The organism is Methylobacterium sp. 001424705 (genome assembly GCF_059816145.1).
Window position 1 is genome coordinate 1 of record NZ_JCBANU010000014.1, and the last position, 113,185, is coordinate 113,185.

Below are 113,185 nucleotides of genomic sequence, written 5' to 3' on the forward strand. Positions count from 1 at the left end.
ACCGGCAGCCTCGCCCCGGTCACCACCGCCCCCGCCGCGACCACCTGGCAGAACCCGCGCTAGCGGTTGTCCGGGATTCGGGGAAACCGGTTCTCCCGAAAAGACCAACGACCGGACAGGACTCGAGGGTCTGTCGGGTTCAGGATGAGCCTGACAGACTCCCGGGGGACGGCCTTCGAGGCCGGGGACGCGCCCCGGCCGACCGTCCGCTCTTGGGGCGCACCGCCATGACGCCGGACATTGGCCGTCCGATCGAGCGGTGCTCGCTCAGGGCGCGGGAGCGTGGGCGGGACGGGATGGGCCTCAGGCCGCCTCGCCCGAGGCCTGAACCCGCGCGCCGCCGAACACGACCGCCTGCCGCAACGGCGCTCGCGACAGGCCGTAGATCAGGCGTGGCTCCGCCGGCGCGCTGACCGCCTCCAACGCGGCGCGATGCTCCGCGGCGAGCACGACATCGAGCGCAGCGATGTTGTCGGCCACCTGCGCCGGTCGGCTCACGCCCATCAGCGTCGCGGTCACACCCGGTCGCCCCATCACCCAGGCGAGCGCCACGCGCGCCGGCGATTGCCCGATGGCCTCCGCCACCCGGCGCACCGCTTCGACGATGGTCCAGTTGCGCGGCGTGAACAGGCTGTCGCCGAACGGATTGGCCCCATCGAGCCGCTTGTCGCCGGCGGGACGCGCCTCGCCCGACGCCGCCGCATCCCTCGGCAGGCCGCCCGCGCGGGGTCCGGCCGCTTCCACCGTCGCGCGGTCGTACGTGCCGCTCAGCAGCCCGTAGGCGAGCGGCGACCACGGCACCACGCCCAGGCCGAATGCGGCGGCGAGCGGGATGTGCTCGTCCTCCACGTCCCGGTTCACGAGGGCGTAGAAGTACTGCAGGGCGATCGGCCCCGGCAGCCCGCGTCGTGCGGCCAGCGTCGCGAGCGTGGCAACGTACCAGGCGGGCGTGTTCGACACGCCCCAATAGCGAACCTTCCCGGCGCGCACGAGACCGGCCATCGTCTCCAGCAACTCCTCGGCCGGCGTGACCCCGTCCCACACATGCACCCAGTAGAGGTCGACGTAGTCGGTTCGCAGACGGCGCAGCGAGCCTTCCAGCGCCGCGTGGACGTGCTTGGCACCGTTGCCGCCCGCGTGCGGACCGTTGCCCGTCGCGAACCCCGACTTGGTCGAGAGGACGATCCCGTCCCGCATGCCGGACGCGCGGATGAAGCGCCCGAGCATCGCCTCGCCCTCGCCCCCGGCATACACGTCGGCCGTGTCCACGAAGTTGCCGCCCCGCTCCCGATAGGCATCGAACACAGCGCGGCTGCCGGCCTCGTCCAGCCCCCAGCGCGCCGTCCCGAAGGTCATGGTGCCGAGCGCGAGGGGACTGACCGCCAGGCCGGAGCGGCCGAGCGTGCGGTAATGCGTGAGGTCCATTGTTGCATATCCTTGCTGATATCACCCAGGATAAGGCCACCAACCCAGGGGGATTAGCCGAAATCGGCGACAAGGGTCTGTGAGTGGAATTCAGCAATGCGACGAGGCACACTCGATGATCTCGCGGCCTTCGCGGCGGTCGCGCGCACCTGCAGCTTCACGCGTGCGGCGGCGGAACTCGGCCTGTCGCCCTCGGCGCTCAGCCACGCCGTCCGCGGGCTGGAGGAACGGCTCGGGGTTCGGCTGCTGGCGCGCACCACGCGCAGCGTCGCGCCGACGCCGGCGGGCGAGCGGCTCGTGCGGTCGCTGGCCCCGGCGCTGGCGGAGATCGAAGGCGGCCTTGCAGCCCTCGCCGACTGGCGCGGTGCGCCGTCCGGTGCGCTCCGGCTGACGACCTTCTCCTCGGCCGCACGCCGCGTGCTCGAGCCGGCCCTGCCGCGCTTCCTCCTCGACCATCCGGCCGTCTCGGTCGAGGTCGTCATCGACGATCGCCTGGCCGACATCGTCGCGGACCGGTTCGACGCCGGCATCCGCTTCGGCGAGTCGGTGGAGCGGGACATGGTGGCGGTGCGGCTGGGGCCGGACCTGCGCACGGTGGTGGTCGGCACGCCCGCCTATTTCGCGCGCCATCCGCGGCCCGAGACGCCGGCCGACCTGGACGGGCACAACTGCGTCAACTACCGGCTGGTCGGCGGCGGGGGATTGCTGCCGTGGGAGTTTGCGCGCGACGGCCAGGAGGTGCGCGTGCGGGCCAAGGGGCAGCTCATCGTCAACGATGCGGACCTGTCGGGGGCCGCGGTGCGGGCCGGGGCCGGGCTCGGCTACATGCTGGAGGAGGACGTGGCCGCCGACATCGCGGCGGGCCGCCTCGTGCAGGTTCTGGCGGACTGGTGCACGCCCTTCCCCGGCTACCACCTCTACCATCCGAGCCGGCAGGCGACGCCGACGCTTCGCGCCCTGATCGACGCCCTGCGTCGGCCCGAAGCCTGACCGGCCGGGGTCCGGCGCGACGCGGGTGTCCTCGCGACCGCTTCGTCGCGATCTCGCCACAGGGCGCTCCGCCGGCCTTCCGGCCGCCGGAGCGCGGGTCGGGCCGACGAGGTCCGGCCCGACCCGGACCGGACCGGGCGTCAGGCGCCGCCCACCCGGGCGGCCGCCCCGCGGCCCCCGTCACCCCCTCAGGCGCCGCCCCACTGCATGGTCAGGCCGCCGTCGACCACCAGGGTGTGGCCGGTGACGTAGTCGGCATCGTCCGAGGCGAGGTAGAGGATCGCCTTGGCGATCTCGTCGGGCTGGCCGGCCCGGTGCCACGGGATGCGCTCCAGGGACTGGGCGAGCTTGTCCGGGTTCTCGAAGCGGTCGGCGGTCATCGGCGTCTCGATCAGGCCGGGCGCCACGTTGTTGACGTTGATCCGATCCTCGGCGAGCTCCCGCGCCAGGCTGCGGCACAGCGAGCCGACGCCCGCCTTCGACATGCCGTAGGGGGCACTCTCCGGGGTGGGCAGGTGCTGGGCCACCGAGGAGACGATCACGATCTTGCCGCGCCCGCCCTGGGCCCGGCGGACCTTGATGAAGGCCCGGGCGCAGAAGACCGGGGCCATCAGGTTGACGCGCAGGATCTGCTCGAGCTTGCCGTCGTCCATCTCGGCCACCGGCATGCCGCTCATCGCCTGGCCGGCATTGTTCACCAGGATGTCGAGCACGCCGAGATCCTGCGCGACCCGCGCGAAGGTCGCCGCCACCGAGGCCGGATCGCCGACATCGTTCTGGATCACGAGGCAGCGGCGGCCCGCCGCCTCGACCCGGCGCGCGGTCTCGCGGGCACCGTCCGCGTCGGTGTTGTAGGTGATCGCCACGTCGGCGCCCTGGCGGGCGAACAGCTCGGCCGTCGCCTGTCCGATTCCCGAATCCGCGCCCGTGATCAGCGCGCGTTTGCCTTCCAGCGTCATGTGAGCCCGTCTCCTCGCACCGTTCGAATCGATGCGGGGACAAGGGACCGGCGCCCGGCCCTGTTCCGGGCCGCGACGCCGGATCACGGGCGCCCGTGCGGGCGTGCGCCCCTCAGGTGACGACGCTCGGCGCGGCGCGGCCGGTGAGCGCGGCGATGTCGGCCAGCGCGTTGGCCACCGCCACCACCGGGGCCAGCACCTCCGCCACCGGCAATTCGAGCCGGTCTGGGGCGGCTTCGTAGCGCTCGATATAGACCCGCAGGGTCGCCCCCGCCGTGCCGGTGCCGGAGAGGCGGTAGACCACCCGGGCGTCCTCCGCGAAGGTGACGCGCACGCCCTGCTGCTCGGTGACGGAGCCGTCGACGGGATCGACGTAGCGGAAGTCGTCCGCCGCCGCGACGGTGAGGCCGCCGAGCTTGCTGCCCGGCAGCGTGGCGAGCTTGGCCCGCAGGCCCTCCATCAGGCCCTTGGCGGCCCCGGCGTCGATCTCCTCGTAATCGTGTCGGGTGTAGTAGTCGCGCCCGAACGCGGCCCAGTGCCCCCGCACGACGTCCTGGGCCGGCTTGCCCGTGACCGCCAGGATGTTCAGCCAGATCAGCACGGCCCAGAGCCCGTCCTTCTCGCGGACGTGGTTCGAGCCGGTGCCGGCGCTCTCCTCGCCGCAGAGGGTGATGAGGCCGGCATCGAGCAGGTTGCCGAAGAACTTCCAGCCGGTGGGGGTCTCGTAGGCCGCGATGCCGAGCGACGCCGCCACCCGATCCAGAGCCCGGCTCGTCGGCATCGAGCGGGCGACGCCCGCGAGCCCCTGAGCGTAGCCGGGGGCGAGGTGGGCGTGGGCGGCCAGGATCGCCAGGCTGTCGCTCGGGGTCACGAACAGGCCGGGGGCCACGATCATGTTGCGGTCGCCGTCGCCGTCCGAGGCCGCGCCGAGGTTCGGCGCGTCGGCGCTCAGCATCAGCTCGTAGAGGTCGTGGGCGTGGACCGGGTTCGGGTCCGGGTGGTGGCCGCCGAAATCCTCCCGCGGCGTGCCGTTGAGGACGGTGCCCGGCTCGGCGCCGAACACGCCCTCCAGGATGGCGTGGGCGTAGGGGCCGGTGACCGCGCTCATGGCGTCGAAGCGCATGCGGAAGCCGCCGGCGAACAGGCGCGTGATCGCGTCGAAGTCGATGAGTTCGCGCATCAGCGTGAGGTAGTCGGCGACGGGGTCGATCACCGCGACGGTCATGTCGCCGATCCGGGTCTCGCCGATCGTGTCGAGGTCGAGGTCGGGCCCGGCGACGATCCGGTATTCGGTCAGCGCCTTGGTGCGCGCGTGGATCGCCGCCGTGACGCTTTCGGGGGCCGGGCCGCCATTGGCGGTGTTGAACTTGATGCCGAAATCGCCCTCGGGGCCACCCGGGTTGTGGCTCGCCGACAGGATGATGCCGCCGATGGCGCCGTGCTTGCGGATGACGCAGGAGGCGGCCGGGGTCGAGAGCAGGCCGCCCTGGCCCACCAGCACGCGGGCGAAGCCGTTGGCGGCGGCGATCCTCAGGGTGGTCTGCACCACCTGGCGGTTCAGGAAGCGCCCGTCGCCGCCGAGCACCAGGGTGGCGCCCGCCCGATCGGGAATGCAGTCGACGATCGCCTGGACGAAGTTCTCGACGTAATGCGCCTGCTGGAAGACCGGCACCTTCTTGCGCAGGCCGGACGTGCCCGGCTTCTGGTCGTCGTAGGGCGTCGTCGGGACGGTCGTTGCGGACATCGTTCAAGCACTCCTGAATCGCCGCGCTCAAGAACGCGGTTTGCCGCTGCGGGTCAATCGGCGCCGGCCCGCAGGGGAGCCGGCCTTCGGGGCAAGCTTCGCGCCGATGGGGGGCGACCACGCACGCTTCAGACAGCGTCGCGGACGGGGATGGTCTTCAGAGAGCGATGACAACGCCAGCGTTCCCGAAGCACATCCGCCTTGCCGCGTCGCGGATTCCATGCTTCCTGGATCTCGGCCAGGTGGGTGAGTGTCGAGCCAGGATCCCCGCAAGGATTCGTACGTCCGGTTCAAATCCGGACCCCGGCCTCCATCCTGAACGACCAGCCCCCTCGCGGCACGTCATCGAGGTTCGCCCCTCCCCCCAAGGGCGGACGACCGGGCCTGAACGCCGGCCGCCGCAACGCCCCTTGCCAACGTCGCCTTCCGCAGCCGCGTCCCGACGCTGGGCAGCGGGATGAATCCCGGTCCTGAGACGTGTTGCCCCGGGAACGATCCCAAATGGTCAAGATTTGTCCTTCACGAATTCGCGTGTGAGGACCGTGCATGGAATGCCCCCAGGATGTCAGCCTGCGCGCTGACGGGTCGAGCGCGACCGAGGTCCGCCCGGAGGCCGACGACATCCTGCTGGCGCCCCTCGCCGACATCCCGCGCATCAACCTGCGTGAGGCGGGCGAGCCCTGGGACAAGCGTCGCCACGCCGGCAAGGCCCTGCGCGAGGCGGTGCCGCACGCCGCCCACGCGGCCTGGACGCCGCCCGCCCACCGGCCCGACCCCGTCGCGCTGATCGAGGCGGCGCATGAGGGGCGCCAGGCGCACCTCATCCCGCTCCGGGTCGCCCGCATGGCGAGCTCGCCCTTCGCCTTCCTGCGCGGGGCCGCCCACGTCATGGCCTGGGACCTCGCCCACACCCCGCGCAGCGGCATCGCGGTGGTGATGAACGGCGACGCGCACCTGGCCAATTTCGGCCTGTTCGGCACGCCCCAGCGCGACATCGTCCTCGACCTCAACGACTTCGACGAGGTCACGATCGGCCCCTGGGAATGGGACCTGAAGCGCCTCGCCGCCAGCATCGAGGTGGCGGCGCGCACCGACGGGGTCGTCAAGGCCGAGCGCCGCGAGGCCGCCCTCGCGGCGGTGGCGGGCTACCAGCACACCATGACCGAGCTGGCGCCGCAGGGGCCCCTCGACGTCTGGCACCAGGCGGCCCGGGCCGACCAGCTCGACTTCGCCGGGCTCACCATCGACGCCCATTCCGAGGCGGTCATCGCCAAGGCGGTGGAGAAGGCGCGCAAGAAGCACAACAAGAGCCTGCTCGCCCGGGTCGGCGAGCGCCGCACCGACGGCGGCTGGCGCTTCAAGGCGGCGCCCCCGATCCTCACGAGCGTCGATGCCGAGACCCGCGAGGCGGTGATCGGCGGGCTGGAGCACTATGCCGAGACCCTGCCGCGCGAGCGCCGGTTCATGCTCAGCCGCTACCACGTGGTGGACGTCGCCCACCGGGTCGTCGGGGTCGGCAGCGTCGGCACCCGCGCCTACGTGGCGCTCCTGTGCGGGAATTCCGACCAGGACGTCCTCTTCCTCCAGGTCAAGGAGGCGGTGACGCCGGCCCATGCCCCCTACCTCGCGGGCATGCCGGACGCCTACGGCGACCACGAGGGCGAGCGGGTGATCTACGGCCAGCGCCTGCTCCAGGCGGTGGGCGACCCGCTGCTGGGCTGGACCACCATCGAGGGCCGGCCGTTCTACGTGCGCCAGATGAAGAACATGAAGGGCGACATCCCCGTGGCCGGCCTCACCGGCCAGCCGCTGATCTACTTCTCCTGGGCCTACGGCGCCCTGCTGGCGCGGGCGCATGCCCGCACCGGGGATGCGGCGGCCATCGCGGGCTATTGCGGCCGCGACCGCCAGTGCGACCTGCGCGAGGCCCTGGCCGACTGGGCCCTGGCCTACGGCGACCAGAACGAGGCCGACTTCGCCGCCTTCCAGGCCGCCATCGCGCAGGGCCGCCTGGAGGCGGCGTCCGACCCGGAGATGTGATCCACAGGCCTGCGACAAACTGGGGACGGCGGGCGAAAGAACGGAGCCCGGACCCTCCGGCCGCGTTTCCCGAGTCCTCTCCTCGAGCCGGGCAGCGCACACCCCAGATGGCAAAACGCAGGACCGCGTCGTCTTCCGCTTCGACCGCGACGGCCGAGGGATCGGCCGAGCAAATGGCCGGGGGATCGGCCAAGGAACCGGGCAAGGAAACGGCCAAGAAACCGGTCGAGCGGCCGACCAAGACGTCGCCCCAGGGGCCGCGTGCCAAGGCGGCGCCGAAACCCGCCTCCCGCAAGGCCTCGGGGACACCGGCCGAGACGGTTTCCGAAGCCGCATCCGGCAAGGGGGCCGGCAAGGGGGCCGGCAAGGAATCTGGGAAGGGAACCGGTGCGGGCCGTCCGGCCGCGGCGCCGGCGCAGGCCGCCCCGGCCGGCCCCGAGATCGTGGCGCCCCTGGTGCCCACCGGTGCCCTGGCGGTCGCCCTCCTGGACCTGACGCGGACCGGCAAGCCCCTGATCCACATGGCCCGCGAGAGCCACCGGCTCGACGTCATCGCCAAGATCCTGCGCGCCCTGTCGCCCGAGCGCAGCGTCGCGATCTACCCCGAATGGGACTGCCTGCCCTACGACAGGGCGTCGCCCTCGCGCGGGGTGATGGGCGCGCGCACCGGCGTGCTGCGCTGGCTCACCGACACCGCGGCCCTGCCCGACATCGTCCTCACCACCGCCCCCGCCCTGATCCAGCGGGTGCCCCCGGCCGAGACCTGGGCGCAGGCGCGCCTGGAGGTCCGGGTCGGCGACGCCCTCGATCCCTCCGCCGTCTCCGCCTTCCTGCAGCGGCTGGGCTACATCCTCGACGACCGGGTCGACGAGCCCGGCGAGGTCGCGGTCTGGGGCCGGACCGTGGACGTCTTCCCGGCCGCCGCCGACCGCCCCTGCCGCATCGAGTACGAGGAGGGCCGGGTCACCGCGATCCGCTCCTACGATCCGGTCTCACAGCGCTCGCTGGCCGATGCCGACCTGCTCGTCATCGACCCCGCCACGGAGATCCTCCTGCCCGAGGGCTCGGAGAGCCGGCTCGCGCCCTTCACCGGCCAGGAGCACGGCCTCGCCCGGTTCTACCCGTCCCTCGTCACGGTCCTCGATCAGGTGCCCGACGCGCGCCTTGTGGTCGAGGACGGGGCGGAGGAGCGGGCGCAGGCCTTCTTCGAGCAGATCGACGAGGGCCGCGAGGCCGCGGCCCGGTCCCGGCGCGGCGGGGCCGAGGATGGCGGCCTCTACCTCAGCCCCGCGGATTGGGCGGCCCAGCTCGCGGCGCGCCGGGTCGCCGAGGCGGAGGCGGAGGGCGCCGAGGACCTCACCATGCCGGCCTTCGTGCGCAAGGCCCGGCCGAACACGGCCCTGGCCGAGACCCTGCGCGAGCGCCTGAAGGCGGGCGACCGCATCCTCCTCACGGGACCGGCCGAGCCCCTGGCGCGCCTCGTCCGCATCGCCGAACGGGCGCTGGGCCGCAAGGCCCGGACGGTCCGAGCCTGGGCCGAGGCCGTCGCGGCCAAGCCCGGCGCGCTCCTCAGCCTGGAGGCCCCGATCGAGGCGGGCTTCCGGGTGCCCGGCGAGGGGGTGGCGGTGGTCGCCGCCGCCGACCTCTTCGGCGCCCGTGCCGCCACCGTGGCGGCCGGGGGCCCGAGCGCCATCCTGCCCATCGGCGAGGTTGAGCTGCGCATCGGCGACGTCGCCGTGGACCGCGACAACGGGCTCTGCGTCTTCGAGGGCCTGGAGGCGGTGAGCACCGGCGAGGGCGGGAGCGAGGACGCCCTGCGCCTGCGCTTTGCCGGCGACGGCATCCTGATGGTGCCGGTCTCGCAGGCCGACCGGATCTGGCGCTACGGCTCCGAGGTGGAGGCCGTGACCCTCGACAAGCTGGAGGGCGGAAGCTGGGGACGCCGCCGCCTCGAGGCGGAGGCCTGCATGGCCCGGGCCGCCCGGGTGATGCTGGCGGACGCCGAGAAGCGCCGGACGATCCGGGCGCCGGTCCTGGTGCCGCGGGAGCGCGAGATGGAGCGCTTCGCCGCCGGCTTCGGCTTCGCCCTGACCGCCGACCAGGCGGCGGCGGTGAGCGGCGTGATGGCGGACCTGGCCTCCGGCCGGCCGATGGACCGCCTCGTCTGCGGCGATGTCGGCTTCGGCAAGACCGAGGTCGCCCTGCGGGCCGCCGCCGCGGCGGTGTTCGCCGGCAAGCAGGTGGCGATCGTCGCCCCGACCACGGTGCTGGCGCGCCAGCACGTGCAGACCTTCACCCGGCGCTTCGCCCGCTTCGGCCTCGAGGTCGCCCACCTCTCCCGCCTCGTCTCGGCCGCGGAGGCCAAGCGGGTGAAGGCGGGGCTGGCCGACGGCACGATCCGCCTCGTGGTCGGCACGCACTGCCTCGCGGCCAAGGGCGTGGGCTTCGCCGATCTCGGCCTGATGGTCATCGACGAGGAGCAGCGCTTCGGCGCCAAGATCAAGCAGGGGCTGCGGGAGGCGGCGGGGGACGGCCACGTGCTCACGCTCACCGCGACCCCGATCCCCCGCACCCTGCAGAGCGCGCTGGTGGGGCTCCAGAGCCTCAGCGTCATCGCCACGCCGCCCTCCGTGCGCCAGCCCATCCGCACCGTGATCGGGCCCTTCGAGGACGAGGCGATGCGGGACGCCCTCACGCGCGAGCACCGGCGCGGCGGCCAGAGCTTCGTGGTCTGCCCGCGCATCGAGGACATCGCCCCCATGGCGGCGCGCCTCGCCAAGCTGGTGCCGGATCTGCAGACCCGGGTGGCCCACGGCGGGCTCAACGTTGCCGAGATGGACGACGTGATGGTGCGCTTCGCCGACGGCGAGGGCGACGTGCTGCTCGCCACCAGCATCATCGAGAGCGGGCTCGACGTGCCGCGCGCCAACACCATGCTGGTCTGGGATGCCGAGCGCTTCGGCCTGTCGCAGCTGCACCAGCTGCGCGGCCGGGTCGGGCGCGGCCAGCGCCGCGGCGTGGTCTACCTGCTGAGCCGCCCCGACCGGCCGCTGACGCCCGCCACGGAAAAGCGCCTGCGGACGCTGGAGGCCCTCGACCGCCTGGGCGCGGGCTTCGCCATCAGCGCCCGGGACCTCGACCTGCGCGGGGCGGGCGACCTCGTCGGCGAGAACCAGGCCGGCCACGTCAAGCTCATCGGGCTCGGGCTCTACCAGCACCTGCTGCACCTGGCCCTGCGCGCCGCCAAGGGCGAGCCCGCCGAGGACTGGAACCCGGAGATCCGGCTGGGCCTGTCGGGCGCCGTGCCGGCCGACTACGTGCCCGAGCCGGAGGTGCGGCTCAGCCTCTACACCCGCACCCTGCGCCTCGCGAACCCGGAGGAGGTGGAGGCCCTGCGCAGCGAGGTGGTCGACCGCTTCGGCCCGCCGCCCGCCGCCTTCGAGGACCTGATCGCCCTGGCCCGGCTCCGGGTCGGCTGCCTCGGGCTCGGCATCCACCGCCTCAGCGGCGGACCGCAGGGGCTGGCCGCCGACCTGCGGCCGAACGCGCCGCCCCTGCCGGTGCCGGCCCACGCCCATATCGTGCGCAAGGACAACCGGGTGCTCCTGCGCCAGGGCAGCGACGACCCGGCGACGCGCGGGCGCCTCGCCGCCGCCTTCCTGGAGCGCCTGGCGGCGCAGGGCGAGCGCCCGGCGCCCGCCCTCGCGGCGGCGGCCTGACGGGCCGCCGCACGAGGCCGTGAGGCGCGGAACGGCCGGCGGCGGGGCCGATTGACGAGGGCGAGGGGGCGCCCAGCGGCGCCCCCGGACGCCAGACGCGACCCGATGCCCGAGACCCGCTGCCCATGACCGACCTGTCCCGCCGAAGCCTCCTGGCCGCCACCGCCGCCGGGGGCTCCCTCCTCACCGTGGCCGGCGCGCAGGCTCAGCCCGCGGCACCCGGGGCGCAGAGCCCGATCCGGGGCAAGGACGACGCCTCGATCCTGGGGCCCCGCAACCCGGCCCGGGAGGCGCAGGATCCCTTCACCCTGCGCCCGCCCCGGACCGACCACGGCACGATGCCGAACCTGAAATGGTCCTTCGCCGACAGCCACATGCGCCTCGAGGAGGGGGGCTGGGCCCGGCAGACGACGATCCGCGAACTGCCGGTGTCGAAAGCGATGGCGGGGGTGAACATGCGGCTCGGCGCCGGGGTGGTGCGCGAGATGCACTGGCACAAGGAGGCCGAGTGGGCCTACATGCTGAAGGGCCGGGCCCGGATCACCGCGGTGGACGCGCAGGGGCGGACCTTCGCGGACGATGTCGGCGCGGGCGACCTCTGGTACTTCCCCTCGGGCATCCCGCATTCGATCCAGGGCCTGTCCGCCGACGGCGTCGACGGCTGCGAGTTCCTGCTGGTCTTCGACGATGGCGGGTTCTCGGAGGATTCCACCTTCCTCCTGACCGACTGGATGGCGCATACGCCGAGGGACATCCTGGCCAAGAATTTCGGCCTGCCGGAGAGCGCCTTCGCGGGCGTGCCGGAGAAGGAACTCTACATCTTCCCGGGGCCGATGCCCGGCCCCCTCGACGCGGACCGGATGGGCGGTAGCGGCCCGGTGCCGGAGCCCTTCAGCCACCGGATGCTGGCCCAGGCCCCCCTCAGCCTGCCGGGCGGCACCGTGCGCATCACCGATTCCTCGGTGTTCAAGGCCTCGAAGACCATCGCGGCCGCCCTGGTGGAGCTGGAGCCCGGAGCCATCCGCGAGCTGCACTGGCACCCGAACGGCGACGAGTGGCAGTTCTACATCGCGGGCCAGGGCCGCATGACGGTGTTCGGCTCGGAATCGAAGGCCCGCACCTTCGACTACCAGGCCGGCGACGTCGGCTACGTCCCCTTCGCCATGGGCCACTACATCGAGAACACCGGCCCGACGCCCCTGACCTTCCTGGAGATGTTCCGCAGCCCGACCTACGCGGACATCTCCCTGCGCCAGTGGCTCGCCCTCACCCCGCACGCCCTGGTGGCGGCGCACACCCACCTCAATCCGGCGGATCTCGACCGCCTGCCGGCGGTCAAGGCGCCGGTGCTGCCGGGCTGAGCCGCCTCAACTCCCGGGCTTCCTCACCGCCGCGGCGACGTCCACGGGCTTCGGCAGCAGGCCGAGGCGGTGGAAGGTGTCGGCGACCCGCTGCTGGTCGGCGGTGGTCTCGGCGCCCAGCGGCGTGACCCCGTAGGTGAGGCGGCGCAGGGCCACCGTGAGAATCGGCGCCGGGATGCCGACGGAGGGGGCGAGTTCGGCCGCCACCGCGTCGGTGTTGTCCTTGGCCCAGGCGTCGATCGCGCCGATGGCGGCGAGCGTCGCGTCGAGGGCCGGGCCGTGCGCGGCGGCGAAGGCGCGGGTCGAGAGGTAGAACTGGCGGTTCGGCACGAGGCCGGCGCCGTCGGCGAGGATGCGACCGCCGGTGCTGCGCTCGCCCGAGGCGAGGTAGGGGTCCCAGATCGCCCAGGCGTCCACGGCGCCCCGCGCGAAGGCGGCGGCCCCGTCGGCCGGCGCCAGGAAGGTCGGCGTCACCGCCTCGTAGGGCACCCCCGCCTGCTCCAGGGCCCGGACCAGGAAGTAATGGACATTCGAGCCCTTGTTCAGGGCGATCTTCTTGCCGCGCAGGTCCGCGACCGTGCGGATCGGGCCGTCCTGGGCCACCAGGATCGCCTCGCCTTTGGGTGCTGCCGGCTCGTGGCCGACATAGAGCAGGTCCGGGTTGGCGGCCTGGGCGAAGATCGGGGGGGCCTCGCCGGCCGAGCCGAGATCGACGGCCCCGGCATTCAGCGCCTCCATCAGGGGCGGCCCCGAGGGGAACTCGGCCCAGGTGACGCGGTAGCCGAGCGGCTTCAGGCGCTGCTCCAGCAGGCCCTTACCCTTGAGCAGCACCAGGGTGCCGTATTTCTGGTAGCCGATGCGGATCACCTTCTCGTCCGCGCGGGCGTGCAGGACCCCGAAGGTCAGCACGGCCAGGGCGGCGAGCAGGATCCCGGCGCGGCGGGTGCCGTCGGAGCGGAGCGCGAGCGCGCGGGTGGCGGCGGGCATGGGACTGTCCTCTGGGCTGGGGGTGGGGTGGAGCGCCGGGAAGGCTCTCTCCCCGCCTGCGGCGACCGGATTTCCACAGGTCGGCACGACGTGGCCCTCCTCCCCCTCGTGGGGAGGAGTGGGAGGTGGGGGTGGCTCCGCCAGCCTCGGCCGGCTGAGGGTCACCCGCCCCCCACTCCTCACCTCTCCCACAAGGGGGAGAGGGACGCGCCGAGCTTGCAGAGGCGGATGCGTGAATACGGTCGCCGCCTGCGGGGCGAGGAGCGCGGACACCGCGTCGTGCCCGCGATGAGCGGCGGCGACGCCGAGGAGGCGCCTTCGACGTCAGCGCCTCAATGGGCCGCGATGCGCCGACTCGGGACGATGTCGTTGGCGATGACCTCGCCGAACGGGCCGTTGTTGCGGGCGTTCGTAGGCGCGACGCCGGTGGTGGCGCGCAAGGGCAGCTTGGGGAAGACCAGCTCGGCGAAGCGGTAGGCCTCCTCCAGGTGCGGGTAGCCCGACAAGATGAAGCGGTCGATCCCGAGGTCGATGTACTCCTTCATCCGGTCGGCGACCTGATCGGCCGAGCCGACCAGGGCGGTGCCGGCGCCGCCGCGTACCAGGCCGACGCCGGCCCAGAGGTTCGGCGAGACCTCGAGCTTGGTGCGGTCGCCCCCGTGCAGGGCCATCATCCGGCTCTGGCCGACGGAATCCTGGCGCTTCAGGGTGGCCTGCGCCTTGGCGATGGTCGCGTCGTCGAGGCGCGAGATCAGGCTCTCGGCCGCGGCCCAGGCCTCGCCCTCCGTCTCCCGCACGATGACGTGCAGGCGGATGCCGTAGGAGAAGGTTTTCCCCTTCCGGTCGGCCGCTTCGCGGGCCTTGGCGATCTTCTCGGCGACGCCCGCCGGGGGCTCGCCCCAGGTGAGGTAGACCTCGCAATGCTCGGCCGCGACCTCGATGCCGGCCGGCGACGAGCCGCCGAAGTAGAGCGGCGGATAGGGCGTCTGCACCGGCGGGAAGATCACCCGGCCCTCCTCCACCCGGAGGTGCTTGCCTGCGTAGCTGACCGTCTCGCCGGCCATCAGCCCGCGCCAGATGTGCAGGAACTCGTCCGTCACGACGTAGCGCTCGTCATGGTCGAGGAAGACGCCGTCGCCGCGCAGCTCCACCGGGTCGCCGCCCGTGACGACGTTGATGAGCAGGCGCCCGTCCGAGATCCGGTCGAGGGTCGCGGCCATGCGGGCGGCCATGGACGGCTCCTGCAGGCCGGGGCGCACGGCCACGAGGAAGCGCAGCCGCTTCGTCAGGGGCGCCAGCGCCGAGGCCACCACCCAGGAATCCTCGCAGGAGCGCCCGGTGGGCAGGAGCACGCCGTAATAGCCGAGCTCGTCCGCGGCCTGGGCGATCTGGCGCAGATAGGCGAGCGAGACGTCGCGGGCGCCCTCCTGGGCGCCGAGGTAGCGGCCGTCGCCGTGGGTCGGGAGGAACCAGAGAACGTCGGTCTGACCGGTCATGGGAAATCTTTCTTGGACGGGGAGGCAGCGCTCAGGACGGCGCGCGCTCGGACAACAGGTGGTCGAGGATGCGGCCTTCCAGGGCCGCGAGGTCGGCATCGCCCCGCCGGCGCGGGCGCGGCACGTCCACGGCGACGTCGAGGGCGATGCGGCCGGCCTCCACCACGAGGATGCGGTCGGCCATCGCCACGGCCTCGGCGACGTCGTGGGTGACGAGGATCGCGGTGAAGCCCTGCGCCCGCCAGATCCGCTCGATCATCGCCTGCATGTCGATGCGGGTCAGGGCGTCGAGGGCGCCCAAGGGCTCGTCGAGGGCGAGCAGCCCCGGGCGGCTGACGAGGGCGCGGGCGAGCGCCACCCGCTGGCGCTGGCCGCCCGACAGGGTCGCGGGCCAGTTGCCGGCCTTCTCGGAGAGGCCGACCTCGGCCAGCGCCGCCTGCGCCCTGGCGCGGCGCTCGGCCTTGCGGCCGCCCTCGCCGAGGCCCACCGCCACGTTGTCCACGACCCGGGCCCAGGGCAGCAGGCGCGGCTCCTGGAACATGATGCGCTTCGGGGGCGTGCGCACGGCGCCCGACTCGAGGGCGATGCGGCCGGCGCTCGGCTGCTCCAGGCCGAGGATCAGGCGCAGCAGGGTGCTCTTGCCGCAGCCCGAGCGCCCGACCACGGCCACGAACTGCCCGGCCGGGATGTGCAGGTCGAGGCCCTCGATCACCGTGTGGCCGTCGAAGTCCTTCCGCAGGTCGCGCAGGGTGACGCCGATGCCCGTGGCGGAGGGCGGCGCGGCGCGGGCCGGCGCCTTCGGGGCGGCGACCCCGCGGGGTTTCGGATCGCGGATCGGGGAATCCTCGGGGACGCGGAGGGCGGTGGCGAGCATGGGACGGACCGTCGAAGGGGAGATGAGGATTTCGGGAGGAGAGCCGCCGCCGCGTCACGCGTTCCGGTAGGCCGGGTTCCAGGCCAGGAACCGGCGCTCCAGCAGGCGGGTGACCGCGTCGGCGGCCTTGCCGAGGCCGGCATAGATCACGATCGCCAGCACCACGACGTCCACCAGCATGAACTCGCGGGCCTGCATCGCCATGTAGCCGAGGCCCGAGGAGGCCGAGATCGTCTCGGCCACGATGAGCGTCAGCCACATGATGCCCAGCGCGTAGCGCAGGCCCACGAAGATCGAGGGCAGCGCGCCGGGCAGGACCACGCGGGTGAAGAGCGTGGTGGGCGACATGCCGTAGACCCGGCCCATCTCCACGAGCTGCGGGTCCACCGAGCGGATGCCGTGCAGGGTGTTGGCGTAGACGGGGAAGAACACCCCGATCGCCACGAGGAAGAGCTTGGCCTCCTCGTCGATGCCGAACCACAGGATCACCAGGGGGATCAGCGACAGGTGCGGGATGTTGCGGATCATCTGCAGCGTCGTGTCGGTGAGGCGCTCGGACAGGCGCGACAGGCCGTTGGCGAGGCCGAGGGCGAAGCCGATGCCGCCGCCGATGAGGAAGCCGACGGCCGCCCGGGCGAAGCTGATCGAGAGGTTGGTCCAGAGCTCGCCGCTGCGCGCCGCCTCCCAGCCCGCCGCGACGACCCCCGAGGGGGCCGGCATGAACCGGGTGGAGACGAGGCCCGTCGAGGCGGCGACCTGCCAGCCGAGCAGGATCACGGCGGGAACGAGCCAGGGCGTCAGGCGCTCGAGGGTGCGGGTGGTGAGGGACGCGGTCATTCTGCGGTCAGCCCTTGCTCGCCGGGGGAGCCGGCGGCGTCCACACGGCATCGCGGACGCGGATGGGGTTGGCGATCAGGCCCAGGGCCTGGAAGCGGTCGGCCACGCGCTGCTGGCCGGCGATGACCGCCTCGGTGAGCGGCGCGATGACGTAGACGCTGCGGTCGACGGCGCGCTGCGTCGCGTCGAGGGGCACGCCGGTGCCCTTCGACAGCAGGGCGGCCACTTCCGGGCGATGCGCCTCGCACCAGGCGGCCACCTCGGCGAGAGCGCCGACCGCCGCCTGGACCACGGGGGCGTTGCCTTGCGTGAAGTCCCGGTTGCCGAGGAAGAAGTTGGTGGGCTTCTCGATCTCGGCGGCACTGGCCAGGATGCGGGTGCCGGGCTGTCGCTCGGCGATGGCGAAGTACGGGTCCCAGATCGCCCAGGCGTCCACGGCGCCCCGCGCGAAGGCCGCCGCCGCATCCGCCGGCGCCAGGGTCACGGGCTCGATGTCCGTGTAGGCCAGCCCCGCCTTCTCCAGGGCGCGGACGACGAGGTAGTGGGCGCTCGATCCCTTGGCGAAGGCGACGCGCTTGCCCTTGAGGTCGGCGAGCGTCCCGAGGGGCGACCCCTGCGGCACCAGGATCGCCTCGCCGGAGCCGCCGGCATCCTGGGCTGCGACGTACAGGAGGGAATTGCCGGCCGCCTGGGCGAAGACCGGGGGCGGCGCGCCGGTCTGGCCGAAATCGATGGCGCCGACGCCGAGGGCCTCGAGGACGGGGGGACCGAACGAGAACTCGGTCCAGCGCACGGACACGCCCAGCGGCTTCAGCGCCCGCTCGATGGCGCCCTGCTGCTTGGCGACGACGAGGATGCCGTTCTTCTGGTAGCCGATCCGGAAGGTGCCGGCCTCCCCGGCCCGGGACGGGGCGGGCAGGCCCGCCGCCAGGGCGCCGGCGAGGAGGGTGCGTCGGGAGAGCATCGGCGGGGCGCCTTCAGCCGGCGCTGGCGAAGGCGGCGACCGGGGCCTCCGGCGCGGCGATCCGGGCGGCCCGGGCCTGGAGCAGGTCCGCGAGCTGGCTCGCGGCGTCGGCGATGCGGGCCTTCACGCCGTCGTCGACGAGGACGCCGTCGCGAAAATCCGCGTCGGAGCCGTAGACCGCGCTCGGGATGGTGTGGGCGCTGAAGAACCCGAAGAGCGGGCGTAAGGAATGCTCGACCACGAGCGCGTGGCGCGGGCCGCCGCCGGTGGCCGAGAGGATCACGGGCTTGCCCACGAGGGCGGCCGGGTCGACGAAGTCGAACAGGTGCTTGAACAGGCCCGTATAGGCGCCCTTGTAGACCGGCGAGCCGACGATGAGCGCGTCGGCGCCCTCGATGGCCTCGACGATGCGGCGGGCCGGCAGCGGCAGCAGGTCCCGCGACCAGGCGGCCCCGAGGCCCGTGCCGGCATCCACCATGTCGAACAGGCGGATCTCGGCCCGCAGGTGCGTGCCCACCGCCTCGGCGAGGGACTCGGCCAGCGCCCGGGTCTTCGAGGGGCGCTGGAGATTGGCGGTGAAGCCGACGATGCGGGGCAGCGACATAGGGTGACTTTCGTGGACGCCAAAGATCTCCAGACGCGACGGTGCCATCGCCCAAGACGAGCGCTGGCCAACTCTGGACATTCGAGAGATCTGTGCTCTGTGAACCGGGCTCTGCCACGGGTTTTCCGTGACGTCGTTCTGACGAAAACGTGCCCGTTGCACGCACGAGAATCAATGAAACGTTCTTTTGAATGCGTGCCACGGCGGAGAGGATCTCTCCGGACTGCGCGCCCCCGGGAGATGATCCCGTTCGACAGGCATTATCATGCCGAGAATTTCGTCATAGCGAGACTTTCACCGCCGGACGGCGTCGGGCCTCGTCCGCGCGGGACGGCGCCCGGGATCGCGTCTCAGACGACGGCGTCGTCGAGCACGCCCTGCAGCACGACCCGGCGGAACGCCGCCAGGAGGTCGGCATCGAGCTTGGGCACCATGCCCTGCATCAGGGCATGGGCCTCCCCGTGGGGCAGCGGATCGCGATAGGGGCGCCGCTCGGTCAGGGCCGAGTGGATGTCGCAGATGGTGACGAGGCGCACGAGATCGGGGATCGCCGCCCCCGCGAGGCCGTCGGGATAGCCGCTGCCGTCGAGCATCTCGTGGTGCGAGCGCACCACGGCGAGGGTCGCGGCGTCGAATCCGCCCTGGGCGGCGAGGAGGTCGGCGCCGACGGCCGGATGGGTGCGCATCACCGCCATCTCCTCCGCGGTGAGGCGGCCGGGCTTGTTCAGGATCGCCAGGGGGATCTTCGCCTTGCCGACATCGTGCAGGAGGGCGGCCTGGGCCAGGCGCTTCTGGTCGGCGCGGGCGAGTCGCAGGCCGGCCCCGAACGCGGCGGCGTAGCCGGCGACGCTGAGGGAGTGCTGGTAGAGCTGCTGGTCGTGGCTCTGGATGACGTCGAGCCAGGTGCGGATGCCGGAATCGGAGACGGCCGCCAGGATCAGCTCCGTGCCGGCATCGACCCCCTCCGCGCTCACGGGACGGCCGGCCTCGGCCGCCTCGAAGGCGCCCGCCACCAGGCCGACGGCGGCCCGCGCCCGCTCGGCGATGTCCCGGACCTTCCGGATGGGGGCGGCGACGGCGCTCCGGCGGGCGGCCTGCCAGGCGTCCACGAGGGCGAAGAGGGTGGCGAGGACCGCCGTGCGGGGTGCATCCGCCGGCAGGGTGCGGGTGGCGACGGCGGCTCGGCCGCGCGCGGCGGGGGGCCGGTTGGTGAGCTCCAGGCTCGCGATCCGGGCGCCGTGGAGCCGGACGATCCAGGCGGCGGCGAGGCGCGCGTCGCCGGTGATGTCGACCACGGCGACGAGGGGCAGCACCGCCGGCAGGGCCTCGCGGGGCTCGATGCAGCGGCAGGCGAGCACGTTCTCGACGGCGCGGCAGAGCAGGGCCGCCAGTTGCGGCCTGTCCGAAACGATGAGAACGGAATTGTCCTGGGTCACGAGCGGGTCCGTCAACCTGGTGCGCGGTCCGGCTTCCGAGCCCGACCCTCAACATTTGACACGAAATCATTATCGAACAATTCACGACAAAGCATCAGGCAGTCGTGGTGCCCCGTCTACGTGGTCTCCGCGAATGAGCGACGGGTGTCAGTGCCTGAGACATCCCGTTTCGGCACAGGTCAGGCAGCGCAGGCGCGCCGAGAGCTTGTCAACCTCTCGATGCGAGCGCCGCCGGCGGGGGTCCGTGCGGGTGGATGCGCCGGCGACGACGGGCGGCACGGGAGCCGGCGCATCACGACGCCGCCGGGCGGCGCCCCCGCACGACGCCCCCCGCCGGGACGGCCGCACGGCGTGTGGGCCGGCAGCCATCGGCGGTCGTGGACTTTTGCGGCGCGGTCGCGCACCTCGTGCCCGCCCGACTCGGATGCGGGCGGCGGGCGGCGATGACGGAGAACGGGCGATGAACCGGCGTGAGGCGGTGGCGGCGGCCCTGGCGCAGGCGGCGCCGCGCCTGCCCGATTTCGAGACCGAGGCGGTGATCGACCGCGCCCTGGCGAGCCCGGGCCTGCGCAACGCGCGCCCGGACAACGCGGCCTGGCTCGCCCTCGTGGCCTATGCCCGCCACGTCTTCACCGAATACGACGACCTTCTCGCGGAGGGCTACGACCGCGACAGCGCCCGCCACTTCGTCCTCGACGACCTCAACGCCGCCCTCGCCGCCTGGGGCTCGCGCCGCCGGGTGTCGGAAGAGGAGGACGAAGCCCCGTGAGCCCGATCACGGTCGCGTGGGCTCCGGTGCTGGGTTGCATCCGGACGGGTTGCACCGCGCCGGCGCGAACGGCATCGTCCCGCCGCGCCGGCCCATCCGTCCGGGCCGGGCCAAGGGGAGGGAACCCATCGTCATGAAGATCAGCGCACGCAACGTCCTCAAGGGCAAGGTCGTCTCGGTCGAGAAGGGGGCCACCACGGCCCATGTGAAGATCGAGATCGCCGGCGGCCAGCTGGTCACCGCCTCAATCACCAACGAATCCGTCGACAGCCTGAAGCTGACCGTGGGCGGCGAGGCCTATGCCGTGGTGAAGTCGTCCGACGTCCTGGTGGCGGTGGATTGAGGACGATGCGCCGGCTCGCCGCGATCGCGCTCTCCGCCGCTCTCCTGGCGCCGTCCGCCGGCCGGGGGCAGGCGCAGCCCGCCGGCGAGACCGGCGCGTCGCCGCCCGCGGACCCGGCGGCCTGCACGCAGTTCGACTGGTCGCTCCTGCGCGAGCAGGCCTGGTTCTCGGCCGCGAGCCTGCCGCGGGTGGAATCCGGCGGCACCCTGCCGGCCGCGATGCCGGCCGCGATCCTCGCCCTGAAGCCGCAGGAGGCGGTTGCCCCGCCCGTCGCGCCCTCGCGGGCGCCGAAGCCCGGCTCCTATGGCGGCGTGCTGCACCTCGCGGCGCCCCTGGCCCCCGGCGCCTACCAGGTCACCCTGTCGGACCGGGCCTGGATCGACGTGAGCCAGGACGACCGGACCACGCGGCCCCCGACCGCCAGCACGATGCGCCCCGGCTGCCCGATGCTCGCCAAGAGCGTGCGGTTCCAGCTCGGCACCGCGCCGATCACCCTCCTGGTCAGCGGGGCGCCCGCCGACACGATCCGGATCGCCGTGGCGCCGGTGGAATAGGGCGGCACCGCGGACCCTCGACGGGGCGATCCCCGATGGACTAGCGTGGGCGTGAACCGCGAACCTTCGCCTCAGACGATCCTCGGCGCCCCGCCCGGCGGGGACGCGATCCCGGGAGCCCTCCGCTGACCCTTCGCCTCCGCCTCGCGACGTTCCTGCTCCTCGGCTCCTGTCTCGGCCTGCCCGCTGCGGCCCAGGACCGGGGCAGCGTCAACCCGAAGCCCCTGCCGCCGCTCGCCAACCCGGACGCGCCGGACACGCCGGCCAAAGCCCTGTTCGGCCGCGCCACCACCCCGGCCCCCGGCCCCGCCCAGGCCTACGGCTCCTATGCCAAGGGCTGCTTCTCGGGCGGCGAGGCGCTGGCCGTGGACGGGCCGACCTGGCAGGTGATGCGCCTGTCGCGCAACCGGATGTGGGGCACCCCGCCGCTGGTCGAGTTCCTGGAGCGCCTGGCCGCCAAGGCGCCCCGCATCGGCTGGAACGGCCTCCTCGTCGGCGACATGTCCCAGCCGCGCGGCGGGCCGATGCTGACCGGCCACGCCTCGCACCAGCTCGGCCTCGACGCCGACATCTGGCTGACCCCGATGCCGGACCACCGCATGAGCCGGGTCGAGCGCGAGGAGACCTCCGCCACCAACGTGGTCCGCCCCGACCGCCTCGACATCGACCCGCAGGTCTGGACCCCCGAGCACCTCAAGCTGATCCGGATGACGGCGCAGGAGCGCGAGGTGGCACGCATCTTCGTCAACCCGGCGATCAAGAAGGCCCTGTGCCGCGAGGCCGGCGGCGACCGCGCCTGGCTCTCGAAGGTGCGGCCGATGTACGGGCACAACTACCACTATCACATCCGCCTCGCCTGTCCGGCGGGCCAGGACCAGTGCGGCGACCAGGCCCCGCCGCCCTCCGGCGACGGCTGCGGCGAGGAGCTGGCCTACTGGTTCAGCGACGCGATCATGAACCCGAAGCCCGCGACGAAGCCGCCGCGCCCGAAGCCGCCGATGACGATGGCGGCCCTTCCCGCCGCCTGCCGGGCGGTGCTGAAGGCGCGCTGAGGACCTCTCCCGCCGCCCCCCCCAACCGCGGGGGCGGCCAGCCGGACGACAGGACGAGAGATGGGCGAACGGATCACGATCACGGCCGGCGACGGCACGCAGGCGGTCATCGACGCCGACGGGGCCGAGCCCGTCTCCTGGCAGGTGAGCGGCCGCGACTATCTCTGGAGCGGCGATCCCGCCCACTGGAACCGGCACGCGCCGTGGCTCTTCCCGGTGGTCGGCGCCTCCACCGACGGCACGGTCCATGTGGGCGACGCGGCCTACCCGATGCCGCAGCACGGCTTTGCCCGCGACCTGCCCTTCACGGTGATCGAGCGGGCCGACGACAGCGTGAGCCTGCGCCTCACCGACAGCGCCGAGACGCGGGTGCACTATCCCTATGCCTTCCGCCTGGACATCACCGCCCGGGTCGGCCCCGGCCTCCTCGACCTCGAGATCTGGATCGAGAACACCGACACGGTGCCCCTGCCCTACGGGCTCGGCTTCCACCCGGCCTTCCCCTGGCCCTTCGCCGGCGGCGCCCGCGCGGCCGGGGGCGGCTACGCCGTCCGGTTCGAGCACCCGGAGCGCCCCTTCGCCCCCGAGGTCGGGGCAGGCGGCCTCCTCCTGCGCGACGAGCGGCCGATCCCCCTGGAGGGCGACACCCTGCCCCTCGATCCGGCGCTGTTCACCGAGGCCCTGGTCTTCCGGGATGCGGCGAGCAGCTGGATGCGCTTCACCGGCCCCGACGGCGCGGCGATCCGCCTGGCGGTGTCGGACTTCCCCCACCTCGCGGTCTGGACCAAGCCGACGGCCCCCTTCCTCTCGCTGGAATGCTGGACCGGCCATGCCGACTGGGACGGTTTCGCGGGCGACCTCACGGGCCGGGATTCGCAGCGCCTGCTGGCCCCGGGCGGACGGGCGCGCCACGGGGTCACCCTGTCGTTCGAGCGGGAGAGCCGGGCATGACGGAGACCGTCTTGGCCGCCACGTCCTCGGGGGAGGCTTTCTCGGCGGAGGCTTTCTCGGCGGAGGCCTGGGCGCGCAACGCGGCGGCCTACGAGGCCATCCGCACCATGCCGTTCAACGCCGAGCTCGCCGCCGGCACCCTCGGGCAGGCGCGCTTCATCCATTACATCGTGCAGGACGCGCACTACCTCGTGGGCTTCGGCCGGGCCCTGGCGCTGGCCGCCGCCAAGGCGCCGAACCCCGACCGGATGGTGCAGTTCGCCCGGGCGGCCGAGACCGCCATCGTGGTGGAGCGCTCGCTCCACGGCGGCTTCTTCCGCGATTACGGCATCGACGCCGAGACCTTCGCGCAGACCCCGCTCTCGCCGCCCTGCGACCACTACGTCTCCTACCTTGTCGCCACCGCCTATGCGGAGCCCTACGAGGTGGTGCTCGGCGCGCTGCTGCCCTGCTTCTGGATCTATGCCGAAATCGGCCGGGACATCTTTTCCCGGGCGCGGGCCGACAATCCGTACCGCGCCTGGATCGACACCTATGCGGGCGAGGACTTCGCGCAGGCGGTGGCCGCCATGATCGCGGCCACCGACGAGGCAGCCCGGGGCGCCTCGCCGGAGGTCCGGGCCCGGATGCACCGCGCCTACACCCAGGCCACCCGCCTCGAATACCTGTTCTGGGACGGAGCCTATCGCGGAGCGGCCTGGCCGGTCTGAGGCGGGCGGCCTCGCCCCATCAAACGGCCTGGAGCCGGGGTCCCCGGGCCTGGGCAGCCGGACGGGTCCGGTCGCGGAACCGGTCCCGGGCGGCGCGGGCCGCCTGCTCGACGCTGCGGTAGACCGTGCCGTCGAGGGGGGCGAAGTCGCGGCTCGACGCGAAGAAGCGCACGCCCCCGGGCTCCGGAACGGCGATCCCGGCGGTGATCTCGCCGATCTCGATGACCCGCGGCGGGGCGGGCTCGGCATGGAGGCGGTTGCGGGCGCGCTCCGCCCGGTGATCCACGAGGCTGGGGGCCGCGTGCAGGCGATTCAGCGCCCGCTCGGCCTCGATCTGAAGATGCGGCATGACAAGGACTCCGGTGGCCGGCGCGGGGCCGGCGCGAGACGAACGGTGGGACGCGAGGGGATGGTCAGCGTCGACAACGGCCGTGTTGGGACCGGAGACGCGGGGCATCGCCCCGCGGGAAGCATGCGTTGCAGACAGTCACGGCAAGTCATCCTTTCCGAGAAGGACCACGAGGCGCGAGCGCATCGCGGTGCTTTAGCGTTTGATGACGCGGCGCAAGCTACACACTTCAAATCACCGCGGCGCGGCGGCACCTCCAGGCATCGCCGAACGTCTTGAAGATGCTCATCCCGTTGCGTTTCGTCAACGGATCGATCTTCCGAATGCAGCACAGTCGTTAGCAGAAACGGCCCCACTCGGCCTCCGGCGCGCGTGCTTCCTTCGCAGACCCGATTAAGCGGCGGCGATGACGCCGGCGAGGTCCCGGTAGTCGCGGAAGATCCGGGCCGCACCGGCCCGGGTCAGGTCCGCGGCCGCCGGGTCGTGGGTCCAGTGCCCGCCGCCGCTGAAGCCGACGACGCGCATGCCGGCGGCGCGGGCCGCCGTGACGCCGGGCACGCTGTCCTCGATGACGAGGCAGGCCGCGGGGGCGACCCCCATCGCGGCGGCGGCGTGGAGGAACAGGTCGGGCGCCGGCTTGCCCCGCGCCACCAGGGTCGAGGAGAAGATCCGCCCCTCGAACAGCGGGAGCAGCCCCGTCAGCCCCAGGGAGTGACGCAGGCGCACGGGGTCGCTGCTGGAGGCGACGCAGGAGGGCAGCCCGAGGGCGGCGACCGCTGCGGCGACGCCCGCGACCGCCCGGAGCTCCCTGTCGAAGGCGCGCAGCGTGTCCGCCTTCACGGCGTCGACGAAGCCCTCGGGCTCCGCGATTCCGTAATCCTGGGCGATGTGGCCCATGATCGAGACCATCGAGGTGCCGGCGAAGCGCGCCCGCACGGTCTCGACGTCGATGGGCACACCGATGCGGTTGAGGCCGGCGGTGAGGCGCGCCAGGCTGATCGGCTCGCTGTCCACGAGCACCCCGTCGCAATCGAAGATCACCAGCGCGAGGGGTGGGGCCGTCGCGCCGGGCGCGGGCACCGGATGGAGGAGCGTGGAGGCGTCGCGCATGGGGTTCGGTCGGGTCTCGGGTTGCGGATGGGCCCCGCGCCGCGCGGCCCCGTGCTCCGCATATGGCGCGATCGCGATCCCGCGCAAACCGCGACGCCCGGCCGAGCCACCGGTGGCTTGCGCCCGTCGGCGCGCCCTCCTACTCAGCCTGAAGGGCCGGCGCGGATGCCGGCGGGTGCGATCGGGTGCGATGGTCCGTTTCCTCAGCCGCTTCCTCGGCCTCGTCTTCCTGGCGGCGGGCTTCGTCTGCCTCGTCTACGACGGTGCCCGCTCCGTCGCGAACAACACCCCGCGCCTCACCAGCGTCAGCGACCTCGCCTTCACCCTGTTCAAGGACCGGGCGAACGCTCTCCAGGGCACGGTGGAAAGCGTCGCCCCCTGGCTCTGGAAGATCCTGGTCCTGCCCCTGACCCTGGCGCCCGCCGCCCTGATCGGGCTCGTGATCGGGGCCGTCCTGCTCTGGCTCGGACAGCCGGCGCGGGAGCGGATCGGCTTCCTCAGCGGTCCGTGAGGGCCGGTCGCGGCGGCGACCGCCGGACCGGGTGCCATTTCGCACGCGCTGCCGCCCGCCGCCTTCGCGCCATCCGGCCGAGGTGCCATAATCCCGTGCGGTCCCCATCGTAGATGAACGGGATCATCGGGGCGCGGCGCCGTTCACGTCCGATCGTCCCGACGCCTCGCCACCTGTCAGGGATCCGTCGCTCCTCATGCCCCGCATCGTCGCCGCCTCCACCCTGGCCCTCCTCCTCGGCGCCGCGCCGGTCCTGGCGCAGCCGTCCCCGGGCGCCCCCCAGCGCAACATCGCGCCCACCGGGGTGACCAAGCCGCCGGGCCGCGCGGAGGCGGGCAAGGCCCCCTATACCCGCGCCTCCACCGAGGCGGACATGGCCAAGGCCCAGCGCGCCTCGGCCGCCCGCGACAAGGCCTGGGACACCAAGATGCGCACCACCATGGGCTCGATCTGCAAGGGCTGCTGAGGCTTAGGCCGCCGGACCGCGCGCCGGTCAGGGCCCCGTGATCCGCCTGGAAGGCGTCAGCAAGCGGTTCCCCGGGGCCGAACGCCCCGCCGTCGACGCCCTCGACCTCGCCGTCGCCGAGGGCAGCGTCTGCGCCCTGATCGGCCCGTCCGGCTGCGGCAAGTCCACGACCCTTCGGATGGTCAACCGGCTGGTGGAGCCGGATGCCGGCCGCGTCCGCGTCGCCGGCACGGACGTGACGCGGACCGATCCCGTCGCCCTGCGCCGGCGCATCGGCTACGTGCTCCAGGGCGTCGGCCTGTTTCCCCACCGCAGCGTCGCCGACAACATCGGCACCGTGCCGGGCCTGCTCGGCTGGCCCCGTGCCCGGATCGCCGAGCGGGTCGACGCGATGCTCGACCTCGTCGGCCTCGACCCGGCGCAGTACCGGGCACGCCGCCCGCACGCGCTCTCCGGCGGCCAGCGCCAGCGCGTGGGCGTCGCCCGGGCGCTGGCCGCCGATCCCCCGGTGCTCCTCATGGACGAGCCCTTCGGCGCGGTGGACCCCGTCGCCCGCGACCGCCTGCAGGCCGAGATCGGCGCCATCCTGCGGCGCCTCGGCAAGACGGTGCTCCTCGTCACCCACGACATCGACGAGGCGATGCGGATGGGCGACCGCGTCGTGCTGATGCGGGACGGCCGCATCGTCCAGGCCGATGCGCCCGAACGCCTCCTGGCCGCGCCGGCCGACGCCTTCGTCGCGGGTTTCGTCGGGCAGGACCGGGCCTTGCGCCGCCTCGCCCTGATCGCCGCCGGGAGCCTGGCGAGCCCCGGCGCCCTGCCGGAGGCCCCCGCGATCGCGGCCGGGGCGTCCCTGCGGGAGGCCCTGTCCCTCCTGCTCGCCACCGGTGCCGACGGTCTCAACCTCACCGGCGACGGACCGCCGGTCCACCTCACCCTGGCGGCGATCCGGGCCGAGGCGGCCCGGGCGGTGGCGTAGGGCCTGACCGGTCCCCTACTTGCACTCCTCGCGGGCGCGCTTCATCGCGTCGGCGAACCCCGCCAGGGCGTACTCGTCGCTGGTGGGATTGCCGCGCAGCGAGGTGGTCTTGACCTGCAGCTTCGGGGTGCGCCCCATCTCGGTGACCACCCGGGTCTCCTCCGCCGGGTTCTGGAGCCAGGCGTTGTTGTCCTTGGTGACGAGGCCGTAGCGGGTGGCGCCGAGGATCAGGGTCGGGTCGGTGGGCGCCGGGCCGGCATTGGCCTTGGCCTGGCTGTTCGCGGGCTTGGCCGGGAAGCCCAGCATCACCGCGACCTCGTTGGCCACGTTCTCGGCCTTGCGCACGGTGACGAAGAGGTAGGCCGTGTCGCGCTTCAGGGTCTTGGGCGAGCGCGTCTGCGGCTGGGCGATGGCGTAGCAGACGCGGGTCTTGCCCTGGCCGCTCGCGAAGACGTTCCAGTCGCCGAAGATCGCCACCGGGGTGGCCTGCTGCATGCCGGGGGCCGTCACGGCGGCCTTCGCGGCGCGCTCGCGCCCCCGGCGGGACTTCCGGCGGCCCGGGGCCTCCGCCTCCTCGGGGGCGGCCTCCTGTGTCTGGGCCTGGGCCTGGCTCTGGGCCCGGGCCGGGCCGGCCGCGAAGGGATGGGGGGCGCCGACCAGGGCGGCGGGACCGGACAGGACCAGGATGGCGGCCCCGAGCCGGAGGCCGCGTCGCAGAACAGGAACCATGGAAGACCCTTCGGGACGTCGCCGGACCGGGAGCCCGGCCGACCGTCCGGATGTGCGACGCCGCGCGGCGCCGGTTTCAGGATTGCGTGTCCCGCCCCGATCAGGCGGCGTGGGGCTCGGCGGCGAACACGCCCGGCAGCGCCGCCATCACGCTCGCGAGGGCGGGTGCGGCCAGCGTCGACAGGGTGGGGGACTCCGCGGGGTCCGGGCCCGTCGCCTCGAAGGCCGCGAGCCTCTGCACCCGCGGCAGCGCGCGGGGCTCCGGATCGTTGTAGGGCGTGTTGTAGCACTTGCGCACCGAGGCCCAGAAGGCGGCCCGGTCGGCCTCGGGCAGGCGGCTCAGGGCGGCGTCGATCAGCGCCGTGGCTTCGGCCGCGAGGGCGGGGACGTCATCCGGCGCGATCCGGCTTTCAGCGGGCATGAGCAGATCTCCGAGGGGCTCGGGACAGGGTCCTACACAGCATCACATAGCTGAGCCGTGAACGCACCTGCCCCGAGTCCGGTTCTTTTCGGGTCAGTCCAAATCGGTTCGATCCCTCCGGGATGGCGGATGGGGGCTTCGGTCGAGCGCCGCGCAGGCTTGCCGAGACGGGCACCGCTCCGATGACGCGGCGTCCGCATCAGTCCTGCCCGAGGGCCGCGAGCCAGCGGTTCGCCTGCGACCGCACGTTGTCCGGCGCGGTGCCGCCGTAGCTGGTCCGGCTCGTGACCGAGTTCTCGACCCCGAGCACGGCGTAGACCGCCTGCGTGATCCGGGGCTCGGCGGCCTGCATCTCGGCCAGGGTGAGTGCCTCCAGCCCGACGTTGCGGGCGGAGGCCGCGCCGACGAGGCGACCGGTGACGTGGTGGGCCTCGCGGAACGGCAGGCCGAGCTCGCGCACCAGCCAGTCGGCGAGGTCGGTCGCGGTGGCGTAGCCGGAGCCGGCGGCGCGGGCCAGCACCGGGGCGTTGGGTTCGAGGTCGCGCACCATGCCGGTCATGGCGGCGAGGCACAGCGAGAGGGCCTGGAGGGCGTCGAAGGTGCCCTCCTTGTCCTCCTGCATGTCCTTCGAATAGGCGAGCGGCAGGCCCTTCATCACGATGAGCAGGCCCGTGAGCGCGCCGATGACCCGGCCGGCCTTGGCCCGCACCAGCTCCGCCGCGTCCGGGTTGCGCTTCTGCGGCATGATCGACGAGCCGGTGGTGTAGCCGTCGGAGAGCTTCACGAAGTTGAACTGGGCCGAGGTCCAGACCACCAGCTCCTCGGCGAAACGCGACAGGTGGACGGCGCAGATCGAGGCAGCGGCGAGGGATTCCAGGGCGAAGTCGCGATCGGCCACCGAGTCGAGGGAGTTCGCCGTCGGCCGGTCGAAGCCGAGCGCCGCGGCCGTGGCGTGCCGGTCGATGGGGAAGGAGGTGCCGGCGAGCGCCGCGGCGCCGAGGGGGCACTCGTTCAGGCGCGCACGGGCATCGCGGAAGCGGCCCCGGTCGCGGGCCAGCATCTCCACGTAGGCGAGGCAATGGTGCCCGAAGGTGACGGGCTGGGCCGATTGCAGGTGGGTGAAGCCCGGCATCACCGTGCCGGCATGGGCCAGCGCCTTCTCGGCCAGGGCCTTCTGCAGGCCGGCGGCCTGGGCGTCGAGGCTGTCGAGGGTGTCGCGCACCCACAGCTTCATGTCGGTGGCGACCTGGTCGTTGCGCGAGCGCGCGGTGTGCAGGCGCCCGGCCGCCGGGCCGACGATCTCGGTGAGCCGGCTCTCGACGGACATGTGGATGTCCTCGAGCTCGCGCTTGAAGACGAAGCCGCCCGCCTCGATTTCGTCGCGCACGGCCTTGAGGCCGTCCTCGATCGCAGCCACATCGGCGGAGGGGAGGATTCCCGCCTGTCCCAGCATCGCCACATGCGCCAGCGAGCCGCGGATGTCCTGGGGCGCGAGGCGCTTGTCGAACCCGATGGAGGCGTTGATCTCCTCCATGATCTCGGCGGGGCCGCTCGCGAAGCGCCCGCCCCACATCCGGTTGCTCATGTTTTCAAACGTCCTTCCAGCCGCCCTGCCCGTCCGCCCCCGGACGCAACGATGATGCCCGGCCGCAGATCTGCGCTGATCGCCGGGGCCGTCCTCGTCGCCGCACTCGGTGCGGGGCTTGCCGTATACGGGACGGGCTCGACCGGCGGCAACTCCGCCGGCCCCTGCGCGGGCTCGGTCGCGGCGGCCGCCCGCATCGCCCCCCTGGCCCGGGGCGCCGTCGCCGCCCTCCAGGTCGCGACCGCGCCGGTGCCCGCGCCGGCCCTGGCCTTCAAGGGGCCGGAGGGAACCGACGCCACCCTCGACGGCGTGCGGGGCCTGCGCCTCGTGAACCTGTGGGCGACCTGGTGCGCGCCCTGCAAGGCCGAGATGCCGGCCCTCGACCGGCTCCAGGGCCGGCTCGGCGGGCCGGATTTCAGCGTCGTGGCGATCAACGTCGACACCCGCAACCTCGCGGCGCCGCCCGCCTGGCTCAAGCAGAACGGCATCGCGCGGCTGGCTTACTATGCCGATCCCGGCGGCCGGGTCCTGCCGGCGATCCAGAAAGCCACCGGCTCCCTCGGCCTGCCCACCACCCTCCTGGTCGACGGCGCCGGCTGCACCCTCGGGGTGATGAAGGGACCGGCCGAGTGGGACAGCGCCGACGGCGTCACGCTGATCGAGGCCGCCCTCGGGCGATCCTGAGTCTGACGCGGTGGGGAGAGCGCGGAGGCCACGGCCGCATCACGCCCGGATTGCCGCCAGGACGGGACACCCGCCGGACGGTCGTGTTCGGTCACGGCCAGGCAGGTAAACCTTTTCGCCAGTCTTGAAACGCAAAGCCCCCAGTCGTCACGCAGTTCCGTCGCGACCATGATCGATCGCCATCGAGCGATGCGAATGTCTCTGCGCCTGTTCTCAGACGGAGGCCTGTCCATCATGTCACGACATGGGGCTTTCTGTTCGCGGCCGTTCTGGCCGCGCAGCGGCACCGACAGCTACTCCACGACCCACCTCACCTCCGCCTTCGTCACCATGAAGCTCGGCGAGCGGACCGTGACGACCCAAGCAGCTCCGGGAACGCCCGCAACGAGTCCGGCGGCCCGATGTTCAACGACATGGGCACGCGCTGCCTCGGGATGCGCGAGGTCGGCGGCGGCGAGGCGCTCAACCGCGGGTCCTGCATCGACAGCGACGCCGATGGCGACCAGATCTCCTCCACCGACGAAGCCGAGGGCGCCAAGGGCACGCACGTCTTCGTCGGGGGAACGGGCAAGTACGCCGGGATGTCGGGGACGGCGGATTACACGAGCCGGTCGGTGAAGAGCCCGGACGGTCGCGGAATGACGCTGGTCATTCATCAGTCGAACTGGACGCTATCGCCCTGACTATTCAATCACGGGCGATGACAGATGACGATCATTCGCGACGAACATCGTCCCTCGACATGAAGACCCGTGGGAATTTTTAACGCCTGTCGCGAATGATGCGGGGACTCCCCTCCAGTCGGGCTCCTCGCCGCATGTCCCTTCGCGCCCTGTCGATCCGCACCAAGCTGTTCCTCGGCTTCGGCCTCGTCTTCGGTCTCGTGGCGGTGATCGGCGGGTCGGCCCTGATGCAGCTGCGCGCCGTCAACGGAGTGGCGCGGGAGATGCGCGACGAGCGCCTCCCGACCGTGCAGCTCCTGGGCAAGCTCCAGGTCCTGGTCCTGCGCCAGCGGGTGAATGGCGGCCGCCTGATCACCGCCGACACGCCGGCGGCCCGCACCGACGTCTCGGCCACCCTGGCCAAGCGCGAGGCCGAGATGCGCGCCGCGCAGGCCGCCTACGCCGGCCTGCCGGCCCAGCCGGAGTCGCAGGCCCTCTACCGGACGTTCGAGACGGAATGGACCGCCTACCGGACCCTGCAGGAGGAGATCGTCGCCCAGGCGCAGGCCGGAGATCTCGCCGGCGCCCAGCGCACCTACAACACCGACATGTCGACGCGCATCAACGCCGTCCTCGGCGCCCTGCAGAAGCTCGTCGAGCTGGAAGAGGGCAGCGCCCGCGCCAGCGGCGCCCGCGCCCAGGACACCTACGACACCGCCCTGCTGACCACCGCGATCCTCGTGGGCCTCGGACTGCTGATCGCGGCCGGTGCCGCCCTCGCCCTCGCCCTCGGGGTCAGCCGCCCCCTGCAGCGGATGACCGAGGCGATGCGGCGGCTCGCGACCGGCGACACGGCGGTCGCCGTGCCGGGCGCCGAGCGGGGGGACGAGATCGGCGCGATGGCGGGCGCCGTCCAGGTCTTCAAGGACAACATCCTGCGCACCCGCGCCCTGGAGGCCGAGACCGCGGCAGCCCGGGCCGGGGCCGAGGCCCTGCGCCGGGAGACCCTGCGCAGCCTGGCCGATCAGTTCGAGGCCGCGGTGGGGGGCGTCGTGGCGCAGGTCGGCACGGCCGCCGCACAGTTGCAGGACACGGCCCGCAGCATGTCGGCCAATGCCAGCGAGACGGCGCAGCGCTCCGTTTCCGTGGCCGCCGCCGCCGACCAGGCCTCGGCGAACGTCACCACGGTGGCGGCCGCCGCCGAGGAGCTCGGCTCCTCCGTCGACGAGATCGGCCGGCAGGTCCAGGGCTCGGCCCAGCTCTCCCGCGAGGCGGTGACGGAGGCCGGGCAGACTGCCACCTTCGTGCGCGACCTGAGCGAGGCGGCCCAGCGCATCGGCGACGTGGTGGCGATGATCTCGACCATCGCGGGCCAGACCAACCTGCTGGCGCTGAACGCGACGATCGAGGCGGCCCGCGCCGGCGAGGCGGGCCGGGGCTTCGCGGTGGTGGCGGCGGAGGTCAAGGAGCTCGCCAACCAGACGGCGCGGGCCACGGACGAGATCACCGGCCAGATCGCCCGCATCCAGGGCTCGACGGGCCAGGCGGTGGAGGCGATCGGCGCCATCACGGGGCGCATCCGCGAGATCAGCGACGTCGCGGCCTCAATCGCGGCCGCGGTGGAGGAGCAGGGCGCGGCGACCCAGGAGATCGTGCGCAACGTGGCCCAGGCCTCCATCGGCACCGGCGAGGTCACGCAGAACGTCTCGGGCGTCGCGGGCGCCGCCGAGGAGACCGGCGCGGCCGCCGCCCAGGTGCTGGCCTCGGCCTCCGCGCTGTCGCGCCAGTCCGAGCATCTCGGCGGCCAGGTCTCGCAGTTCCTGGCCACCATCCGGGCGGCCTGACAGCCGCAATCCGGGCGGCCTGACAGCCGCAATCCGGGCGGCCTGACAGCCGCAATCCGGGCGGCCCCGCCCTCAGAGCAGGGCGTCGAGGCTCTCGATCACCCGCTCGGGGGGCTGATCGGCATATTCGTCCGGCAGCCCCCTGCGGTTGACCCAGACGGGGCGGAAGCCGAAGGCGGCCGCCCCGGCCACGTCCCAGCGGTTCGAGGAGCCGAACAGCACGGCCTCGGGCCCGACCCCGAAGCGGTCCGTGGCGATGCGATAGGCGGCCGGGGCGGTCTTGAAGGTTCGCGCGGACTCCACCGAGAGCACCGCGTCGAGGTGGTCCGCCAGCCCCGCCGAGGCCACCGCCCGCTCCAGCATCGCCGCGTCGCCGTTGGAGAGGATCGCGGTCCGCCATCCCGCCGCGCGCAGGGCGCGGAGCGTGCCCGGCACCTCCGGATAGGCGTCGAGGTCGCGATAGGCGTCGAGGAGCCGGGGCCGTAGCGCCCGGTCCACCTCCGGGTATCGGGCGAGGGCGTAGTCCAGGGCCTGCTCGGTCAGGCCCCAGAACGGGGCGTGGCACCCCATCAGGCCGCGCACCCAGGAATATTCGAGCTGCTTGGCGCGCCAGGTCTCGGACAGGGCGGCCGCGTCCGGCCCGATCGCGTCCGCGTGGCGCGCCACCGCCGCGTGGACGTCGAACAGGGTGCCGTAGGCGTCGAAGACGGCGATGCGGGGGGATTCGGTCATGCGGGCTCCTCTGTCGCATCCGGTCGAGCGCCGCGCCGGCGCGGCGGTTCCCTCGCCTGCGAGCGAGCGGAGGCGGGATCAGGCGCGCCGCAGGCGAAGCCCGAACAGGCGCAGCGTCCCCAACAACAGCACGGCGTAGACCAGCGTTCCGGCGATCCCGAGCAGGCCCAGCACCGCCATCTCGCGCAGGCGCGGCAGGGCCGGCACCAGGGCATCGGCCAGGGGCAGGCCGTAATGGGCGGTGGCCGCGAGGGCGATGCAGGCCACCACCACCCCGACGCCGGTGACCCCGAGGGTGCGGCCCGGGGCCATCCAGCCGCGGCGCCAGGCGAGGGCCACGAGGAGGCCGAGGTTGACCCACTGGCCGATGGCCGTGGCCATCGCGAGGCCGGTCACGCCGTAGGGACCGGTGAGCACCACCTTCAGGGCGACGTTGACGGCGATGGCGGTCAGCGAGGCGATGAGCGGGGTCATCGTGTCCTGCCGGGCGTAGAAGCTCGGGAGCGCGCTGCGCAGGAGCACCACGGCCGGCAGGGCGAGCCCGTAGGCGGCGAGCACCGAGGCCGCGCGGGCGGCATCCTCCGCCCCGAAGGCGCCGCGCTGGAACAGGGCCGTCATGATCAGGACCGGCAGGGTGAGGAACGCCACCGTGAAGGGCGCCGAGAGGGCGAGGGAAAAGCCCGCGGCGCGGTTCTGCGCCGCATGCGCGCCGGCGACGTCGCCGCCGGCGATGCGCCGGCTCATCTCCGGCAGGAGCACCGTGCCGGCCGCGATGGCGATGACCCCGAAGGGCAGCTGGTAGAGCCGGTCGGCGTAGTACAGGGCCGAGACCGCACCGGTCGGCAGGAAGCTCGCCAGGATCGTGTCGGCGAAGGAGGCGATCTGGAACCCGGCCGAGCCGATCACCGCCGGCCCCAGCACCTTGAAGAAGCGCCGCATGGCCGGGTCGCGCAGGGTCGGTGTCGTCAGGGTCGGGGCGATGCCCGCCCGCCGGCAATCCCACCACACCAGGGCGAATTGCAGCACGCCCGACACCGTCACGCCCCAGGCGGCAGCGTAGGCGGCGTTGGGGAAGAGCGACGCCGAGGCCAGGGCGGCCAGCATCGACAGGTTCAGGAGGACCGGCGCACCGGCCGCCACGGCGAAGCGCCGATGGGCGTTGAGGAGGCCGGAGAACAGGGTCACCAGCGTCATGAACAGGAGGTAGGGGAAGGTGATCCGGGTCAGCGAGACGGCGAGCGCGAACCGCTCCGGGTCCTCCGAGAAACCGGGCGCCAGGGCCCGCACGACCCAGGGCATCGCCGGCATGGCGAGGGCCAGGAAGCCGATCTGCACCAGCAGCATCAGGGTGAAGATGCGGTCGGCGAAGCGCCGGGCCGCGCCCGTCTCCGGGTCGGCCTTCTCGGTCTCCGACAGGCTGGCGTAGCTCGGCACGAAGGCGGTGTTGAAGGCGCCCTCGCCGAAGATCGCCCGGAAGTGGTTCGGCAGGCGGAACGCCACCACGAAGGCGTCGGCCACCGGCCCGGCTCCCAGGATCGCGGCCATCACCACGTCGCGGGCGAACCCGGTGACGCGCGAAACCAGCGTCCAGCCGCCGACGGAGAGGATGCTGCGGATCATGGGGGACTGCCGGGACGCGGGGCGGGGAGAGTCGGGCGAGCCCTAGACCATGCCGGCGCGCCCGGCGCAAACGCGGAACCGTTCAACGGTCACGCGCCTTGCGCCGCGCACGGACGGACGGCCCGCGGTCGGTGTTCGCCCGACCGGGCCGGTCCGCCCCGGCGCAGCAGGCCCTCTCGCCTTGGACCAGACACTCGCCCAGGACACCTCGCCGTCATTCCGGGTCGTCGGAGACGAGCCCGGACTCCAGAGCCGCCGCCCGTGCGAAATCTCGCACCACCTGCGTTTCCGGATCCCGGCTTCCGCGACGCGGCTCCGGGATGACGGCGGGCCGCCGGAGAATTCCGGTCAGCCGGTCTCCGTCAGCGACGGCCCTGTCCTTCGCGAGACGGCGCCTGTCCCCAGCCTCGCGGCGAGGCCGTAGGATCGTGGGGCCTTACGCGGTGGCCTCACCGTACATCTTTTCCACGTGCTCCCAGTTCACCAGGTTCTCGATGAACGCCTTGAGGTAGTCGGGGCGGCGATTGCGGTAGTCGATGTAGTAGGAGTGCTCCCAGACGTCGACGCCGAGGATCGGCTTGGCGCCGTGCACGAGCGGGTTCTCGCCGTTCGGGGTCTTCATGATGGCGAGCTTGCCGTCCTTGACCGCGAGCCAGGCCCAGCCGGAGCCGAACTGACCGACGCCGGCCTGGATGAAGTCGGCCTTGAACTTCTCGAAGCCGCCGAGATCCTCGTCGATCTTCTTGGCGAGCGCACCCGGGGCGGCGCCGCCGCCGTTGGGCTTCATCCACTGCCAGAAATGGATGTGGTTGTAGTGCTGGCCGGCATTGTTGAAGAGCGGCTGGTTGTTGCCGTAGGCCGAGGTCAGGACCTCCTCGACGCTCTTGCCTTCCAGGCCCGTGCCCTCGAGCAGCTTGTTGCCCGTGTCGACATAGGCCTTGTGGTGCTTGTCGTGGTGAAACTCGAGGGTTTCCTTCGACATGTAGGGGCCGAGCGCGTCGTAGGCGTAGGGCAGTTCGGGCAAGGTGAAGGTCATGGGCAACTCTCCGTCTCGTGAGACATCGGACACGATCAGGCGCGCGATCCGCGCGCGATCCTCGCACCAACGCGCCGTTACGTAAGTCGATGCCCGGATGAAGTCGATGCCCGGGTGGCGTCCGCGCCCGGGCGGAGACGATGCCCGGACGGCGGCGATCCGCGGGGGCCTGCCCGGGGCGTGGCTGCGCCCGGCGTGCGAGTGTGCGTTTTGCAAATGCCCCCCAGGCCTTTAGTGTGCGCGCCGCACCTGAAGGTGCAGGCGTTTGTCGAGACATCCATGAATATCGCGCTGTTCGCGCTGGCCGCCGTCATGATCGTCGGCGGAATCGTATCCGTCATCCAGGGTTTCCCCTTCGTCCGGCTGGAGAGCGGTCTCGCCATGACCATCGCGGGCGCCACCACGGCGTCGGCCGGGGCCGTGGTGCTGGGACTGGCGGTCGTGGCGGGCCGCCTGCGCGGCCTGGAGCGCGCCTTCCGCGAGGCGCGTCCGGCGACCCCGTCCTTCCCCCCGGCCGAGACCGGGCTCGCCCCCGGCGGCGCAGCAGACCCGAGCGCCGCCCAGCGGGCCCGGCCGAGCCTCGCCGCCACCGCCGCGAGCCTGGGTGCGGGTCTGGGCGCCGGCGCGGGCTTGGGAGGCGCCGCCTCCACTCGCCCCGGCCTGGAACCGACCTTCTTCGACCCCGCGCCGCCATCCCCGGAGCCCTCGGCCGCCGAACCTCTGCTGCCGAACCTGCTGCCGGCGGACGCCCCCCACGATCGTCCGGAGCCGCACATCCCGGAGCCGCGCATCGCCGACGCCGCACCGGATCCCGAGACCCGGGCGACGGAGAACGATCTGTTCGACGGCCCCGCTCCCGCGCCGGCACCCGAGCCGGCGCCCGAGAGCGCCCCTCGCTTCAAGGAGGCCGAGGCGGAGCCCCGTCGCGCGCCCGACCCCGTTCCCCCGCATCCGTCCGCCGTCGAGACGGCCGAGTTCGTGGGCGTTCCCGAGGACAAGCCCGAACCGTCCCCGGAGGCGCCGGCCGCCGAGTCCACGCCCCCCGTCGCGGAGGAACCGCAGGTCGTCGGCACCTATGCCTCGGGAGGGAACACCTACGTGATGTATTCCACCGGCGTGATCGAGGCGGACACGCCGCGGGGCCGCTTCACCTTCGGCTCCCTCGACGAACTCAAGGCCTTCGTCGAGGCGGGCGGGGAGACCGACAGCCGCGGCGCGGCCTGATCGCAGCCCTCCTTCGCGGGAGCGCCCTCAGGCCAGCGGATTCAGCGCCGCGTTGCGGACCGGCAGGGGCGCCCGCATCGTCAGGGTGAACCCCTCCGGCGGGTAGTTCATGGAGACCTCGGCCCGCACCTGGGCCGTCAGCACCCGCTGGAGCAGGCGCGAGCCGAAGCCCTGCCGCTTCGGCGGTGCGACCGGTGGGCCGCCGCTCTCGACCCAGGTGAAGTGAAGGGTCCCGGCCGGACCGCCGGGCTCGAGCGCCCAGGTGATCGCCACCCGGCCGTCCCGGGTGGACAGGGCCCCGTACTTGGCGGCGTTCGTGGTCAGTTCGTGGATCGCCATGCCGATCGGCACCGCGACCTCGGACGCCATGTCGACGGGGGGGCCGGAGAGCTGGATGCGGGCGTCCCGCTCCTCCGCACCGTTCAGGGATCCTTCCGCATAGGGCTTCAACTCGTTGGCGAGCAGGGTGCGCAGGGACGCCGTCTGCCAGGTGTCCTCGGTGAGGACCGAGTGGGTGTGGGCCAGCGACATGATCCGGCCGACGAAGGCCTCGTAGAAGCTCTCGATGCTGGAGGCGGTGCGGGCGGTCGATCCGACGATGGCCTGGACCGTGGCCAGGGTGTTCTTCACCCGGTGGTGCAGCTCGCGGATCAGGAGCGTCTGGCGCTCCTCGGCGAGCCGGCGCTCGGTCACGTCGGCCACGACCCCGATCAGGCGGCGCGGCAGGCGGTTGGGCGCGTCGCGCTCGAAGCGCCCGGCGAAGTCGAGGGTGCGCCACGCCCCGTCGCTGAGGCGGCGGATGCGAGCCGAGACCGCCAGGGTGGTGTCCTCGCGCAGGGCCTGCGTGATCGCGGCGCGGAAGGCCGGGCGGTCGTCGGGATGCAGCACGGTCTCGAGGAATTCGCGCTTGCCCAGGGCGCCGTCGGCGGCGCTGCGCCCGAAGATCGCGAACATGCGCTCGTTCTCCCAGATCGCCTGGTCGTCGAGCATGTGCCATTCGAAGATCCCGAGGGCCGCCAGGGAGGTGGCGATGCGCAGGCGCTGCTCGCCATCCCGCAGGGCGTTGCGGGCCTCCACGTGGGTGGTCACGTCCTCGACCACGCCGACGAGGGTCGCGGGTCGATCGGCGCCCTCCCCCGCCGGGATGGCCTGCCCCCGGACCCCGACATCGATCGCGGTGCCGTCCGGCGCCCGGCGCAGGCGGCATTCGAAGGTGAAGGGCGCGCCGTCCCGCAAGGATGCGCGGACCTGGGCCCGGATGCGGGCGACCTCGCCGCCGTCCATCGCGGCCTGGAGGCGGGTCCAGGTGACCGGATCGTCCGCGGCATAGCCGAGGAGATGCGCGGCCCGGCGCGACAGGACGACCCGGCCGTCGGCGAAGTCGTAGCGCCACTCGCCCAGGCCCGCCGCCGTCAGGGCGGCGCGGTTCTCCTCGGCCCGCGCGACCTCGTCGGGATCGACGGCCTCGACCACGAGGATCTGCAGGTCGTCGCGCTGCTTCGAGGGGCGGATGCGCATGTCCAGGCCGGTGCCGTCCGCCCGGAGCCAGCGCCGGATGCAGACGCGCTGGGCCACGGCGCCGAGGACCGAGAGGGCCCGCCCATTGAGGGCGCCCGGCTCATAGCCGAGGAGATCGCAGAGATGGGGGTTGGCGTCGCGGATGAGGCCGGCCCCGTCGACCACCAGGATGCCGATCGGCGCCTGCGCGAAGGCCGTCCCGTGCAGACCCGATCCTGGCCCGGCATCCGGGGCGGGCGCCGACGCCAAGTCCGTCCCGACGCCCGCGATGGAAGACTTGTCCATGGAAGACTTGTCCGAAGCGTCGTGCACGCCACATCCTCGCTCGGCGCGTCCGACCTCGTGTCACGGACGCGCGACCGCGCTCCACCGGACGGCTCGCGGTGATCGCGGCCCATCAGACAACCGAAGTCCGAGCGGAACAAGGCCGGGCTGAGATGGGGATGCGCGTTTCTCGAACAACCCCATCAAAAGGATGTCGGCAAACCGGGTTACGCCGCCACCGCGCTCAGGCCGGTCCGACCCGGCGGAATTCGAGGTAGCTCGGCGGCCGGCCGGCGGCGAGGGCCTTGGCCTCGTAGCGGGTGCCCGGCCAATCCGACCAGGGCTGCGTCCAGTCCCGGGCCGCCTCGGCGGTCCAGGCGAGGTCCCGACAGCGCGCGGCGCGAACGAGGGTCCAGCCGGCGTAATCGTCGATGTCGCTGGCGAAGCGGAACACGCCGCCGGGCCGGAGCACGCGGGCGATCTCCGCCAGGGCGCCGTCGGAGACGAAGCGGCGCTTGCGCTGCCGGCGCTTGGGCCAGGGATCGGGATAGAGCAGGTAGACCCGGGCCAGGCTGGCATCGGGCAGGGCCGCGAGCAGGGCCGTGGCGTCCTCGTCCCAGATCCGGACGTTGCGGAGGGCCGCCTCGTCCACCGCGCGCAGGAGCTTGACGACGCCGTTGACGAAGGGCTCCGCGCCGATGATGCCGGTGCGGGGGTGGGCGGCCGCCTGGGCGGCGAGATGCTCGCCGCCGCCGAAGCCGATCTCGAGCCAGACCTCGTCCACCGGGACGGGAAACAGGCTCGGAGGATCGAGGGGCTCGCCGGCGGGCGGCAGGGTCAGCCGGAGGGTCGGCAGCAGCTCGGACAGGCGCTGCTCCTGGCCGGCCCGCAGGCGCTTGCCCTTGCGGCGACCGTAGAAGGCGCGGTCGGCGCCCTCCGGTGATTCGTGCCCGCCCGGGTGGGGCGGGAGCTGGTCCCGCCCCAGGGTCATGGGGTCAGGCCAGGGCCGACTTGAGGCTGTCGGCCAGATCGACGCGCTCCCACGAGAAGCCGCCATCGGCCTCCGGGGCGCGGCCGAAATGGCCGTAGGCGGAGGTGCGGGCGTAGATCGGCTTGTTGAGGCCGAGCTTCGTCCGGATGCCGCGGGGCGACAGGTCGAAGGCGTTCATCAGCACGTCCTCGAGCCGGGCCTCGTCGACCTGGCCGGTCCCGTGGAGGTCGACGTAGATCGAGAGCGGCTTGGCGACGCCGATGGCGTAGGCGAGCTGGATCGTCGCGCGGGTGGCGAGGCCGGCGGCCACCACGTTCTTGGCGAGGTAGCGCGCCGCGTAGGCGGCCGAGCGGTCGACCTTCGTCGGATCCTTGCCCGAGAAGGCGCCGCCGCCGTGGGGCGCCGCGCCGCCGTAGGTGTCGACGATGATCTTGCGGCCGGTGAGGCCGGCATCGCCGTCGGGACCGCCGATCACGAACTTGCCGGTCGGGTTCACGTGCCAGACGGTCTCCTCGGAGACCCAGTTCTGCGGCAGGGCGGCCAGGATGTAGGGCTCGACGATGGCGCGCACGTCGGCCGAGTCGAGGGACTCGTCCAGGTGCTGGGTTGAGAGAACGATCTGCGTGACCCCGACCGGGCGGCCGTTCTCGTAGCGGACGGTGACCTGGCTCTTGGCGTCGGGGCCGAGCTTGGCGGCGTCGCCCTGGCGGGCCTTGCGGGCGTCGGCGAGGTCCTTGAGGATCTTGTGGGCGTAGTAGATCGGCGCCGGCATCAGCTCGGGCGTCTCGTCGGAGGCGTAGCCGAACATGATGCCCTGGTCGCCCGCGCCCTCGTCCTTATTACCGGACGAGTCCACGCCCTGCGCGATGTCCGCCGACTGGGCGTGCAGGTGGATGGCGATGTCGTTGTTCTTCCAGTGGAAGCCCGACTGCTCGTAGCCGATGTCCTTGACCGCCGCGCGGGTCAGCTCGGCGAGATGGTCGAAGGTCACGGAATCGGGACCGCGCACCTCGCCCGCGATGACGATGCGGTTGGTGGTGGCCAGGGTCTCGACGCCGAGGCGGGCTTCCGGCATCGCCGCGAGGTAGGCGTCCACGACGGTGTCGGAGATCCGGTCGCAGACCTTGTCGGGATGGCCTTCCGAGACGGATTCGCTCGTGAACAGGTAGTTTGAACGCGGCATTGGGGCCCCCATGCAGTGGGCGCCCAGGCTGTGGCGGCGCCGTTCCCGATTGATCAGGCGCGCGTGTCTGGCAGGACGGCCCCGCAGGGTCAAGCCGGAAGACCGGATAAATCCGCCAAAGCGAACGAATCGGACGATAGATCAGCCGTCGAGCTGGCGCCCGATCGCCTGGAGGATCGCGGCGAACCGGCGGCGCTCCGGCTCGGGGAAATGTGCGCTCACGTGCTGCACCACGACGTTCGTCAGGCCCAGCCAGGGATTGTCGGCGGCGTAGACCTCCTGAGGCCCCTCGGCGAACCCCGGTCCTGCGTCGCCGCCGGATGGTCCCGCGCCCTCTTGCTCCAGCCCGTCGAAGAAATAGGCGATCGGCACCCCCGTCAGTCGGCTGAAGGTGTCGAGATGGATGGCGCTGATGCGGTTCGTGCCCTTCTCGTACTTCTGCAACTGGGCGGCCGACATCCCGAAGCTCTGGGCGACGCGCTTCTGGGTCAGGGACGCCCTCTTGCGCTGCTCGGCGATTCGCTGCCCCACGTGAACGTCCCGTGCGTCCGTCTTCTGCCCAGCCATCTTGCCCGTCCCACGCTCTGCTGCGAGCCCTTGCAGCGCCAGGGCCTGACCACGTCCGGCCCCTTCGCCCTCAGCGAAGGCTTCGCCGCGGAGACGACCTGCCTTCCGTTCGCCCGGCGGGACGGTATGGCCCCCTCCCGCAGGCGTCAAACCGAACGGGGCCCTGGGGATCACGCGACCGGGCGATCATGTGGACAAGCCGTCCACCCCACATTTCCCGCATCGCGACCGGGCCCGGGCGGCCGGCGTGGTCGAGCCCTGGGGCAGACGGCATCCGGGTGCCGGACGGCGAGATCGCGCCCGCCCATCAACAACCGTCAGATCAAGAAGCGGTCATGCCCAATTTCACGCCTCGAACGGTCAGAGACCTTGACCAATCCTGAAAGAATATGGGGCAAGCCTATATTTCTCGCATCTGAAGGATTTATCGGGCTCCTCGTGATGCAAAACGTATCAGGCAGACCTATACTCTTGTCCCACGGCGCTGCGAAGGCAGCGCATGAAGGGACCTCACGCGTCATGACTATGGGACATCATCAACAGACGGCCACGATTCTGCCTTTTCGCAATCCGCGGGCCTCGGCGGCACAGGGATCACCCGCGATCGGCAAGACGGACGGCGAGGCGAAGGGGCAGCGCCCATCCCAAGCGGCCTACCACGACAGCGGATATCATCAGGCGGCCATCGAGGAAGCCTCGCGGACCCGCAAGCCCTAGGACGGGCCTTCCGGACCAAGCCTCCATTCGGACACCGGCCCGCCAGCGCGCGCCGATTCGATCCGCATCTGCCGGCACCGAGCCCAGGCACGCGGGCGTGTACGGGTCGCCCCCTGCCCTTGCGGGGGCATGCCGGGCGCAGCGGCCCAAGCCTCCAAGCCCGAGCCTACAAAATTCTGAAGCGAGATCGATGCAATCGCGCGCCGGACACGGCGCGTACGTGGTGGCGTCCCCGGCAGGTCTCGAACCTGCGACCCCAGGTTTCATCCCACTTCGGCTTCCGCCGCCGCGCGCCCGGAGGCGCCCGTTCGTGGTCTGGACTATCCCTTCACCGTAGGCTTCGTCGCCGAACCCCTTAGGTGCCGCCCGTCTAGTCTCTACACCGTCCCGAAGCCCGCGGATGCGGGTGCCGGGCTTGGCTCGGGATTGGCTGCGTGCGCCGGAAGCACACGGTGAGCGTTCCCCGAATTTGAGCGGATCCGCCGCGCGGTTTCCCCTCGCGACGCCCAATTAAGATCTAGGAAACCTGTGCTCTGTCCAGCTGAGCTACGGAGACTCACCGGGGGTGTTCCTAGCATCATCGTCCGGACCCGCCAACCGGGGACGCACGTCTCTGCCGGCCGGTCCGCGAGGTCCAGCCCCGCCGGCCTCCCCTCCCCTTGGGCGGTCGTCTCGCCTGTGGCCATCTTGCCGCAATGCGGCATGAACCGCCCGGCGCGCCGGCCCCCTTCCTTGTCTCCACCCCGTACGGGGCGACAATGGCGGGGGATTCGCACCATCGCCCGGGAGTCGGTTTTCGTGACGATCGCACAGCGACGATCGCCCCGCCTACGGGGAGGACGGCGTCTCGGTCTGGCCGTGGGCGCCGCTCTCGCGCTGCCGAACCCGGCCGGCGCTGGCGCGCCCGAGTGCCGTGAGGCGCCGGCGCGGGCGGAGCGTCTCGCCGGCCTCGGCGTGCGGGGCGAGCTGATCCTCGCGTCCGGCCAACGGGCCGTGCTGGACGGCGTGCGCTGGCCGGACAGGCCGGACCTGGCGTCGGAGGCCGGCGCCTGGCTGCTCGCCCGGAACGGACGCCCCCTGACGCTGGTCGCCCGGGGCGAGAGCGATCGATGGGGCCGGTCCCACGTCGACGCGACGGTGGCCGAGAGCGACGCCGAGGCGGCGACGCCCGATCTCGCGGCCGGGCTGGTAGCCCTCGGCCTCGTCGCGGTCGATGCGGGCGAGCGGGACACCCTGTGCCGGCCGGCTCTCCTGGCGGTCGAGGCCGGGGCGCGGCGGCGCGGCCGCGGCCTCTGGGGCCAAGCCGGCCCGGACGTCCGGGACGGCCCGGCCCTGCGCGCCAGACTGGGTCACTTCGTCGTGATGCAGGGCGCGGTGCGGTGGGTCGGCGAGCGCCCGCGCCGCACCTATCTCGACTTCGCAGGCCGGGGCGAGGATGGGCTGACCGTGACCGTGTCGAAACGCACTTGGCGCGTCTTGCAGGAACGTGGTTTGAGTGCGGCCTCCCTGCGCGGGCGAGAGGTCCGGGTCCGGGGGGTGGTCGAGGCGTGGCGCGGCCCGACCCTCGACATCGCGAGTGCCGACATGATCGAAGTTCTGGACGGGGAGCAGGCGCAGCGGCGCTGAACGGCATGGGTTCGATCCTTCGCCTCACGATGGCCGCTCCTTCGCCGGCGGGCCGGCTCCGGCCCGGCCGGCAGGCCGCCGCCTGGCCGCTCCTCGGGCTGCTGCTCTCGGGCTGCATCGGCGACCAGACCGGTGCCGTCGTGCAGAAGGCGGCGCTGGCCGTGCCCCGCGAGGCGCCGCGCACGACGGGGCGCGAGCGCACCGCCTCGGACGCCGACCACGCCAAGCTCGTGGCCTCCTTCGGCGGCGAGTACCGGTCCCCGGCGACGTTGCGTCTCGTCAGCGACGTGACCGACCGCCTCGTCAAGGCGACCGAGCGGCCGGAGGAGACCTACGCGGTCACCCTGCTCGACTCGCCCGTCATCAACGCCTTCGCGCTGCCGAGCGGCCGGCTCTACGTCACCCGGGGCCTGCTGGCACTGGCGAGCGACACCTCCGAGGTGGCCGCCGTCCTCGCCCACGAGATCGCCCACGTCACCTTGCGCCACGCCACGGCGCGCACCGAGCTGGCGCTGCGCTCGCAGCTGGTCAGCAAGGTCGTGGCCGACGTACTCAACGATCCCGTGACGGGCGCCCAGCTCCAGAGCCAGTCGAAATTCGCCCTCGCCCGGTTCTCGCGCGACCAGGAACTCGAGGCCGACAGCGTCGGGGTGCGCACCCTGGCGCGCGCCGGCTACGATCCGTTCGGCGCCGGCCGGTTCCTCACGGCCCTGAGCCGGACCACGGCCCTGAAGACCGGCACCGGCATGGCCGGCGAACCCGATATGCTGGCGACCCATCCGGGCACCACCGAGCGCATCACGCTGGTGACCCGCGCCGCCCGCCTCATCGGTGCCCCCGGCCTCGGGGTCGACGAGCGCGCCCGCTACCTCGCGGCCATCGACGGCATCGCCTACGGCGACAATCCGGGCGACGGCGTCGTGCGCGGGCGCAAGTTCCTCCATCCCGCCCTCGGCATCGCCTTCGAGGTGCCGGAAGGCTTCTCCATCGAGAACACCCGCAATGCGGTCCTGGGCACCACCGGAGAGGGCAGCCGGCGCCTGCTCTTCGATCAGGTCGAGAGCAATCCGGGCCAGGGCCTCGACGAGGTGCTGAAGGCGACCTGGAACGATGTCGTCGAGCCGGGCTCCCTGGAGAACCGGATGGTCGCCGGCTACCCGGCGGCCACGGCCCTGTCCCGCGGCAAGGATTGGACCTTCCGCCTCGCCGTGATCCGGGTCGGCGAGACCACCTTCCGGATGATCATGGCGGCCAAGGGCAGCACCGATCCGGACGGCGCCTTCCGGCGCTGGACCGAGAGCCTGTCCGCGATCGATCCGGCCGAGGCCCGGACCCTGCGGCCCCTGCGCCTCGTGGTGGTGACGGCCGGCGCCGGCGAGACCGTCGAGGCCCTGGCGCAGCGCATGGTGGTCCCGGATAAACCGGTGGAGCGCTTCCTCGTGCTGAACGGCCTGGAGCGCGGCGCCCCCCTCCGGGCGGGCCAGACCTACAAGGTCGTGGTGGAATAGACGCGCCCGGCGAGAAGCGCTCGGCAAGACGCGATCAACAAGTCGGGAGCGGCGAGTCGGGATCGGACTTCGGCGCCGGTCGGTGCCCGGCCGTGCGGGACAGGCTTCCCCGCTCCGGTTTCGCCCGCCGTCGAGGCCTCGGCGATCGCGGCGGATCGATCGGCTGCGAGTTCCCTTCCGTGCCACTCTCGGGAATCTCGCCCCGCCGCGGACCACCGGCTCCTCCGCCTCGACCCATGCACCGAGCGGCTGACACCGCACATGGCTCACCCTCCATGCGGGGAAGCGCACGTGCGCCGAGACCGCGGGCCAAAACCGCGCGGCGCCGCCGTCCCCGTGCAGAGCCATAATAAATCAGCGCACGCCCCAGTTGTGACCCTTAATAGCTCATAGTCAACACGTGCTTTTGTCTGGGACGTCAGGCGTTGTTCAGGCTATAATCGGACGCAGATCATGCCCGCTGCGCCTGCCCGGTCGGAAGCGGATGAACCCGGAGCCTCCGAGACCTGACATGCTCGCGATCCTGAGCGGCTTCCTCGACCGCACCAGCCTGGCACCACACGGGATCTGCCTGCTGTGGCGGCCGGAGCTGATCTGGACGCATGTCGTCTCGGACGCGATCATCGCCTTCGCCTACTTCACCATCCCGGTGGCCCTCGGGGTCTTCGTGACCCGGCGGCGCGACATCGCCTTCGGATGGATGTTCTGGGCCTTCGCCCTTTTCATCCTCGCCTGCGGCACCACCCATCTCTTCGGAATCTGGACCCTGTGGGTGCCGGACTACGCGGCCGAGGCCGTGATCAAGGCGATCACCGCCGCCGCCTCGATCGTGACGGCGATCCTGCTCTGGGTCCTGCTGCCGCGGGCCCTCGCCCTGCCCTCGCCCGACCAGCTGCGCAGGGCGAATGCCGAGCTGCTGACGCGGATCGGCGAGCGCGACGCGGCGCTGGCCGCCCTGCACGAGGCCCATGCCGAGCGCGACCGGGCCGAGGAGATGCTGCGCCAGAGCCAGAAGCTGGAGGCCATCGGCGCCCTCACGGGGGGCGTCGCCCACGACTTCAACAACCTGCTCGGCGTCGTCATCAGCAACCTCGACCGGATCGAGCGCTTCCTGCCTCCGGAGAGCGGGGCGCGCCGCTCCCTGAACGGCGCGCTCACGGGGGCCGAGCGCGCCGCGGCCCTGGTGCAGAAGATGCTCGCCTTCGCCCGGCGCCAGCCCCTCCAGCCGGTGCGGGTCGACCCGAACCGGCTGATCCGCGACCTGTCGGAACTCCTGCGCGGGGCCCTCGACACGGTGGAGCGCCCGGAGATGACCCTCGCGCCGCAGGTCTGGCCCGTCTGCGTCGACGCCAACCAACTGGAGAACGCCCTGCTGAACCTCGCGGTGAATGCCCGCGACGCGACCGAAAAGGGCGGACGCACGGTCATCCGCACGCGCAACGTTCCCGCCGCGGAAGCCGAGCAGATCCCCGCCCTGCGCCCCGTCGATCACGTGGCCATCGCGGTCGCGGATAGCGGCCAGGGCATGAGCCCGGAGGTTCTCGCCCGTGCCTTCGAGCCGTTCTTCACCACCAAGGCGGTGGGCGAGGGCACCGGCCTCGGCCTGAGCCAGGTCTTCGGCTTTGCCAAGCAATCCGATGGGCACGTCGTGATTGAAAGTGCACCGGGCCGTGGCACGACGGTATGGATCTACTTGCCTCGCGATCCAACCGAGCTATCGTCCCCTCATCCGAGTGGAGAGGCGTCCCGGCTCGGCCGCACACCACGCCTGGGCTACGCCTGACGGAACGCCACGACGATGAGCGGCTCGGCCAAACCACGCATCCTCATGGTGGAGGACGAGTCTCTGCTACTGGAAGTCATCACGGCCGATCTCGAGGATGCCGGCTTCGCCGTCTTCCAGGCGGCGACCGCCGAGATCGCCCTGAACATCCTGAAGGCGGAAGCGTCCGTCGACATCCTGTTCACCGATATCCGGCTGCCCGGCCTGATGGACGGATGGCAGCTCGCCGAGGCCGCGCGGACCCTGCGTCCCGACCTGCCGGTCATCTACGCCACGGGGTTCTCGCAGACGCCGCCCCGCCTCATCGCGGGCAGCGTGTTCTTCACCAAGCCCTACCGCGCGGCGACGCTGATCAAGGCCATCGAATCCTTCGCGGTCGGGCCGAACGCGTGATCCAGCCCCCCGGCCCCACCCGCCGCGCCGTCGCGGTCGCGGGGCTCGCGGGCGCCGCGGCGCTGACCGCCGTCGGATCCTCCGCGGCCGGGGCGCCCGAGGCGGGGCCCGCGCGGACACGCGCGCTGCGCATCGCGATGCTGCTCTATCCGGGCATGACCGCCCTCGATCTCGTCGGGCCGCAGGCCCTCCTCGCCGGCATCGCCGGAGGCGGGCTGCACCTCGTGGCGCGCGCGGCCGGCCCTGTCTCATCGGATACCGGCCTGAGCCTCCTGGCCGGGGACAGCTTCGAGACCTGCCCGCGCGACCTCGACGTGCTGTTCGTGCCGGGGGGCGACGGCACGCCCGCGCAGATGCGCGATGCCGACACCCTGGCCTTCCTACGCGACCGGGCGGCGCGCGCCGGCTGGATCACCAGCGTCTGCACCGGCTCGCTGATCCTCGGGGCGGCCGGCCTCCTGCAGGGCTATCGCGCCACCTCGCACTGGTGCGTCCGCGACCGGGTGCTGCCGCGCCTCGGCGCCATTCCGGTGGATGAGCGCGTGGTCTTCGACCGCAACCGCGTCACGGCGGCGGGCGTCTCGGCGGGTCTGGACTTCGCCCTGGCGCTCTGCGCGCGGCTCGCCGGGCCGGAGGCGGCCCGCACGAGCCAGCTCGTGGCCGAATACGCCCCGGCGCCCCCCTTCGCGGCCGGAACGCCGGAAACGGCCGGCCCCGCCATCACCGCGCGGGCGCGGGCGATCCTCGGCCCACTCATCGACGGTGCGGACGCGGCGGCCGCGGCGATCACGCGCCCGTGACGGGAGCGCGGCCCGAAACCTGCCGGGGCCGCCAATCGCCGTTTGCCACTGCGTTGGGCAAACGCCAAGATCGCCCCTCACGAAGACCACACCCTTGCCATCCTCTTCCGGGCCCGCCCGCAATGCCGGGCGGGTCATCCGCTCCCAACCAGGATAGGACCACCCTATGGCGGCAGGCCTCGCGGGCGACCTCACGCGCACGAAATCGCTGGAACGGCTGAACAGCGACGCGGAGGGCGGCGAGCACAAGCTCGCCCGCACCCTCGGCCCCTGGAGCCTGATCGCCCTCGGCATCGGTGCGGTGATCGGCGCCGGCCTGTTCTCCCTGACCGGCATCGCGGCGGCCGAGCATGCGGGCCCCGCGGTGGTGATCTCCTTCGCCATCGCCTCGATCGCCTGCGCCTTCGCGGGCATGTGCTACAGCGAACTCGCCGGCATGATCCCGGTGGCGGGCTCGGCCTATACCTACGCCTACGCCACCATGGGCGAGTTCGTGGCCTGGATCATCGGCTGGGACCTCGTGCTCGAATACGCGGTCGGCGCGGCCACGGTCTCGGTGAGCTGGTCGAGCTACGTCACGCGCTTCCTGCGCGACACCCTCGGGATCAACCTGCCCCCGAGCGTCGTCCATTCCCCCTTCGAGACCTACGCCCTCGCCGACGGCACCACGGCCCACGGCCTCGTCAACCTGCCGGCGATCTTCATCATCGTGGCGGCCTCCGCCCTGCTGATGATCGGCATCCGGGAATCGGCCCGGGTCAACGCCGTGGTGGTGTTGATCAAGCTCGCCGTGGTGGCGGTCGTGATCGGGGTCGGGCTGTTCTACATCAAGGCGCAGAACTACGTGCCGTTCATCCCCGAGAACACCGGCACCTTCGGCGAGTACGGCTGGAGCGGCATCATGCGGGGCGCCGGCGTGGTGTTCTTCGCCTATGTGGGCTTCGACGCGGTCTCGACGGCCGCGCAGGAGGCCAAGAATCCCCAGCGCAACATGATGATCGGCATCCTGGGGTCGCTCGCCATCTGCACGGTGATCTACATCGCCTTCGCGGGGGTGCTCACCGGCCTCGTGCACTACGACCAGATGAAGGGCGACGCCGCCCCGGTGAACACCGCCATCGGCCAGACGCCGTTCCTGTGGCTGCGCAGCCTCGTGACGCTCGGCGTGATCGCGGGCTTCTCCACCGTCATCCTGGTGCTGCTGCTCGGCCAGAGCCGGGTGTTCTACTCCATGAGCCAGGACCGGCTGCTGCCGGGCTTCTTCTCCAAGATCCACCCGGCCTGGAAGACACCCTACCGCTCGAACCTGTTCTTCATGGTGTTCACCAGCGCGCTGGGCGGCTTCCTGCCGATCTCCCAGCTCGGCCACATGACGAGCATCGGCACGCTGCTGGCCTTCATCCTGGTCTGCATCGGCGTCATCATCCTGCGCCGGACCCAGCCGGATGCGCGCCGCGACTACCGCACGCCCCTGGTCCCCCTGGTGCCGATCCTGGGCATCCTCAGCTGCTTTGCCATGATGGTCTCGCTCGACGGGGAGACCTGGCTGCGCCTGCTGGTCTGGCTCGCCATCGGCCTCGTCATCTACTTCGCCTGGAGCCGGCGCCACAGCCGCGTCGGGCGGGAGGAAGCGGCCTGATCGAGCCGGCAGGTCCCGCCCCGTTCGGGCGAGGGACCCTGCGCCTCAGGCGGTGCGCGCCAGGGCCAGGGTGGGCGCGCTGCACACCGGCTCGCCCACGGCCACGGTCTGGCGCTCGCGGGCGATGAAGGCGGTGGGCATCGCCGCCTGCATGTCGGCCTCGACGCTGCGCAGCATCGCGTCGGTGTGGCAGGGATGCAGGTGGATGATGGCGAGGGCCTTCACGCCAGCGGCCTGCGCCAGTTCCACGCCCTTCTGCCAGGTCGAGTGGCCCCAGCCCCGGCAGACCGGATACTCGCCCTCGGTGAACATGCCGTCATAGACCACGAGGTCGGCGTCCCGCACGAAGTCCTTCAGGGCCGCGTCCGGCCACGGATCGCTGTGCTCGATGTCGCTGATCACGCAGAGCCGCCGGCCCGCATGCTCGAAGCGGTAGCCCACCGAGCCCTGCGGATGGTTGAGCAGGATCGTGTCGACGGTGGCGCCGTCGGGGAAGGTCAGCCGCTCGCCGGCCTTGAAGCCGTGATGGGCGAGCCGGCAGGGAATGATGTCGAGGGTGACGGGAAACAGCGGCGGCGCGAACAGCCGGTCGAGGGCCGCGGCGGCGCTCTCCCCGTCGAGATTGCCGCAATAGGTGTTGAGGGTCCGCTCCGGGTCCAGCACCACGGGTTTGAAGAACGGCAGACCGGCGGTGTGGTCGAGGTGCAGGTGGCTGAAGAGGAGGTCGATCTCCTTGGGCATCGCATCGCGGTGATGGCGGCCGCAGGCATTCAGCCCCGAACCCGCATCGAGGAGGAACAGCCGCTCGCCGCACCGGATCTCGAGACAGGGCGTGCTGCCACCGAACTCGATGTAATCCGGGCCGCTGACGGGCGTCGAACCGCGTACACCCCAGAAGGTCAGGGTGAGGCCGTCATCCGCGAAGGGACGGGAGGAGAAGGTCATCGTTCGATTACCATATGCCCCGATCCCAATCTGGATCGGGTGCCCTTCGTCGCACCGGCGCGATCCAATCCTCGCGGGTCGGCGATAGGCGGGTGCCGGGATCGAAGTGGAACTGCTCTGAGGTAGTAAGCCGCCCCTCCCCCCGATGTGCGAGCCCGCACATGGCTGGGCGGCGAGGCATCTGGCCCGGAACTTCGCCGGCGAACTGTGTCGACCCGGCCACCGGCCCACTCACCGCTGCGCCAGGACGTCGAGGGTGCCCCGGGCCGGACCGGGCACCGGCAGGATGCCCGACAGGCCGAAGCGAACCAGGCGCGGCCAAGCGACAGGATAAGCCTCCGTCCCGAGGGCGGCCGTCGCCAGGGGCGCGAAGAGCGGCGCCATGCGCTCATAAGCCGGGACGAAGCCCGGCATCCGGGTTCGCGAGAGCGGCGAGTCCGGCGCGATCCAGCGCGACCACACCGCCTCGGCCACGGGGACCGGGCGTGGCCGGGCCGCGATGACCACCACCTCCTGGCCCGCATACGCGAGGGCTTCCGGCCGGCTCACGTCGCCGAGGGAGGCCCCCTTGGCGGCGAGCGCCGCCCAGAACGGATGCTGCGCCCCGTCGGAATAGGTGGTGCGCACGGCCGCGCTCCCCTCCTCCACCAAGGTGGCGATGCGCGCCTCCTCGGCCCCGCGATAGGCGACGACTTGGGCCTCCTTGGCCGGATCCTTCGCGGGGGCGAAGGCGTAGCGACCGCCGACCACGCTGACGGCCGGCTCCTCGCCAAGGGCGTCGAATCGATCGGCGCCCTCTTTGAGCTGGCGCCAGAAATCGATGTTCGGATCGGCCCGGTGCCGGGCCATGTTCGCGGCCGTCATCCGGAACGGGAAGGACTGGAACTGGAAGGCGGATTGACCGCCGGCGAAGGCCTCCCGGGCGATGGCGTAGATCTCGCCCACCACCTGGTCCGTCATGGCAAAGCAGCCCATCGACGAGCAGACCCCGTGCACCATCACGGCCGAACCGGTGGAGCCGTGGGCCCGGTCATAGGCATTGGGGTAGCCGACGTCGAAGGAGAGGTAGTAGCGCGAATTCGGGTTCATCTGGCGCTGCGGCACCGTGTAGAACCCCTCGGGGGTCTGGCGGTCGCCGCTCTTGCGCTTGGGGCCAAGCTGGCCCGACCAGCGGCAGATCGGGAAGGTCTTCACGTGGACGAAGCGGCCGCTGCCGGCCCGCTTCCAGACCTCGATCTCGGATTCCTTCTTGTAGGCCCGGAACAGCACCGGGGCCGCCGCCGTGGTGCCCCGCGCCTGCATGAGGGCCAGGGTGGCGGCCGGAATCGGCGCGAAGGCCTTGGACGGCTCGGCCGCGGCCGGCGACGCCGCCATCACGGCGCCGAGGGCCAGGATCGGCGTCGCGAGAGCGAGAAGGGCCGACGCCGCACGGCGGAGCGGGCCCCGGGACAGGAAGACCATGCGTGGTCCTGAAGAGCGACCCGTCCGCTGGCGGGCGGACGCCCGTGCACGATGCACGCCCTCCTGCCTATCGCATCCCAATGGGGCGGCAATAGGGGAAGCCCCCGGAAAGCCGGAGAAGTCCCGGGTTCTCACCCGCGATCAGGCAGCCAGCACCGTGTTGCGCTCGATGCGCAGCACCGCGTCGAAGGGCTCGACCCCGGCCAGGGCCTCGGCATCCGGCAGGCAGACGATGAGTCCGCGGCCGGCCCGGGCCGCCCGCAGGGCCGCCAGGCGGGCGCGGATCTCGTCGCCCTTCCGGTCCTCCAGGGCGATGGCGATGACGACGATGTCCGGCCGGCGCACGAGGCAGCGGGCGAGGTCGATGGCGATGCGCTCGCGCGGGCCGATAGCGTTCTCGCCGAGGCTGGCGCCGCCCCCGGCGAGGCCGGGCTCGACCCGGCTCTCGAGGCCGAGACGGTAGACGGCCGGTTCCAGGCCCTCGTCGGCGAGCACCCGGCGCACCAGGGCCCGCACCCGGGCCTCGGCGCCGGCCTCCTCGCCGTTGATGCGGCCGAACAGGATGTTCTCCTCCAGACTCGCGGCGGCGGTGAGCCGGGCCGGATCGTAGAACTCGACCGTTCCCCGCAGGTTGGCGGGCATCAGGCGTGCGAAGGAGCGGCGGGCCTCCACCAGCCGCTCCTCGAAGGCGGCGTCGATGAGGCCGAAGCGGTGCCGCGTCTCGCTGTAGCGCAGGGCGAGGCCGATCAGGCGCTTGCGGTCGCGCTGGCCGGCCGGGCCGCGGCGCCAGCCCTTGGCCTCGGGCTGGCGGCCGACGAGATCCTCGAAGAAGCCCCGCTCGGCGGCCGGGAACAGCGAGAACGTCTCGAACAGCGGATGATCGTCGGGCAGGTCGGCGAAGATCTCCACGAGGCTGCGGGCGACCTGGAGACCGATCTCCGTGAGAGGGCGACTGAGGCCCTCCGCCTCCAGGACGGCGCGGAGATACGGGTGCGCCGCGATGTGGTCGGAGGCGAAGGCCGGCCCCACCGCCTCGCCGAAGAGGATGTTCTCGCCCACCGTGGCCTGATGGTTGTAGCGGGCCGGATCGAAGGGCTCCACCAGGCGGCCGGCCTTGTCGGCGGCGAGCGTGTCGCGGACCGCGTGGCGGGCGGCCACCACGGCACGGGCGATCTCCGGCTCGGCCGCCGGATCGACCGTGCCCTCCAGGCCGCGTGCATACGCGAAGGCGTCGAGGCCGGTGATCCGCAGGGTGGCGATGAGGTCGTCGGGATCGGGGGTCCCGGAGGCGCCGTAGAGGATGTTCTGGCGCAGGGACCCTTCGATGAGAATGGCCTCGGCCCCCGCCAGGGCGATGCGCCGGGCCCGCTCCTCCGGCTCGAAGGCGCGCAGGTCGATGCCGCCGTAGGTGACCGCGCCGGCGGAGGGTTCGAGCTGCCCGGCCAGGATCGCGGCGAGCACCCGGCTGCCGCTGCCGCGCTCGCCCAGGATGGCGACGTGGCCGGGCATCGGCAGGGCGGCGTCCACGCCGGCCAGCCGCTCGCCGGTGGCGGGATCGTAGGCCCCGACCCCCTGCGCCACCAGGGCGCCCGCCTCCGGCAGGGCCGTCACCGTGCCGGGGCGGGCCGGGGCACGGCCCTCGAGGGCCGGCACGGCGACGGCGACGTCGCGGAACGGGCCGGCGAGGATGCGATGCAGGCTCGCCATCCGCAGGGTCACGGTGAGGGCGACCACCGCGAGGGCGAAACCACCGGCGGCGGCCAGCAGCGCCCCGGGCTCCACCGGCTCGGTGGTGCCGTCGTGGCCGCGCCACAGCGCCACCGCCACGACGATCGCGGGCAGCAGGATCGCCAGCGCCATGGAGGGCGCGCGGGCATAGGCCAGGGCGGATTCCGAGGCCGCGAGGGCGTCGCGGGTGCTGGCGCCCTTGGCCGCGAGGCGCTCGCGCTCGAAGGCGGCGGCCCCGTGCGCCCGCACCGCCGGCATGCGGCGGATCAGGTCGGCGAGAGCCCGCCCGGCGGCCCCGCCGGCCCGGAGGCGCAGGGCGGCCCGGTCCTGCATCCGCCGCTGGATCAGCGCCCGGGCGAGGCCGGCGGCCAGGAGCCCGGCGGCGACCGTGGCCACGAGGCGCGGCGCGGCGAGGCCGGCGAGGACCAGGGCGAGGACGGTGCCGCCGACCGCCAGCGCCGGGACCAGGATCGCCAGGCCGAACAGCGTGTCGAGGCGGGCGAGGAGGTCTCCCATGGCCTGGGCCAGGGCGCGGGCCTCGTCGCGGGCGCCGGGCGGCGCGCGCAGGATCGCCTCGGTGACCCGCCCCTGCAGGGCCGCCACCGTCCGGGTCTGGGCATGGAAGCACAGGCGCGCCACGGCCCAGCCGAGGCCGGCCGAGGCGAGGGCCGCCGCCGCGAGCCCCAGGAAGGCCGCGCGCACGAGTTCGTCGTGGGGCAGGATCCAGCCCGCGAAGGCCACGAAGGGTCCCTCGGCGGCGGGACGCCAGGGCAGGGCCGCGGCGATCCGCAGGAACGGTCCCGTGGGATCGGTGTCGTGCACCTGCACGCCGACGAGATCCCGCAGGCACAGGAGTGCCAGCAGCGCGAGGGGTCCGCCGAGACCGAGCGCCAGCCCGACCGCGGCGGCATGCTCCCGCCGCGCGGTCCGCCAGGTGAAGGCGATCGGATCGCGGTCCATCGGCACCCTGTCCACGACGCCCCGGAAAGGGGCCCGGGGAGCGGCTTAGAGGATCGTCCCCGGCGGCGAAAGCGCGGGGGCGCACCTCGGCGGGCCGGACCGCCCTTCTCCGCTGCCCTTCTCCGCCGCCGTTCCCGATCATCGCCCGGCGCCACGCCGGCGGCGCGGACCCAGCGCGCACTCCGGACGTTTCAGGCGGATTACCGGCTCCCGCGGGCGGGAAAATCCTCTAGAGTGGGTCGCTCGGCGCCCCCAGGGGTCCGCCGCCCCGCAACGTCCTCCCTCCGTCCCTCGCGAAGTCGCCCGAACCTCCATGTGCGAACTGCTCGGCATGAGCGCGAACGTGCCCACGGATATCCGCTTCTCCTTCGCCGCCCTGGCGCGGCGCGGGGGCGAGACCGGCCCGCATGCCGACGGCTGGGGCATCAGCTTCTACGAGGGACGCGGCGCCCGCGCCTTCCACGAGCCGGAACCGAGCGCGCAGTCGGAGCTCGCCCGGCTCTTGCGCCGGACGCCGATCAAGAGCCGCATCGTCATCGCCCACGTGCGCAAGGCCAATCGCGGCCGGGTCAACCTCGAGAACACCCATCCCTTCAGCCGCGAATTGTGGGGCCGACGCTGGACCTTCGCGCATAATGGCCAGCTCAAGGGCGTGAAGAAGTGGCCCCTGACCTGGTTCAAGCCGGTCGGTTCCACGGACAGCGAGCACGCCTTCTGCTGGATGCTCGACCAGCTCCAGCAGCGCTGGCCCGACCTGCCGAGCCCGGTCCGCATCGACCGGGCCGTGGCGGACCTGTGCGCGGCCCTGCACGGCCTCGGCGTCTTCAACATGCTGCTGTCGGACAGCCGCACCCTCTACGCCCATTGCGGCAAGCGCCTGTGCTACCTGACCCGCCGTGCCCCCTTCGGCACCGCGACCCTGGTGGACGAGGACTGGCGGGTCGATTTCGCGCAGGAGACCGGCGCGAAGGATGTCGTCACGGTGATCGCCACGAAGGCCCTCACCCGCGACGAGTGCTGGACCGACGTGGAGCGCGGCCACGTGCTCTCCCTGCGCGACGGCGTGGTGCGCACCCTCAAGCCGGCCAATGCCCCGGGAGGCTCGTCCAAGGGGGCCTCCGCCAAGGCGATCCCGCGCCCGGACCGGGTCCCGTCCCCCTGCGGCTGTTGATGCGGCGCGGCGCAGAACCGCCACGGTTGTCCGGCGGGATGCGTGGCCGGCCCAGATGCGCTACAACGCCCGACATCAGTTGACCACGCGGGTGCTTCTCGGACGCCTCGGGCCGACACGAAACCTGACCGCCCCAGATTACGACGAGCCATGACACGCGACGTGACCGACACCGCCCCCGACGCCCTGTCGGCCTCTGCCGATGGCCGGCCGAACCTGTCCTCGAACATCCGGACCCATCTGGGCGAGCACCTGCGCACGGTCTACGACCGCCTGCCCGCGGACGAACAGCCGACCCGCTTCGCCGAACTCATCGCGCAGCTGGAGGCCGCCCTCAAGGCGCGCGGCGAGGCGATCGAGCCCGAGTTCCGCAACGGCCTGCTGGCGGCCGTGCCGTCCCTGCGCGCCTTCGCCCTGTCGCTGACGAGCAACCCGGCCCGCTCCGACGACCTCGTGCAGGACACCCTGCTGAAGGGCTGGCAGCACCGCGCCCGCTTCCAGCCGGGCACCAACCTGAACGCCTGGCTGTTCACGATCCTGCGCAACATCTTCTACTCGGACCACCGCAAGCGCGTGCGCGAGGTCGAGGACCAGGACGGCTCCTACGCCGCCCGCCTCGCCACCGCCCCGCACCAGGGCGACCGCCTCGACGTCGAGGACCTGCAGACGGCTCTGGGCAAGCTGCCGCCGGACCAGCGCGAGGCACTGGTGCTCGTCGGCGCCGAGGGCGTCTCCTACGAGGAGGCCGCGGCCATCATGGGCTGCAAGGTCGGCACCGTGAAGAGCCGCGTCAGCCGGGCCCGCGGGCGCCTCGCCGAGCTCCTGGGCTACGACGAGGAGGACCTGAGCTCGGATCGGCTGATCCAGTCGGCCATGCCCAAGGAAGCCTGATCCCGCCCGGGGAAGCCCGATCCCGGCAGCCCGCGACCGCCGGCCCGTAAGGGGTCCGGCCGCGGCCGCCGGCGCGGCGGACAAGGCCCTCCGCTCCGTTCGGTCTCGGAACTTTCGACGCATCCCTTCCGGGAGTTGGACGTTACTGCCCTGAACCCGGCAGCGCTTCACAGCGTCGCGGGATCCTCGTTCAGGAGCTTCACGATGAACTTCAAGACCCTTCTCGCCGCTTCCGCGATCGCCCTCAGCCTGCCCATGGCCGCCCAGGCGCAGGGCCTGGTACGCGGCGCCGAGCGCGGCGCCCAAGAGGGTGCGGATGCGGCCGGCCCGGTCGGAGCGATCGTCGGCGGCGCGGTCGGTGCGGCGACCGGCACGGTCGGCGGCATCCTCGGCGTCGATGACCGTCCCCGCTTCCGTCAGTACGTCACCCGCGAGCGTCGCTCGTCCTACGACTACAACGGCGACGTCCGCGTCGGCGCCGTGCTGCCAAACTCGGGCGTGACCTATTACGATGTCCCCGCCGAGTACAACGCCCGCGGCGCCCGCTACACCATCGTCAACGAGCGTCCGGTGCTGGTCGACCGCAGCCACCGCATCGTCGAAGTGATCGACTAAGGATTTCCGCCGCGCCCTCGGCGCGGGGATTGATCGAGGCCTCCGGCGACGCCCTCGCCGGAGGCCTTTTTCTGTTCGGACCAGTTCATCTCCGCCCTCGCCCGGTGGCCTTCGGACGATGACCGGTGCAACACTTGACGATCTCGGCCGTTACTCTTCCCGGTACGCGTCGCGTGGGTACGAATTTGTCGATGGACGCGAGGGATACCCAGACAATGGCAGACGATTCCACGCTCGACCCGGCCCTTCCCGAGCCGGTCCGCGATCATCTCGGCCAACAGCTGCGGACGGTGTTCACCACCGGCGAGACCGTCCCGGACTATCTCGGCGATCCGGCCGCCCCGGAGGCTTTCGCCCCCCAGCTGAAGCGGCTTGAGGTACGGCTGAAGACCCACGAGGAGGGCACGGTCGCGGTCGAGCAGGCCCTCGAGGGCCTGCTCGGCGACCTCGGGGCGGCCCCGAAGCCCGACGAAGCCCCCTAGATCGTCAGACCCTCGACCTGGTCGCCAGGATGTCGCGGATCTCGGAGAGAAGCTTCACGTCGGCCGGCACTTCGGCCACGGCCTCGGGCTTGGCCTCCTCCTTGCTCACGAGGCGGTTCATCGCCCGGATCACGAGGAACAGCACGAAGGCCACGATGAGGAAGTTGAGCGCCACGGTGATGAACTGGCCGTAGCCGATCACCGCGCCCTGTTTCTTCGCGTCGACATAGGCCGCACCCTTCTGCACGCTCGATGACAGCGCGATGTAGTAGTTCGAGAAGTCGAGACCGCCGGTGATCGCGCCGATCATCGGCATGAACAGGTCCTGCACCGCCGAGGTCACGATGGCTCCGAAGGCGGCACCGATGATCACGCCGACGGCGAGGTCGACGACGTTGCCGCGCAACGCGAACTTCTTGAACTCCTCGAGCATCGACCCGCCCCCGCATGCTTCGTGCCCGGACGAAGCTTCCGGGCCGCGATCAACTTAGACGATGACAACCCGGGAGCGACAGCGCCCTGCGTCAGCTGTCCACGGCCCGATCGTGGGCCGGCCTCGCCCGTTCGGAGAGATCGTCGGCCGCAGCGAGCGCGGCGGAGCCCTGCCCCTCCGCCTTGGCGCGGCGGCGATACTGCGCCGCCCCGATCGGCAGGGTGATGAGGTAGCCGAGCGCCAGCGCCACCATCGCCTCGAACGGGAAGCTGATGAACAGGCCGAAGGCCGCCACCACCACGAGGAAGATCGGCAGCACCCAGTCCCGGGGCACGCGCTTGCCCATGGTCTTGCCCGAGAAGGTCGGCACGGTGGAGACCACCAGCAGGGCGATGCAGAGCATGTAGCCCAACACCACGGGGGCCGCCCAGTGCTCCATCGGCAGGCCGAGGAAGTTGAGGTAGAGCGGCAGCATCGCGGTGAGCGCCCCGGCGGGTGCCGGCATGCCGACGAAGAAGTCCTTCTTCCAGGCCGGGCGGTTGGGATCGTCCAGCATCGCGTTGAAGCGGGCGAGCCGCAGCGCCATGGCGATGGCGAAGATCAGCGCGACGATCCAGCCGACCGAGCGCAGCTCCTTCAGGGCGAACCCGTACAGGATCAGCGCCGGCGCACAGCCGAAATTGACGAAGTCCGCCAGGGAGTCGAGCTCCGCCCCGAAGCGCGAGGTGCCCTTGAGCATCCGGGCCACGCGTCCGTCGATGCCGTCGAGGAAGGCAGCGGCCACGATTGAGATCACCGCGGGCTCGAACTTGCCCTCGAAGGCCAAGCGGATCGCCGTCAGCCCGAGGCAGAGCGCCATCAGGGTGATCATGTTCGGTGCGATCATCCGGAACGGCACCGGCTTGAATCGGCGCGGCCGGGGCTCGTTGGCATCGGGGGCGAAGGGCGGGAACAGGTCGTCCATGGGAACCCCTCAGATGCGCCGGAACGTGCGCTCGGGCCCGCCGCCGAGATCAGCGAGCACGGTCTCGCCCGCCACGGCCTTCTGGCCGAGGCCGACGAGCACGCGAGTGCCGACCGGAAGGTAGACGTCGACGCGCGAGCCGAAGCGGATGAGGCCGAAGCGCTCGCCGACGTTCAGAGTGTCGTTGGCGTGGACCCAGCCGACGATGCGGCGCGCCACCAGCCCGGCGATCTGCACCACGCCGATGCGCAGGGGCGCGCCCTTGTGGGTCGTCTCCATGACGAGGCCGTTGCGCTCGTTGTCGTCGCTGGCCTTGTCGAGCTCGGCGTTGAGGAACAGGCCCGGCGTGTAGTGGATCTGCCCGATCCGACCCGTCACCGGCACGCGATTCACGTGGCAGTCGAACACGTTCATGAAGACCGAGATGCGCAGCATCGGCTCCTGCGGCAGGTCGAGCTCCGGCGGGGGCAGCACCGTCGAGATGAGGTTCACCCGCCCGTCCGCCGGCGAGACCACGAGGCCGTCGCCCACGGGAGTGATCCGCTCGGGGTCGCGGAAGAAGTAGCAGACCCATAGGGTCAGGATCAGGAAGATCCAGCCGAGGAACTGCGCGAAGTAAGCGCCGATCACCGTCAGCACGATGCCGATGACGATGAAGGGATAGCCCTCCTTGTGGATCGGCACGAGCGTCCGGCGAATCGTCTCGAGGAGATCGGTCATGGGTCTTTCGGACTGCTTTCGTCTGGTGGGCGCCCCCGGAAGGCTCCCTGGGCAGGGGCCCCCTCATAAGGCACGGAGCGGCGTCCGTCATACGGTTTCGGATCAGGGACGCGCGAGGCATCCCCTCGCGGTTTCGGATCAGGGACGCGCGAGGCATCCCATCGCGGTTTCGGATCAGGGACGCGCGAGGCCCCGCCGGCAAACCGGGGACGGGTGTCAGCCATCGGCCTGGACGAGGGGCGGCAGGCGCGCCAGCCGCAGGGCGATCGCCAGCGCGAGGCCGTAGAGGATCGCGAAGAACGCCACCACGCCGACCCAGCCCGCATGGGCGAAGAACCAGCCCCCGGCGGTGCCGAGCACCGAGGAGCCGAGATAATACAGGCACAGGTAGATCGACGAGGCCTGGGCCCGGTCGCGCAGGGCCCGGCGCCCAACCCAGCTGCTGGCCACGGAATGCGCGCCGAAGAAGCCCACAGTGACAAGGACGATGCCGAGGATGATCAGGCCGAGATGGGCGGAGAGCGTCAGGGTCACGCCCGCGAGGCCCAGGAGGATGGCGAGCCACAGCACCTTGCGCCGCCCGAGCCGGCTCGCGATCTCGCCGGTCAGCGCCGAGGAGACGGTCCCGAACAGGTAGACGACGAAGATCGCCCCGATGGCGCTCTGGCTGAGGGAGAAGGGCGGATCGAGCAGGCGAAAGCCGATGTAGTTGTAGATGCAGACGAAGCCGCCCATCAGCAGGAACGCTTCGGCGAACAACCAGGGCAGACCGGGATCGCGGAAGTGCTGACCGAAGGTGCCCGGCACCTCGCGCCAGCGCATCCGGTTCGCCCGGAAGCGCCGCGAATCCGGCAGCAGGTAGACGAAGGCGATGGCGGCGAGGAGCGCCAGCACGCCGATGGTGCCGAGGCCCCAGCGCCAGGAGGCATGGTCGGCGATGATGCCGGTGAGCAGGCGACCGACCATGCCGCCCGCCGCGTTCCCGCCGATGAGCAGCCCCATCGAGAGGCCGATGGCACGCCCGTGCATCTCCTCGCCGAGATAGGCCATCGCCACGGCCGGCAGGCCGGAGGCGGCGAGCCCCGTGAGCGCCCGCAGGGCGAGGAAGCCGTGCCAGCTCGGCACCAGGACCGCGACGATGGTGAGGAGCGCCGAGGCGAACAGCGAGGCCACCATGATGGGCTTGCGGCCCCAGACTTCCGAGAGGGGGCTGACCACCAGGAGCGCGATCGCCAGCATGGCGCAGGGCAGCGACAGGGCGAGGCTGCTCTCGGCCGGAGAGACCGCGAAGTCGTCGGCGAAGATGGGCAGCAGCGGCTGCACGCCGTAGAGCACCGCGAAGGTGGAGAACCCGGCGGCCCCCAGCGCGATAGCGGTGCGGCGGAAGGCCGGGGTTCCGGCCTCGATCAACCGCTCGCTCGCCTCGTCCATGAATGCTCCTGCGGAGTCGGTCCGGAAGCCGTGACACGCCGCAGCGGATGATCTCGCCCGGCCACCGGCCCCTCGCGAACGGGAGCCGAAGGCAGCGGAGCCCCGAGGGCCCGCGCTGCCGAGGCGGGTATATAGGCTGGGCCGACGATGGGGAAACCGCACCGGCGCCCGCCATGGCAGTCGGCGCCGGATGTCCCCGAGGCCGCCCGGTGCCCTCGGAGGCACTGGTCGGGCTGCTCAGGCTGCCCGGACGGTGGCGAGGAAGCGGGCGACCTCGGCGCCGAGATGCTCGGACTGGCGCGAGAGTTCGCTGGCGGAGGACAGCACCTGGGCGGCCGCGGCGCCGGTCTCCTCGGCGGCCCCCGCTACGCTCACGATGTTGGAGGTCACCAGTTCGGTGCCGACCGCCGCCTGCGAGACGTTGCGGACGATCTCCCGGGTGGCCGCCCCCTGCTCCTCCACCGCCACCGCGACGGTGGTCGACACGCCGCTGATCTCCCGGATGCGGTCGGTGATGCTGCCGATGGCCGAGACCGCCTGTCCGGTCGAGCCCTGGATCTGACCGATCTGGGTTCCGATCTCCTCGGTGGCCCGGGCGGTCTGGTTGGCGAGCTCCTTGACCTCCGCCGCCACCACCGCGAAGCCGCGGCCCGCCTCGCCCGCGCGGGCCGCCTCGATGGTGGCGTTGAGGGCCAGAAGGTTGGTCTGGCCCGCGATGGTCGAGATCATCGCCACCACGTCGCCGATCCTGGTCGCGGCCGTGCTGAGATCCTGCACCAGGGTGGCCGTCCGCTCCGCTTCGACCACGGCGCGTTGCGCGAGCTGGGCCGAGCCGTCGACCTGGCGTCCGATCTCCTGCACGGACGAGCCGAGCTCCTCCGTGGCCGCCGCCACGGTGTTGACGTTGGAGGCGGCCTCCTCCGCGGCGGCGGCCACGGTGGTGGATTGGCTGGCGGTCTCGGTCGCGGTGCCGGCCATGCTCTGGGCCGTGGCCTGAAGCTCCGTGGCGGCGCTGGTCACCCGGGTGATGATGCCGCTCACGGCCGTCTCGAAATGATCGGCCATCTGGTGCATCCCCAGCCGGCGCCGCTCCTCCGCCGCCAAGTCGCTCGTCTTCTGCTGCTGGCGGAGGGTCTCGGTCTCCAGGAGGTTGTCGCGGAAGACCGAAAGGGCCGAGGCCATCGCGCCGATCTCGTTGCGGCGGCCGGAATAGGGGATGTCCCGCGCCAGATCGCCCCCCGCGACCGCCTGCATCGCACCGGTGATCCGAGCGATCGGACGCGTCACGCCGAAGAGGACGAACACCGCGCCGCAAACGCCGATCAGGAGCGAGACGCCGCCCACCGCGACCGTGAGCCAGAAGGCGTTCGCGTAGTCGATCTTCGAGGCGGCCTCCGCCGCGGCGGCCCCATGGTCGTTGTAGGCGACATCGTCGTCGATGACCTTCATCAGTTCCATGTAAGCCGGCCGCGTCATCTCGAACGCGTCAACCATCGCGCTCTGGTCACCGGCCCTGAACGAGGCCAGAAACCCGCCGCGGACCTCGTCATACGCGGCGTAGCGCTTGGCGATGTCTTCGGCGATCACCCGTTCCTCAGGGGCGGCGATGTACGACTGATGAGCCTTCAGGGCGGTTTCGACCGCTTTCTCGCGCGCCGCGTTGAGCGTTTCGAGCGAAGCCGCCGAATCCTGCCCCATGACATAGCGCGCATCGACAAGGCGTAGATTCGTCAACGTGAACTTGATCTCGCCCAAGCTCCGCACGCTTGGCATCCATACCGTAGAGATTTGCGTGGAATTTGCCCGGATTTTCTCCAAGCTCTTCATCGCTATCCCGCCCTGAACCACCAGGGCGGCGATGACAGAACCGATGATCGAAATCAATATCCACTTCAGCTTGATCGACATTGCTTGATAAGAGCGCCTAAAATGCTGTCGTGTCTGCGGCGATCAGAACACAACAGGCCTGAAAGACGATCTAGACTGTAGATTGATCGATTAAAGATTTGATAATCCGGACCCCGGTCACGATCGAAATTCATGGCCGGTGCCCGCCTGGATTCCACGCGGCGGTTCGAGGCGATCCGTGTCGCCGTCCTGTCGGCTCGCGGAGCGCCGTTTCCGGGGGGAACGCGCCGGCAGGCGAGCGGCCGAACGGCGACAGGGCGGAACCGCTCCAGTCCCGTGCCCCCGCGGCCTGCCTGGGCAGGACCGTTCGACGTCCGGCCGGTGCAACGGGGCGGTGACGCGACCCGCGCGCCGGGCCCCAGGCTCATGACGGACCGGATCGTGACCGGTGGACCGTCGCAGCGACGCGGGAGCGCATCGGGAATGCGATCCTGCCGGCCACGCGCAGGAGAGGCAGGCCGGGACGAACCCATGCGTCCCGGGTGTCTGCGTTGACCGATCGACGACCAGGGTCGATCGGGCCCGTCAGGCGACCCACGCAGCCTTCTCGCCGTCACCGGTCCGTCGAAGGTCGGCAAGCGACGGGCGCGCAGCGGGCAACCGGCGGCTTGTCGCCCGCCGGTCGCCGAACTCATCGCCTCAGCGCGGCGGCGGCGGCGCCTCGCTTTGCTGCTGGATCAGCGGCGTGATGCGGCGGACGGTCACCCGCCGGTTCTCGCGCGAGGCGCTCTGCGTGTTCACCTTCAGGTTCTGCTCGCCATAGCCCTGCGTGGTCAGGTTCTCGGGCGGCACCTGGAAGTTCTGCGTCAGCACCGTGGCCACCGACTGCGCGCGGCGGTCGGAGAGCGAGAGGTTGTCGATGTCGGCCCCCACCGCGTCGGTGTAGCCTTCGATCAGGAACACCTCCTGCGGATTGGCCTTGATCGCCCGGTTCATCGCCGACGCGATGGTGGCGAGGCGGGCGGCCTGGTCCGGCGTCACCGTGAACGAGCCGGTGTCGAAGTTGATCGTATCGATGTCGACGCTGCGCATGCGGGCGCGCAACTGCGGGCTGTAGCGGACCTGATCGAGGGTGTAGCGCCGGTCCACCGCCACCACCGGCGGGGCCGACAGGGCCTCGTAGACGGCGCCCTCGTCCGCCCCCTCGTAATCGACCACGTAGCGATTGCGCGGGATGCGGATGTCCGGCGGCGGCAACTCGACGACGTCCTCGTAGATCGGCCGCGCGACGCCACCGCCGAAGCTGTTGTCGATGATGACGACCTCGCGTCCGTCGCGGAAGCGGCGGGACCGGCGCACGAGACGGCCGTCATCGTCCACGATGGTGACGATCTGCTCGCCGCCCGGCCGGTCGAGATACGTGATGGTATCGCCGCCGCGACGCTCGCTGCGATAGGCCCGCCGGTCGAGATCGCGGAAGCGCTCGTTCTCGTCGTGGCGGATGAAGTAGGTGTCGCGGTCACGCACGATGATGCGGCCGGGCTCGCGGATATAGGTCCGGCCCCCTTCCGAGAACTCGCGGCGGTCGCGGCGCACCTGATCGTAGTCGCGGACATCGTCATCGTCCCGGAAGCCGCCCGGGACGTAACCCGGCCGCCCCGGCGCATTGAAGCCGCTGCGCGCGTCGCGGCGCTCGAAGGCGTCACGCCGCTCGCGGTCCTCGCGACGGTCATCGATGCCGCGATCGTCGCGGCGGGCATCGCCGGGCCGGAGATCGGGTCGGCCCGCGTCGTCGCGGCCGGGGCCGTTCCGATCGGGGCCGTCGCGGCGCAGGTCGCGGGTCCCGGACTCCCTGGCAGCCGGATCTCTCACATCCCGACCGCCCGGGATCGGTCCGTCCCGATCCGGCCGGGCGTCGGTCGGGTTGGCACCCGCACCCGGACGGCCGTCGGGACGCGGCGCGTCCGGATTCGGGGCACCGGGCGGGACGAACGGACGTCCCGGGACGCCGGGCCGCGCATTGGGCGCCGCGGCGCCGGGCTGGCCGGGCTGCGGAGTCGGGGGAGCCGGCTGGCCCGGGGCACGCGGCTCGCCGGGGGCATTCGGACGGCCCGGCTGGGCTGCGCCCGGCACGTTCGGATTGACGGGGTTGGCCGGGTTGCGGATCTCGGGTGCGTTCGGCGCCGGGGCCTGCGCCGGAGCGGGGGCTTGTGCAGCAGGCGGGGCTTGTGCAGCAGGCGGGGCTTGTGCAGCAGGCGGGGCTTGGCGCGGCTGCGCGGGCGCCGGACGGTTCGGCTCGGGCGCGGCGGGACGCTCGGGCGTGTTCGGCCGGTCGGGGGTGCGCTCCCGGGCGGCCGGCGGGGGCGACGGACGCTCCGTGGGCCCATCGGCACCGGGGGCACGACGCTGCGGCGCCTGATCCCGGTCCGGACCGGGGCCACGCTCCTCGCGGGCGGGACGCTCCTGGCGCGGCTCCGGGCGATCCGGACGGGCGGCGGGACGCTCGGCCGGCGGCGCGGCCGGCGCACGCTCCTGGCGCTCCGGACGGGTCTCGGGTCGTTCTTGACGGGGCTCAGGGCGCTCCTGGCGCGGCTCGGGGCGGGCGGCCGGCCGTTCCGGACGCGGCTCGGGCCGCTCCTGCCTTGGCTCCGGCCGCTCTTGGCGAGGTTCCGGCCGCTCCTGGCGGGGCTCGGGGCGGGGAGCCGGCCGTTCCTGGCGCGGCTCGGGGCGCTCCTGCCGCGGCTCCGGTCGTTCACGTCCGCCGCCGGGCGGCCCGACCCGCGGACCTTCGGCACCCCCACCCCGGGGGCCCTCGCCCCGCGGCCCCTCGCCCGGCCCGGCTTGGGCCAGCAGGGCTTGGGCCAGCAGGATGGTGCCACCCGATGCGGAGTCCGGCCGGGCCAGGCTGGGGCCGGACAGGAGCAGGGCAGGCAGAACCGTGCCGGTCAGGAGAAGGTGGCGGATGCTCCGCATCGAAGGTCACTCACGTCGTTGATGAGGCCTTCGGAACAGAATGCGAGCGGGATGGTTCCCGTTTTTTGGCCGCGCGGCGCCGACTGTCCCCCTCAGGGATTCCCCGGCCGGGGGGCGGTCGAGAACAGGTTCGGGGCGATGATGCGCACCGGCTGGCGCTCCTCGCCCGTCCCCGGCACGGCCGCGGCCGGCTCCGTTAGCGCAGGCGCATCGGAGGCGACGCCGGCACTGCGCGTGGCGGCGTCGGCGGCGAGGCCCGCGGCGGTCTTGTCGGCCCGTCCCACCAGGGTCAGGCGGACCTTCGGCGGGCGCGACAGGGCTTCGGCCTGCATCGGCGTGACGAAGATGTCGCCCTTGTGCCGGACCAGCATGCTCTCGGCCTTGACCAGGGACTGGGCCCAGCTCTGCCCCTCGCGCTTGCACGAGCAGTTCGGCGTGAAGGAGGTGCGGAACTTGAAGGCGTTGGGCAGGGCCGTGTAGGCGCGGCTCCCCTTCACGGTGGCGGCCTGTTTCAGGGCCTCGTCGCCGTGCGGCATCGAATAGGCGGCGGCTTCCGCGCCGGGGCAGAGGGCCTGGCAGAGCTCGTCGGCGCCCTCGCGCCCGTCGGGCAGGTTGGTCATCGGGAAGTAGGCGCCGTCGCAGGTGCGCACGCAGATCACCTGCGCGCCACCCCGCGCGCGCGCCTCGCCCGGAGGTCCGTCCGCCTTGATCAGGCTGCGGCTCGCCGCATCCGTGCAGGCGGCGGCGATCGCCTCCGTGAGCTGCTGCCGGCGGGCGGCCGTCACCTCGCCGTTCTCGGCGCCGTAGCCGGCGTTGAGCGCGCGGATGCGCTGCTCAACCGCGCCGCATTGCGGGGGGCGCGAATCGAAGAAGAGGAACCGCCCCCCCTCGCAGTTCAGGGTGCGATAATAGGCATTCAGGCGGCCGATCTCGTTCTGCAGGGCCCGCGCGGTGCTGGCGCCGTCGCTGAGGCCGGCGAGTTCGGAGCGGTAGCGCAGACAGGCGGAGGTCTGCGCCTCGGCGATACCCGTCAGGGTGGTGACGGCGAGGACGCCGGCGAGCACTCGGACGAGCGTGCGGATCTGGGAGGGGATCAGCGGCATGGCCTGATTGCAATGGATGGCGGGACGCCGCCGCGCGACGTCCCCTGAAGGAAACTTCGACGAAGCGGAGGCGAACGGGCTCAACACAAGTTTATTAGCGACCCTCGCACGACCGCGACACCCTTCCCACATCCGCTCGGAACAAACTGAGGGGAATGATACGATGATGTGGCTTCGGGGTCTCACAGGCTGCGCGCTGGCGCTGGGGCTCGGCCTCGCCGCACAACCGGCGCGCGCGGACGATGCGGACCGCATCTTCGACAAGTCGACCGTGTGGCGACCTCTGACACCCAACGACAAGCTCGTGGTCTACGGGATCGACGATCCGTCGGTGGCAGGGGTGGCCTGCTGGTACACCCAACCGGAGAAGGGCGGCATCAAGGGCACCCTCGGCCTCGCGGAGGATGTCTCCGACATCTCCCTCGCCTGCCGTCAGGTCGGCCCGGTGCAGTTCAAGGAGAAGTTCAAGCAGGGCGCGGTCGTGTTCAGCGAGCGCCGGTCGCTAATCTTCAAGTCGATGCAGATCGTGCGCGGTTGCGACACCAAACGCAACACGCTGATCTACATGGTCTACTCGGACAAGGTGATTCAGGGCTCGCCCAAGAATTCCACCTCCGCCGTGCCGCTGATGCCCTGGGGCACCGAGCCGCCGCCACGCTGCGACGCGTTCATGGAGAAGTAGGCCGGGGAGACCGGATCGCCTCACGTCGGAGCGACCCGGCTGCCTGCCACGCTCGGGCGGGATCCATCCCGCCCGAGGATTCAATCCTGGCAGGTGATCCGGATCGGGCGCTCGGCGGGCTTGGCCACCGGGGCCGGCGGGATCGCGCCGGTATATTCGTCCTGGGCGGCGACGCCGAAGGAGCCGGCAGAGGCGAAGCCCTGCGCCTCGCACCAGGCATTGGCCACCACCTGGCCGCAGGCGCTCTCGCCATTGGTGAGGCAGTCACCGACGCCGTATCCCTCGCTCGACGGGATCAGGAACGTCTTCTCGACGGTGCCGGGTGCCTTGGCCGGGCTCTCCCCGTCGGAGGCGAGGGCGCCGTGGGCGGAGAGGACGAGAGCGAGAAGAGCGCCGATACTGGCGGTCGCGCGGCGCATGGGCAGAACCTTGCTGGTGTCGGAAGCGTATGGGGCGAAAATTTCGCGGCACCAGGTTAACAAACCCTTTCGCCGTGCCGTCGTTTTCGCGGCAGGCGTTTCGAAGGCGTGCCGGTCCGGCGTCGTTCTCGAATTGCTCATGGTTTTGGGGTAGCGCAGGACGGGCGGCCCGGCCGTCGCCTTCGCGCAACAGGGCCCCGGGCGGAACGCGGCGACGGTGTGGCGGGCGCTTGGGTGCACTGCGGCAAAAGCCGCGCGAAACCAACGCGCTGCGGTGTTTTCAGGGACGGACGGGTCCGGATGGAGGCCCGGGACGTAAGGAAAGTTTCATGGCCTCGATGTTGCGGCTCTACAACACGCTGACCCGCGAGAAGGCCGCCTTCACGCCGATCGATCCCACGAACGTACGGATGTATGCCTGCGGCCCCACCGTCTACGACGCCGCCCATATCGGCAACGCCCGGCCGATCATCGTCTTCGACCTGCTGTTTCGCCTGCTGCGCCACCTCTACGGCGCGCCCCACGTCACCTATGCCCGCAACGTCACGGACGTGGACGACAAGATCAACGCGCGGGCCGCCGAGCGCGGCATCAGCATCCGGGAACTCACCGACGGCACCCTGAAGGCCTTCCACGCCGACATCCGCGAACTCGGCGTGCTGATGCCGGAGGACGTCAACGTGCCGGGCGGGCGCCCGCGCTTCGTCGAGCCGCGGGCCACCGACCACATCGCCGAGATGCACACCATCATCGCCGGCCTGGTGACGCGCGGCCATGCCTACGTGGCGGACGGCCACGTGCTCTTCGACGTGCCCTCGATGCCCGATTACGGCGCCCTCTCGAAGCGTCCCCTGGACGAGATGGAAGCCGGAGCCCGCGTCGAGGTCGCGACCTACAAGCGCTCGCCCCTCGACTTCGTGTTGTGGAAGCCCTCGAAGCCCGGCGAGCCGTCCTGGCCCTCCCCCTGCGGGATCGCCGAGCCGGGCCGGCCGGGCTGGCACATCGAGTGCTCGGCGATGTCCTGGAAGCATCTCGGCGAGCGTTTCGACATCCATGCCGGCGGCATCGACCTCATCTTCCCGCACCACGAGAACGAGGTCGCCCAGTCGCGCTGCTGCTTCGGCACCGACGTGATGGCCGACGTCTGGCTCCACAACGGCTTCCTCCAGGTGGAGGGGGAGAAGATGTCGAAGTCGCTGGGCAACTTCATCACGATCCGGGACGTGCTGAAGGATTGGCCCGGCGAGGTCGCGCGCCTCGCTATGCTCAAGACGCATTATCGCCAGCCGATCGACTGGACCCTGCGCGGCCTCGAGGAGGCGGCCCGGATGCTCGACCGCTGGTACGGGGTCGTCGGCGACGTGGCTGCGGCCGCGGCGATCCCGGAGGGCGTGCGCGAGCCGCTCCTCGACGACCTCAACACCGCCGCGGCACTCGCCGAGCTGCACCGCCTCGACGAGCCGGCGGCCCTGAAGGCCGGGGCGAACCTCCTCGGCCTGCTCACCCAGACGAAGTCGGCGCGCGACCAGGGCACCATCCGGGCAGCCGGCGTCGACGTCGCCCGGGTCGAGGCGCTGATCGCCGACCGGCGCGCGGCCCGGGCCGCCAAGGACTGGGCCGCTTCGGACCGGATCCGCGACGAACTCCTGGGCATGGGCGTCGCCGTGAAGGACGGCAAGGACGGGACGACCTGGAGCGTGGCGACCTGAGCCGGGCCGCCGCGCCGGGGCCGTCGCCTCAGAACCGCTCCGCCACCAGGGCTTCGGCGGCGGGGGCCGGCGCGACCGATCCGGCCGCGTCGCGCAGCAGGCCGACCACGTCGGCCGCCTCGGTGGCCACGAGGTAGCTCAGGTCGAGCCCTTCCCGGATGAAGCCCTGCCCCCGCATGTGGTCGAGGAGCGTCAGGAGGGGCGTCCAGAAATCCGCCACCGAGAGCAGCAGGATCGGCTTGTTGTGCTGGCCGAGCTGCGCCCAGGTGAGCTGCTCCACCAGCTCCTCCAGGGTGCCGATGCCGCCGGGCAGGGCCACGAAGGCGTCCGAGCGCTCGAACATCAGCCGCTTGCGGGTGTGCATGTCCTCCACGACGATGGTCTCCTGGATCTCGTCGAGCATGCGCTCGCGCGATTTCAGGAAATCGGGGATGATGCCGGTGACGTGGCCACCGTTCTCGAGGACCGCCCGGGCGACGGTGCCCATCAGGCCGACATTGCCGCCGCCGTAGACGAGGCCGATCCCGGCCTCCGCCAGGGCCTTGCCGAGGGTCACGGCCGCAGCCGTGAAGGCCGGATCGCCGCCGAAGCCCGAGCCGCAATAGACGCAGACCGTCCTTACCGGAGCCATGCCGGACCTCCCTGATGCGCAGCGGCCGGGGCCCGTCCGCCGCGGTCCACGAGCCAAACTGCTGATTTTACGGAAGATCCGGCCGTGATCCGGCCGGTATGATTTGGTGATCCGATCATGTTCGCTAATATGTCGCCATCAATCGCCGGTTTGTCGACGGGCCCGATCCCGCGGCGATGGAATTTCGGCCGCCGTGCCGGTGGACGAAGGAGTGGCGTGTCATGAGGGCGGAGTTGCGACGGAGCATCTTCCTCGCCTGCGTGGGGCTTCTGGCGGGCTTTGCCCTCGTGGTCACCCTCTACGGCGCAGGCACCCTGTTCAAGCGCGGCCTCGGATCCCCGGCGGGCTCCGGCGCCCCCGAGGAGAGCGCCCCCCCCACCGGCAAGCCCCCCGCCCGGACCGACGGCGCGGCCGAGCCGAATCCGCCGGTCCGGCGGGATGCGAGCCCCGGGGAGGGGGCGGCGCCGGCGGGAAAGCCCCTGGCGGCCCTGGGCCCGGGCCAGCCGTCGGCGCAGGCCTCGGGCACCTCGCCAGGCAGCGAGGCGCCGACCTTCGACATCATCCGGATCGAGCCCAATGGAGAGGCGGTGATCGCCGGGCGGGCCGCGCCCAACACCACCGTCGAGCTTCTGCGCGACAACGAGCCGATTGCCCGTGCGCTCGTCGACCCCTCCGGCCAGTTCGCCATCGTACCCCCCGCCCTGCCCACCGGCAGCAGTGAGATCACCCTGCGGGTGCTCGGTGCCGACGGTCAGGCCCGGATCTCGCGCGACAGCGTGGCGGTGGTGGTCTCGCCCCATCGCAATGCCAAGCCCCTCATCGCCCTGACCTCCCCCGACAAGCCCACCATCGTGCTCTCGCAGCCGGACCCGGCTCCGGCGACGCCGGGGACCACCCTTGCCGATGCGGCCAGGACCGAGACGGGGAAAGCCGCCTCGGGCAAAACCGAACCGGACAGGATGGACTCGAGCAAGGGCGCCTCGGGCAAAAGTCTCCCGGATAAGACCGAAGCCGGCCGGAGCGGCAAGGCCGATGGCACCCTCGCAACGACCATGCCCGACGGCCGCGCGCCTCGGAATCCGGCCCCGACGGCGCAGACCCGCCCCGGCAAGGCCGACGCGGACCGCACCGGGCCGGTGAAGATCGTCAGCGTCGAGGCGGAAGAGGGCGGACGGCTCTACGTCACGAGCCAGGCCCCGCCTGGAGCCACCGTGCGGCTCTATCTGAACGACGCCCTGGTGGCGCCCGGCAGTGCCGGCGCCGACGGCCGGGTGGCCTTCACCATCGGGCGCGGCGTCCGGCCGGGCGACTACAAGGTCCGGGTGGACCAGGTCGATCCCGTCTCCGGCAAGGTGAAGACCCGCTCCGAGGTCGCCTTCAACGTGCCCGCGGCGGTGACCAAGCCGGCGGCACCGGGGGCGGGCCGGCCGCCCGAGGGCGGGCCGGCCGTCGCGCAGCCGGGCAATCCGCCGGCACCGGGCCCGGTCGCACGCCTGGGGACGCCGGAGAACCCGGCGACACTGCCCCCGGCGGCCGTGCCCCGGGCAGCGGCCCCCCAGGCGCCCGCCGCGCTCCCGCCCGCGAATTCCGGGACCGGAACGCCCCAGGCCCCGACGCCGGCACCGTCCGCAGCCCCCGCGCGCACCCCGGCGCAGCAAGCACGGACGTCGCAAGATTCGCCCTCGCGAGAGGCTTCCCCGCAGCCGCCGTCGCCGCAGGTTCCGCCGCGCCCCGCTTCGGTCACGCCGCCCGCCACCGCACAGGCCGAGGCGCCCGCGCTGCGAAGCCCTGTCCCGGCCCCGCCCCAGACACCCGCCCAGAGACAGGCCCTGACCCCTGCTCTGGCGGAACGGAGCCCGACGGTCTTCGTCCCGGAGATCGGGACCGCGACCATCATCCGGGGCGACAGCCTGTGGCAGATCAGCCGGCGCATCTATGGCAAGGGCACGCGCTACACGGTGATCTTCGACGCCAACCAGCCGCAGATCCGCAATCCCGACCTGATCTATCCGGGCCAGATCTTCGTCCTGCCCACCGACGGCACCGCGGCGGTTCCGCAACCCGACAAGCGGGGCTGACGGCGCGGCCCCTACGCGGCGGGCGCCGGCTCCGGCACGAGGGCCGGTCGCTCCTTGGGCACCGGCAGCGCCGCCTCGCTGCGCTGGAGGATCTCCAGGGCGGCGTCGGCCTCGCGCTGACGGCTCCACATGGAGGCATAGACGCCGTCCTGCTCCAGCAGGGTGGCATGGTCGCCGCGCTCGACGATCACCCCCTTGTCGAGGACGATGATCTCGTCCGCATTGACCACCGTGGAGAGACGGTGAGCAATGACCAGGGTGGTGCGGCCCTGGCTCACGGTGTCGAGGGCATCCTGGATCTCGCGCTCGGTGAAGGAGTCGAGGGCCGATGTCGCCTCGTCGAGGACGAGGATCGGCGGTCCCTTCAGGATGGTCCGGGCGATGGCGACGCGCTGCTTCTCGCCGCCCGAGAGCTTCAGGCCACGCTCGCCCACGGGCGTGTCGTAGCCCTCCGGCAGGGCGGAGATGAAGCGGTCGATCTGCGCCAGGGCGGCGGCGGCGCGCACCTCCGCCGGGGTGGCGTCCCAGCGGCCGTAGCGGATGTTGTAGCCGATGGTGTCGTTGAACAGCACCGTGTCCTGCGGAACCATGCCGATGGCCGCCCGCAGGCTGGCCTGCCGGACCCGCGAAATATCCTGGCCGTCGATGAGGATGCGGCCGCCCTGCGGCTCGTAGAACCGGAACAGCAGGCGCGACAGGGTCGACTTGCCGGCCCCCGAAGGGCCGACGATCGCCACCGTCTTGCCCGCGGGCACCGCGAAGCTGACACCCTTGAGGATGGGCCGGGCCGGGTCGTAGGCGAAGCGCACGTCCTCGAACCGCACCACGCCGTCCGAGACGGCGAGCGGCAGCGCGTCCGGCCGGTCGGCGATCTCCGGGTTGCGGTGCAGGATCTGGAACATGTCGTCGATGTCGATCAGCGCCTGTTTGATCTCGCGATAGATCATGCCCATGAAGTTGAGCGGCATGGAGAGCTGCACCAGCATGGTGTTGACCAGCACGAAGCCGCCGAGGGTGGTACGCCCCGCCATGATGTCGCGCGCTGCCAGCCACATCACGATGGTCATGCCCACGGTGAAGATCACTGCCTGGCCGGCGTTGAGCACCGCGAGCGAGACGTAGGTCTGCGTCGAGGCCTTCTCGTACTTGGCCATCGAGACGTCGTAGCGTTCCGCCTCTCGCCGCTCGGCGCCGAAGTACTTCACGGTCTCGAAGTTCAGCAGCGAATCCACTGCCTTGGTGTTGGCGTCGGTGTCGGAATTGTTCATCCGGCGCCGGATCTCGATGCGCCACTGCGTCGCCTTCCAGGTGAAAGCGAGGTAGGCCGCCACCATCACGAACACGACCACCGAGTAGATCCAGTCGAACTCGTAGGCGAGGACGCCGATCACGAGCAGGAACTCGACGATGGTCGGCACCAGCGTCAGCACCATCAGGCGCGAGAGTTCCTCGATGCCGCCGCGCCCGCGCTCCAGCACGCGGGTCAGGCCGCCGGTCTTGCGCTCCAGATGGAAGCGCAGGGAGAGCCGGTGCATGTGCTCGAAGGTCTGGAGCGCGAGGCGGCGCACCGCATGCATCGCCACCTTGGCGAACAGCCCGTCGCGCACCTGCGTCAGACCCGCCATGAGGATGCGCGACAGGCCGTAGAGGCCGATCAGCAGCATCGGGGCGGCAAACAGCCCGGTGGGGATGGCCGCACCCGGCTTGGGGTCGGTCAGCGCCACCAGGGCGTCGGTGGCCCATTTGAAGGTGAAGGGCGTCACCATCGTCACGAACTTGGCGATGATCAGCAGGCCGAAGGCGAGGAAGACGCGTCGCTGCAGGTCGGGCCGGCCGTGGGGCCAGAGATAGGGCCAGAGACGGCGATAGGTGGCGACGAGGCCGGGGCGCGCGGGCGGCGCGGCCGTGGCCGGTGCCGCCGAGGCGGGATCGGTGCTCATTCGGGTCAGGAACTCGGGATGAAGAGGGCGTCGGGCCCGGATATAGGCGCCCCGCCCGGCCAGCGACAGTCACGGGTGCCGGCGGGTCGGGCCTGCATGCACCGCAGGGACCCGCCGTCAGCCCTCTCCCGCCAGCCGGTGGAGCACCACGTCCCGCCCGATCAGCGGCAGCAGGCCGGCGAGATCCGGCCCGTGCTCCAGCCCGGTGATGGCGAGGCGCAGCGGCATGAACAGCGCCTTGCCCTTGGCCCCCGTGGTGGCCTTCACGGCCCCCGTCCAGGCCTTCCAGGTCTCCCCGTCCCAGGGCTCGGCCGGGAGGAGCGCGGCGGCGGCCCCGATGAAGGCCGGGTCGGCGATGACGGGGCTCACCGGGCCCGTGACCACGCGCCACCAGTCGCCCGCCTCCGAGACCTTGGCGAGGTTGGGCCGCACGGCCTCCCAGAACGCCGCGGCGCGCTCGGACGCGACCCCTTGCGCCGCGAGGCGGTCGGCGACCTCCGCATAGGGCATGACGTGGACGAGGCGGGCGTTGAGCCCGTCGAGCTCGTGCGGGTCGAACTTCGCCGGAGCCCGCGAAATCTGTGCAAGGTCGACGAGGCCGGCGAGCTCGTCCAGGCCCGCCACGGCGCGGACCGATTCGGCCGACCCGGTGAGCACGGCCAGCGAGCGCACGGCGCCCGGCTCGTAGCCGGCCTCGCGCAGGCCGCGCAGCGAGAGGTGGCCGAGGCGCTTCGAGAGCCCCTCCCCGTCCGCGGTGGTCAGGAGGTTGTGATGGCCGAAGACCGGGATCGCGCCGCCCAAGGCTTCGAAGATCTGCACCTGCACGCCGGTGTTGGTGACGTGGTCCTCGCCCCGGATGACGTGGGTGACGCCCATCTCGGCGTCGTCGACCACGGAGGGCAGGGTGTAGAGGTAGCTGCCGTCGGCCCGGATCAGCACCGGATCGGAGAGCGAGGCGCAGTCGACATGGGCGGGGCCGCGCACGAGGTCGTCCCAGGCCACCGAGCGGGCGTCGAGCTTGAAGCGCCAGTGCGGCGTGCGACCCTCCGACTCCAGGGCAGCCCGCTCGGCCTCCGTCAGGGTCAGGGCGGCCCGGTCGTAGATCGGCGGCTGGCCGCGCCCGAGCTGGCGCCGGCGCCGGCGCTCCAGCTCCTCCGGCGTCTCGTAGCAGGGATAGAGCCGGCCCATCGCCTTCAGGCGTTCGGCGGCCGCATCGTGGACCGCCACCCGGTCGGATTGCCGCGCGAACAGGTCGGGCACGATCCCGAGCCAGGCGAGGTCCTCGGAGACCGCGTCGGCGAAGGCCTGCGTCGAGCGCTCCCGGTCGGTGTCGTCGAGGCGCAGCAGGAAGCGCCCGCCCCGCGCCCGCGCGAAGAGCGCGTTGAGGAGCGCCGGCCGGGCATTGCCGATGTGCAGGTAGCCGGTGGGCGAGGGCGCGAAGCGCACGAGGGGCGCGCCGGCGCGGGGCGTGTCGGCCTGGGGCGAGGTGGCGTGAGTCATGAGGCGCCCTCTAGACCATTTCGCCGGCCCTGAGGACTCCGGTGACGGGCGAAAGCCTCAGCCCCGGGTGCCCCATCTCACGCCCATCCGGCTCGGGGCATTCGAATCCGGCCCGAGGGCTGGTCCGCTCCCGCTGCGCGGCACGAAGGGCTTCGGCGTCAGGGTCTCGGGGATGGCGCTCTCGAACTCCTGCATCTTGGCGAATTGGCCCGCCTTGCGGAAGCGCCAGAGGTAGCCCGGCACCACCGCCTCCATGGCGGTGGGCTGCAGGCCGATGCCCTCCAGGGTACGCCCCTCGGCCTTGGCCGTCTCGGAGACGACGTTGTCGTTCTGGAGCAGGACGACCTGGTCGCGGGTGAGCTTCAGGCTGTCCGGCAGGAGGCCGAGGGTGAGGGTGTCGACCACCTCGAGGGCGCGGGCCTGGAACATCGCGGCCGGCTGCGGCAGGCCGAGGACCACGCGCTTGCGCATCGTGACCTTGAGCATGTAGCGCACCAGCGATTCCAGGGTCTCGACCTCCGGGCCGCCGAGTTCGTAGACCTTGCCGGCGGGCACGTGGCCCTCCACGGCACGGGCCACCGCCTCGGCCACGTCGGCCACGTAGACGGGCTGGAAGCGCGACGCGGCGCCGGCCAGCGGCAACACCGGCAGGGCACGGGCCAGGGCGGCGAAGCGGTTGAAGAAGCTGTCGCCGGGGCCGAACACCAGCGAGGGCCGCAGGATCACGTGCGGACCGCCGGCTTCGGCGACCCGGGCCTCGCCGAGGGCCTTGGTGCGGGCGTATTGCGAGGGCGAGTGTGCATCGGCGCCGATGGCCGAGACGTGGACCAGGGGCGCGCCGACGGCGGCCGCCGCCCGGGCGATCTCGCCCGCGCCTTCCGCCTGCAGCTGCGAAAAGGTCTGCTTGCCGGTCTCCTGGAGGATGCCCACGAGGTTGACGACGATGTCGGCGCCGTGGACCGCCCGGGCGATCGAGTCGGGGTAGCGCAGGTTGGCCTGGACGGCGACGATCTGGCCGACCTTGCCGAGGGGCTGCAGGAACAGGGCGAGGTCGGGCCGGCGCACGGCCACCCGGATCCGGTAGCCGCGCTTGGCCAGCGCCCGCACCACGTGGCGCCCGAGGAAGCCCGATCCGCCGAACACGGTGACGAGCTGCGAGGCGGGGCGGGTCAGGGGGAGGGTCTCGAAGCCGGTCATCGCTCGTGCGTCTCGAAAAGCGGCCCCCGCGCCGGTCCGGCCCCTGCGGGGCTTGGATCGGCGCCGGTCCTTGAGCCTGGTGCAGCGTATCTAGACCACTTCCAGGCCAGACGGGAGGCCGAACGATGAAATTCGGCCCTCGGCAGCTCCGGGGGAGCCTCAGCGCAGGCGCGGCTGGGGCTGCGGTCCGGCGACCGGGGTGCGCCGGCTGAGGCCCTTGTGGACATGCACCATCAGGGCGATGCCGAAGAGCGGGGTGACGAGGTTGAGCACCGGCACCACCATCAGGCCGGCCAGCAGCACGCCGGCGAGGAGCGTGGTGCCGCCGTAGTGGCGGCGCATGGCGCCGGCCTCCGCCATCGGCCGGAAGCGTCCGGCGGCGAGCTCGAAATACTCCCGCGACAGCAGGTAGGCATTGGCCCCGAAGAACGCGACGAGATTCACCCCCGGCACGAAGAACAGGATCAGCGCCACGAGGTTCACCAACAGGGCGAGGCCGGCGAAGCGGACGGCGTAGAACATCGCGGTGCCGAGGGGCAGGGCGAAACCGGGCGGCTCGCCCGGAAAGTCCGTGCGCTCGACGATCTCGGCCGCGTCGTCGAGGAAGTAGCCCGCCACCAGGATCGACACCGCCGGCATAACGTAGGCGAGGCCCACGAACAGGCCGGCCCCGGCGAAGAACACCGCCAGGGTATCGAGGAAGGGATAATCCACCGAGAGATGGTGCTGGGACAGGAACCAGTTGATCGCCCGCGTCAGTCCGAACCAGACGAGCACGAGGATGCCCACCGTGAGCCCGAGGGACTTCCACAGGATCGCGCGCAAGGGGGCTGAGAACACCTGCCGGACGGCGGCGAAGGCGGCCTGGATGAGCATACCTGGGTATCCCGTGGTCGTGGATCGATCCGTTCGTGAGGTCCCGGCCTGCGTCGCCCCCGCGCGCGCCGTGTCCCGAGGTTCTGGCGATGGCCGTGCGCAGGCGCAAGTGCGGGCCATCGCTGCATCACCCGTCCCGCCGGGCGGCGGACGGGCGATTCGCGGCGTCGACCCTGGACGCCCGAGTTTTCTGGCGTGTGACCGGCGTGCGACCGGTCGCACGGTGTCGCCCGGCACCGCCCTCTGCTAGGCCCATCGCCATCCTTCGCCGACAGGAACGAGACCGTCATCCATGCGGACGTCCCGCCCCGAGCACGAACGCTGGCGCCCGAGCATCGCGCCGCGCCTGGCCCCCCTGCCCGACGATCCGGAGGTCATCGTCGTCGGGGCGGGCGCCGCCGGCGTCGCGGCGGCGCGCGGCCTCGCGGCCCTGGGCGTCCGGGTGGCGGTCCTGGAGGCGCGCGACCGGGTCGGCGGGCGCCTCGTCACGGTCTCCCTGCGGGGTCACGCCGTCGACCTCGGCGGGCACTGGCTGCATGCGGGGCCGATCAACCCGCTGGTGCGGCTCGGAACCCAGCGGGGGGAGCCCCTGCGGATGGCGGCCCAGGAGAGCCATCTCTGGGTCGGGCGCCGGCGCGGCCGGCCGGCGGAGGCGGCGGCCCTCGGCCGTGCCTTCGCGGTGGCCGACCGGGCGATGAGCACCCAGGCGGGCTGGGCGGGGCCGGACCGGCCGGCGGCCACCGCCCTGCCGCCGGGCCTCGGACCCTGGGGCCGGCGGGTCGAGCGCGTCCACGGCCTGGTCTCCGGGCAGTCCCTCGCCCGCGTCTCGCTCCAGGACTTTCCCAGCATGGAGTACGGCGACAACCGCTTCATCGCCGGGGGCTACGGCGGTTATCTCGCCCGCCTCGCCCAGGGGCTGCCCATCGCCCTTGGGACGCCGGTCACCGGCATCGACTGGTCGGGCGCGGGCGTACGGGTGCACACGGGATCCCGGAGCTTCGCGGCCCGGGCCGTCATCGTCACGATACCCACCATGGTGCTGCGGGCCGCGCCTCTCTTCACCCCCGTCCTTCCCCCGGAGGTCGCGGACGCGATCACGGGATTCGCCACCGGCATCTACGAGCATGCGGTGCTGCACTGGCCCTCCTGCCCGTTCCGGGGGGCGGACCGGCTCGCGAGCCTCGTCGGCGGGCGCGAGGCGAGCCCGGGCCTCCTCACCCGGATCGACGGCACGCCGTTCCACTTCTTCGAGCTCGATGCGCCGACGGCCGCCGCCCTCGACGCCCGTGGGGCCGGGCCGGACGGGGTCCGCCGCCTGGTGCGGGCGACGCTCGCCGCACATGTCGGCGCCCGCGCCCTGCACGACCTGAGCATCCCGGCGGTGAGCGCGTGGCGCCACGACCCCTGGGCGCGCGGATCCTGGGCCGTGGTGCCGCCGGGCCATGCCGATGCCCGGGTCCGCCTGCAGGCGCCCGTGGCGGACCGGATCTGGTTCGCCGGCGAGGCCTTGTCGCGCCTGCAATGGGGCACGGCGGGGGGCGCCTATGCGGAGGGCGCGCGGGCCGCCGCGGCGGTGGCCGAGCGCCTGCGCGCTTAGGACGGCCTCAGGCCGGCGCCCGGCGGAACATCAGGGGCAGGAGGGGGAAAATCTCGCCGAAGCGCACCGGCAGGGATGCGATGAGGTGGGGGATTTCGTCGGCCGGTCGGGCCGGGCTGAAGAGGAAGCCCTGGATGTCGTCGCAGCGGCTCGCCCTGAGCATCTGCGCCTGCTCCCTCGTCTCGACGCCCTCCGCGGTGACGGTGATCGAGAGCTTGCGCGCGAGGGTCAGGATCGCCTCGATGATCGCCAGGCATTCGGGTCGGCTGTCCATGTCCTTGATGAAGGAGCGGTCGATCTTGATCTTGTCCACCGGGAACCGGATCAGGTAGCTCAGCGACGAGTAGCCGGTTCCGAAATCGTCGAGCGCCACGCGGATGCCCAGGGCGCGCAACTCGTTGAGGTTGGCGATGGTCGTCGCGTTCATCTCGAAGAACACCGACTCGGTGACCTCGATCTCCAGGCGCTCCGGCCTCAGCCCGCTGGCCTCCAGCGCCTGGGTCACGTCGGCGACGAGGTCGGTGTTCCGGAACTGGATCGGCGAGAGGTTCACCGCCAGCCGGATGTCGTCGGGCCAGCGCGCGGCCTCCCGGCAGGCCTGCATCAGGACCCAGCGGCCGATCTCGGTGATCAGGCCCGAGGCCTCGGCGACGGGCACGAAATCGGCGGGGGAGACCGGGCCGCCGGCGCCGCGGGTCCAGCGCAGCAGGGCCTCGAAGGTACGGACCCGACCGTCCTCCAGACCCACCAGGGGCTGGTAGTGCAGGCTGAATTCGCCCTGCGCCACCGCCCGCTTGAGATCGACCTCGAGCTCGCGCCGCAGGCGCATCGTCGCCTCGAGGTCGGGCGAGAACACCCGGACCTTGCCGCGGCCGGTGGCCTTGGCCCGGTAGAGGGCGAGATCGGCCTTGCTGAGGAGGCCTTCGGGGCTGTGCGCATCGCGCGGCGCCAGGGCGAGGCCGACGCTGGCGCCGATCTCCACCTGAACCCCGTCGAGAGTGTAGGGTGTGCTCAGAGCCGCGATGAGGCGCAGGGCCAGTTCGGTCAGGGCATCCTCGTCGCCGCCGGGCAGGAGGATGGCGAACTCGTCGCCGCCGAGGCGCGAGACCAGCCCCTGGGGCGGGACCGTGCCGGTCAGGCGCTGGGCCACCCGGACCAGCAGGACATCGCCGAGGGCATGGCCGAAGGTGTCGTTGACGAACTTGAAGCCGTCGAGGTCGATATAGAGCAGCGCGCAGGCCTCGCCCCCGGTCTGCGCACGGGCGCAGAGCTGGGTCGCCACGCCCTGGAACTGGGTCCGGTTGGCCAGGCCCGTCAGCGGGTCGTAGCTCGCCAGATAGGCGATCCGCGCCTCGGACTGGCGGGTGTCGGTGATGTCCGAACCGACCCCGCGAAAGCCCAGGAAGGTCTCGCCGCCGTCGGTGATGGGCCTGCCGCTGAGGCGCCACCACCGCGTCAATCCGCCGATGGTGACCTCGACGACGCGCTCGCGAAAGGCCTTGCGCTCGGCGACGAGGGCCAGGATCTCGGCGATCTCCGGGGTCATCCGACGGGGCTTGCGAACGCCGAGAAAGAGTGCCGCGAACGGCGCCTCGTGCAGGATCGCCGGGTCCTCGCCCGCCACCTGGCCGATGCGCTCGGACACGTGCTGGAGGCGTCCCAGCGGGTCGGTCTCCCAGAGCCAGTCGCTGGTGCTCGCCTCGAAGTCATGGAGCAGCAGGCTGATTGTCTCGTTCTGCTCGCCGACCCGGACGCGATCGATGATCCGCTGTTCCGAGAGACGTCCCATCCGCCCGGCGGTGAAGGCGACGAAGGCCGAATAGACGCCCATCAGCATCGCCAGCCACCCGTTGGCGGCCCCTCCGACGAGGAACAGGGCGGCGAGGCTGCCCAGGGCGATCGGCGCGGAGTAGACCAGGCCGAGATGCGCGAGCGAGCCGAAGGTGTAGGTGGTGGCCATCAGGCCGGCCCCGATGGCCACCACGAAGGTCTGGTCCTGGGTGCCCGCGGTGGGGAGGATCATCAGCGGCATGCTGGCCCAGGCCAGCCCCAGGATCAGCGAGAACAGGGCGGCGAGCCGATGCCCGGTGACGACGTCGCGCTCCCCCAGGCGCCGCCGGCGGTAGCGCCGCGCCCCGATCGCCGCGAGGGTGATGGGACCGGCGACGCTGCCGAACAGGATCAGCAGGTAGGTCCGGTGCGCCTCGCTCCAGAAGAGCAGCAGCACGGCACCGACGACCACCGTATGGGTCAAGGCCAGGTAGGGTGCGAATTGCAGCACCTCGTCGAGATGGCCGGCGCGGGCCTCCAGATCGTAGCGATTGGTCCGAAGGCTCGCGGCGCGGGACGGCGCCCCCTCGGCCGCCGGCTCCGGGCTCCCCGGTGCCGAGGCGCGAACGCGATCACCCGCCCGGCGTCCCCACGTGACCTCGCGCACCCGCGCCCCGGCGGCGGGGGAGACGAGCGGCCCGGAGGCGAGGGAGGGGCAGGCGAGGACGGGGGCAGGTGGACGCGGCATCAGCTGAGCGATCTTCAGGTTATCGCCAGCAGTGGGGGCCTGCCGGATCGACCCGACCGGACAGGACTTGACGGAATCGGGGTCACATCGTCCGCGTACCGCATCGTCAAGTCTCCGACTGGAGGGCGAGGCCACAGGCTAGTCCCGATCATTTGATAGAAACTTAATTGTAGCCTTTCGCGCGGTCCCGCAGCGGTTGCGTCGCCGGTTATCCCGTCCCGGATCGCCCCCTCCTGATCGCCTCAGAAACCGGACCGGCCTCGGACGGGCCGGAGGCACTCCCGCCTCACGAGAAGAGATCGCGAGTCACAACAGGACGTGGGGGCCGAGATCCTTCGCCGGAAGGGGCTGGAGGAACGCCGCGCCGATGCCGTCCTCGAAGCAGCGCGCGACCGTGGCCGGCGTTCGGCCCAGGGTGATCTGCGTGCCGGGCTCCAAGCGGATGTCGATCCGCACGGCCGCGCCCGAGGCCGAGACGTTGAGGAGGCGGCCCGGGATCCGGGTGCCGCAGGACATCGTGACGAGGATGTCGGGCGAATCCGGCACGAAGCGCGGATGGACGCGCTGGGGCACCTCGCCGCCGTTCTGCTCGGCGGCGAGGTCGAGCAGGCGACGCACGATGACGGGCAGCGGAGCCTCGGCGCGGATCACCCGGGTGACGAACTGCTCCTTGCCGCCCTCGATGACCTGGGCTTCCATCGCGCCCGCGTGCCGGATGCTGCAGGACAGGATCTCGCCCAGGGACGGCACGACGGACGAACGGAAGCGAAGACCCGTGACGGAGAGATCGGCGGTGACGGCGTAGAAATCGGCACGATACCGATTCCAGCAGAGGGCAGGCAGGATCACTCTCGTCTGCGTTGCTGTGAGGGTCTCGCCCATGGCCATCCTGAGGTTGCGGAGGCCATAAGACGGGGCGCCCCCCGACATTCCTTTACCCGAACGCCGAAAATTTGATCCAACTGGGCCCGGGAAGGCCGGCCATGCACGATTTCCGTGCAGAAGGCCCTGCTCGGAATCCTCGCACGCCGCATCGGTGCGGACCCGCCCCTCACCCGGTCGGACGGGCTAGGGATGGCAGTCGCTGCTCGACGCCAGGGTGTCGAGGCGGGTGAGGTCGCCGACCACCGCGAATTCGCCGTAGTTGAGCCGCAGCGCGCCGCTGACGCCGTTCTCGTAGAGGTCGAAGCTGAGGACGTAGATCGGCGTGCGCTCGCCCTCGCCGGGAATGTAATAGCTCAGGGTGACGGGCCAGCGCGGCACGGTCGCCATCGGCCCCTCCCGCAGGGGCTTGTCGCGCTCGGCCGCCTTGTCGGAGGCCGCCGGCGCCGGGACCTGACGGCCGATGACCGCGAGGGTGTCGTAAACCTTGCGCCCATCGTCGGAGCCGTCGAAGACCTTGACGGAGACGGTGCTCTGCCCGTCGCGGGCCGCCTGGATCAGGCGCCGCATGTGCACCGTGGGGAAGAGGACCTCGCCCGCATCCTGGAACTGGTCGCGCTTGGGCTCCTTCAGCTTGACCTTCAGGAGGTCGGAACTCGATTCGGCGGTGCCGTCCACAGCCTGGCCGGGCGTGCCGTTGAGTACCGTGCTGGTCTTGAAGCGGTAGCTGCGCCCGTCCCCGCTCTCGAACGTGCTGTTGCGCAGGTCCGAGGTGCGGCTGCCGGTCTCGCCACTCTCCAGAACGGTCACCTGGCGGGTCTGCATCGTGTAGCCCTTGCAGGCATCCCCGGTGAAATCGATGACGATGCGCCCCCGCGCGCTCTCCACCGCCCGCGTGCCGCTGCTCTCGGCGAGGGAGAGATCGTAGACGGCCCGATGGTTGGCGAGGGTGATCGGCGCGGCGGCCCCTGCCCCGGTCGCGAACAGGACGAGACCGACGGCGATGCCGGGGACGGCCAGCCGCGCCCTCGGGACGGCTGCACTCACGCTGGGACGACGCATGGACTCTCCTGACAGGACGGGGCCGGAGGACAGGGGCCCCGCCGACGCCCCTCAGATAGGGCACCCCGCGGGCCCGCGCGAGGCTCGGTCCCCCCGTCCGCATTCGCCGCGCCGACGGGGCGCCCTAGATCGGATCGGAGAAGAAGAACCGGAAGACGGGAGAAGGAAACGCCCATGGACGCCGATACCCTGCGCTCGCTCCAGGCCCCGATCAAGGACCGCTACCGCAACGCCCCGGACTCGGCCGTGGTGACCCTGCGGGCCCGGGGCAGCCTCGACGACACGGCCATCGCTTGCAAGGTCGAGACCGGGCGCGCCCTCGCGGTGGCGGGCCTGCACCCGGCCACCGGCGGCTCCGGCGCCGAGCTCTGCTCGGGCGACATGCTGCTCGAAGCCCTGGTGGCCTGCGCCGGCGTGACCCTGAAGGCGGTGGCCACCGCGATCGGCGTCGCGCTCCGGTCCGGCACGGTGAGCGCCGAGGGCGACCTCGATTTCCGCGGCACCCTCGGGGTCGACAAGGCGGCGCCCGTGGGCTTCCGCGCGATCCGCCTCACCTTCGCCCTGGACACGGACGCCCCCCCGGACAAGCTCGACCAGCTCCTCAAGCTGACAGAGCGCTACTGCGTCGTGTTCCAGACCCTGAACCACAAGCCGGAGCTGGCCGTCACCCTCGCGCAGGGCTGACCGGCAGCGCCGGGTTTCGCGCCGGGGCGAATGATCCCGGGGCCGTGCTGGCGCGTTCCCCTCGACATGATGATTTTTCAATGGACGGTCGGCGTCCTTCTCGGCGCCGTGCTCCTGGCGGGGCTCGCCCGCCGGGTGGGTGCCCCTTATCCCGTCTTCCTGGCCCTGGGGGGCATCGGCCTCGCCTTCATCCCGGCCGTGCCCAACCTGGTGCTCGACCCGGAGCTGGCGCTGGCCCTCTTCCTGGCGCCCGTCCTGCTCGATGCGGGCTACGACACCTCGGTGCGGGACCTGCGCACCCACTGGCGCCCGATCGCCGGCCTCGCCTTCGGGGCGGTGGTCGCGACCACGGCCGCCGTGGCCGTGGTGGTGAAGTGGCTCGTGCCGGACATGCCCTGGGCGGCCTGCATCGTGCTCGGCGCGGTGGTGGCGCCCCCCGACGCCGTGGCCGCGCTGTCGGTGCTGCGCCACGTCTCGCTGCCCCACCGCCTCACGACGATCCTGCGCGGTGAGAGCCTCCTCAACGACGCGGGCTCGCTGATGATCTACCGCCTCGGGGTCACGGCGGCTGTCACCGGCACCTTCTCGGTGAGCCAGATCGGCCCGGCCTTCCTCGTGGGCATCCTCGGCAGCCTCGTCGCCGGGCCGGTCCTCGCCCTCCTCTACAGCGCCGCCACGCGCCCGGCCACCGACGCGCCGAGCGTCATCGTCCTGCAGTTCGTGGCCGCCTTCGGAATCTGGATCGGAGCGGAGCACATGCACCTGTCCGGGGTGCTCACCGTGGTCACCTTCGCCATCACGGTGGCGCGCATCGCGCCGGGCCACACCCCGCCGCGCACCCGCATCGTCTCCTACGCGGTCTGGGACACGGCGGTGTTCGTGCTGAACGTCCTCGCCTTCGTGCTGATCGGCCTGCAGATCGGCCCGATCCTGGAGCGCCTGACCCGGGAGCAGCAGATCTCCTACGCGCTGGTCGGCGCGGCGGTGTTCCTCACCGTGGTGGTGGTGCGCTTCCTCTGGGTCCTGCCCACGGCCCACCTCGCCCGCCTGGGAACCGACGGGACCGAGACCCGCGACCGCGGGCTCTCGGCCGGGATCGCGGTGTCCTGGGCGGGCATGCGGGGCATCGTCACCATCGCCACGGCCCTGGCCCTGCCCGACGGCGATCCGGGCTTTCCCTACCGCGACCTCATCGTGCTCACCGCGTTCTGCGTCATCATCGGCACGCTGACGATCCAGGGCCTGACCCTGCGTCTCCTGCTCGGCCGGCTCGGGTTGGAGGACAACGACCCGGTCGGGCGCGAGGTCGGGCACGGCCGCACCGAAGCCTACCGAGCCGCCCTGGAGAGCCTGGAGAATGCCGAGGATGCCCCCTCCGAAGCCTTGCGCGAGGAGTTCCGCATCGCCCTGGAGCAGGCCGAGGCCCGCGACACGGGCTTCGCCTCCGAGGCGCTGCCCGCCGATGCCGCCCGTCGGCGCGCCATCGAGGCGGCCCGCGACCGGGTGCTGGCCCTGCGCCGCTCCGGCACGATCGGCGACGACGCCTACTACGTGCTGGAGGAGGAGTTCGACTGGGCCGAGATGAATGCGACGCCCCGGGCCGAAACCTGACACGCGGGCGCCGAGTCGCATCTCGACCCCGACGCCTCAGGCCACGGGCGCTACCCGCAGGGAGAAGTGTGCGCCCTGCACGTCCGGGGCGACCGCGAGGGCGCCCCCGAGCTGGCGGGCGAGGCTGTTGATGATGCGCATGCCGAGGCTGGCGCTGCGCGCCGCCGTGGGATCGAATCCGTCCGGAAGCCCGGCGCCGTCATCCTCCACCGCGAGGATCAGGCCGGCCGCCCCGTCGGGCCGGGCCTCGACCCGGATCTCGCCCTCGCCGTCCGCGTAGGCGTACTTGATCGCGTTGGTGACGAGTTCGTTGACGAAGAGGCCGAGGGGGATCGCGAGGTCGGCGGGGATGTTCATCCGCGCCGCGCGGCAGACGAGGCGGTGGCGCGGCGCGCTCTCCTGCAGCTTGGCGCAGAGGGCCTCGAGGAAGCCCGCGACGTCGATCGCCTCGAGGCTCGGCTGGCGCCAGAGCTGGTCGTGGACCTGGGCCACCGCCTCGACCCGGGTGCGGGCATCGGCGAGGGCGCTCTTCACGTCGTCGTTGTCGGAGCCCCGGGCCTGGAGCCCGAGAAAGCCCGCCACCACCGCGAGGCTGTTCTTCACCCGGTGGCTCATTTCCCGGGATAGGAGCTCCTGGCGCTCCAGGGCCGCCTTCAGCCGTGCCTCGGCCCGCTGGCGCTCGATGGCACCGCCGACGAGGTTGGCGAACCCCTGCATGAAGGCGATGTCGGCCTCCTCGAACTGGCCCTCGCGGGTGTCGTCCACCTCCAGCACGCCGTAATTGCCGTCACGGTTGGCGATCAGCACGTTGATCGCGCGGCGGATGCCGTGGTCGGCCATCAACTTCGGCGTGCGGAAGCGCGTCTCGTTCTCGAGATGGTTCGAGATCACGGGCCGGCCGGTCTTCAGGGCATAGCCCGCCGGCGAGGCGAGGTCGGCACCGATGATGGTGGTGCCCACCGCGTCCTCGGCCCAGCCCACACCGGCACAGACGAGGAGGCAATCCTGGTGCGGTTTGTATTCCAGCGCCTTGCAGAACTGCGCCTCCATGCCCTCGGCACAGAGTTCGGTGGCGCGCTGGAGCAGGGGCAGCAGCTCGGTGGCCCGCAGGGCTTCGACCCCGAAATCGGAGAGGATCGCCTGCTGCCGCAGGCGGATCGCCAGGGCCTTCGGCGCCAGTTCGGTCATCGCTACGCTACACGTCCCGGTTTCGGCGCGGCCGGGCCGCCCGTCCGCATGGCTCCCTTGTGCGACACCCGGAGCGCTGCCCGCAAGGTCATACAGCACGGTCCGCACGAGAGTTGATGGCCCGCGCCCGGCTCAGATCTCGATCTCGGTGCCGACCTCGACCAATTGCCGGGTCGGCACGCAGAAATGCGCGCCGGTGCGCTCGGCGTTGCGCAGGAGGAAGGCGTAGATCTCCTCCCGCCAGGTCGCCATGCCGCGCTGGTCGCTCTTCGGGATGATGGTCTCGTGCCCGATGAAAACCGTCAGATCCTCGAGGCACTCTGCCGGCAGGCGCTTGGCATCCACGGCGCAGCGGAGGCCGTCGGGCACCGAGGCATCCTCCATGAAGCCGTAGCGCAGGATCACGCGGGTGATGTCGGGCGTGATCGGGATGACCTCGGCGCGCTGATCGCGAGCGACGGCCGGCTCCTCCTCGTAGCGGGCGGTCACGATGAGGATGCGCTCGTGCAGGGCGTGGCTGCGCGCGACGAAGCGGGACAGGTGCAGCGGAATGGCGCTGGTGGCGGAGGACAGGAAAGCGGCGTTGCCCGGCAGGACGATCGGCGGATCGCGCCGGAGCTGCTCCAGGAATTCGACCTCGGGCTGGCGCAGGGCGACCCGGGCCGACTCGACGAGCTGGTTTCCTTTGCGCCAGGTGAGCATCAAGAACGCCACCACGGCCGCCAGCATCAGCGGAAACCAGCCGCCCTCGAACAGCTTCACGCTGTTGGCCCCAAGGAACACGAAGTCGATCGCCAGGAAGAACCCGTTCACCGCCAGCACGGCCACGGGGTTGTAGCCCCATTTCAGCGCCACGAGGGCGGCGAGCAGGGTGGTGATCGCCATCAGGGAGGCGACGGCGATGCCGTAGGCGCCGGCCAGGGCATCCGAGGAGCCGAAGACCAGGACCGCGCTCAGGGTGGCGGCGGCGAGCAGCCAGTTCACCATCGGCACGTAGATCTGTCCGCGCTCGTGCCGGGCGGTGTGGACCACCCGCATCGGAGGCAGGAAGCCGAGCTGAATCGACTGCTGGGTGAGCGAGAAGGCCCCCGAGATGATCGATTGCGAGGCGATCACGGTGGCGACCGTGGCGAGGCCGATCAGCGGATAATGCGCCCAGTCCGGGCTGAGGCGGTAGAACGGGTTCTCGATGGCGTCGGGCTCGACCAGGAGCAGCGCGCCCTGTCCGAAATAGTGGATCACCAGGGCCGGCAGCACGAGGCCGAACCACGAGGCGCGGATCGGGCCGGCTCCGAAATGCCCGAGATCGGCATACATCGCCTCGCCGCCGGTGACCGCGAGGAAGGCCGCGCCCAGCATGGCGAAGCTGACGTGCCAGCCCGCATGCGTCAGGAATTCGACGGCTTTGAGCGGGTTGAGAGCGGTCAGGATCTGCGGCGCATGCCAGATACCGCCGAGACCGAGCAGCGCCAGCACGACGAACCAGACGAACATCACCGGGCCGAAGATGCGGCCGATGAAGGCCACGCCTCGGCTCTGGACCAGGAACAGCCCGACCAGGATCAGCACCGTGATCGGCACGACGAAGCGCGACAAGGCCGGAGCCTCGACCTTCAGGCCCTCCACCGCGCTGAGCACCGAAATCGCCGGCGTGATCGCGCCGTCGCCGTAGAGGAGCGCGGCGCCGATGAGGCCGACCACGAGGAGAAGGCCGGCCCAGGAGCCGGGCTTGGCGTTCCGGGCTCCGAGCAGCGCCAGCATGGCGACGATGCCGCCCTCGCCGCGGTTGTCGGCGCGCAGGATCAGCACGGCGTACTTGATCGAGACGATGAGGATCAGGGACCACAGGATCAGCGAGACGGCCCCCGTCACCGCAATCGGAGTCGGGGGCGCCCCGGCACTCGCGGCGCGGACCGCCTCCTTGAAGGCGTAGAGGGGGGACGTGCCGATATCGCCGTAGACGATGCCGAGCGCCCCCAGCATCACCGCCGGGCGCAGGGCCGGCCGTCCCGAACGGGATTCCTCGTGGACCACGGGCACGCTCTCCGGCAACGGCGAAGGTTCGCTCTGCCGCTCGCAGGTAGGGGCGGCTGTCCGCCCGACCAGGGGCCGGGCCACCCTCCGGCGTGAAACCCCGGGCGGGGACGTCACTCGAGCCGGACCACGACGCTGTCGCTGGCGCCCGTGGCGTCCATCACGGAGATCCGCGCGAAGCCGGCACCGTCCGGAGCCCAAGCCGATTGTCGGCGCGCGCCCCCCGCCACCGGCAGGCCGTCGACCATCCAGGTCAGGGGCGGCACGCCGCCCAGCGCCTTCAGGGCGAGACGCGCCGACGATGCGGGATCGGGCTCCGACAGGCCCAGATCGATGCGGGCGCCGTCTGGCGGGTAGGCGATCTTCAGGGCGCCCCCCAGCGCCGCCGACAGGGTCTTGGGGATGTCGCGCCGGATGTGGCGTAGGGGCGGCGGCAGGCCGGCCGTGGTGGTCACCAGGGCGTCGCGCGGCATCGGCACGGAGTCGGGCTCGCCGCCGAAACGGGCGAAGGCATCGAACAAGATCGGGGCCGCCACCACCCGGCCGACGAGGCCCGGCACGGCATTGCCGTCCGGCCGTCCGACCCAGACCGCGAGGGTGATGCGCCGGTCAAACCCCACCGCCAGGGCATCCCGGTAGCCGTAGGAGGTGCCCGTCTTGTAGGCGAACCGGCCCGCCAGGGCATTCTCGGGCGGCGGCGCACCCCGAAGAATGTCGGCGACGTACCAGGCGGCGACGGCGTCCGTGATGCGGGCTTCCTGCGGCGGCGCGCCGGCCCCTCCGCCCGACGCCTCCCCGACGCGACGGGTCAGGTTCGGTACCAGCCCCTGCCGGGCGAGTCCGGAGAACAGGCGGGCGAGGTCGGTGAGGGTGATCCCGAGGCCGCCGAGCGCCACCGGCAGGCCCGGCGCGGTGTCGCGGGGCAGGTCGATGCGGCCGCCGGCGGCCCGCAGGCGGGCGATGAAGCGGGCGGGGCCGACCCCTTCCAGCAGGTCCACCGCCGGCACGTTCAGGGAGAGCTGGAGGGCGCGTCGCGCCGTCACGCTGCCCTGGTAGCCGAGGTCGAAGTTCTCGGGGGCGTAGGCCCCGGCAAAGCGCACCGGCCGGTCGTCGAGCTGCGTCTCGGGATGCGCCAGCCCGGTCTCGAAGGCGAGCGCGTAGATGAACGGCTTGAGGGCGGAGCCCGGCGAGCGGATCGCGCCCGTCATGTCGATGGCGCCGGCGCGACTCGCATCGAGGTAGCCGGGGCTGCCGACCTGGGCCAGAACCGCGCCCGTGCGGTTGTCCAGCACCAGGATGGCGGCCGAGATCCCGGGTCCCTGGGCGGCTGCGCGCTCGGCGGCCAGGGTTTCGAGGCTCGCCTGCAGGCGGCCGTCCAGGGTGAGGCGGATCGCCTGGGCACCCGGGTCGGCGGCATGGGCCGCCTCCGCCGCGTGGGCGGCGAGCATCGGGAAGGGTTTTCGCGCGGATGGCACCGGCTCGGCGCGGGCGGCCTCCGCCTCGGCCGCCGTGACGACGCCCTGAGCGGCGGCGATGGCGAGGACCCGGTCGCGGGCGCGCCGGGCCGCCTCGGGGAAGCGGTCGGGTCGCCGGGCTTCCGGCGCCTGCGGCAGAGCCACGAGGAGCGCGCTCTCGGCGAAGGTGAGCCGGGCCGGCTCGCGGCCGAAATACGCGAGGCTGGCGGCACGCAGGCCCTCGACCGGGCCGCCATAGGGTGCGAGCGCCAGGTAGAGGTCGAGCACCCCGTCCTTGCCGAGGCGACGCTCCAGCTGCACCGCCCGCACCATCTGGCGCAGCTTGGCGGCCAGGGAGCGCTGGGCCCGCGGCTCGACGAGGCGGGCCACCTGCATCGACAGGGTCGAGCCGCCCGAGACGATGCGGCCCGCCCCCAGCCATTGCCCCGCGGCCCGGAGGGTCGCCGCCGGATCGACGCCTGGATGGCTCGCGAAGCGCCGGTCCTCGTAGGCCGTGAGCATGGCGCGGAAGCGCGGATCGACCTGGGACCCGGTCACCGGCAGACGCCAGCGCCCGTCGGCGGTGGCGAAGGGGCGCAGCAGCCGCCCGTCGCGGTCGAGCACCACCGTCGAGCGGAGCCCGGCCGGGATCAGGTCGAGGGGCGGCAGGGTTTGGATGAAGTGCCAGAGAGCGAGGGTCGGGCCGAGACCGACAACGGCAAGGGCTGCGAGCGCGAGGCGCCGAAGTCCCCGCCCCGTTCCGGGGGCACTCGGAGTTTCACGGTCACGCGCACCGCGTCCCCCCCTCCACGAGGGGGACGCGGTGCGCCATGCCGTGCGCGCCCGATCGGACCGGAGAGGAGGGTCGCGGCCCGTATCCACGGCCCTACTTCGCGCTCACCGTCATCGAACCGAACCCCGTACGCCCGAAGCGCTCCGGCCGGTACATGTCCTCGATGGTGGCGGCTGGGTGAACGTAGGTGCCGGGCGAGACCGCCCGCACGGTGTAGGCGACCCGGAAGAAGGCCGATTGCTCGGGGGTGCGCTCGTAGGCGGCCACGAAGCGGTCGTCGCGGAACTCGGTGTGCACCGGCGCCACGTCGGACTTGGCGAAGGCGAGACCGGTGAGCGCATCGGCATCGAGGAGCTTCGGGTTGTCGATCTCCAGGCCGGCGGGCAGCCGGTCGACCAGGAGGAGGCGACCGGCGCTGGCCTTGGCCTCGGTCACGGTGAGCACCACCACGAGGCGGTCGTTCTGGTGGATTCCTTGCGCGAGATCCACCGGGGCGCCGTCGAGACGGTGATAGCGTCGCTCGATGGTGTAGCCGCGCGCCTCGGCCGGCTCGGGAGCGATCGGATTGCCGCTGACGCTGACCACCGCCTGCACGGGCTGGGTGCCGGCATTGACCAGGGTGACGGGTTTCCCCTTCAGGGCGGCGGCGCGGTAGCGGCGCGCCAGAGCACCGCTCTGCGGTTTACCGTCTAGGGTGAAGCGGAGGTTGTCGGAATCCGCGCTCAGGCCCTCGGCGGCCAGCACCATCCAGGCCTCCTCCTGCGTGCTGGTCGGCCGGCCGGCGGCCCGCTCGGCCGCGATGATGGCACCGAGCGGCTTGACGCTGTCGCGGGCAAGCCCCGTCTCGGCGGCCAGCGCCAGCAAGCCCGCGCTGTCGCGCAGGCGCGAGCCGTAATCCGGCCGGTAGGCCGAGGTCGTGGAAGCCGCCTCCCGGAAACCGGCCAGCGCCGAGGCGAAGGCTTTCGCCGCCCGGCCCCGGTCCCCCAACAACGCCAGGGCCGCCGCGATCTGTCCGCGCGCGAGGGGCGTCGCGAACGCGGCCAGCTTGGTGTCGACGAGGTAGCGCAGGTCGCCCATCACCGGGCGGCCGTTGCGGGCGAGCACGTAGGCGGCGTAGGCGATGTCCATGCCGCCGTCGCCGACCTCGGTGGTGTTGGCCACCGCGTTGCGCAGGCGGTCGAGGGCATTGGCGAAGGCGGTCTGGGGCACGGCGAACCCGCGCTCCCGGGCCCGGGTCAGGAAGTCGGTGACGTAGGCGTTGAGCCAGGTGTCGCTGGCGCCATCCGTGGACCACAGGCCGAAATCGCCGGCCGCGTTCTGGCGGCCGAGCACCCGCTCGATCGCCTGGCGCACGCGCTCGTCGGCCTTGTCGAGGCCGAGCGGATCCTGACCGAGCTGATCTTGCGCCGCGAGGCGGTGGACGTAGAGGAGCGGCATCGCCCGGCTCACCGTCTGCTCGGAGCAGCCGTAGGCATAGCGGTCGAGGGACTGGAGGAGCGCCGGCACGTCGATGCCGGCGAGATTCGAGGCTGAGAGCGAGACCGTGCCGGTGCCGGGCAGGATGTCGGCAAGGAGCTCGTCGGAGAGGTGCAACGCCGCGCCGGGTTCGAGGGTCTCCACGGAGCGGCGGGCGAGCGCCCCCGTGCCGGGACCGATGGTCAGGGCGAAACTCTGGCCGACGCCCTCGGGCAGTCCGGGGCCGCTGAGCGTGAGGTCGATCCGCGACGGGCCCGGCCCGGCAGCGGTGATGGGAATGACGAGGCCCCCCCTGGCGCCCGCCTCCAGCCGCAGGGTCTTGTGCAGGGCCTCGGCACCGACCAACACCGAGCCGGTCAGGTCGAGATCCACGGTGTAGTCGCCGGCCGGCCCCTCGACATTGTCGATGGCGACGTGGACGCGCGAGCGATCGCCGACATTGAGGAAACGCGGCAGGGTGCCGGTGACGATCACGGGATCGCGGATGATCACGTCGGCCTGGGCGGCGCCCACCTTCGCGCGACTCCAGGCGGTGACCATCACCCGGCCGGTGCCGTTGAAGGACGGCAGGGGGAAGCTGACGCTGGCACGGCCGTCGGGTCCGACGGCGATCGGCCCGGAATAGAGCGCCAGCGGCGCCTGGGTCGGCGGCGAATCGGCGAGTTCGGCTGCAGCCCCGTCGCCGCCGGAGCGGATGGCGCCGAGCGTCCCCTGCATGCCGTCGATCAGGTATCCGTAGAGGTCGCGGATCTCCGGGCCGAGGGCCTTCTGGCCGAAGAAGTAGCCGAACGGGTTCGGTGCCTCGTAGCGGGTGAGGTTGAGGATGCCGACATCCACCAGCGCGACGGTGACCCGCGCCTCCTCGCCGGCTCGCAGGCCGGCGAGCTGGATCGGCAGGGTCAGGGTCTCGCGCGGACGGACCTTCGCCGGCGCGTCGAGCGTGACGCCGAGATTGCGGCTGTCCCGGTCGACCCCGAACCACGCGACACCGAGCGCACGGCCCGGCAGGCGCTTGGCCGCCTGGTCCAGGGGCCGGTAGGCGGTGGCCACGAGGTAGGCGCCCGAGCCCCACTCGGCCTTCACGGGGATGTCGATGGTGGCACCGGCGGCCGGCACGTCGACGGTGAGGAGCGCGTGCAGCTTGTCGCTGACGACGGCCAGCGTCGCCTGTCCCTTGAACGTCGGCTGCAGCCGCGCGTGCAGCGTCTCGCCGGTGGCGTAGGCCGCCTTGTCCAGGCGCAGGTCGAGGAGGTCCGGCACGTCCGCCGTCTCGCCCCCGCTCCAGCCCACTGTGAAGGTCACGCTCGCGGTGGCGGCCGGGCGACCGGGCACGCTCGCCTCCAGCCGGTAGGTGCCGTAGCTCACTGTGGCGCTGACGCGGCCCGGCGCGGCGGGGGTCAGGTCGAGACGGCCATCGGCGACGCGGCGGGTGCTGGTCACCGGCTCGTAGGACCAGCGCCCCCCCTCGCGGTACCATTGATAGTTCTTCTCGACGCGCTGGAGCGTCCAGGCTACGTTCCCCTGCGCCAGGCGCCGGCCGTCGGGAGCGGCCATGACCACGTCGAAGCCGGCGACGCCGCCCTCGGTGAGGTCGCCGGCAAAGCCCTTGCGGATGGCGAGCACCGGCGCGTCGGGCAGGATCGGCAGGGTCAGGCTGCGGCTCAGCGCCCGCCCGCCGGGCTCGCCCACCTGCAGGGTGATCTTCGCCTCGACGGGGCGCGGGGCGGCGAGCGTCTGGACCGGGACGACGAGCCGGGCCCTGCCGGCCGCATCGGTGGTGGCGCGGGCGTCGATCTCCGCCGAGGCGGCCTCCACCCGCTCGTCGTCGAGGCCGACCGAGAAGCCCTCCAGGCCCTGGATCCCGCTGCCCGCCGCCTGTTGGACCAGGACGGTACCGGAAACCTCGAGCCCGGCGCCCGGCGCGCCGTAGAGGTAGCGCGCCGCCACGTCGATCGTGGCGGGCGCACCCCTGGTCAGGCTCGGCGTCGCGCTCGAGAGCGTCACGTCGAGGCGCTCGGGGACGTAATCCTCCACGAGGAAGCTCGCCTCGCCGATGGCCGGCGCCTTGGGGTCTGTGTAGGCCGCCACCCGCCAGGTGCCGTGCTGCGCGCCGGCCAGAAGGGGCAGCGCCAGGGCGCGTCCGCCGAGGCCTGCATCCGCCACCTGGGCGCGGCGGTACTCGACGCCGTCGGGACGCTTGACCACCAGGGTCAGAAGAATTTCCGGCACGGCGGCGCCCTGTGCATCGCGCAGCAGGCCGGTGAGGTTCACGGTCTCGCCCGAGCGGTAGACCCCGCGCTCGGGAAACACGTAGGCCTCGACGGCGCCGGGCTGGGGCCGGCCCTTCACGCCGCGATCCGTGAGGTCGAAGGCCGACTGGCCGAGATCGAGGAAGCCGTAATCGTCGCCGATCTGCGCCACCACGAGGCCCGGTGCGGTGCCCCCCTCCCCGCGGGCGAGGCCCGACGCGAAGGCGGCGTGGCCTTGGCCGTCGGTCTTCGCCGTGGCCAGGACCTCGTTGTTGCGCGCCACCAGCCGGATCTCGGCACCGGTCAGCACGTCGGCCGAGGCCAGCGAGCGGGCGAAGACGTGGACGCCGTCGCGGCCCTTGAAGGCGGTGAGGCCGAGATCCGAGACCACGAACCATTGCGTCGCCTGCTGCTCGTAGCCGCCCTCCTCGTCGGTGGACGCCGTGGCTCCCGCGGGTTGGGCCACCATGATGTAGATGCCGGCTTCCAGCTTGCCGACCGCCTGGAGCACCGGGAAGGCGGTGACGGCCTCCTGGTTCAGCTCGGCCTTGGCCGTGTCGAGGACGCCCTTCCAGACGCGCCGACCCTTCTGGTCGGCGATGGTCCGCGCCGTCGTCCCGTTGAGCTGGGACAGGAAGTCCTCGGCCCGCAGCGACGGCAGCAGCCCCCGGTCACCGACGCGCAAGACCTCAACGTCGATCTTGGCCGCGTTGATCGAAACCAGAGGCACGCCGGCCTGACCGGTGCGGGGCAGGACGTAGTTGCGCCCGGTAAAGCGGACCTGGGGCGAGCGGTCCCGGACATAGATCTCGTAATCGGAAGCCTTGAGCAGGGTCTCCCCAGCGCCGGAGGGCAGCCCGGAGCGGACCACGAAGGCGTAGCGCTCGCCGTGCTTGAGCCCGTCGACGCAGATCTGCTGGCCGGTGCCAGTGACGGCGGCGTTGGCTGCGCCGGAGACGGCGATGAAGGGCGTGAAGTCGGTCTTGGCCGCGACGCCTTCCGAGAACTGGAAGCAGACGCGCGGCGCGGCAGCGTCCGAATCGACGGTGTAGTTGAGGATGCGGAAGCCGTGCTCGGCGCGAAGGCCCTCGTAGGTCGCACGCACGTCCGCGTCGTCGGCGAGCGCCAGGCTGGCGCGGTAGGCCTCGAGCGACGGGCGCCACTCCGATTCGGCGGCATAGACCTCGCCCAGCGTCGCGAGCGCCTCGGCCTCGACCGCTCCGGCACTCGCCCGCAGATAGCCCTGGTAGGCAGCGGCCCGCGCGTTGCGGCGCAGGCGCAGACGGCCTGCGTAGTCACCGGTCTGCTCGTCGCTGCCGACCGCGCTGGCGGCGCGCGCATAGGCCAGCCAGTTCGCCGGCTCGCCGGGTTCGCTCGCCACGGCGAGGCCGAGGGGCTTCAGGGCATCCGCCGGCGTCTCGGCTTCCACCAGGGCCTCGCCCTCGGCCCGCGCCTTCGCGGCGGATCGGGTATCGGACCGGGGATTCCCCACCTCGGCCTTCAGGGTCGCTTCGAGGCGGACACCGTCGCTGGCGAGGTCTTCGCGCACGAAGCTCTTGGCGGCGGACGGCCTCGGCGAGACCTTGGCAGCGGGGCGCGTCGTCGGCGACTGGGCTTGCCCTTGGGCCTGCCCCTGCGCCTGGACGGGGAGGGCCAGAAGCCCGGCGATCGTGAGGACCTGCACGAGGCCAGAGAGTCCGACCACAGATCGGGGCGAGCGCCCGTATCCGGATGATCCCGCCATGCTTCCACCCCGTTCTCTGGAGGCCGGCCCGTCGCACCGGTCCCGCGCGGAACCGTAGCACTTCGCGCATCGGCCGCAACGGCCTGGAATTCGGGCGCGGGCTCTGCCACACCGGACGGGTTCTCGCGGGGGAGACGCGACTCGGCCATGATGCGACGCGATCGGACCACCCGGGGCCTGACCGGGTTCGTGCTGGCCCTGGCGGCGAGCGCGGCCTCCGCCCAGACGCCGCCGGCACCGAGCCCCGGCGCATCGAGATCCGCCATACCGAGACCCGCCATACCGATGCCGATCCCGTCGACGCCCGCCGCATCGGCGCCCGCGCGGGCGAAGCCGGCTGCGCCCGATCCCGCCTTCGAGGCGGCACGGAGCCTGTTCGAGGCCCTGCCGGAGGCCGAGCGCAAGGGGCTGCAGGACGCCCTGGTCTGGACCGGCGACTACAACAGCCTGGTCAACGGCACGTTCGGGCGGCGCAGCTACGAGGCGCTTCAGGCGCATGCCCGACGAACCGGCGGAGCGGGGCTGCCGGACGCGGCCGGACGCGCCGCCCTCCTCAAGGAGGGGGCCGCGGCGCGCGCGGCCGCCCGATTCGCCGTGAAGCCGGACCCGGCCAGCGGCGTCGTGCTCGGCGTGCCCGAGCGCATCCTATCGAAGCGCACGCCCCAGCCCGGGGGCACCCGCTGGCAGAGCGCCGACGGGCGCATCACGCTGGAGACGAAATCCTATCCGCCCGGCGAGACCGGGCTGGAGGCGGTCTTCGCCCGCATCACCGCCCCAGGGCCCGACCGGCGGGTGACCTACAAGCTCCTGAGACCCGACTTCCTGGTGGTGACCGCCGAGACCGGGACCGGCAAATCCTACATCCGCTACGCCGCCGGCGAGGCGGGCCTGCGCGGCCTCACCCTCGGCTACGACAAGGCCCTGTCCGGGGAGGTCGACCGCCTCGCCATCGCCATCGCCAACAGCTTCGTGCCCTTCCCCGAAACGGCCCCCGCCTCGGCACCGGCTCCGGCCGCGACGGCCGTTCCGTCATCGAGCCTGCCGCCCGTCGCAGGCAGCCGGCCGGCCCCAGTCGCGACGGGCCTGGTCGTGGCGCCGGGACGGGTGCTTACCAGCGCAGCGGCGCTGGTGGACTGCCGGGCACCGGTGGTCGCGGGCCTGCCGACGCGGGCGAGCCCTGGCAGCACCGCCGATCTGATGCTGCTGGAAACGGCTCTGCTCCCCGGCCGGACGGAACGCACGCCGGCCCTGCACGCCGGCGCCCTCACCGAGGGCGAGGCCGTGGTGGCGTTGGCCGTCGATGCCGAGGGGGGCGTCGTGGTGGCGCCGGGCCGCTCCGAGCCGGGCGGGGCGCGCGTCGCCGCGCCGCTGCAGCCCGGCGCCGGCGGCGCTCCGGTTCTGAACCGCGCCGGTGCGCTCGCGGGCCTCGTCGCGACGGTTCAGAAACAGCCCCGCCTGATCGCGGGGGTCATGCCGCCTGCGAGCTACAGGCTCGTCCCGGCCGACGCGCTCGCGGCCTTCCTCGGCGCTGCGGGCTTGCGGACAGCGCCTTCGCCGAAGGCGGCCGGCACGCTGGGCGCAGCCGCCGCGACCCTGGTGGGCGCGGTGGTGGCCATCACGTGCCAGCCGTGAGCGGGGCCGTCAGATTCGTCCGGTGACGAGCAGCACGATCAAGATGATCACCAGCAGGCCGCCGAGACCGAAGCTCGGTCCGCGGTAAGCGCCGCCGCCGAGGAAGTTGCCGCCGCCAAGAACGATCAGGATCAGGACGATGAGGAGAATGGTGGTCAGGGTCATGGATGGGAACTCCGTCACGCGCCCAACCGGAATTGCTTGAGCTTGACCGTACAAACGTCGCCGTGGCGATTCCGTTCAACGGTCCGTGCGGCATAATCCCACGAAGGCGGGGTTTTTCGCCGGTTCGACGTCAGGCTCGCCACTCCGGCAGGGAATCCGATGCGGTTCCAAGCCAATCCGGCACCGGCAGGCCCCGCTCGGCCAAGAAGGCGAGGTTGAACAGCTTCGAGGCGTAGCGCGAGGCACCATCGCACAGGATGGTCACGATGGTGTGGCCCGGCCCGAGATCCCGGGCGAGCCGGATCGCCCCGGCGACGTTGATGCCCGACGATCCGCCGAGGCTGAGGCCCTCCTCCCGCATCAGCCGGAAGACAATATGGAGGGCTTCGGCGTCGGGAATCCGGAAGGAGACGTCCGGGGTGAAGCCCGCGAGGTTGCGGGTGATCCGGCCTTGGCCGATGCCCTCCGTGATCGAGGAGCCCTCCGCCCTCAGGGTACCGGTGGTGTAATGGGCGTGCAGTGCGGACCCCTCCGGGTCGGCGAGGCCGATCCGCACGCCGGGCCGCGCCGCGCGCAGAGCCTCGGCGGTCCCCGCCAGGGTGCCGCCGGTCCCGGCCGCACAGATGAAACCATCGACCGCCCCACCGGTCGCCACCAGGATCTCCGGGCCCGTGGTTTCCACGTGCGCCTGCCGGTTGGCGACGTTGTCGAACTGGTCGGCGAAGAAGGCGCCGCCCGGTTCGGTCTCGGCCAGGCGCTCGGCCAGGCGGCGCGCGGCGTGGACGTAGTTGTTCGGGTTGGCGAACGGCACCGCCGGCACCTCGACCAGGCGGGCGCCGGCCAGGCGCAGGGTTTCCTTCTTCTCGGCCGACTGCGTCTCCGGGATCACGATGACCGTGCGGTAGCCGCGCACCGCTGCGACGAGCGCCAGACCGATGCCGGTGTTGCCGGCCGTGCCCTCCACGATCGTGCCGCCGGGCCGGATGGCGCCCCGGGCCTCAGCGTCGCGCACGATGGAGAGCGCCGCCCGGTCCTTTACCGAGAGGCCGGGATTCAAGAACTCCGCCTTGCCCAGGATGGTGCAGCCGGTCTCCTCCGAGGCGCGCGCCAGGCGAATCAGAGGCGTGGCGCCGATGGCCGTGAGGATGTCCGGCAGAGGACGGTCGGGCAGGTGACGGTCAGAAGGGAGGATCATGCGCAGGATTCCGGGGGCGAGGCGGCGGACCCGGCACGTGTCAGGCGGCGAGGGCCCGATTCACCGTGGAGCGCAGGTCGGCCAGCGAGAACGGCTTCGTCAGGACGTCGGTCACGATGGCATCGAGGCCCCGCGCGCGCTCGCGCTGGTCGGCGAAGCCGGTCATCAGCAGGATCGTGAGATTGGGAAAGTCGCGCTTGGCCGCGAGCGCCAGGGCGATCCCATCCATCAGCGGCATGCGGATGTCGGTGAGCATGAGGTCGAACGCGCCATCCGCCTCGGTCAGCCGGTCGAGCCCGTCGCTGCCGTCCGTGGCCGTGACCACGGCGTGGCCGTCGATCTCGAGGCCCCGCTTGAGGAAGCCCCGCACCGTCTCTTCGTCATCCACCAGGAGGATGCGGGCCATCGTTCGTCTGTGTCTCTCTCGGGTCCGGGCGCTCAGTCACGCAAGCGCTGAGGCGCCCTGTCAAGGGATCGTCGGACACAGCAAGCCCTTTAAGGGCCAAATCGTTTCATATTCTCTGGCGCGCCAGAGAAATTCCGCGGATCGTGGGCGGGCGCGCCTCAGGTGCCGCCGAACAGGTCGGGCTCGCGGCTGTCGTAGTCGACGAGGCCGACGAAGGGCAGCTGGCGGTAGGCATGGGCGACATCCATGCCGTAGCCGACCACGAACACGTCCGGGCAGGTGAAGCCGACGAAATCCGCGTCGATGGTCACGGCCCGCTTGCCGGGCTTCTCCAGGAGCACGGCGGTGAGCACCCGCTTGGCGCCCCGCGCCATCAGCAGGTCCTTGGCGAACACGATGGTGCGGCCGGATTCGAGGATGTCGTCCACCAGGAGGACGTCGCGTCCGCGCACCTCGCTCTCCACGTCGCGCAGGATCTCGACCTGCCCCGAGGAGACCGTGGCGGTGCGGTAGCTCGACAGGTGGACGAACTCGGCCTGCGGCTCCAGCCCGACCCGGTGCAGGGCGCGCAGGAGGTCGGCGGCGAACATGAAGCTGCCCTTGAGCACAGCCACCACGAGCAGGTTCTCGGGGTTGGCGGCGGCGATGGCCGCTGCAAGTTCCTCGGTGCGCCGGGCGATGGCGGTTTCGTCGAAGAGGACGCGGACGCGTCGGGAAGCGCTGGTCATCCGCGTTCCTTATCACGGGGCCGGAGCGCTGGCACCGGCCTTCGGCATGGTCTCGCCCGCCTCGGCGGCGGCAAAATGCACGCGGACCGAGCGGCCCTGCGCCGGCGGCGCCGACAGGCTCGCGCGAAAGCGCGCGGTCTCGCTCTTCTCGAGCGCCGTGCGCGGGGGCGCGATGCGCCAGCGATAGAGCGGCTGGTCACGGCCGTCCCGGACCTCCACCTCGATCGGCGGCACCGTGGCCTCGGCGGCGACACCGACGAGATCGCCCTCCACCACGAGTTGGCCCTGCGCGCCCTCTCCCGGGCTCTGGAACGCCACGACGTCGCGGAATTCGACGCCGCGCAGGTTCACCGGGAAACCGACGCGGGCATAGAGCCCGGCGCTCTGGGGCATCGCCCGCACCACCGTGGCGCGTCCGAGAACGGCGAGGCCGAGTCCGCCCACCACGGCGAGCCCGAGGGCGGCCCCAGGCGAGGCCAGGGCCAAGCCCGTGTGCTTCGGCTTCACGGGCTTGGCCCGCGCCCGCGGGCGCGGCGTCTCGGGCGGCGATGGAACGGGCTCGGGTTCGGCGGCCAGGGCCGATTCCCAGGCATCGAGATCGGCTTGGGCCGAGGCGCGGCTCTGCGCCGCGGCGGGGCCGAGCTCGGAGGCGGCCATCATGGCGGCGGTCATCTCGGCCTCGAGGGCGGCGGAGACGTCGTCGGGGGAGATGAACCAGGTCTCGCGGCAGGCCGCGCAGCGCACCGAGCGCCCATCCGCGCCGACGCGGTCCACGTCGATCTCGTACTCGCTGGCACAGGACGGGCAGACGATCAGCATGGCGTCCGTGGGCCTCAGATCTCGATGGACGGTTGCCGACGGGGGCAAAAAGACTCAAACGGTTCTCCGCCAACACGGTTAACCGTCCGTGAAGCGGACGGCCTATAACCGGGATGCGCGGGGCCGTCGCAAAAGGGCCGACTGTGTTGGGCAGGCTTGGTCAGGCAGGCTTGGTCAGGCAGGACCTCGGTTAGGCAGGACCTTGGGGGGATCGTGGCGGATCGGGTGAACACGAAGTCGCTCCTCTCCGGAGCCGAGGAGCCGGTGGTCCAGTTCGAGAGCGTCGGCATGCGCTACGGTCTCGGGCCGGAGGTGCTGAGCGATGTCAGCTTCCAGATCGCGCCGCGCTCGTTCCAGTTCCTCACGGGGCCGTCCGGTGCGGGCAAGACCACCCTGCTGCGCCTGATCCTCCTGTCGGTGCGCCCCACCCGCGGCCTCGTCTCGGTCTTCGGCGAGGAGGTCAGCGACATCTCCAGCGAGGCGCTGACCAGCCTGCGGCGGCGCATGGGCGTGGTCTTCCAGGATTTCCGCCTGCTCGACCACCTCACCACCTACGAGAACGTCGCGCTGCCCCTGCGTGTCCAGGGGCGCTCGGAAACGAGTTACCGGGCCGAGGTCGTGGAGCTCCTGCGCTGGGTCGGTCTCGGCGAGCGCATGCACGTGCTGCCGCCCCTGCTGTCGGGCGGAGAGAAGCAGCGGGCCGCCATCGCCCGGGCGCTCATCGCCCGGCCGGAACTGCTTCTGGCCGACGAGCCCACGGGCAACGTCGACCCCGGCCTCGGCCGCCGCCTTCTGCGATTGTTCATCGAGCTCAACCGGCTGGGCACCTCGGTGCTCATCGCCACCCACGACTTCGCCCTGATGGACCTCGTCGATGCCCGGCGCTTCGTCCTCGGCGAAGGGCGCCTGACGGTCGAGGCATGATGGACGAGACCGACACTCCGTCCCCCGCGCCGGCGCACCGTGCGCCGCCCCGCACCGACGACCGGCCACCGGTGAAGCCGCCGGCGCCGCCCGAATCGCGGACCGCCCCCCTGCCCCCGACCCTGCGCCGCAATGCTCCCCTGGTGCCGACCGACTCGGCGGCGAGCCGGGCCCTGGCCGCCGTCATCGCGATCCTGACCTTCCTCGCCGCGCTCTGCGCGGGAGCGGCCGAGATCGTGGCCTCCAGCGCCGTCCAATGGCAGGACACGGTGGCCCAGGAGGTGACGATCCAGGTGCGTCCGAGCCCCGGGCGCGACATCGATGCCGACGTCGCCCGCGCCGAGGGCCTCGCCAAGGCCACCCCCGGCATCGCCGCCGTGCGGGTGTTCTCGAAGGCCGATGCCGAGCGGCTGCTCGAGCCCTGGCTCGGCAGCGGCCTCGACCTCTCGGACCTGCCGGTGCCACGGCTCGTGACCCTGAAGCTTGCCGAGACGTCCCCGGACCTCAAGCCGCTGCGCAGTTCCCTCAGCGAGGCGCTGCCCGGGGTGGCGAGCCTCGACGACCACGCCCTCTGGCTGCGCCGGCTCTCCACGGCGGCCAACACCTTCGTGGGCGTCGGGATCGGCATCGTCCTGCTGGTGCTGGTGGCGACGGGCCTCGCCGTGGTCTTCGCGACCCGCGGCGCCATGGCCGGCAACCGGGAGGTGGTGGAGGTCCTGCACTTCGTCGGCGCCAACGACGACTTCATCGCACGGGCCTTCCAGCGCCGGTTCTTCGGCCTCGGCCTGCGCGGCGGCATCATCGGCTCGGGGGCGGCCATCGCGGCCTTCGCGCTGGCCGGGCTGGTGGCGCGCAACTGGCGCTCCGGCCCGGCCGGCGAGGAGATCGAGGCCCTGTTCGGCACCTTCCATATCGGCTGGCGCGGCTACGCCGCCGTGCTCCTCATCGGCGTGATCGCATCGGTGGTGACCGGTATCGTCTCGCGTCTCACCGTGCGACGGTTCCTGGCCTGAGGGGCGTGGGCCGGCGACAGGCGCGCACGCCCTGTCACCGAAGCCGACGATCCCGTTAACCCTTCATGAACCTTTCCGGGCGGAGATACTTGCCTCGTGAACGCCCCAATCGGGGCTACTCTCTGGGGGAATGACGAGGCGGATGTCAGCCAGCGGCACCATGAGGCCCTCCGAGGCTTTCGGATGGGCCTGGACCGACGCCGCATCCCGCGCGCCCGCCCCGGCACGCCGGCAGCCGGATTCGGCCGCTCCTGGAACCAGGGCGCGGAGTGGGCTCGGCCCGACCGCCAAGGCCACCCTCGGCCTCGCGGCCACCGGCGCCGTCGCACTCTTCTGCGGCTTCCTGACATTCGTGGCCTGCCTGGAGCGGGACGAGCGCGTGCCGCAGGGTCGGGCCGACGGCATCGTGGCGCTCACGGGCGGGGCGCAGCGCATCGGCGACGCCATCGACCTCCTAGCCAACGGCTATGGCCGGCGCCTGCTGATCACCGGCGTCAACGAGCGCACCAGTCGCGACGAGATCGCCCGCCTCAACCCGACGCAGCGCCACTGGATCGACTGCTGCGTCGACCTCGACTATCGGGCGCGCAACACCATCGGCAACGCCATCGAGACCCGGCGCTGGATGCGCCAGCACCGCTTCAGCACGGTGACGGTGGTGACCTCGAACTACCACATGCCCCGCACGATGGTGGAACTCGACCACGCCCTCATGGGTGCCGACCGCGTCGTGCCTCATCCGGTGATCGCGGAGGGCTTCGATGCCGACCGCTGGTGGCATCACCCCTCCTCCGCCAAGCTGCTTGCCTCGGAATACCTGAAATTCCTCGTGGCCTGGGTCCGGACCCGCTTCGAGCACGATCCGGAGCGTTCACGGGCCGCCATCCTGATCGGACGCGGCAAGCCGATCAAGATGGTCGCCGAACCGCTGCTGCTGCGCGGGCAGGAATAGGTCGAGCCCCGCCTGGAGCCCGAGGCCTCACAACCCCTTGCACTGGCTCCGGATCATCCCGGCGAATTCCTTCTCGGATATCTGGACCTGGTTGAGACGATCCGTGCGCTCGGCCCCCGAGAGGCAGCGGCCATAGACGCTGGCCACTCGGCGCATGGTCTCCACGTGCCGGCGCCAGACGCGACACTGGTCGGCCGCCTCGCTGCCGGCCTGTTCGAGCTGGTCGATCGCCTGTCGCTGCATGGAATTCGCTACGAGGACATCGCGGGCGCAAGCGGTATCGGTGGCGCCACGCTGTTGTGCGCGGGCAGGCGCGGCGGCGAGCAGGAGCGCGACCACCACGGGCGCGCAGGGCAGGATCCGCATGATCATGCGGCCTGCGAGGCCGAGGTGTGGGTGAGCAGCGCGTAGAGGGCACTGGCGTCGCGGGCGGCGCGGATGCGCTCGAGGATGCCGGGCTCGCGCAGGAGGCGTGCGACCTGGGCCAGGGCCTTCAGGTGGTCGGCACCGGCGCCCTCGGGCGCCAGGAGCAGGAAGGCGATGTCGACGGGTTGGCCGTCGAGGGCATCGAAATCCACCGGCTTCTCCAGCCGGGCGACGAGGCCGAACAGCCGGTCGAGGCCGGGCAGCTTGCCATGCGGGATGGCGACGCCGTCGCCGATGCCGGTGGACCCCAGGCGCTCGCGCTGCAGCAGGGTCTCGAACACCTCGCGCTCGTCCAGGGCCGAAAGCTGACGCACAGCGTGCGCGCTGAGCTCCTGCAGCATCGATTTCTTGGCGCGGACACGCAGGGACGGCACCACGGAATCCGGAGAGAGGAATTCCAGCACTGGCATGAAGGACCGTCGCCCCGTCGGCGGCGGCCGATCCGGCCGCCACTCCATGAAAGGTCGGGCCACCCAGGCGGCCCTTGAACTCAATCGAGCGGGTTCAGGCTCTGTTCCCGACCCGCGCCTACGAGGCTGTCTCGGCCGGATCGACCCAGCCGATGGCCCCGTCCGTGCGGCGGTATACGACGTTGATGCGTCCGGTGCCAGCGTGAACGAACACGATGACCGGCGCGCCCGTGAGGTCGAGGGCGGTGACCGCCTCGCTGACCGAGTGGCGCTTCAGGGTCTTGGTGCTCTCCGCCACCACCGGCGGGTGCGCCGCCTCCCCGTCGTCGCCATCCTCGTCGAGGTCGATGGCGTCGGCCTCGCTCGGGGCGGCGAACACCGCGTAGGCCGCTTGCACCGTCGCGCCGTCATGGCCGGCCGCGCCATGGTCCTTCAGCCTGTGCTTGTAGCGCCGAAGGCGCTTTTCCAGGCGGTCCGCCGTCTGCTCGAAGCTCGCATGGGCGTCGTGGGCGGCGCCGGAGGCCTCCAGGGTCAGGCCGGAGACGAGGTGGAGCACGCAATCGGTGCGGTAGGCGGTCCCGTCCCGCCGGAGGGTGACGTGGCCGGAGCAGGTCCCGCTCATGTGGCTGTCGAGATATTTCGAGAGCGTGGCAGCCATTCGCTCCTCGACCCGCCCCCGAAGAGCTTCGCCAAGGTCCAGGCCGTGGCCCGTCACGCGCAATGACCCCATGATCCCTCCGATTTTCGTTGTGGACACGCCCTGGGTAAGGCGCAACCTGAGTTAAGGAGCCTCTCTCGGAGAAGTCAACGCGAGGCCGGGCCGAGGCCTTGTCCCGGCCGCCGATCCGTCATTCGCAGCCCGGCCCCTGGCCTCGCGCGAGCCCCTGGGGCTGCGGAAGGCGGGCCGCTGTGCATCTTGCCGGCCCGCCCCGTTCGTCGCCGAAGGGGACGCCCCGCCGAGGGGTCTCACCGCCCCGCATAGGCGAAATGCTCGCGACGGCGCTCGATCGAGGAGGGAATGCGCAGGGATTCCCGGTACTTGGCGACGGTGCGGCGTGCGATGTCGATGCCCTCGTCACGCAGGCGCTGCACCAGGGCGTCGTCGGAGAGCACGTCGCTCGGCGCCTCGCCGTCGACGAGCTGCTTGATGCGGTGGCGGACGGCCTCGGACGAATGCGAGGCGGTGCCGGCGGCGCCCGGGATCGCGGCGGTGAAGAAGTACTTCATCTCCAGCGTGCCGCGGCTGGTGCCGATCGACTTGTTCGAGGTGACCCGCGAGACGGTGGATTCATGCATGCCGATCGCCTCGGCCACGGTCTTCAGGTTGAGCGGGCGCAGGTGAGCGACGCCGTGCAGGAAGAAGGCGTCCTGCTGGCGCACGATCTCGGAGGCGACCTTGAGGATAGTGCGGGCCCGCTGCTCCAGGCTGCGGGTGAGCCAATTGGCGGTCTGCAGGCATTCCGACAGGAAGGCCTTGTCGCCCTCGGCCGCCGCGCCGCGGGAGACGCGGGCATAGTAGCTCTGATTGACCAGCACCCGCGGCAGGGCCTCGGCGTTGAGCTCCACCAGCCACGAGCCGTCGGGCGCCGCGCGCACGAACACGTCGGGGATCAGCACCTCGACGGCCCGGGTTCCGAAGGCGCGGCCGGGTTTCGGATCGAGCCGGCGCAGCTCGGCCAGCATGTCGACGAGATCCTCGTCGTCGACGCCGCAGAGCCGGCGCAGCGCCGCGAAATCGCGCTTGGCCACGAGGTCGAGGCGCGACACCAGGGCCTGCATGGCCGGATCGAACCGGTCTCGGTCGCGCAGCTGCAGGGCGAGGCACTCGGCGAGGTCGCGCGCGGCGATGCCGGCGGGCTCGAAGCTCTGGACAAGCTTCAGCACCCGGGCGACCCGGTCGAGGGAGGCGCCGAGGCGCTCGGCCACCGCGTCGATCGATTCGCGCAGGTAACCGGCATCGTCGACGGCATCGATGAGGAAGCCGCCGATCAGCCGGTCCAGGGGATCGCGGGTGGCGAGGTCGAGCTGGGCGCCGAGATGCTCGCGCAGGGAAACCTCGGCGGTGAGGCTCGCCTCGAAGTCCGGGGCCTCGCCGTCGAAGCTGCCGCCGGTATTGCCGTAGGGCGCCGGCGTCAGCGAGAGCATGTCCCCGGAAGCCGCCTCGCGGGCATGGGTCGGGTTCTCGTCCGAGTACACGTTGTCGAGGCGCGTGTCGAGGGCGCTCTCCATGTCGGCGCCGCTCGCCGTCAGCGTGGTGGCGATCCAGGGCTCGTCGCTCCCGCCGTAGTCGCCCCCCTCGCCGTCCCCGTCGCGATCGACCGAGGATTCGGAAGGTGTCTCGGCCGGCGCGCGTTCGATCTCGCTCTCGCCGTCGGCGCGCTCCAGCAACGGATTGCGCTCGAGTTCGGCATCGACGTAGGCGGCGAGGTCGAGCTGGGAGAGCTGGAGGAGCTTGATCGCCTGGAGAAGCTGAGGCGTCATCACCAGGGCTTGGCCCTGGCGCATTTCCAGCCGTTGCAGCAGACTCATGGTTGTCGCCCCGGGTGAGTCGCACCTCGGACCAGCGGCCCACGTCGCCGTGAACCGAACCTCGGCACAAATCTTGCTTCCTGTCGTCTGCCCCCAGGTCTAACGCCAACCCGATCCCGCGTCAAAGCGTGGCGGACCGGGCTTGCACGCAAATTGAGCAGGCCATGAAAGCAGCACGGGGGCGGGCACTCCAGCGGAGACCCCTGCGTCGCATCTTGGACGCTAACAAAAGCTTGGAAAATCAGCCGAAATTCCCGCATTGCACCATTGGCGTGCGGTTCGGATCGTCCTGGACGCCGGCTGAAAAAATCCTTGGGCTGTGACCCGGATGCAGAGCTGACGCTGCAGGGTTCGGACGAGACCGGCCCCTAGAGGCGGAAATCCTCGCCGAGATAGAGGCGGCGGGCCTCCGGATTGGCCACGATCTCCTCGGGCGTTCCCTCGGTGAGGATGCGACCCGAATGGGCGATGTAGGCGCGATCGATGAGCCCAAGGGTCTCGCGCACGTTGTGGTCGGTGATGAGCACGCCGATCCCGCGCTGCTTCAGGTGCTTCACCAGGTCTTGGATGTCGCCGACCGCGATGGGGTCGATCCCCGCGAAGGGCTCGTCGAGAAGCATGAAGCTCGGCGAGGAAGCGAGCGCCCGGGCGATCTCGCAGCGACGGCGCTCGCCTCCGGAGAGGGCGATGGACGGCGACTTGCGCAGGCGCGCGATATCGAACTCCTCGAGCAGCGATTCGAGCTTGCGGGCGCGCTCCTTGCGGTCGGGCTCGGCCACCTCGAGCACCGCACGGATGTTGTCCTCCACGGTGAGGCCACGGAAGATCGAGGCCTCCTGCGGCAGGTAGCCGATGCCGAGGCGGGCCCGCTGGTACATCGGCAGTTGGGTGATCGGCAGGCCGTCGAGGGTGATGGTCCCGCGATCGGCCGTGACGAGGCCGGTGATCATGTAGAAGATGGTGGTCTTGCCGGCGCCGTTGGGGCCGAGGAGACCGACCGCCTCGCCGTTGCGCACAGTGAGGCCGGCCTCGTGCACAACGGTGCGGGCGCCGTAACTCTTGCGCAGGCCGCGCACGCAGAGGATGCCCGGCCCGCCGCCCTCCTCGACGATGGCGGCCGCCTCGGCCGCGTGACGACGGGCGCGCCCTCCGAACAACCGCCGGAGCAGGGAGGGCGCAGGCGGCGCGCCGGCACGATCGGAGGAGCGCTCCGCCAGGGCGGGCGCCGGCGCTGCGGCACTCAATTCGTCTGGGCCCGGGTCTTGCCGGCAGGCTTCTCGGCGGAGGCTTCGGTGGGATTGTCCGCTGCGGGCTTGTCGGCCGGCGGCTTGGACGCGCGTCCGGCGATGGACGCCGGCGTGCAGCCCTTGCCCTTGGCCCCGTCCTCCTTCTGCGGCACGAGGAGGGCGGAGACGCGCCCGCCCGCCACCGGGTCCATGTTCGCCCGGCCGGTGTTCATGTCGTAGACGAGGCGGGAGCCGCGGGTGACGTTCTGGCACTGGCTCAGGATGACGTTGCCGGTGACCACGATGCGCTTGGCCTCCTGATCGAACACGGCGTTGTCGCCGGTGGCGATCTGGTCCTTCTGCACCACGGTCACCGGGCCGGCACATTCCACGCGCTGGATGCCGTTCTCGTTCAGGCCGGCGGCCCGCTCCGCCTGGCTGGCCGGCTCGCCGCCCGCCGCTGGCTCTTTCTTGTCCTTGCCGCGCTTGTAGCGCACCGTCATGCTGGAGCAGCGGATCGTGCTGTCGCCCTGCACGGCGACGACGTTGCCGGCGAAGACGGCCTTGTTCTCGCGGTCGAACACGTCGAGACGATCGGCGTCGATCTTGATCGGCTCCTTGCCGCCGCCGCCGAGGTTGCCCAGGGGCGAAGCGGCCTTCTCCTTGCGCGGGGCCGCGGGCGCGGTCTGTGCCGCGGCGGGCCCGGCCGCGATCACGCTCGCCAGCGCGAGCACGAGGGCCGTCAGGCACCGATGCGGGACGACGTCCTTCACCGTGGGCCGCGTCACCGGCGGCGCTCCCCGTCCTCGGGCTCGGCCGCCGTGGTCCGGATGCGCGTCGGCTTGTCGGTCAGCCCGGCGACCTGAGCCTTGTCGGCCCCGGCCTCGGACTTGTCCTGCGGATCCCCTCCCGACGGATCCCGACCGTGCAGGACCGTATGGACGTTGCCGACGAAGGAGATGACGTGGCCGCTGTCGATCACCTCCAAGGTGTCGGCCACGATGGTGCCGCTCGGCATGGAGACGGCGACGGTCTCGCTCGACCGGACGCTGCCGGCCTTGAAGTCGACGGCGGCCGTCTTCAGGCGGACCTCCTCCCCCTTGTCCGTCCAGAGCCGGATGTCGCGGTCGAGGTTCAGGGATTCGCGCGCGGAATCGAACACGCCGGAGGCGGCTTCGAGGTGGACGAGGCCGCCCTTGTCGTCGGTGTTGAGCTGGCCCTTCATGGCCTGCAATTCGATCACGCTCGGCTTGCGAACGTCCTGGAAAGCGGCGATGGCGGTGACCTCGTAGCCCCGGTCGCCCTTCCGAAAGCCGGACAGGCGGGGATTCTCCATCTTCACCCTGCTGCCCGACAGGCTGAGCTGGCCCACCGACACGTCGGGGAGGCCGGCTCCGAAGGGATTGAACAGGGTCACGACCGCGAGTGCGATGACGGCGGTTCCGGCGGCGAGGGGGATCAGCCGGCGCAGGGCGCGCACGTGGCTGCTGTGGTTGCGCGCCCGCGCATGGGCGCGGGTCCGGCGTGCATCGACGCGGCCGTCGCTCGTCTGCCCCGTCTCGATCGCCGCGCCCAGGTGCATGATCTTTCCAACATCGTGCCCCGGCGGCGTCGGCGCACGCGAGGAGCGCGCCACGGCTGGGTCGACCGCCGGATGGCCGGGGGCAGTGGCGAAGTTATGACGGGAAGCTTGAGAAAGCATCAAGCCTCCGGTTCACCCGAGGGCGGAATGGCGCAGGCGCGGGCGCGGGGATGTGCGACGGCGCACGGAGGCCGGGGACAGGAAGGCTGGCGTGACGGGGGCCCATGCGAGGGAGGCCGCCCCTAGGCATGCGCGAAGATGTCGGTGTCCGGCCAGCCGGCGAGGTCGAGCCGGGCGCGGGTCGGAAGGAAGTCGAAGCAGTTCCGCGCGAGATCCGTGCGGCCCTCCCGCTCCAGCATCGCGTCGAGCCGCG

The 113,185-nt window shown here is 72.0% G+C and carries 95 protein-coding genes and 1 tRNA gene (1 of these 96 cut by a window edge); 38 read left to right on the forward strand and 58 right to left on the reverse strand.

Annotation, left to right across the window (positions count from 1 at the left end; translation table 11 throughout):
* Positions 1 to 303: 303 nt before the first annotated feature.
* The gene (locus AC6EUL_RS12110; protein WP_056276003.1) at positions 304 to 1,425 is read right to left on the reverse strand and encodes an aldo/keto reductase; all 1,122 of its coding nucleotides are present in this window, start codon (positions 1,423 to 1,425) and stop codon (positions 304 to 306) included.
* A gap of 96 nt (positions 1,426 to 1,521) precedes the next feature.
* Here AC6EUL_RS12110 and AC6EUL_RS12115 point away from each other — a divergent pair, with 96 nt between their 5' ends.
* Positions 1,522 to 2,415: a LysR family transcriptional regulator gene (locus tag AC6EUL_RS12115; protein ID WP_499870304.1), complete on the forward strand. Its 894-nt coding sequence runs from the start codon at positions 1,522 to 1,524 to the stop codon at positions 2,413 to 2,415.
* Positions 2,416 to 2,603: 188 nt separating this feature from the next.
* Here the strand turns inward: AC6EUL_RS12115 and AC6EUL_RS12120 are convergent, their stop codons facing one another.
* Together AC6EUL_RS12120 and AC6EUL_RS12125 are read right to left on the reverse strand one after the other, a co-directional pair.
* The gene (locus AC6EUL_RS12120; RefSeq protein ID WP_056211782.1) at positions 2,604 to 3,374 is read right to left on the reverse strand and encodes an SDR family NAD(P)-dependent oxidoreductase; all 771 of its coding nucleotides are present in this window, start codon (positions 3,372 to 3,374) and stop codon (positions 2,604 to 2,606) included.
* Between the two features lie 112 nt (positions 3,375 to 3,486).
* Positions 3,487 to 5,118: an alpha-D-glucose phosphate-specific phosphoglucomutase gene (locus tag AC6EUL_RS12125; protein WP_499870306.1), complete on the reverse strand. Its 1,632-nt coding sequence runs from the start codon at positions 5,116 to 5,118 to the stop codon at positions 3,487 to 3,489.
* Positions 5,119 to 5,354: 236 nt separating this feature from the next.
* On the opposite strand from AC6EUL_RS12125, the gene AC6EUL_RS12130 reads away from it, so the two are divergent.
* From AC6EUL_RS12130 to AC6EUL_RS12145, 4 genes are all read left to right on the forward strand, one after another.
* Positions 5,355 to 5,431: transfer RNA gene (locus AC6EUL_RS12130), tRNA-OTHER, on the forward strand.
* Positions 5,432 to 5,664: 233 nt separating this feature from the next.
* Positions 5,665 to 7,158: a DUF2252 domain-containing protein gene (locus tag AC6EUL_RS12135; protein ID WP_499870308.1), complete on the forward strand. Its 1,494-nt coding sequence runs from the start codon at positions 5,665 to 5,667 to the stop codon at positions 7,156 to 7,158.
* Positions 7,159 to 7,331: 173 nt separating this feature from the next.
* Positions 7,332 to 10,877: a DEAD/DEAH box helicase gene (locus AC6EUL_RS12140; protein WP_499870310.1), complete on the forward strand. Its 3,546-nt coding sequence runs from the start codon at positions 7,332 to 7,334 to the stop codon at positions 10,875 to 10,877.
* Positions 10,878 to 11,002: 125 nt separating this feature from the next.
* Positions 11,003 to 12,238 (forward strand): oxalate decarboxylase family bicupin, encoded by a 1,236-nt coding sequence (locus tag AC6EUL_RS12145; RefSeq protein WP_499870312.1) that lies wholly within the window; start codon positions 11,003 to 11,005, stop codon positions 12,236 to 12,238.
* Positions 12,239 to 12,244: 6 nt separating this feature from the next.
* On the opposite strand, the gene AC6EUL_RS12150 is transcribed toward AC6EUL_RS12145, so the two are convergent.
* From AC6EUL_RS12150 to AC6EUL_RS12180, 7 genes are all read right to left on the reverse strand, one after another.
* Positions 12,245 to 13,225, reverse strand: coding sequence for a sulfonate ABC transporter substrate-binding protein (locus tag AC6EUL_RS12150; protein ID WP_499870314.1), 981 nt, complete (start codon positions 13,223 to 13,225; stop codon positions 12,245 to 12,247).
* 332 nt (positions 13,226 to 13,557) lie between these two features.
* Positions 13,558 to 14,721 (reverse strand): FMNH2-dependent alkanesulfonate monooxygenase, encoded by a 1,164-nt coding sequence (gene ssuD / locus AC6EUL_RS12155; RefSeq protein WP_056276019.1) that lies wholly within the window; start codon positions 14,719 to 14,721, stop codon positions 13,558 to 13,560.
* A 31-nt stretch (positions 14,722 to 14,752) separates the two neighbouring features.
* A complete protein-coding gene (locus AC6EUL_RS12160; RefSeq protein WP_056352127.1) occupies positions 14,753 to 15,595 on the reverse strand; it encodes an ATP-binding cassette domain-containing protein in 843 nt (280 codons plus the stop codon).
* 54 nt (positions 15,596 to 15,649) lie between these two features.
* A complete protein-coding gene (gene ssuC / locus AC6EUL_RS12165) occupies positions 15,650 to 16,432 on the reverse strand; it encodes an aliphatic sulfonate ABC transporter permease SsuC (protein ID WP_499870317.1) in 783 nt (260 codons plus the stop codon).
* Positions 16,433 to 16,439: 7 nt separating this feature from the next.
* Complete coding sequence (locus AC6EUL_RS12170) at positions 16,440 to 17,396, reverse strand: aliphatic sulfonate ABC transporter substrate-binding protein (RefSeq protein ID WP_056276026.1); 957 nt, start codon at positions 17,394 to 17,396, stop codon at positions 16,440 to 16,442.
* A 13-nt stretch (positions 17,397 to 17,409) separates the two neighbouring features.
* On the reverse strand, positions 17,410 to 18,000 hold the full coding sequence (gene msuE / locus AC6EUL_RS12175) for an FMN reductase (RefSeq protein WP_056211764.1): 591 nt from the start codon (positions 17,998 to 18,000) through the stop codon (positions 17,410 to 17,412).
* 350 nt (positions 18,001 to 18,350) lie between these two features.
* Positions 18,351 to 19,436 (reverse strand): HD-GYP domain-containing protein, encoded by a 1,086-nt coding sequence (locus AC6EUL_RS12180; protein ID WP_056211840.1) that lies wholly within the window; start codon positions 19,434 to 19,436, stop codon positions 18,351 to 18,353.
* A gap of 424 nt (positions 19,437 to 19,860) precedes the next feature.
* Between AC6EUL_RS12180 and AC6EUL_RS12185 the strand changes: the two genes are divergently transcribed.
* The 6 genes from AC6EUL_RS12185 to AC6EUL_RS12210 all read left to right on the forward strand — a co-directional run bounded on the left by AC6EUL_RS12185 (position 19,861) and on the right by AC6EUL_RS12210 (position 23,815).
* Complete coding sequence (locus AC6EUL_RS12185) at positions 19,861 to 20,205, forward strand: DUF2293 domain-containing protein (RefSeq protein WP_056211762.1); 345 nt, start codon at positions 19,861 to 19,863, stop codon at positions 20,203 to 20,205.
* 133 nt (positions 20,206 to 20,338) lie between these two features.
* Positions 20,339 to 20,548, forward strand: coding sequence for a TOBE domain-containing protein (locus AC6EUL_RS12190; protein WP_055948660.1), 210 nt, complete (start codon positions 20,339 to 20,341; stop codon positions 20,546 to 20,548).
* A gap of 5 nt (positions 20,549 to 20,553) precedes the next feature.
* Entirely contained in the window at positions 20,554 to 21,102 is a 549-nt protein-coding gene (locus tag AC6EUL_RS12195; RefSeq protein WP_056276029.1) for a hypothetical protein, read from the forward strand.
* Between the two features lie 125 nt (positions 21,103 to 21,227).
* Positions 21,228 to 22,154 carry a penicillin-insensitive murein endopeptidase gene (mepA, locus tag AC6EUL_RS12200; RefSeq protein WP_056276032.1) on the forward strand — a complete coding sequence of 309 codons (927 nt, stop codon included), beginning with the start codon at positions 21,228 to 21,230 and terminating at the stop codon, positions 22,152 to 22,154.
* A gap of 60 nt (positions 22,155 to 22,214) precedes the next feature.
* On the forward strand, positions 22,215 to 23,105 hold the full coding sequence (locus AC6EUL_RS12205) for an aldose 1-epimerase family protein (protein ID WP_056276034.1): 891 nt from the start codon (positions 22,215 to 22,217) through the stop codon (positions 23,103 to 23,105).
* Positions 23,102 to 23,815 (forward strand): TenA family protein, encoded by a 714-nt coding sequence (locus tag AC6EUL_RS12210; protein ID WP_499870322.1) that lies wholly within the window; start codon positions 23,102 to 23,104, stop codon positions 23,813 to 23,815. The genes AC6EUL_RS12205 and AC6EUL_RS12210 overlap by 4 nt, the downstream gene beginning before the upstream one ends.
* A gap of 19 nt (positions 23,816 to 23,834) precedes the next feature.
* Here AC6EUL_RS12210 and AC6EUL_RS12215 read toward each other — a convergent pair whose 3' ends face one another.
* Both AC6EUL_RS12215 and AC6EUL_RS12220 read right to left on the reverse strand, forming a co-directional pair.
* Positions 23,835 to 24,164 carry a hypothetical protein gene (locus AC6EUL_RS12215; RefSeq protein ID WP_056276039.1) on the reverse strand — a complete coding sequence of 110 codons (330 nt, stop codon included), beginning with the start codon at positions 24,162 to 24,164 and terminating at the stop codon, positions 23,835 to 23,837.
* A 393-nt stretch (positions 24,165 to 24,557) separates the two neighbouring features.
* Positions 24,558 to 25,274 carry an HAD-IA family hydrolase gene (locus AC6EUL_RS12220; protein WP_056211751.1) on the reverse strand — a complete coding sequence of 239 codons (717 nt, stop codon included), beginning with the start codon at positions 25,272 to 25,274 and terminating at the stop codon, positions 24,558 to 24,560.
* A gap of 190 nt (positions 25,275 to 25,464) precedes the next feature.
* On the opposite strand from AC6EUL_RS12220, the gene AC6EUL_RS12225 reads away from it, so the two are divergent.
* The 3 genes from AC6EUL_RS12225 (at position 25,465) to AC6EUL_RS12235 (ending at position 27,230) form a co-directional block, all read left to right on the forward strand.
* Positions 25,465 to 25,785, forward strand: coding sequence for a hypothetical protein (locus AC6EUL_RS12225; protein ID WP_056211749.1), 321 nt, complete (start codon positions 25,465 to 25,467; stop codon positions 25,783 to 25,785).
* Positions 25,786 to 25,981: 196 nt separating this feature from the next.
* A complete protein-coding gene (locus AC6EUL_RS12230) occupies positions 25,982 to 26,251 on the forward strand; it encodes a hypothetical protein (protein ID WP_056211747.1) in 270 nt (89 codons plus the stop codon).
* Positions 26,252 to 26,288: 37 nt separating this feature from the next.
* Positions 26,289 to 27,230, forward strand: a complete 942-nt coding sequence (locus AC6EUL_RS12235; RefSeq protein WP_056381964.1) for an ABC transporter ATP-binding protein — start codon at positions 26,289 to 26,291, stop codon at positions 27,228 to 27,230.
* Between the two features lie 15 nt (positions 27,231 to 27,245).
* On the opposite strand, the gene AC6EUL_RS12240 is transcribed toward AC6EUL_RS12235, so the two are convergent.
* From AC6EUL_RS12240 to argH, 3 genes are all read right to left on the reverse strand, one after another.
* Positions 27,246 to 27,959, reverse strand: coding sequence for a hypothetical protein (locus tag AC6EUL_RS12240; RefSeq protein ID WP_056352108.1), 714 nt, complete (start codon positions 27,957 to 27,959; stop codon positions 27,246 to 27,248).
* A gap of 100 nt (positions 27,960 to 28,059) precedes the next feature.
* Entirely contained in the window at positions 28,060 to 28,380 is a 321-nt protein-coding gene (locus tag AC6EUL_RS12245; protein WP_056211741.1) for a hypothetical protein, read from the reverse strand.
* A 199-nt stretch (positions 28,381 to 28,579) separates the two neighbouring features.
* Complete coding sequence (gene argH / locus AC6EUL_RS12250) at positions 28,580 to 29,965, reverse strand: argininosuccinate lyase (protein ID WP_056211739.1); 1,386 nt, start codon at positions 29,963 to 29,965, stop codon at positions 28,580 to 28,582.
* A gap of 51 nt (positions 29,966 to 30,016) precedes the next feature.
* Here argH and tlpA point away from each other — a divergent pair, with 51 nt between their 5' ends.
* From tlpA to AC6EUL_RS12265, 3 genes are all read left to right on the forward strand, one after another.
* Positions 30,017 to 30,649 (forward strand): thiol:disulfide interchange protein TlpA, encoded by a 633-nt coding sequence (gene tlpA, locus AC6EUL_RS12255; RefSeq protein ID WP_499870327.1) that lies wholly within the window; start codon positions 30,017 to 30,019, stop codon positions 30,647 to 30,649.
* A gap of 401 nt (positions 30,650 to 31,050) precedes the next feature.
* A complete protein-coding gene (locus AC6EUL_RS12260) occupies positions 31,051 to 31,332 on the forward strand; it encodes a hypothetical protein (RefSeq protein WP_499870329.1) in 282 nt (93 codons plus the stop codon).
* 134 nt (positions 31,333 to 31,466) lie between these two features.
* The gene (locus tag AC6EUL_RS12265) at positions 31,467 to 33,155 is read left to right on the forward strand and encodes a methyl-accepting chemotaxis protein (RefSeq protein WP_499870331.1); all 1,689 of its coding nucleotides are present in this window, start codon (positions 31,467 to 31,469) and stop codon (positions 33,153 to 33,155) included.
* Between the two features lie 72 nt (positions 33,156 to 33,227).
* On the opposite strand, the gene AC6EUL_RS12270 is transcribed toward AC6EUL_RS12265, so the two are convergent.
* The 3 genes from AC6EUL_RS12270 to AC6EUL_RS12280 all read right to left on the reverse strand — a co-directional run bounded on the left by AC6EUL_RS12270 (position 33,228) and on the right by AC6EUL_RS12280 (position 36,543).
* On the reverse strand, positions 33,228 to 33,887 hold the full coding sequence (locus AC6EUL_RS12270) for a haloacid dehalogenase type II (RefSeq protein ID WP_499870333.1): 660 nt from the start codon (positions 33,885 to 33,887) through the stop codon (positions 33,228 to 33,230).
* Between the two features lie 78 nt (positions 33,888 to 33,965).
* Positions 33,966 to 35,507, reverse strand: a complete 1,542-nt coding sequence (gene murJ, locus AC6EUL_RS12275) for a murein biosynthesis integral membrane protein MurJ (RefSeq protein WP_056381952.1) — start codon at positions 35,505 to 35,507, stop codon at positions 33,966 to 33,968.
* Positions 35,508 to 35,943: 436 nt separating this feature from the next.
* Positions 35,944 to 36,543, reverse strand: coding sequence for a superoxide dismutase (locus tag AC6EUL_RS12280; RefSeq protein WP_055946939.1), 600 nt, complete (start codon positions 36,541 to 36,543; stop codon positions 35,944 to 35,946).
* Between the two features lie 279 nt (positions 36,544 to 36,822).
* Here AC6EUL_RS12280 and AC6EUL_RS12285 point away from each other — a divergent pair, with 279 nt between their 5' ends.
* Positions 36,823 to 37,767, forward strand: coding sequence for a hypothetical protein (locus tag AC6EUL_RS12285; protein WP_499870336.1), 945 nt, complete (start codon positions 36,823 to 36,825; stop codon positions 37,765 to 37,767).
* A gap of 27 nt (positions 37,768 to 37,794) precedes the next feature.
* Here the strand turns inward: AC6EUL_RS12285 and AC6EUL_RS12290 are convergent, their stop codons facing one another.
* The 4 genes from AC6EUL_RS12290 to AC6EUL_RS12305 all read right to left on the reverse strand — a co-directional run bounded on the left by AC6EUL_RS12290 (position 37,795) and on the right by AC6EUL_RS12305 (position 42,290).
* The gene (locus AC6EUL_RS12290; protein ID WP_056211728.1) at positions 37,795 to 39,570 is read right to left on the reverse strand and encodes an HWE histidine kinase domain-containing protein; all 1,776 of its coding nucleotides are present in this window, start codon (positions 39,568 to 39,570) and stop codon (positions 37,795 to 37,797) included.
* Positions 39,571 to 39,793: 223 nt separating this feature from the next.
* Positions 39,794 to 40,540: a tRNA (guanine(46)-N(7))-methyltransferase TrmB gene (trmB, locus tag AC6EUL_RS12295; RefSeq protein WP_499870339.1), complete on the reverse strand. Its 747-nt coding sequence runs from the start codon at positions 40,538 to 40,540 to the stop codon at positions 39,794 to 39,796.
* A gap of 4 nt (positions 40,541 to 40,544) precedes the next feature.
* Positions 40,545 to 41,723, reverse strand: coding sequence for a methionine adenosyltransferase (gene metK, locus AC6EUL_RS12300; protein WP_056276071.1), 1,179 nt, complete (start codon positions 41,721 to 41,723; stop codon positions 40,545 to 40,547).
* 141 nt (positions 41,724 to 41,864) lie between these two features.
* Positions 41,865 to 42,290, reverse strand: coding sequence for a helix-turn-helix domain-containing protein (locus tag AC6EUL_RS12305; RefSeq protein ID WP_056211724.1), 426 nt, complete (start codon positions 42,288 to 42,290; stop codon positions 41,865 to 41,867).
* A gap of 1,575 nt (positions 42,291 to 43,865) precedes the next feature.
* Here AC6EUL_RS12305 and AC6EUL_RS12310 point away from each other — a divergent pair.
* The 6 genes from AC6EUL_RS12310 to AC6EUL_RS12335 all read left to right on the forward strand — a co-directional run bounded on the left by AC6EUL_RS12310 (position 43,866) and on the right by AC6EUL_RS12335 (position 50,756).
* Entirely contained in the window at positions 43,866 to 44,633 is a 768-nt protein-coding gene (locus AC6EUL_RS12310) for a DNA-binding protein (protein ID WP_499870342.1), read from the forward strand.
* Between the two features lie 5 nt (positions 44,634 to 44,638).
* Positions 44,639 to 46,141: a M48 family metalloprotease gene (locus AC6EUL_RS12315; protein ID WP_082559146.1), complete on the forward strand. Its 1,503-nt coding sequence runs from the start codon at positions 44,639 to 44,641 to the stop codon at positions 46,139 to 46,141.
* A gap of 511 nt (positions 46,142 to 46,652) precedes the next feature.
* A complete protein-coding gene (locus AC6EUL_RS12320; protein ID WP_499870344.1) occupies positions 46,653 to 47,924 on the forward strand; it encodes a sensor histidine kinase in 1,272 nt (423 codons plus the stop codon).
* Between the two features lie 15 nt (positions 47,925 to 47,939).
* Positions 47,940 to 48,317, forward strand: a complete 378-nt coding sequence (locus AC6EUL_RS12325; RefSeq protein WP_056211718.1) for a response regulator — start codon at positions 47,940 to 47,942, stop codon at positions 48,315 to 48,317.
* Positions 48,318 to 48,454: 137 nt separating this feature from the next.
* On the forward strand, positions 48,455 to 49,117 hold the full coding sequence (locus AC6EUL_RS12330) for a DJ-1/PfpI family protein (RefSeq protein ID WP_499870410.1): 663 nt from the start codon (positions 48,455 to 48,457) through the stop codon (positions 49,115 to 49,117).
* 166 nt (positions 49,118 to 49,283) lie between these two features.
* Positions 49,284 to 50,756, forward strand: a complete 1,473-nt coding sequence (locus tag AC6EUL_RS12335) for an amino acid permease (protein ID WP_056381942.1) — start codon at positions 49,284 to 49,286, stop codon at positions 50,754 to 50,756.
* A 45-nt stretch (positions 50,757 to 50,801) separates the two neighbouring features.
* Here the strand turns inward: AC6EUL_RS12335 and AC6EUL_RS12340 are convergent, their stop codons facing one another.
* From AC6EUL_RS12340 to AC6EUL_RS12350, 3 genes are all read right to left on the reverse strand, one after another.
* Positions 50,802 to 51,701, reverse strand: coding sequence for an MBL fold metallo-hydrolase (locus AC6EUL_RS12340; protein WP_056276078.1), 900 nt, complete (start codon positions 51,699 to 51,701; stop codon positions 50,802 to 50,804).
* Positions 51,702 to 51,932: 231 nt separating this feature from the next.
* On the reverse strand, positions 51,933 to 53,162 hold the full coding sequence (locus AC6EUL_RS12345) for a L,D-transpeptidase family protein (RefSeq protein WP_499870348.1): 1,230 nt from the start codon (positions 53,160 to 53,162) through the stop codon (positions 51,933 to 51,935).
* Between the two features lie 141 nt (positions 53,163 to 53,303).
* On the reverse strand, positions 53,304 to 55,850 hold the full coding sequence (locus tag AC6EUL_RS12350) for an ABC transporter transmembrane domain-containing protein (protein ID WP_499870350.1): 2,547 nt from the start codon (positions 55,848 to 55,850) through the stop codon (positions 53,304 to 53,306).
* 313 nt (positions 55,851 to 56,163) lie between these two features.
* Here AC6EUL_RS12350 and AC6EUL_RS12355 point away from each other — a divergent pair, with 313 nt between their 5' ends.
* The 4 genes from AC6EUL_RS12355 (at position 56,164) to AC6EUL_RS12370 (ending at position 59,009) form a co-directional block, all read left to right on the forward strand.
* On the forward strand, positions 56,164 to 57,021 hold the full coding sequence (locus AC6EUL_RS12355) for a class II glutamine amidotransferase (protein WP_056381939.1): 858 nt from the start codon (positions 56,164 to 56,166) through the stop codon (positions 57,019 to 57,021).
* A gap of 150 nt (positions 57,022 to 57,171) precedes the next feature.
* Positions 57,172 to 57,912, forward strand: a complete 741-nt coding sequence (locus AC6EUL_RS12360; protein ID WP_056211709.1) for a sigma-70 family RNA polymerase sigma factor — start codon at positions 57,172 to 57,174, stop codon at positions 57,910 to 57,912.
* A gap of 204 nt (positions 57,913 to 58,116) precedes the next feature.
* Positions 58,117 to 58,527: a DUF1236 domain-containing protein gene (locus AC6EUL_RS12365; RefSeq protein WP_056276085.1), complete on the forward strand. Its 411-nt coding sequence runs from the start codon at positions 58,117 to 58,119 to the stop codon at positions 58,525 to 58,527.
* A gap of 215 nt (positions 58,528 to 58,742) precedes the next feature.
* Positions 58,743 to 59,009, forward strand: a complete 267-nt coding sequence (locus AC6EUL_RS12370) for a hypothetical protein (RefSeq protein ID WP_200917582.1) — start codon at positions 58,743 to 58,745, stop codon at positions 59,007 to 59,009.
* A gap of 4 nt (positions 59,010 to 59,013) precedes the next feature.
* Here the strand turns inward: AC6EUL_RS12370 and mscL are convergent, their stop codons facing one another.
* From mscL to AC6EUL_RS12405, 7 genes are all read right to left on the reverse strand, one after another.
* Positions 59,014 to 59,442 (reverse strand): large conductance mechanosensitive channel protein MscL, encoded by a 429-nt coding sequence (gene mscL / locus AC6EUL_RS12375; protein ID WP_056276087.1) that lies wholly within the window; start codon positions 59,440 to 59,442, stop codon positions 59,014 to 59,016.
* A 91-nt stretch (positions 59,443 to 59,533) separates the two neighbouring features.
* Complete coding sequence (locus tag AC6EUL_RS12380; RefSeq protein WP_056211702.1) at positions 59,534 to 60,406, reverse strand: CDP-alcohol phosphatidyltransferase family protein; 873 nt, start codon at positions 60,404 to 60,406, stop codon at positions 59,534 to 59,536.
* 9 nt (positions 60,407 to 60,415) lie between these two features.
* A complete protein-coding gene (locus AC6EUL_RS12385) occupies positions 60,416 to 61,126 on the reverse strand; it encodes a phosphatidylserine decarboxylase (protein WP_056211700.1) in 711 nt (236 codons plus the stop codon).
* Between the two features lie 216 nt (positions 61,127 to 61,342).
* On the reverse strand, positions 61,343 to 62,557 hold the full coding sequence (locus tag AC6EUL_RS12390) for an MFS transporter (protein ID WP_499870355.1): 1,215 nt from the start codon (positions 62,555 to 62,557) through the stop codon (positions 61,343 to 61,345).
* A 237-nt stretch (positions 62,558 to 62,794) separates the two neighbouring features.
* Positions 62,795 to 64,465, reverse strand: coding sequence for a methyl-accepting chemotaxis protein (locus tag AC6EUL_RS12395; protein ID WP_499870357.1), 1,671 nt, complete (start codon positions 64,463 to 64,465; stop codon positions 62,795 to 62,797).
* A gap of 639 nt (positions 64,466 to 65,104) precedes the next feature.
* Entirely contained in the window at positions 65,105 to 67,378 is a 2,274-nt protein-coding gene (locus tag AC6EUL_RS12400; protein WP_499870359.1) for an OmpA family protein, read from the reverse strand.
* 92 nt (positions 67,379 to 67,470) lie between these two features.
* On the reverse strand, positions 67,471 to 68,481 hold the full coding sequence (locus AC6EUL_RS12405; RefSeq protein WP_056276647.1) for a DUF2865 domain-containing protein: 1,011 nt from the start codon (positions 68,479 to 68,481) through the stop codon (positions 67,471 to 67,473).
* Between the two features lie 163 nt (positions 68,482 to 68,644).
* On the opposite strand from AC6EUL_RS12405, the gene AC6EUL_RS12410 reads away from it, so the two are divergent.
* Positions 68,645 to 69,163, forward strand: coding sequence for a CreA family protein (locus AC6EUL_RS12410; RefSeq protein WP_056211691.1), 519 nt, complete (start codon positions 68,645 to 68,647; stop codon positions 69,161 to 69,163).
* Between the two features lie 80 nt (positions 69,164 to 69,243).
* Here AC6EUL_RS12410 and AC6EUL_RS12415 read toward each other — a convergent pair whose 3' ends face one another.
* Complete coding sequence (locus AC6EUL_RS12415; protein ID WP_056211689.1) at positions 69,244 to 69,582, reverse strand: hypothetical protein; 339 nt, start codon at positions 69,580 to 69,582, stop codon at positions 69,244 to 69,246.
* 329 nt (positions 69,583 to 69,911) lie between these two features.
* Between AC6EUL_RS12415 and cysS the strand changes: the two genes are divergently transcribed.
* On the forward strand, positions 69,912 to 71,291 hold the full coding sequence (gene cysS / locus AC6EUL_RS12420) for a cysteine--tRNA ligase (RefSeq protein WP_499870362.1): 1,380 nt from the start codon (positions 69,912 to 69,914) through the stop codon (positions 71,289 to 71,291).
* Between the two features lie 28 nt (positions 71,292 to 71,319).
* On the opposite strand, the gene AC6EUL_RS12425 is transcribed toward cysS, so the two are convergent.
* Positions 71,320 to 71,922, reverse strand: a complete 603-nt coding sequence (locus AC6EUL_RS12425; RefSeq protein ID WP_056211684.1) for an LOG family protein — start codon at positions 71,920 to 71,922, stop codon at positions 71,320 to 71,322.
* A 221-nt stretch (positions 71,923 to 72,143) separates the two neighbouring features.
* Between AC6EUL_RS12425 and AC6EUL_RS12430 the strand changes: the two genes are divergently transcribed.
* Positions 72,144 to 74,000, forward strand: coding sequence for a LysM peptidoglycan-binding domain-containing protein (locus AC6EUL_RS12430; RefSeq protein ID WP_499870365.1), 1,857 nt, complete (start codon positions 72,144 to 72,146; stop codon positions 73,998 to 74,000).
* A gap of 11 nt (positions 74,001 to 74,011) precedes the next feature.
* On the opposite strand, the gene AC6EUL_RS12435 is transcribed toward AC6EUL_RS12430, so the two are convergent.
* From AC6EUL_RS12435 to AC6EUL_RS12450, 4 genes are all read right to left on the reverse strand, one after another.
* Positions 74,012 to 75,940 carry an ABCB family ABC transporter ATP-binding protein/permease gene (locus AC6EUL_RS12435; RefSeq protein WP_499870367.1) on the reverse strand — a complete coding sequence of 643 codons (1,929 nt, stop codon included), beginning with the start codon at positions 75,938 to 75,940 and terminating at the stop codon, positions 74,012 to 74,014.
* Between the two features lie 117 nt (positions 75,941 to 76,057).
* The gene (gene gltX / locus AC6EUL_RS12440) at positions 76,058 to 77,440 is read right to left on the reverse strand and encodes a glutamate--tRNA ligase (RefSeq protein WP_499870369.1); all 1,383 of its coding nucleotides are present in this window, start codon (positions 77,438 to 77,440) and stop codon (positions 76,058 to 76,060) included.
* Positions 77,441 to 77,497: 57 nt separating this feature from the next.
* Positions 77,498 to 78,637, reverse strand: coding sequence for a complex I NDUFA9 subunit family protein (locus AC6EUL_RS12445; protein WP_056211677.1), 1,140 nt, complete (start codon positions 78,635 to 78,637; stop codon positions 77,498 to 77,500).
* Positions 78,638 to 78,796: 159 nt separating this feature from the next.
* Positions 78,797 to 79,513 carry a sulfate transporter family protein gene (locus AC6EUL_RS12450; protein ID WP_499870372.1) on the reverse strand — a complete coding sequence of 239 codons (717 nt, stop codon included), beginning with the start codon at positions 79,511 to 79,513 and terminating at the stop codon, positions 78,797 to 78,799.
* A 292-nt stretch (positions 79,514 to 79,805) separates the two neighbouring features.
* Here AC6EUL_RS12450 and AC6EUL_RS12455 point away from each other — a divergent pair, with 292 nt between their 5' ends.
* Positions 79,806 to 81,110 (forward strand): flavin monoamine oxidase family protein, encoded by a 1,305-nt coding sequence (locus tag AC6EUL_RS12455; protein ID WP_499870374.1) that lies wholly within the window; start codon positions 79,806 to 79,808, stop codon positions 81,108 to 81,110.
* A 7-nt stretch (positions 81,111 to 81,117) separates the two neighbouring features.
* On the opposite strand, the gene AC6EUL_RS12460 is transcribed toward AC6EUL_RS12455, so the two are convergent.
* The 3 genes from AC6EUL_RS12460 to AC6EUL_RS12470 all read right to left on the reverse strand — a co-directional run bounded on the left by AC6EUL_RS12460 (position 81,118) and on the right by AC6EUL_RS12470 (position 85,572).
* Complete coding sequence (locus tag AC6EUL_RS12460) at positions 81,118 to 83,628, reverse strand: putative bifunctional diguanylate cyclase/phosphodiesterase (protein ID WP_499870377.1); 2,511 nt, start codon at positions 83,626 to 83,628, stop codon at positions 81,118 to 81,120.
* A gap of 306 nt (positions 83,629 to 83,934) precedes the next feature.
* Positions 83,935 to 84,510, reverse strand: a complete 576-nt coding sequence (locus AC6EUL_RS12465) for a PilZ domain-containing protein (RefSeq protein ID WP_056211668.1) — start codon at positions 84,508 to 84,510, stop codon at positions 83,935 to 83,937.
* Positions 84,511 to 84,696: 186 nt separating this feature from the next.
* Positions 84,697 to 85,572 (reverse strand): cell envelope integrity EipB family protein, encoded by an 876-nt coding sequence (locus AC6EUL_RS12470; protein WP_056211666.1) that lies wholly within the window; start codon positions 85,570 to 85,572, stop codon positions 84,697 to 84,699.
* Between the two features lie 174 nt (positions 85,573 to 85,746).
* On the opposite strand from AC6EUL_RS12470, the gene AC6EUL_RS12475 reads away from it, so the two are divergent.
* Positions 85,747 to 86,256 (forward strand): OsmC family protein, encoded by a 510-nt coding sequence (locus tag AC6EUL_RS12475; protein ID WP_056211665.1) that lies wholly within the window; start codon positions 85,747 to 85,749, stop codon positions 86,254 to 86,256.
* Positions 86,257 to 86,322: 66 nt separating this feature from the next.
* Positions 86,323 to 87,867: a cation:proton antiporter gene (locus tag AC6EUL_RS12480; protein WP_499870380.1), complete on the forward strand. Its 1,545-nt coding sequence runs from the start codon at positions 86,323 to 86,325 to the stop codon at positions 87,865 to 87,867.
* Positions 87,868 to 87,903: 36 nt separating this feature from the next.
* Here the strand turns inward: AC6EUL_RS12480 and AC6EUL_RS12485 are convergent, their stop codons facing one another.
* The 4 genes from AC6EUL_RS12485 to AC6EUL_RS12500 form a co-directional block, all read right to left on the reverse strand.
* Positions 87,904 to 89,055, reverse strand: coding sequence for a sensor histidine kinase (locus AC6EUL_RS12485; RefSeq protein ID WP_056211660.1), 1,152 nt, complete (start codon positions 89,053 to 89,055; stop codon positions 87,904 to 87,906).
* A gap of 132 nt (positions 89,056 to 89,187) precedes the next feature.
* Positions 89,188 to 91,038 carry a potassium transporter Kup gene (locus tag AC6EUL_RS12490; protein ID WP_499870412.1) on the reverse strand — a complete coding sequence of 617 codons (1,851 nt, stop codon included), beginning with the start codon at positions 91,036 to 91,038 and terminating at the stop codon, positions 89,188 to 89,190.
* 164 nt (positions 91,039 to 91,202) lie between these two features.
* Entirely contained in the window at positions 91,203 to 93,221 is a 2,019-nt protein-coding gene (gene pbpC, locus AC6EUL_RS12495; RefSeq protein ID WP_499870414.1) for a penicillin-binding protein 1C, read from the reverse strand.
* A 208-nt stretch (positions 93,222 to 93,429) separates the two neighbouring features.
* The gene (locus AC6EUL_RS12500) at positions 93,430 to 98,805 is read right to left on the reverse strand and encodes an alpha-2-macroglobulin family protein (protein WP_499870383.1); all 5,376 of its coding nucleotides are present in this window, start codon (positions 98,803 to 98,805) and stop codon (positions 93,430 to 93,432) included.
* A gap of 147 nt (positions 98,806 to 98,952) precedes the next feature.
* On the opposite strand from AC6EUL_RS12500, the gene AC6EUL_RS12505 reads away from it, so the two are divergent.
* Entirely contained in the window at positions 98,953 to 100,437 is a 1,485-nt protein-coding gene (locus tag AC6EUL_RS12505) for a serine protease (protein WP_499870385.1), read from the forward strand.
* A gap of 9 nt (positions 100,438 to 100,446) precedes the next feature.
* On the opposite strand, the gene AC6EUL_RS12510 is transcribed toward AC6EUL_RS12505, so the two are convergent.
* From AC6EUL_RS12510 to AC6EUL_RS12530, 5 genes are all read right to left on the reverse strand, one after another.
* A complete protein-coding gene (locus tag AC6EUL_RS12510) occupies positions 100,447 to 100,602 on the reverse strand; it encodes a DUF3309 domain-containing protein (RefSeq protein ID WP_156389751.1) in 156 nt (51 codons plus the stop codon).
* Positions 100,603 to 100,732: 130 nt separating this feature from the next.
* A complete protein-coding gene (locus tag AC6EUL_RS12515) occupies positions 100,733 to 101,797 on the reverse strand; it encodes a cysteine synthase A (RefSeq protein WP_499870387.1) in 1,065 nt (354 codons plus the stop codon).
* A gap of 40 nt (positions 101,798 to 101,837) precedes the next feature.
* Positions 101,838 to 102,203: a response regulator gene (locus AC6EUL_RS12520; RefSeq protein ID WP_055946868.1), complete on the reverse strand. Its 366-nt coding sequence runs from the start codon at positions 102,201 to 102,203 to the stop codon at positions 101,838 to 101,840.
* 158 nt (positions 102,204 to 102,361) lie between these two features.
* A complete protein-coding gene (gene hpt, locus AC6EUL_RS12525; RefSeq protein ID WP_056211657.1) occupies positions 102,362 to 102,931 on the reverse strand; it encodes a hypoxanthine phosphoribosyltransferase in 570 nt (189 codons plus the stop codon).
* 12 nt (positions 102,932 to 102,943) lie between these two features.
* Positions 102,944 to 103,750, reverse strand: coding sequence for a zinc-ribbon domain-containing protein (locus AC6EUL_RS12530; RefSeq protein ID WP_499870390.1), 807 nt, complete (start codon positions 103,748 to 103,750; stop codon positions 102,944 to 102,946).
* Positions 103,751 to 103,975: 225 nt separating this feature from the next.
* Between AC6EUL_RS12530 and ftsE the strand changes: the two genes are divergently transcribed.
* From ftsE to AC6EUL_RS12545, 3 genes are all read left to right on the forward strand, one after another.
* The gene (gene ftsE, locus AC6EUL_RS12535) at positions 103,976 to 104,674 is read left to right on the forward strand and encodes a cell division ATP-binding protein FtsE (RefSeq protein ID WP_499870416.1); all 699 of its coding nucleotides are present in this window, start codon (positions 103,976 to 103,978) and stop codon (positions 104,672 to 104,674) included.
* Positions 104,671 to 105,687: a cell division protein FtsX gene (locus tag AC6EUL_RS12540; protein WP_407067283.1), complete on the forward strand. Its 1,017-nt coding sequence runs from the start codon at positions 104,671 to 104,673 to the stop codon at positions 105,685 to 105,687. The genes ftsE and AC6EUL_RS12540 overlap by 4 nt, the downstream gene beginning before the upstream one ends.
* 142 nt (positions 105,688 to 105,829) lie before the next feature.
* Positions 105,830 to 106,639, forward strand: a complete 810-nt coding sequence (locus AC6EUL_RS12545) for a YdcF family protein (protein WP_056211650.1) — start codon at positions 105,830 to 105,832, stop codon at positions 106,637 to 106,639.
* A 27-nt stretch (positions 106,640 to 106,666) separates the two neighbouring features.
* Here AC6EUL_RS12545 and AC6EUL_RS12550 read toward each other — a convergent pair whose 3' ends face one another.
* The 8 genes from AC6EUL_RS12550 to AC6EUL_RS12585 all read right to left on the reverse strand — a co-directional run.
* Positions 106,667 to 107,005, reverse strand: a complete 339-nt coding sequence (locus tag AC6EUL_RS12550) for a hypothetical protein (protein WP_056211648.1) — start codon at positions 107,003 to 107,005, stop codon at positions 106,667 to 106,669.
* 2 nt (positions 107,006 to 107,007) lie between these two features.
* Complete coding sequence (gene ptsN / locus AC6EUL_RS12555; RefSeq protein WP_499870393.1) at positions 107,008 to 107,475, reverse strand: PTS IIA-like nitrogen regulatory protein PtsN; 468 nt, start codon at positions 107,473 to 107,475, stop codon at positions 107,008 to 107,010.
* 118 nt (positions 107,476 to 107,593) lie between these two features.
* Entirely contained in the window at positions 107,594 to 108,205 is a 612-nt protein-coding gene (gene hpf, locus AC6EUL_RS12560) for a ribosome hibernation-promoting factor, HPF/YfiA family (protein WP_056276123.1), read from the reverse strand.
* 236 nt (positions 108,206 to 108,441) lie between these two features.
* Positions 108,442 to 110,004, reverse strand: coding sequence for an RNA polymerase factor sigma-54 (rpoN, locus tag AC6EUL_RS12565; RefSeq protein WP_499870396.1), 1,563 nt, complete (start codon positions 110,002 to 110,004; stop codon positions 108,442 to 108,444).
* A gap of 368 nt (positions 110,005 to 110,372) precedes the next feature.
* Positions 110,373 to 111,161: an LPS export ABC transporter ATP-binding protein gene (lptB, locus tag AC6EUL_RS12570; protein ID WP_244479792.1), complete on the reverse strand. Its 789-nt coding sequence runs from the start codon at positions 111,159 to 111,161 to the stop codon at positions 110,373 to 110,375.
* A gap of 83 nt (positions 111,162 to 111,244) precedes the next feature.
* On the reverse strand, positions 111,245 to 111,976 hold the full coding sequence (locus AC6EUL_RS12575) for an LptA/OstA family protein (RefSeq protein ID WP_499870418.1): 732 nt from the start codon (positions 111,974 to 111,976) through the stop codon (positions 111,245 to 111,247).
* 38 nt (positions 111,977 to 112,014) lie between these two features.
* Positions 112,015 to 112,812 (reverse strand): hypothetical protein, encoded by a 798-nt coding sequence (locus AC6EUL_RS12580; RefSeq protein WP_056211642.1) that lies wholly within the window; start codon positions 112,810 to 112,812, stop codon positions 112,015 to 112,017.
* 242 nt (positions 112,813 to 113,054) lie between these two features.
* Positions 113,055 to 113,185: the 3' portion of a ribonuclease D gene (locus tag AC6EUL_RS12585; protein ID WP_499870399.1), read on the reverse strand. The gene runs 496 nt beyond the window's last position; the window shows 131 of its 627 coding nt (coding positions 497-627); its start codon lies beyond the right edge, outside the window; its stop codon occupies positions 113,055 to 113,057.

Coding starts and splice junctions, on each gene's coding strand:
- AC6EUL_RS12335 (WP_056381942.1), top strand. CDS start 49,284: ATGGCGGCAGGCCTCGCGGGCGACCTCACGCGCACGAAATCGCTGGAA.
- AC6EUL_RS12465 (WP_056211668.1), bottom strand. CDS start 84,510: ATGGGCGAGACCCTCACAGCAACGCAGACGAGAGTGATCCTGCCTGCC.
- AC6EUL_RS12265 (WP_499870331.1), top strand. CDS start 31,467: ATGTCCCTTCGCGCCCTGTCGATCCGCACCAAGCTGTTCCTCGGCTTC.
- argH (WP_056211739.1), bottom strand. CDS start 29,965: ATGAGCAACCGGATGTGGGGCGGGCGCTTCGCGAGCGGCCCCGCCGAG.
- AC6EUL_RS12160 (WP_056352127.1), bottom strand. CDS start 15,595: ATGCTCGCCACCGCCCTCCGCGTCCCCGAGGATTCCCCGATCCGCGAT.
- AC6EUL_RS12395 (WP_499870357.1), bottom strand. CDS start 64,465: ATGTCGATCAAGCTGAAGTGGATATTGATTTCGATCATCGGTTCTGTC.
- cysS (WP_499870362.1), top strand. CDS start 69,912: ATGGCCTCGATGTTGCGGCTCTACAACACGCTGACCCGCGAGAAGGCC.
- hpf (WP_056276123.1), bottom strand. CDS start 108,205: ATGGGGTCATTGCGCGTGACGGGCCACGGCCTGGACCTTGGCGAAGCT.
- ptsN (WP_499870393.1), bottom strand. CDS start 107,475: ATGCCAGTGCTGGAATTCCTCTCTCCGGATTCCGTGGTGCCGTCCCTG.
- AC6EUL_RS12355 (WP_056381939.1), top strand. CDS start 56,164: ATGTGCGAACTGCTCGGCATGAGCGCGAACGTGCCCACGGATATCCGC.
- AC6EUL_RS12445 (WP_056211677.1), bottom strand. CDS start 78,637: ATGACCGGCTTCGAGACCCTCCCCCTGACCCGCCCCGCCTCGCAGCTC.
- AC6EUL_RS12405 (WP_056276647.1), bottom strand. CDS start 68,481: ATGCCGCTGATCCCCTCCCAGATCCGCACGCTCGTCCGAGTGCTCGCC.
- AC6EUL_RS12270 (WP_499870333.1), bottom strand. CDS start 33,887: ATGACCGAATCCCCCCGCATCGCCGTCTTCGACGCCTACGGCACCCTG.
- AC6EUL_RS12360 (WP_056211709.1), top strand. CDS start 57,172: ATGACACGCGACGTGACCGACACCGCCCCCGACGCCCTGTCGGCCTCT.
- AC6EUL_RS12470 (WP_056211666.1), bottom strand. CDS start 85,572: ATGCGTCGTCCCAGCGTGAGTGCAGCCGTCCCGAGGGCGCGGCTGGCC.
- AC6EUL_RS12280 (WP_055946939.1), bottom strand. CDS start 36,543: ATGACCTTCACCTTGCCCGAACTGCCCTACGCCTACGACGCGCTCGGC.
- AC6EUL_RS12340 (WP_056276078.1), bottom strand. CDS start 51,701: ATGACCTTCTCCTCCCGTCCCTTCGCGGATGACGGCCTCACCCTGACC.
- AC6EUL_RS12530 (WP_499870390.1), bottom strand. CDS start 103,750: ATGCTGATCGTCTGCCCGTCCTGTGCCAGCGAGTACGAGATCGACGTG.
- AC6EUL_RS12195 (WP_056276029.1), top strand. CDS start 20,554: ATGCGCCGGCTCGCCGCGATCGCGCTCTCCGCCGCTCTCCTGGCGCCG.
- AC6EUL_RS12320 (WP_499870344.1), top strand. CDS start 46,653: ATGCTCGCGATCCTGAGCGGCTTCCTCGACCGCACCAGCCTGGCACCA.
- AC6EUL_RS12325 (WP_056211718.1), top strand. CDS start 47,940: ATGAGCGGCTCGGCCAAACCACGCATCCTCATGGTGGAGGACGAGTCT.
- AC6EUL_RS12425 (WP_056211684.1), bottom strand. CDS start 71,922: ATGGCTCCGGTAAGGACGGTCTGCGTCTATTGCGGCTCGGGCTTCGGC.
- AC6EUL_RS12240 (WP_056352108.1), bottom strand. CDS start 27,959: ATGGTTCCTGTTCTGCGACGCGGCCTCCGGCTCGGGGCCGCCATCCTG.
- AC6EUL_RS12485 (WP_056211660.1), bottom strand. CDS start 89,055: ATGACCGAACTGGCGCCGAAGGCCCTGGCGATCCGCCTGCGGCAGCAG.
- AC6EUL_RS12110 (WP_056276003.1), bottom strand. CDS start 1,425: ATGGACCTCACGCATTACCGCACGCTCGGCCGCTCCGGCCTGGCGGTC.
- AC6EUL_RS12550 (WP_056211648.1), bottom strand. CDS start 107,005: ATGCGGATCCTGCCCTGCGCGCCCGTGGTGGTCGCGCTCCTGCTCGCC.
- AC6EUL_RS12365 (WP_056276085.1), top strand. CDS start 58,117: ATGAACTTCAAGACCCTTCTCGCCGCTTCCGCGATCGCCCTCAGCCTG.
- AC6EUL_RS12455 (WP_499870374.1), top strand. CDS start 79,806: ATGCGGACGTCCCGCCCCGAGCACGAACGCTGGCGCCCGAGCATCGCG.
- AC6EUL_RS12330 (WP_499870410.1), top strand. CDS start 48,455: ATGCTGCTCTATCCGGGCATGACCGCCCTCGATCTCGTCGGGCCGCAG.
- ssuC (WP_499870317.1), bottom strand. CDS start 16,432: ATGACCGCGTCCCTCACCACCCGCACCCTCGAGCGCCTGACGCCCTGG.
- AC6EUL_RS12415 (WP_056211689.1), bottom strand. CDS start 69,582: ATGCGCCGCGCGACCGCCAGTATCGGCGCTCTTCTCGCTCTCGTCCTC.
- AC6EUL_RS12540 (WP_407067283.1), top strand. CDS start 104,671: ATGATGGACGAGACCGACACTCCGTCCCCCGCGCCGGCGCACCGTGCG.
- AC6EUL_RS12140 (WP_499870310.1), top strand. CDS start 7,332: ATGGCCGGGGGATCGGCCAAGGAACCGGGCAAGGAAACGGCCAAGAAA.
- AC6EUL_RS12170 (WP_056276026.1), bottom strand. CDS start 17,396: ATGCTCTCCCGACGCACCCTCCTCGCCGGCGCCCTGGCGGCGGGCCTG.
- AC6EUL_RS12190 (WP_055948660.1), top strand. CDS start 20,339: ATGAAGATCAGCGCACGCAACGTCCTCAAGGGCAAGGTCGTCTCGGTC.
- AC6EUL_RS12145 (WP_499870312.1), top strand. CDS start 11,003: ATGACCGACCTGTCCCGCCGAAGCCTCCTGGCCGCCACCGCCGCCGGG.
- AC6EUL_RS12350 (WP_499870350.1), bottom strand. CDS start 55,850: ATGGACCGCGATCCGATCGCCTTCACCTGGCGGACCGCGCGGCGGGAG.
- AC6EUL_RS12390 (WP_499870355.1), bottom strand. CDS start 62,557: ATGGACGAGGCGAGCGAGCGGTTGATCGAGGCCGGAACCCCGGCCTTC.
- AC6EUL_RS12150 (WP_499870314.1), bottom strand. CDS start 13,225: ATGCCCGCCGCCACCCGCGCGCTCGCGCTCCGCTCCGACGGCACCCGC.
- AC6EUL_RS12380 (WP_056211702.1), bottom strand. CDS start 60,406: ATGGACGACCTGTTCCCGCCCTTCGCCCCCGATGCCAACGAGCCCCGG.
- AC6EUL_RS12120 (WP_056211782.1), bottom strand. CDS start 3,374: ATGACGCTGGAAGGCAAACGCGCGCTGATCACGGGCGCGGATTCGGGA.
- gltX (WP_499870369.1), bottom strand. CDS start 77,440: ATGACTCACGCCACCTCGCCCCAGGCCGACACGCCCCGCGCCGGCGCG.
- AC6EUL_RS12305 (WP_056211724.1), bottom strand. CDS start 42,290: ATGGCTGGGCAGAAGACGGACGCACGGGACGTTCACGTGGGGCAGCGA.
- AC6EUL_RS12410 (WP_056211691.1), top strand. CDS start 68,645: ATGATGTGGCTTCGGGGTCTCACAGGCTGCGCGCTGGCGCTGGGGCTC.
- AC6EUL_RS12450 (WP_499870372.1), bottom strand. CDS start 79,513: ATGCTCATCCAGGCCGCCTTCGCCGCCGTCCGGCAGGTGTTCTCAGCC.
- trmB (WP_499870339.1), bottom strand. CDS start 40,540: ATGACCCTGGGGCGGGACCAGCTCCCGCCCCACCCGGGCGGGCACGAA.
- metK (WP_056276071.1), bottom strand. CDS start 41,723: ATGCCGCGTTCAAACTACCTGTTCACGAGCGAATCCGTCTCGGAAGGC.
- AC6EUL_RS12490 (WP_499870412.1), bottom strand. CDS start 91,038: ATGCTGGGGGCGCTCGGCATCGTCTACGGCGATATCGGCACGTCCCCC.
- AC6EUL_RS12475 (WP_056211665.1), top strand. CDS start 85,747: ATGGACGCCGATACCCTGCGCTCGCTCCAGGCCCCGATCAAGGACCGC.
- AC6EUL_RS12210 (WP_499870322.1), top strand. CDS start 23,102: ATGACGGAGACCGTCTTGGCCGCCACGTCCTCGGGGGAGGCTTTCTCG.
- AC6EUL_RS12285 (WP_499870336.1), top strand. CDS start 36,823: ATGAATATCGCGCTGTTCGCGCTGGCCGCCGTCATGATCGTCGGCGGA.
- AC6EUL_RS12260 (WP_499870329.1), top strand. CDS start 31,051: ATGTTCAACGACATGGGCACGCGCTGCCTCGGGATGCGCGAGGTCGGC.
- AC6EUL_RS12505 (WP_499870385.1), top strand. CDS start 98,953: ATGATGCGACGCGATCGGACCACCCGGGGCCTGACCGGGTTCGTGCTG.
- mscL (WP_056276087.1), bottom strand. CDS start 59,442: ATGCTCGAGGAGTTCAAGAAGTTCGCGTTGCGCGGCAACGTCGTCGAC.
- AC6EUL_RS12460 (WP_499870377.1), bottom strand. CDS start 83,628: ATGCCGCGTCCACCTGCCCCCGTCCTCGCCTGCCCCTCCCTCGCCTCC.
- hpt (WP_056211657.1), bottom strand. CDS start 102,931: ATGACCAGCGCTTCCCGACGCGTCCGCGTCCTCTTCGACGAAACCGCC.
- AC6EUL_RS12435 (WP_499870367.1), bottom strand. CDS start 75,940: ATGAGCACCGATCCCGCCTCGGCGGCACCGGCCACGGCCGCGCCGCCC.
- AC6EUL_RS12215 (WP_056276039.1), bottom strand. CDS start 24,164: ATGCCGCATCTTCAGATCGAGGCCGAGCGGGCGCTGAATCGCCTGCAC.
- murJ (WP_056381952.1), bottom strand. CDS start 35,507: ATGATCCGCAGCATCCTCTCCGTCGGCGGCTGGACGCTGGTTTCGCGC.
- AC6EUL_RS12345 (WP_499870348.1), bottom strand. CDS start 53,162: ATGGTCTTCCTGTCCCGGGGCCCGCTCCGCCGTGCGGCGTCGGCCCTT.
- tlpA (WP_499870327.1), top strand. CDS start 30,017: ATGATGCCCGGCCGCAGATCTGCGCTGATCGCCGGGGCCGTCCTCGTC.
- AC6EUL_RS12400 (WP_499870359.1), bottom strand. CDS start 67,378: ATGCGGAGCATCCGCCACCTTCTCCTGACCGGCACGGTTCTGCCTGCC.
- AC6EUL_RS12115 (WP_499870304.1), top strand. CDS start 1,522: ATGCGACGAGGCACACTCGATGATCTCGCGGCCTTCGCGGCGGTCGCG.
- AC6EUL_RS12370 (WP_200917582.1), top strand. CDS start 58,743: ATGGCAGACGATTCCACGCTCGACCCGGCCCTTCCCGAGCCGGTCCGC.
- AC6EUL_RS12385 (WP_056211700.1), bottom strand. CDS start 61,126: ATGACCGATCTCCTCGAGACGATTCGCCGGACGCTCGTGCCGATCCAC.
- AC6EUL_RS12135 (WP_499870308.1), top strand. CDS start 5,665: ATGGAATGCCCCCAGGATGTCAGCCTGCGCGCTGACGGGTCGAGCGCG.
- AC6EUL_RS12225 (WP_056211749.1), top strand. CDS start 25,465: ATGGTCCGTTTCCTCAGCCGCTTCCTCGGCCTCGTCTTCCTGGCGGCG.
- AC6EUL_RS12245 (WP_056211741.1), bottom strand. CDS start 28,380: ATGCCCGCTGAAAGCCGGATCGCGCCGGATGACGTCCCCGCCCTCGCG.
- rpoN (WP_499870396.1), bottom strand. CDS start 110,004: ATGAGTCTGCTGCAACGGCTGGAAATGCGCCAGGGCCAAGCCCTGGTG.
- AC6EUL_RS12520 (WP_055946868.1), bottom strand. CDS start 102,203: ATGGCCCGCATCCTCCTGGTGGATGACGAAGAGACGGTGCGGGGCTTC.
- AC6EUL_RS12220 (WP_056211751.1), bottom strand. CDS start 25,274: ATGCGCGACGCCTCCACGCTCCTCCATCCGGTGCCCGCGCCCGGCGCG.
- AC6EUL_RS12290 (WP_056211728.1), bottom strand. CDS start 39,570: ATGGACAAGTCTTCCATCGCGGGCGTCGGGACGGACTTGGCGTCGGCG.
- AC6EUL_RS12580 (WP_056211642.1), bottom strand. CDS start 112,812: ATGCACCTGGGCGCGGCGATCGAGACGGGGCAGACGAGCGACGGCCGC.
- AC6EUL_RS12510 (WP_156389751.1), bottom strand. CDS start 100,602: ATGACCCTGACCACCATTCTCCTCATCGTCCTGATCCTGATCGTTCTT.
- AC6EUL_RS12230 (WP_056211747.1), top strand. CDS start 25,982: ATGCCCCGCATCGTCGCCGCCTCCACCCTGGCCCTCCTCCTCGGCGCC.
- AC6EUL_RS12480 (WP_499870380.1), top strand. CDS start 86,323: ATGATGATTTTTCAATGGACGGTCGGCGTCCTTCTCGGCGCCGTGCTC.
- AC6EUL_RS12315 (WP_082559146.1), top strand. CDS start 44,639: ATGGGTTCGATCCTTCGCCTCACGATGGCCGCTCCTTCGCCGGCGGGC.
- AC6EUL_RS12430 (WP_499870365.1), top strand. CDS start 72,144: ATGAGGGCGGAGTTGCGACGGAGCATCTTCCTCGCCTGCGTGGGGCTT.
- ssuD (WP_056276019.1), bottom strand. CDS start 14,721: ATGACCGGTCAGACCGACGTTCTCTGGTTCCTCCCGACCCACGGCGAC.
- AC6EUL_RS12500 (WP_499870383.1), bottom strand. CDS start 98,805: ATGGCGGGATCATCCGGATACGGGCGCTCGCCCCGATCTGTGGTCGGA.
- AC6EUL_RS12185 (WP_056211762.1), top strand. CDS start 19,861: ATGCGGGCGGCGGGCGGCGATGACGGAGAACGGGCGATGAACCGGCGT.
- AC6EUL_RS12125 (WP_499870306.1), bottom strand. CDS start 5,118: ATGTCCGCAACGACCGTCCCGACGACGCCCTACGACGACCAGAAGCCG.
- AC6EUL_RS12205 (WP_056276034.1), top strand. CDS start 22,215: ATGGGCGAACGGATCACGATCACGGCCGGCGACGGCACGCAGGCGGTC.
- msuE (WP_056211764.1), bottom strand. CDS start 18,000: ATGTCGCTGCCCCGCATCGTCGGCTTCACCGCCAATCTCCAGCGCCCC.
- AC6EUL_RS12515 (WP_499870387.1), bottom strand. CDS start 101,797: ATGATCCTCCCTTCTGACCGTCACCTGCCCGACCGTCCTCTGCCGGAC.
- AC6EUL_RS12545 (WP_056211650.1), top strand. CDS start 105,830: ATGTCAGCCAGCGGCACCATGAGGCCCTCCGAGGCTTTCGGATGGGCC.